This window comes from Bacillus sp. AG4(2022) (assembly GCF_031844465.1).
GTDB classification, from domain to species: Bacteria; Bacillota; Bacilli; order Bacillales; family Cytobacillaceae; genus Bacillus_AB; species Bacillus_AB infantis.
The window spans coordinates 504,605-594,275 of sequence record NZ_JAUZVH010000002.1 but is presented as its reverse complement, the minus strand read 5'-3'; the positions used below and the strand labels follow the sequence as shown (position 1 = coordinate 594,275).

98 protein-coding genes, 1 pseudogene and 2 riboswitches (1 of these 101 only partly in view) are annotated in these 89,671 nt (G+C 45.0%); of the genes and pseudogenes, 26 read left to right on the top strand and 73 right to left on the bottom strand.

Annotation, left to right across the window (positions count from 1 at the left end; all coding sequences use genetic code 11):
• Positions 1-301: 301 nt before the first annotated feature.
• The 4 genes from Q9R36_RS08935 to Q9R36_RS08920 form a co-directional block, all read right to left on the bottom strand.
• Positions 302-958, bottom strand: a complete 657-nt coding sequence (locus Q9R36_RS08935) for a GDSL-type esterase/lipase family protein (RefSeq protein ID WP_009795539.1) — start codon at positions 956-958, stop codon at positions 302-304.
• Positions 959-1,034: 76 nt separating this feature from the next.
• Positions 1,035-2,189, bottom strand: coding sequence for a two-component system sensor histidine kinase NtrB (locus Q9R36_RS08930; protein WP_009795538.1), 1,155 nt, complete (start codon positions 2,187-2,189; stop codon positions 1,035-1,037).
• 64 nt (positions 2,190-2,253) lie between these two features.
• Positions 2,254-2,967: a hypothetical protein gene (locus tag Q9R36_RS08925; protein ID WP_129611934.1), complete on the bottom strand. Its 714-nt coding sequence runs from the start codon at positions 2,965-2,967 to the stop codon at positions 2,254-2,256.
• 314 nt (positions 2,968-3,281) lie between these two features.
• Positions 3,282-3,491 (bottom strand): cold-shock protein, encoded by a 210-nt coding sequence (locus Q9R36_RS08920; protein WP_009795535.1) that lies wholly within the window; start codon positions 3,489-3,491, stop codon positions 3,282-3,284.
• 317 nt (positions 3,492-3,808) lie between these two features.
• On the opposite strand from Q9R36_RS08920, the gene Q9R36_RS08915 reads away from it, so the two are divergent.
• Positions 3,809-4,090 carry a DUF6509 family protein gene (locus tag Q9R36_RS08915; protein WP_009795534.1) on the top strand — a complete coding sequence of 94 codons (282 nt, stop codon included), beginning with the start codon at positions 3,809-3,811 and terminating at the stop codon, positions 4,088-4,090.
• Positions 4,091-4,146: 56 nt separating this feature from the next.
• Here Q9R36_RS08915 and Q9R36_RS08910 read toward each other — a convergent pair whose 3' ends face one another.
• On the bottom strand, positions 4,147-4,554 hold the full coding sequence (locus Q9R36_RS08910; RefSeq protein WP_009795533.1) for a hypothetical protein: 408 nt from the start codon (positions 4,552-4,554) through the stop codon (positions 4,147-4,149).
• 165 nt (positions 4,555-4,719) lie between these two features.
• Between Q9R36_RS08910 and Q9R36_RS08905 the strand changes: the two genes are divergently transcribed.
• The gene (locus Q9R36_RS08905) at positions 4,720-5,544 is read left to right on the top strand and encodes a GNAT family N-acetyltransferase (protein ID WP_009795532.1); all 825 of its coding nucleotides are present in this window, start codon (positions 4,720-4,722) and stop codon (positions 5,542-5,544) included.
• Between the two features lie 31 nt (positions 5,545-5,575).
• Here the strand turns inward: Q9R36_RS08905 and Q9R36_RS08900 are convergent, their stop codons facing one another.
• The 8 genes from Q9R36_RS08900 to ku form a co-directional block, all read right to left on the bottom strand.
• Positions 5,576-6,073 (bottom strand): metallophosphoesterase family protein, encoded by a 498-nt coding sequence (locus Q9R36_RS08900; protein WP_009795531.1) that lies wholly within the window; start codon positions 6,071-6,073, stop codon positions 5,576-5,578.
• A gap of 68 nt (positions 6,074-6,141) precedes the next feature.
• Complete coding sequence (locus Q9R36_RS08895) at positions 6,142-6,342, bottom strand: cold-shock protein (RefSeq protein ID WP_009795530.1); 201 nt, start codon at positions 6,340-6,342, stop codon at positions 6,142-6,144.
• Positions 6,343-6,496: 154 nt separating this feature from the next.
• On the bottom strand, positions 6,497-7,954 hold the full coding sequence (gene cshA, locus Q9R36_RS08890) for a degradosome RNA helicase CshA (protein ID WP_101549729.1): 1,458 nt from the start codon (positions 7,952-7,954) through the stop codon (positions 6,497-6,499).
• Positions 7,955-8,292: 338 nt separating this feature from the next.
• Positions 8,293-8,493: a cold-shock protein gene (locus Q9R36_RS08885; protein ID WP_009795528.1), complete on the bottom strand. Its 201-nt coding sequence runs from the start codon at positions 8,491-8,493 to the stop codon at positions 8,293-8,295.
• Positions 8,494-8,693: 200 nt separating this feature from the next.
• Complete coding sequence (locus Q9R36_RS08880; protein WP_094769962.1) at positions 8,694-9,545, bottom strand: bifunctional 5,10-methylenetetrahydrofolate dehydrogenase/5,10-methenyltetrahydrofolate cyclohydrolase; 852 nt, start codon at positions 9,543-9,545, stop codon at positions 8,694-8,696.
• 59 nt (positions 9,546-9,604) lie between these two features.
• Positions 9,605-9,688, bottom strand: a riboswitch (ZMP/ZTP riboswitch).
• 657 nt (positions 9,689-10,345) lie between these two features.
• A complete protein-coding gene (locus Q9R36_RS08875) occupies positions 10,346-11,293 on the bottom strand; it encodes a nucleoside hydrolase (protein WP_224951987.1) in 948 nt (315 codons plus the stop codon).
• Between the two features lie 168 nt (positions 11,294-11,461).
• Complete coding sequence (locus Q9R36_RS08870; protein ID WP_311224936.1) at positions 11,462-12,115, bottom strand: phosphatase PAP2 family protein; 654 nt, start codon at positions 12,113-12,115, stop codon at positions 11,462-11,464.
• 113 nt (positions 12,116-12,228) lie between these two features.
• Positions 12,229-13,074: a non-homologous end joining protein Ku gene (gene ku, locus Q9R36_RS08865; protein ID WP_094769957.1), complete on the bottom strand. Its 846-nt coding sequence runs from the start codon at positions 13,072-13,074 to the stop codon at positions 12,229-12,231.
• A gap of 169 nt (positions 13,075-13,243) precedes the next feature.
• Between ku and Q9R36_RS08860 the strand changes: the two genes are divergently transcribed.
• Positions 13,244-15,082, top strand: a complete 1,839-nt coding sequence (locus Q9R36_RS08860) for a DNA ligase D (RefSeq protein WP_009795521.1) — start codon at positions 13,244-13,246, stop codon at positions 15,080-15,082.
• A 60-nt stretch (positions 15,083-15,142) separates the two neighbouring features.
• Here Q9R36_RS08860 and dapF read toward each other — a convergent pair whose 3' ends face one another.
• Entirely contained in the window at positions 15,143-16,126 is a 984-nt protein-coding gene (dapF, locus tag Q9R36_RS08855; RefSeq protein ID WP_009795520.1) for a diaminopimelate epimerase, read from the bottom strand.
• A 158-nt stretch (positions 16,127-16,284) separates the two neighbouring features.
• Here dapF and Q9R36_RS08850 point away from each other — a divergent pair, with 158 nt between their 5' ends.
• Entirely contained in the window at positions 16,285-16,554 is a 270-nt protein-coding gene (locus Q9R36_RS08850; RefSeq protein ID WP_009795519.1) for an RNA-binding protein, read from the top strand.
• 43 nt (positions 16,555-16,597) lie between these two features.
• On the opposite strand, the gene Q9R36_RS08845 is transcribed toward Q9R36_RS08850, so the two are convergent.
• From Q9R36_RS08845 to ribD, 6 genes are all read right to left on the bottom strand, one after another.
• On the bottom strand, positions 16,598-17,842 hold the full coding sequence (locus tag Q9R36_RS08845; RefSeq protein WP_009795518.1) for an EAL and HDOD domain-containing protein: 1,245 nt from the start codon (positions 17,840-17,842) through the stop codon (positions 16,598-16,600).
• 510 nt (positions 17,843-18,352) lie between these two features.
• Complete coding sequence (locus tag Q9R36_RS08840; RefSeq protein ID WP_094767240.1) at positions 18,353-19,648, bottom strand: NCS2 family permease; 1,296 nt, start codon at positions 19,646-19,648, stop codon at positions 18,353-18,355.
• Between the two features lie 114 nt (positions 19,649-19,762).
• Positions 19,763-20,233, bottom strand: a complete 471-nt coding sequence (gene ribH, locus Q9R36_RS08835) for a 6,7-dimethyl-8-ribityllumazine synthase (RefSeq protein ID WP_022544069.1) — start codon at positions 20,231-20,233, stop codon at positions 19,763-19,765.
• Between the two features lie 14 nt (positions 20,234-20,247).
• The gene (locus tag Q9R36_RS08830) at positions 20,248-21,441 is read right to left on the bottom strand and encodes a bifunctional 3,4-dihydroxy-2-butanone-4-phosphate synthase/GTP cyclohydrolase II (protein ID WP_009795515.1); all 1,194 of its coding nucleotides are present in this window, start codon (positions 21,439-21,441) and stop codon (positions 20,248-20,250) included.
• Between the two features lie 97 nt (positions 21,442-21,538).
• Positions 21,539-22,189 carry a riboflavin synthase gene (ribE, locus tag Q9R36_RS08825; RefSeq protein WP_009795514.1) on the bottom strand — a complete coding sequence of 217 codons (651 nt, stop codon included), beginning with the start codon at positions 22,187-22,189 and terminating at the stop codon, positions 21,539-21,541.
• Positions 22,170-23,285 (bottom strand): bifunctional diaminohydroxyphosphoribosylaminopyrimidine deaminase/5-amino-6-(5-phosphoribosylamino)uracil reductase RibD, encoded by a 1,116-nt coding sequence (ribD, locus tag Q9R36_RS08820; RefSeq protein ID WP_311224935.1) that lies wholly within the window; start codon positions 23,283-23,285, stop codon positions 22,170-22,172. Before ribD ends, ribE begins: the two co-directional genes overlap by 20 nt.
• 139 nt (positions 23,286-23,424) lie before the next feature.
• A riboswitch (FMN riboswitch) is annotated at positions 23,425-23,571 on the bottom strand.
• A gap of 164 nt (positions 23,572-23,735) precedes the next feature.
• Here ribD and Q9R36_RS08815 point away from each other — a divergent pair.
• Positions 23,736-24,572: an EcsC family protein gene (locus tag Q9R36_RS08815; RefSeq protein ID WP_009795512.1), complete on the top strand. Its 837-nt coding sequence runs from the start codon at positions 23,736-23,738 to the stop codon at positions 24,570-24,572.
• Positions 24,573-24,575: 3 nt separating this feature from the next.
• Here the strand turns inward: Q9R36_RS08815 and Q9R36_RS08810 are convergent, their stop codons facing one another.
• From Q9R36_RS08810 to Q9R36_RS08790, 5 genes are all read right to left on the bottom strand, one after another.
• The gene (locus Q9R36_RS08810; protein WP_009795511.1) at positions 24,576-25,151 is read right to left on the bottom strand and encodes a TlpA disulfide reductase family protein; all 576 of its coding nucleotides are present in this window, start codon (positions 25,149-25,151) and stop codon (positions 24,576-24,578) included.
• A 174-nt stretch (positions 25,152-25,325) separates the two neighbouring features.
• Positions 25,326-25,652: a four-helix bundle copper-binding protein gene (locus Q9R36_RS08805; RefSeq protein WP_009795510.1), complete on the bottom strand. Its 327-nt coding sequence runs from the start codon at positions 25,650-25,652 to the stop codon at positions 25,326-25,328.
• Positions 25,653-25,739: 87 nt separating this feature from the next.
• Complete coding sequence (locus tag Q9R36_RS08800; protein ID WP_311224934.1) at positions 25,740-26,516, bottom strand: hypothetical protein; 777 nt, start codon at positions 26,514-26,516, stop codon at positions 25,740-25,742.
• Between the two features lie 673 nt (positions 26,517-27,189).
• The gene (locus Q9R36_RS08795) at positions 27,190-28,041 is read right to left on the bottom strand and encodes a patatin-like phospholipase family protein (RefSeq protein ID WP_009795507.1); all 852 of its coding nucleotides are present in this window, start codon (positions 28,039-28,041) and stop codon (positions 27,190-27,192) included.
• A gap of 149 nt (positions 28,042-28,190) precedes the next feature.
• The gene (locus Q9R36_RS08790) at positions 28,191-28,490 is read right to left on the bottom strand and encodes a DUF4870 domain-containing protein (RefSeq protein WP_050767316.1); all 300 of its coding nucleotides are present in this window, start codon (positions 28,488-28,490) and stop codon (positions 28,191-28,193) included.
• 262 nt (positions 28,491-28,752) lie between these two features.
• Here Q9R36_RS08790 and Q9R36_RS08785 point away from each other — a divergent pair, with 262 nt between their 5' ends.
• The 4 genes from Q9R36_RS08785 (at position 28,753) to Q9R36_RS08770 (ending at position 32,173) form a co-directional block, all read left to right on the top strand.
• Positions 28,753-29,535 (top strand): undecaprenyl-diphosphate phosphatase, encoded by a 783-nt coding sequence (locus Q9R36_RS08785; protein WP_094767238.1) that lies wholly within the window; start codon positions 28,753-28,755, stop codon positions 29,533-29,535.
• A 15-nt stretch (positions 29,536-29,550) separates the two neighbouring features.
• Positions 29,551-30,138 carry an undecaprenyl phosphate transporter UptA gene (gene uptA / locus Q9R36_RS08780; protein ID WP_101549732.1) on the top strand — a complete coding sequence of 196 codons (588 nt, stop codon included), beginning with the start codon at positions 29,551-29,553 and terminating at the stop codon, positions 30,136-30,138.
• 23 nt (positions 30,139-30,161) lie between these two features.
• On the top strand, positions 30,162-31,283 hold the full coding sequence (locus tag Q9R36_RS08775; protein ID WP_101549734.1) for an amidohydrolase: 1,122 nt from the start codon (positions 30,162-30,164) through the stop codon (positions 31,281-31,283).
• 326 nt (positions 31,284-31,609) lie between these two features.
• On the top strand, positions 31,610-32,173 hold the full coding sequence (locus Q9R36_RS08770; protein WP_148949186.1) for a GNAT family N-acetyltransferase: 564 nt from the start codon (positions 31,610-31,612) through the stop codon (positions 32,171-32,173).
• Between the two features lie 70 nt (positions 32,174-32,243).
• On the opposite strand, the gene Q9R36_RS08765 is transcribed toward Q9R36_RS08770, so the two are convergent.
• Both Q9R36_RS08765 and Q9R36_RS08760 read right to left on the bottom strand, forming a co-directional pair.
• Positions 32,244-33,032, bottom strand: a complete 789-nt coding sequence (locus Q9R36_RS08765; RefSeq protein ID WP_311224933.1) for a hypothetical protein — start codon at positions 33,030-33,032, stop codon at positions 32,244-32,246.
• Positions 33,033-33,179: 147 nt separating this feature from the next.
• Positions 33,180-33,335: a YflJ family protein gene (locus tag Q9R36_RS08760; RefSeq protein ID WP_022544074.1), complete on the bottom strand. Its 156-nt coding sequence runs from the start codon at positions 33,333-33,335 to the stop codon at positions 33,180-33,182.
• A 921-nt stretch (positions 33,336-34,256) separates the two neighbouring features.
• Here Q9R36_RS08760 and Q9R36_RS08755 point away from each other — a divergent pair.
• Positions 34,257-35,366: a mechanosensitive ion channel family protein gene (locus Q9R36_RS08755; protein WP_129611940.1), complete on the top strand. Its 1,110-nt coding sequence runs from the start codon at positions 34,257-34,259 to the stop codon at positions 35,364-35,366.
• Positions 35,367-35,488: 122 nt separating this feature from the next.
• Here Q9R36_RS08755 and Q9R36_RS08750 read toward each other — a convergent pair whose 3' ends face one another.
• Both Q9R36_RS08750 and Q9R36_RS08745 read right to left on the bottom strand, forming a co-directional pair.
• Positions 35,489-36,982: an HD-GYP domain-containing protein gene (locus Q9R36_RS08750; RefSeq protein ID WP_094767232.1), complete on the bottom strand. Its 1,494-nt coding sequence runs from the start codon at positions 36,980-36,982 to the stop codon at positions 35,489-35,491.
• Between the two features lie 167 nt (positions 36,983-37,149).
• Positions 37,150-37,929, bottom strand: coding sequence for an SDR family oxidoreductase (locus Q9R36_RS08745; protein WP_094767263.1), 780 nt, complete (start codon positions 37,927-37,929; stop codon positions 37,150-37,152).
• A 227-nt stretch (positions 37,930-38,156) separates the two neighbouring features.
• Between Q9R36_RS08745 and Q9R36_RS08740 the strand changes: the two genes are divergently transcribed.
• On the top strand, positions 38,157-38,645 hold the full coding sequence (locus tag Q9R36_RS08740) for an Hsp20/alpha crystallin family protein (RefSeq protein ID WP_311224932.1): 489 nt from the start codon (positions 38,157-38,159) through the stop codon (positions 38,643-38,645).
• A 50-nt stretch (positions 38,646-38,695) separates the two neighbouring features.
• A complete protein-coding gene (locus tag Q9R36_RS08735) occupies positions 38,696-39,163 on the top strand; it encodes an Hsp20/alpha crystallin family protein (RefSeq protein WP_311224931.1) in 468 nt (155 codons plus the stop codon).
• A gap of 13 nt (positions 39,164-39,176) precedes the next feature.
• Here the strand turns inward: Q9R36_RS08735 and Q9R36_RS08730 are convergent, their stop codons facing one another.
• The 6 genes from Q9R36_RS08730 to Q9R36_RS08705 all read right to left on the bottom strand — a co-directional run bounded on the left by Q9R36_RS08730 (position 39,177) and on the right by Q9R36_RS08705 (position 44,503).
• Positions 39,177-39,674, bottom strand: coding sequence for a GNAT family N-acetyltransferase (locus tag Q9R36_RS08730; RefSeq protein ID WP_009795492.1), 498 nt, complete (start codon positions 39,672-39,674; stop codon positions 39,177-39,179).
• Between the two features lie 208 nt (positions 39,675-39,882).
• Positions 39,883-40,656, bottom strand: a complete 774-nt coding sequence (locus Q9R36_RS08725) for a CAP domain-containing protein (RefSeq protein WP_311224930.1) — start codon at positions 40,654-40,656, stop codon at positions 39,883-39,885.
• Between the two features lie 403 nt (positions 40,657-41,059).
• A complete protein-coding gene (locus Q9R36_RS08720; protein ID WP_311224929.1) occupies positions 41,060-42,451 on the bottom strand; it encodes a sensor histidine kinase in 1,392 nt (463 codons plus the stop codon).
• Entirely contained in the window at positions 42,448-43,131 is a 684-nt protein-coding gene (locus Q9R36_RS08715; protein WP_311224928.1) for a response regulator transcription factor, read from the bottom strand. The genes Q9R36_RS08720 and Q9R36_RS08715 overlap by 4 nt, the downstream gene beginning before the upstream one ends.
• Positions 43,124-44,110, bottom strand: a complete 987-nt coding sequence (locus tag Q9R36_RS08710) for a YncE family protein (RefSeq protein ID WP_311224927.1) — start codon at positions 44,108-44,110, stop codon at positions 43,124-43,126. The genes Q9R36_RS08715 and Q9R36_RS08710 overlap by 8 nt, the downstream gene beginning before the upstream one ends.
• A 123-nt stretch (positions 44,111-44,233) precedes the next feature.
• On the bottom strand, positions 44,234-44,503 hold the full coding sequence (locus Q9R36_RS08705; protein ID WP_311224926.1) for a hypothetical protein: 270 nt from the start codon (positions 44,501-44,503) through the stop codon (positions 44,234-44,236).
• A gap of 131 nt (positions 44,504-44,634) precedes the next feature.
• Between Q9R36_RS08705 and Q9R36_RS08700 the strand changes: the two genes are divergently transcribed.
• The gene (locus tag Q9R36_RS08700; RefSeq protein ID WP_022544079.1) at positions 44,635-44,877 is read left to right on the top strand and encodes a hypothetical protein; all 243 of its coding nucleotides are present in this window, start codon (positions 44,635-44,637) and stop codon (positions 44,875-44,877) included.
• Between the two features lie 59 nt (positions 44,878-44,936).
• Here the strand turns inward: Q9R36_RS08700 and Q9R36_RS08695 are convergent, their stop codons facing one another.
• The 8 genes from Q9R36_RS08695 to deoD form a co-directional block, all read right to left on the bottom strand.
• Complete coding sequence (locus tag Q9R36_RS08695; protein WP_180827364.1) at positions 44,937-45,770, bottom strand: hypothetical protein; 834 nt, start codon at positions 45,768-45,770, stop codon at positions 44,937-44,939.
• Between the two features lie 152 nt (positions 45,771-45,922).
• A complete protein-coding gene (locus Q9R36_RS08690; protein ID WP_094767227.1) occupies positions 45,923-46,324 on the bottom strand; it encodes a MarR family winged helix-turn-helix transcriptional regulator in 402 nt (133 codons plus the stop codon).
• A gap of 56 nt (positions 46,325-46,380) precedes the next feature.
• Positions 46,381-47,292 (bottom strand): CobW family GTP-binding protein, encoded by a 912-nt coding sequence (locus Q9R36_RS08685; protein WP_311224925.1) that lies wholly within the window; start codon positions 47,290-47,292, stop codon positions 46,381-46,383.
• A gap of 159 nt (positions 47,293-47,451) precedes the next feature.
• Positions 47,452-48,354 carry an LCP family protein gene (locus Q9R36_RS08680; RefSeq protein ID WP_094767226.1) on the bottom strand — a complete coding sequence of 301 codons (903 nt, stop codon included), beginning with the start codon at positions 48,352-48,354 and terminating at the stop codon, positions 47,452-47,454.
• A gap of 149 nt (positions 48,355-48,503) precedes the next feature.
• Positions 48,504-49,907 carry a lmo1851 family serine protease gene (locus Q9R36_RS08675; RefSeq protein WP_198018101.1) on the bottom strand — a complete coding sequence of 468 codons (1,404 nt, stop codon included), beginning with the start codon at positions 49,905-49,907 and terminating at the stop codon, positions 48,504-48,506.
• A 248-nt stretch (positions 49,908-50,155) separates the two neighbouring features.
• Positions 50,156-50,362: a heavy-metal-associated domain-containing protein gene (locus Q9R36_RS08670; protein WP_022544082.1), complete on the bottom strand. Its 207-nt coding sequence runs from the start codon at positions 50,360-50,362 to the stop codon at positions 50,156-50,158.
• Between the two features lie 76 nt (positions 50,363-50,438).
• A complete protein-coding gene (locus Q9R36_RS08665; RefSeq protein ID WP_022544083.1) occupies positions 50,439-51,293 on the bottom strand; it encodes a M15 family metallopeptidase in 855 nt (284 codons plus the stop codon).
• 146 nt (positions 51,294-51,439) lie between these two features.
• Entirely contained in the window at positions 51,440-52,141 is a 702-nt protein-coding gene (gene deoD / locus Q9R36_RS08660; protein WP_009795475.1) for a purine-nucleoside phosphorylase, read from the bottom strand.
• A 158-nt stretch (positions 52,142-52,299) separates the two neighbouring features.
• Here deoD and Q9R36_RS08655 point away from each other — a divergent pair, with 158 nt between their 5' ends.
• Together Q9R36_RS08655 and Q9R36_RS08650 are read left to right on the top strand one after the other, a co-directional pair.
• Positions 52,300-52,428, top strand: a complete 129-nt coding sequence (locus Q9R36_RS08655; RefSeq protein ID WP_009795474.1) for a hypothetical protein — start codon at positions 52,300-52,302, stop codon at positions 52,426-52,428.
• Between the two features lie 31 nt (positions 52,429-52,459).
• Positions 52,460-52,585, top strand: coding sequence for a hypothetical protein (locus tag Q9R36_RS08650; protein WP_009795473.1), 126 nt, complete (start codon positions 52,460-52,462; stop codon positions 52,583-52,585).
• Between the two features lie 46 nt (positions 52,586-52,631).
• Here the strand turns inward: Q9R36_RS08650 and Q9R36_RS08645 are convergent, their stop codons facing one another.
• A complete protein-coding gene (locus tag Q9R36_RS08645) occupies positions 52,632-52,946 on the bottom strand; it encodes a YodL domain-containing protein (RefSeq protein ID WP_009795472.1) in 315 nt (104 codons plus the stop codon).
• 218 nt (positions 52,947-53,164) lie between these two features.
• Between Q9R36_RS08645 and Q9R36_RS08640 the strand changes: the two genes are divergently transcribed.
• On the top strand, positions 53,165-54,163 hold the full coding sequence (locus Q9R36_RS08640) for a glycerophosphodiester phosphodiesterase (protein WP_224952005.1): 999 nt from the start codon (positions 53,165-53,167) through the stop codon (positions 54,161-54,163).
• Between the two features lie 428 nt (positions 54,164-54,591).
• Here the strand turns inward: Q9R36_RS08640 and Q9R36_RS08635 are convergent, their stop codons facing one another.
• Positions 54,592-55,362 carry a sporulation protein gene (locus tag Q9R36_RS08635; RefSeq protein ID WP_224952006.1) on the bottom strand — a complete coding sequence of 257 codons (771 nt, stop codon included), beginning with the start codon at positions 55,360-55,362 and terminating at the stop codon, positions 54,592-54,594.
• Between the two features lie 154 nt (positions 55,363-55,516).
• On the opposite strand from Q9R36_RS08635, the gene Q9R36_RS08630 reads away from it, so the two are divergent.
• Entirely contained in the window at positions 55,517-56,650 is a 1,134-nt protein-coding gene (locus tag Q9R36_RS08630; RefSeq protein ID WP_311224924.1) for a DUF2515 domain-containing protein, read from the top strand.
• Positions 56,651-56,726: 76 nt separating this feature from the next.
• Here the strand turns inward: Q9R36_RS08630 and Q9R36_RS08625 are convergent, their stop codons facing one another.
• Entirely contained in the window at positions 56,727-56,897 is a 171-nt protein-coding gene (locus Q9R36_RS08625; RefSeq protein WP_009795467.1) for a YozD family protein, read from the bottom strand.
• Positions 56,898-57,041: 144 nt separating this feature from the next.
• Between Q9R36_RS08625 and Q9R36_RS08620 the strand changes: the two genes are divergently transcribed.
• Positions 57,042-57,206, top strand: coding sequence for a hypothetical protein (locus Q9R36_RS08620; RefSeq protein ID WP_022544085.1), 165 nt, complete (start codon positions 57,042-57,044; stop codon positions 57,204-57,206).
• Between the two features lie 2 nt (positions 57,207-57,208).
• On the opposite strand, the gene Q9R36_RS08615 is transcribed toward Q9R36_RS08620, so the two are convergent.
• The 4 genes from Q9R36_RS08615 to Q9R36_RS08600 all read right to left on the bottom strand — a co-directional run bounded on the left by Q9R36_RS08615 (position 57,209) and on the right by Q9R36_RS08600 (position 60,978).
• Positions 57,209-57,904: a hypothetical protein gene (locus tag Q9R36_RS08615; protein WP_022544086.1), complete on the bottom strand. Its 696-nt coding sequence runs from the start codon at positions 57,902-57,904 to the stop codon at positions 57,209-57,211.
• A 152-nt stretch (positions 57,905-58,056) separates the two neighbouring features.
• On the bottom strand, positions 58,057-58,284 hold the full coding sequence (locus Q9R36_RS08610; RefSeq protein ID WP_022544087.1) for a YozE family protein: 228 nt from the start codon (positions 58,282-58,284) through the stop codon (positions 58,057-58,059).
• A gap of 180 nt (positions 58,285-58,464) precedes the next feature.
• A complete protein-coding gene (locus Q9R36_RS08605) occupies positions 58,465-58,656 on the bottom strand; it encodes a hypothetical protein (RefSeq protein WP_311224923.1) in 192 nt (63 codons plus the stop codon).
• A 93-nt stretch (positions 58,657-58,749) separates the two neighbouring features.
• Positions 58,750-60,978 carry an RNA degradosome polyphosphate kinase gene (locus Q9R36_RS08600; RefSeq protein WP_311224922.1) on the bottom strand — a complete coding sequence of 743 codons (2,229 nt, stop codon included), beginning with the start codon at positions 60,976-60,978 and terminating at the stop codon, positions 58,750-58,752.
• A gap of 284 nt (positions 60,979-61,262) precedes the next feature.
• Between Q9R36_RS08600 and Q9R36_RS08595 the strand changes: the two genes are divergently transcribed.
• Positions 61,263-62,168, top strand: a complete 906-nt coding sequence (locus Q9R36_RS08595) for a Ppx/GppA phosphatase family protein (protein ID WP_022544088.1) — start codon at positions 61,263-61,265, stop codon at positions 62,166-62,168.
• A gap of 107 nt (positions 62,169-62,275) precedes the next feature.
• Here the strand turns inward: Q9R36_RS08595 and Q9R36_RS08590 are convergent, their stop codons facing one another.
• The 9 genes from Q9R36_RS08590 to Q9R36_RS08550 form a co-directional block, all read right to left on the bottom strand.
• A complete protein-coding gene (locus Q9R36_RS08590; RefSeq protein WP_009795460.1) occupies positions 62,276-62,551 on the bottom strand; it encodes a YokU family protein in 276 nt (91 codons plus the stop codon).
• Positions 62,548-63,963, bottom strand: coding sequence for a lysine 2,3-aminomutase (gene kamA, locus Q9R36_RS08585; RefSeq protein ID WP_022544089.1), 1,416 nt, complete (start codon positions 63,961-63,963; stop codon positions 62,548-62,550). The genes Q9R36_RS08590 and kamA overlap by 4 nt, the downstream gene beginning before the upstream one ends.
• Before the next feature lie 128 nt (positions 63,964-64,091).
• Entirely contained in the window at positions 64,092-65,474 is a 1,383-nt protein-coding gene (locus Q9R36_RS08580; RefSeq protein WP_009795458.1) for a sigma-54 interaction domain-containing protein, read from the bottom strand.
• 52 nt (positions 65,475-65,526) lie between these two features.
• Positions 65,527-66,393 carry a putative beta-lysine N-acetyltransferase gene (gene ablB, locus Q9R36_RS08575; protein WP_094767220.1) on the bottom strand — a complete coding sequence of 289 codons (867 nt, stop codon included), beginning with the start codon at positions 66,391-66,393 and terminating at the stop codon, positions 65,527-65,529.
• Positions 66,394-66,467: 74 nt separating this feature from the next.
• On the bottom strand, positions 66,468-67,889 hold the full coding sequence (locus tag Q9R36_RS08570; RefSeq protein ID WP_311224921.1) for an aldehyde dehydrogenase family protein: 1,422 nt from the start codon (positions 67,887-67,889) through the stop codon (positions 66,468-66,470).
• A gap of 86 nt (positions 67,890-67,975) precedes the next feature.
• The gene (locus tag Q9R36_RS08565; protein ID WP_311224920.1) at positions 67,976-69,235 is read right to left on the bottom strand and encodes a peptidase; all 1,260 of its coding nucleotides are present in this window, start codon (positions 69,233-69,235) and stop codon (positions 67,976-67,978) included.
• Positions 69,236-69,256: 21 nt separating this feature from the next.
• Positions 69,257-69,919 carry a 3-oxoacid CoA-transferase subunit B gene (locus Q9R36_RS08560; RefSeq protein ID WP_009795454.1) on the bottom strand — a complete coding sequence of 221 codons (663 nt, stop codon included), beginning with the start codon at positions 69,917-69,919 and terminating at the stop codon, positions 69,257-69,259.
• Positions 69,904-70,596: a CoA transferase subunit A gene (locus Q9R36_RS08555; protein WP_094767218.1), complete on the bottom strand. Its 693-nt coding sequence runs from the start codon at positions 70,594-70,596 to the stop codon at positions 69,904-69,906. The genes Q9R36_RS08560 and Q9R36_RS08555 overlap by 16 nt, the downstream gene beginning before the upstream one ends.
• Positions 70,593-71,972, bottom strand: coding sequence for an aspartate aminotransferase family protein (locus Q9R36_RS08550; RefSeq protein WP_094767217.1), 1,380 nt, complete (start codon positions 71,970-71,972; stop codon positions 70,593-70,595). Before Q9R36_RS08550 ends, Q9R36_RS08555 begins: the two co-directional genes overlap by 4 nt.
• Before the next feature lie 162 nt (positions 71,973-72,134).
• Between Q9R36_RS08550 and Q9R36_RS08545 the strand changes: the two genes are divergently transcribed.
• The 4 genes and pseudogenes from Q9R36_RS08545 to Q9R36_RS26125 all read left to right on the top strand — a co-directional run bounded on the left by Q9R36_RS08545 (position 72,135) and on the right by Q9R36_RS26125 (position 74,794).
• Positions 72,135-72,398, top strand: coding sequence for a YuzF family protein (locus tag Q9R36_RS08545; protein WP_396137107.1), 264 nt, complete (start codon positions 72,135-72,137; stop codon positions 72,396-72,398).
• Between the two features lie 138 nt (positions 72,399-72,536).
• Positions 72,537-72,929, top strand: coding sequence for a hypothetical protein (locus tag Q9R36_RS08540; protein WP_022544091.1), 393 nt, complete (start codon positions 72,537-72,539; stop codon positions 72,927-72,929).
• 146 nt (positions 72,930-73,075) lie between these two features.
• A pseudogene (locus tag Q9R36_RS26130) lies at positions 73,076-73,819 on the top strand (CHASE3 domain-containing protein); the annotation flags it as partial.
• Positions 73,820-73,843: 24 nt separating this feature from the next.
• Entirely contained in the window at positions 73,844-74,794 is a 951-nt protein-coding gene (locus Q9R36_RS26125; protein ID WP_396137110.1) for a methyl-accepting chemotaxis protein, read from the top strand.
• Between the two features lie 45 nt (positions 74,795-74,839).
• Here Q9R36_RS26125 and Q9R36_RS08530 read toward each other — a convergent pair whose 3' ends face one another.
• Positions 74,840-75,010 carry a YjcZ family sporulation protein gene (locus Q9R36_RS08530; protein WP_009795448.1) on the bottom strand — a complete coding sequence of 57 codons (171 nt, stop codon included), beginning with the start codon at positions 75,008-75,010 and terminating at the stop codon, positions 74,840-74,842.
• A 459-nt stretch (positions 75,011-75,469) separates the two neighbouring features.
• Between Q9R36_RS08530 and Q9R36_RS08525 the strand changes: the two genes are divergently transcribed.
• The gene (locus tag Q9R36_RS08525) at positions 75,470-76,561 is read left to right on the top strand and encodes an SGNH/GDSL hydrolase family protein (protein WP_224952013.1); all 1,092 of its coding nucleotides are present in this window, start codon (positions 75,470-75,472) and stop codon (positions 76,559-76,561) included.
• Positions 76,562-76,627: 66 nt separating this feature from the next.
• A complete protein-coding gene (locus Q9R36_RS08520) occupies positions 76,628-77,218 on the top strand; it encodes a DUF502 domain-containing protein (protein WP_311224918.1) in 591 nt (196 codons plus the stop codon).
• Positions 77,219-77,250: 32 nt separating this feature from the next.
• On the opposite strand, the gene Q9R36_RS08515 is transcribed toward Q9R36_RS08520, so the two are convergent.
• The 4 genes from Q9R36_RS08515 to rsgA all read right to left on the bottom strand — a co-directional run bounded on the left by Q9R36_RS08515 (position 77,251) and on the right by rsgA (position 80,070).
• On the bottom strand, positions 77,251-77,745 hold the full coding sequence (locus Q9R36_RS08515) for a PTS sugar transporter subunit IIA (RefSeq protein ID WP_148949173.1): 495 nt from the start codon (positions 77,743-77,745) through the stop codon (positions 77,251-77,253).
• A 14-nt stretch (positions 77,746-77,759) separates the two neighbouring features.
• Positions 77,760-78,203, bottom strand: coding sequence for a peptide-methionine (R)-S-oxide reductase MsrB (gene msrB / locus Q9R36_RS08510; RefSeq protein WP_009795663.1), 444 nt, complete (start codon positions 78,201-78,203; stop codon positions 77,760-77,762).
• Positions 78,200-78,739 (bottom strand): peptide-methionine (S)-S-oxide reductase MsrA, encoded by a 540-nt coding sequence (msrA, locus tag Q9R36_RS08505; protein ID WP_101549770.1) that lies wholly within the window; start codon positions 78,737-78,739, stop codon positions 78,200-78,202. The genes msrB and msrA overlap by 4 nt, the downstream gene beginning before the upstream one ends.
• A gap of 251 nt (positions 78,740-78,990) precedes the next feature.
• The gene (gene rsgA / locus Q9R36_RS08500; RefSeq protein WP_101549772.1) at positions 78,991-80,070 is read right to left on the bottom strand and encodes a ribosome small subunit-dependent GTPase A; all 1,080 of its coding nucleotides are present in this window, start codon (positions 80,068-80,070) and stop codon (positions 78,991-78,993) included.
• Positions 80,071-80,390: 320 nt separating this feature from the next.
• Here rsgA and Q9R36_RS08495 point away from each other — a divergent pair, with 320 nt between their 5' ends.
• Positions 80,391-81,155, top strand: a complete 765-nt coding sequence (locus Q9R36_RS08495; RefSeq protein WP_009795660.1) for a DUF4397 domain-containing protein — start codon at positions 80,391-80,393, stop codon at positions 81,153-81,155.
• Between the two features lie 122 nt (positions 81,156-81,277).
• Here Q9R36_RS08495 and Q9R36_RS08490 read toward each other — a convergent pair whose 3' ends face one another.
• The 9 genes from Q9R36_RS08490 to Q9R36_RS08450 form a co-directional block, all read right to left on the bottom strand.
• Positions 81,278-81,862: a YpmS family protein gene (locus tag Q9R36_RS08490; RefSeq protein WP_022544094.1), complete on the bottom strand. Its 585-nt coding sequence runs from the start codon at positions 81,860-81,862 to the stop codon at positions 81,278-81,280.
• Position 81,863: 1 nt separating this feature from the next.
• Complete coding sequence (locus Q9R36_RS08485) at positions 81,864-82,697, bottom strand: SGNH/GDSL hydrolase family protein (RefSeq protein WP_009795657.1); 834 nt, start codon at positions 82,695-82,697, stop codon at positions 81,864-81,866.
• A gap of 117 nt (positions 82,698-82,814) precedes the next feature.
• Positions 82,815-83,399 carry an SCO family protein gene (locus Q9R36_RS08480; protein WP_094767213.1) on the bottom strand — a complete coding sequence of 195 codons (585 nt, stop codon included), beginning with the start codon at positions 83,397-83,399 and terminating at the stop codon, positions 82,815-82,817.
• A gap of 106 nt (positions 83,400-83,505) precedes the next feature.
• Positions 83,506-84,654 (bottom strand): Ger(x)C family spore germination protein, encoded by a 1,149-nt coding sequence (locus tag Q9R36_RS08475; RefSeq protein ID WP_094767212.1) that lies wholly within the window; start codon positions 84,652-84,654, stop codon positions 83,506-83,508.
• Positions 84,638-85,768, bottom strand: a complete 1,131-nt coding sequence (locus Q9R36_RS08470; protein WP_311224917.1) for a GerAB/ArcD/ProY family transporter — start codon at positions 85,766-85,768, stop codon at positions 84,638-84,640. The genes Q9R36_RS08475 and Q9R36_RS08470 overlap by 17 nt, the downstream gene beginning before the upstream one ends.
• A 12-nt stretch (positions 85,769-85,780) precedes the next feature.
• Entirely contained in the window at positions 85,781-87,304 is a 1,524-nt protein-coding gene (locus Q9R36_RS08465) for a spore germination protein (RefSeq protein WP_009795652.1), read from the bottom strand.
• A gap of 156 nt (positions 87,305-87,460) precedes the next feature.
• A complete protein-coding gene (locus Q9R36_RS08460) occupies positions 87,461-88,447 on the bottom strand; it encodes a nucleoside hydrolase (protein WP_009795651.1) in 987 nt (328 codons plus the stop codon).
• 129 nt (positions 88,448-88,576) lie between these two features.
• Positions 88,577-89,419, bottom strand: a complete 843-nt coding sequence (locus Q9R36_RS08455; protein ID WP_022544096.1) for a DegV family protein — start codon at positions 89,417-89,419, stop codon at positions 88,577-88,579.
• Between the two features lie 150 nt (positions 89,420-89,569).
• Positions 89,570-89,671: the 3' end of a YpmP family protein gene (locus tag Q9R36_RS08450; RefSeq protein WP_022544097.1), read on the bottom strand. 150 nt of this gene lie beyond the right edge of the window; the window shows 102 of its 252 coding nt (coding positions 151-252); the start codon falls outside the window, past its right edge — the gene reads right to left on this strand; the stop codon is at positions 89,570-89,572.

The window sequence follows — 89,671 nt, the reverse complement described above, 5'->3', positions numbered from 1 at the left end:
ATTAAGATTAACGTTGACGTTTTTGTTCGTTCAGTTTTCAAAGAACAATCTTTCAATAGCGCTCTTTTAGAGCAACTATATCATAATACCACCCAATCAATCTCTTGTCAACATAATTTCGTAGAAACGATTTATGATGAATTCATAGATTAATAAGCAGAAATTATGCCAGCAGTTAATGTCGATTGCTGTTCATTTATAATAACAGCACTTGAGAAGATGGTCAACAGGAAACCAGGTGGGAATTATTGGTTTTGCCAAAACAAGACAGGTGCCCTCTCTTGCTTGAGACGGTACCTGTCTATTGGCAGATCAGCAGTCCATATCCGGTATTTTTTATTTTTTCAGCGATGCGATTATAGCCGCTGTCATTGGGATGCACTCTGTCCATCGCCACTAGATCATTCTCATTCCCTTTAAATGCCTGATATATATTTACCGTTCGAAAGTGATGGCGGTCGCACAGCTGCTGCATCTGCTTATTGAACTTTCTGATCCATCGGTCCGCTGTTTCTTCTTTGGGAACGGGACTGTAAAGGTTTAGAAGATAAACCATATAAGGCCCGGCAGAGTCTGATTTTATTTCAGTAATATGATCAACGATGCCGCTTAGCTTTTCTGCAGATATATTCAGGCGCGAAGAAATATCCTTTTCATTTTTCGTCAGCTGATATGACCTTAAGCCCTGAATAAGATCGTTGCCTCCTGCTGTGATCGTAATAAGTTCTGATTCAGCTAAAGCACTGGATACTAAAGGAGACCTGACAGCTTCCAGGATTTCACCCGAAAGCGCTCCGGGCCTGGCAAAAATTTTGTGGACGACTCTGCGGCCAAGGGATTCCTCGGCGAGTCTTGCAAATCGCGGCACAAACCCAGGAGAAAAGAACGAAGCACCCACACCGGCAGTAATCGAATCGCCAACTGCTGTATAGTTCAGCGGACTTTTTTTGACATCCAATCTAATCCCCCTCGTGATTACGAATTTAATTATTCATATTCATTCAGGGGCATTTCTGTTGATTGTACGATAAAAATTATTCACAGCAAAAGCGGTCTTCGGCAGGAATGTCAATGATAAACTGTGTTCCCTGCCCATCACTCTTTACATTCATCATGCCGCCGTGATTCTCAATAACCTTTTTGGAAACTGAGAGCCCAAGCCCTGTTCCTTCATCCTTCGTAGTAAAGAATGGGTCAAAGATATGGGGCAGAATAGAAGAAGGAATTCCTCTTCCATTATCCCGGAATTCAATTCTGAGAAAGGAGTCAACTCTTTTGGCAGCAATGATTATTTTAAGCGGTTCGCTTCCTTTAGCCTGGAACGCATTTCTGAAAAGGTTAATGAACACCTGCAGCAATTCGTCACGATCACCTCTAAAGAACGTATTATCTGCAATTTCTGTAAGTTGATATTCAATTTCGGCATTATACAGCAGCGCTTCACTATTTAGGAATTTTCCGGTATAGCCCAGGATAAACTCCTTTGCATTCAGCAGTTCGCTGGTCGTTTCCCCCGGTTTAGCAATCCGGAGAAAATCTGTGATGATTTTATTGGCCCTGTCAATTTCCGGGATCAGCAAGGAAGAAAAAAGCTCAGACACCTCTTGATCCGTTTTGCTTTGAAGAAGCTGGAGGTAGCCCCTTACCGTGGTAAGCGGGTTTCTGATTTCATGGGCTATGCCTGCTGCAATCCTCCCGGCCAGAGCCTGCTTTTCTGCTTCCTTTACTCCATTGAGGAACTGAAAAGCTCCCAAAACCCTTTTCACGTTTCCGTTTTCGTCTAGTATGATCCTTGTGTTATTGATTCCGTAATTTTTGTCAAGCACTTCCCTATTAACGATCGGCTTCTTCGTCCTGAGGGATTCTAGCAGATTAATCTGGTCATCAGGTATCCTCAGCAGCTCCCTGATATGGCGGCCCACTATGACCCTTCTGTCAGCATGAAGGTCCCTTGCAGCCTGGAGATTGCACAAAGTTATAAGTCCATTCCCATCTATAAAAACAATATGATGAGGAACCAGATCAAGTATAGGATTCAGGAAGCTCTCCAGTTGTTCAAAAGATACGCCATCATCCCCTTTATCCAAGCCGGGCCAGTAAGCCTGATTTTCTTCTGCCCTGTTTTTCAGCTGCAATATTTCTTTCCTTAATTCAGCATTTTCCTGTTTAAGCCGTTGAACTTCATCCATTAAAACTTACTCCTTAAAGAGTGCATTATTTCTTTTATTATAATGCAATTCGCCTGAAAGGACATTATACAGATTCACCTTTAATATCAGGAAAGAAATATACGGCCAGCTTGCCGATCAGAAAGCAGAATAATGTAATAAGCGCAGCTGAATATACTGAACTCCACAAATGGGAAATAGTCAGAACACCCGCCTGGATTAAAAGTTTTTCAAAAAGCCAGGCTCCCGCAAATAATCCTGCAAATACCGTCTTCCTGAATTCATAGATGACTATGACAGCTAAAATCAGGCTGTATATCAGCCAAATAAGCGTGCTGAAAGCCAGCTGATCACGGTCATGCGACTCAAAAAAACCGGCGTTGTAGGTATGAATCCGAAAGAAGATCACCGTATAAAAAACAGCTGCCTGAATGATTGTGGTAATTGCCATATATATCGTCACAAACCTTACAAAAGGCGAAGGTTTCCTTAATGAATCCCTCCATATGTCTGTAACAAACATAGCAGCAAAAAGTATTGCGCTCGTGTACCACGACCTCCACCAATGCTGTTCATATACGCCCTCTTTCAAGAAAAAGCTCTCTACCAAAAAAATACCCGCTATCACTGCAAGCCTCCACAGATAGCCGATCCGGTAAATGGAGACCGCTGTAAGTACTGCGGGAATGAAAAGTGCCTGTGAAATGCTTGCCCCAAATACCTCATCAAACCATTTTTCTTCAAATACAGTCGGTCTGTATGTGTATGCTTTTCCCAGAATAAATACTATGTATTCCAATATAAAAGACAACCCCATTACAAAGAAATAGAGCGGCAATGATACCCTGATTTCTTTCCTGAAGGAAATAATTATCAATATGATGCTGAAAAATACTAATGCTATAAAAAGGTGCATGCCGTTCACAGTTTCTTCACTTCCATCATAACTAAAGGTTTTTCCTTTAGTATGCCCGCAGCCTCCTGTTTCATTCTCCCGCTTTCAAGTACAGACAAATGAAACATAACTGCTCACAAAAAACGCCAATATCAACTTTTTACACTTACAAAGCCAAAAACATAAAAAAAACCAAATGGCGACGCCATTTGGTTTCCTTATTTTGAGTAGATGCTATTATTAACAACAACTTGAAGCAGCTTAGTCGATTCCTTCATCTCACTGTTGCAAAGCGGGCAAGCCGGCTGATCACTGCTTTTAAAATTATCACGCAGCCATCCATTACAGCTGTCAGAAATACATTCCCAGACTTTCACTTCTTCCGTTTTTACTTCTTCGGTATTTTTTCTCCCGAATCCCATTGCCATAAAAGGCACCTCCTCAAAGAGCCGAAGCCCCCGAAAAATAAAAATCCACCCGTTATAAAATAAATGGACTGGATCCTTTATAACAAGTGAATCTGAAATTAGATGTTATTCCCTTAAATAAATACTTTATAAGTATACAGCATTTCCCTGTTTTTGTCAATGTATCAAATCAAAGTTTGTCAGCATAAATCTGTACCCCTTGAAGGATGGAATTCCTGGATTTGAAGAAGGATAAGAACAAAAGATTACGCATGCTTTCATAAAAGTGTATAATACGAGTGTCGATAAACTGAAACTATCCAGAGAGGATGATATAGATGGAAATTACAGGTCATTTGATTGAAGAAATCATTGATCCTACAGGGATACTGGAAGGACAGAGGTATGAGTTCCTGTTAGACATAGAAGTTCCGGAGGATGACGAACTTTACTCCGAGGATGGGCTGAGTCTGCGTGTACTTTTTTACAAAGATGAGAAAGGCTCAAAGATCCTCAATTATCACTTCTTTTTTTCAGACGAAAAGGCTCTCGATTTTGCACTGGATGAAGAAGAGGAAAAAATGGTGGAAAGCTACTGCCGGATGAATCTTCCTGCATAACAGCTGTCCTGGCAGGAATCATTAAAGAAAAAAAGAGCAGCGCGCTGCTCTTTTTTCTATTCCTCGATTTTTTGGCCTTCTTCAATGATATGATACATAAGATGTGCAAGATGATGGATAGGCCCGTACACTTCCTCTTCGTCTTCCCCTTCTTCCCCTGCTTCTTCACTGAATTCAAGATCGTTCAACTGAAGTGCGGCGAATTGGTAGAAATCCTTCAATTCAAATGAATAACAGGCACTTGGCTCTTCATTCTCTTCTTCATAATGCAGAACTAAATACGACTCGGTCCCATCATTGCTGATGGCATCAAAGTAAATAAAGAAGCCGACGTTAGTATCAAGCTCAAAAAGATGCCTGGTCCCGCCTTCAGTGGCAATATTGAAATCCTCTTCATTGAGCTTACTAACCTTCATTGCTTCTACTTGATCTTCTTTGTGAAATTCTACTGTAAAACTTTTCACTATCCAACACCTCCTGAATCATTACTCTACTTATAATAACCATTCCAGCTTAACTACACAATTAAATGCCGCTTATTGCATAATTCTGATGGTTTGCAATTTTGTATTCCCCTTCTCCATTCATCAAGCTAATATAGATATATACGAGATTGGGGAGGAACAGCGATGCTTACAGTAAGACAGCTGAAAGAAATCAAGGAGCTTCAGGATATTTGTGAAAATCATGAAGATTTCAGGTTAAAACTGAATTGGGATATGCTGAAATCCAGAAATAATGAAACAAAAACAGACTTCTTCACTTATCAGGACGGAAGATTAACTGGATTTTTGGCTTTGTATCCTTTTGGAGCTAAAGTGGAGGTATGCGGGATGGTTCATCCTGAGTATAGGAAGAAGGGACTCTTTACAGCCCTCTTAAAACAGGCTGAAAAACAATTGGCAAGCGCTTCGGAAGTCCTTTTAAATGCGCCAGCTGAATCCTATGCTGCCAAACAGCTTTTCCAATCGCTTCCTTGCAGATACTCTTTCACTGAGCACCAGATGAAGTACTTTCATTCAGATACTCTTTCTGAAAAAGAAGGGGTAGAAATAAGATCAGCCTCTGCCGGAGATGCCGGTCTTTGCATCCAGCTGGATATTGTTTGTTTCAGCCTTTCCGAAGAAGATGCCACTCTGTTTTACGGGCAAACGGCAGCCGAACAGGCACAGACTTTATTCATAATTGAATACAGGGGAGTCCCCGCGGGCAAGGTGAGGATACAGACAGACGGCAATGAGAGCTGGATTTATGGATTTGCCATCCTTCCTGAGTTTCAGAGGCGGGGGATTGGAAGAAGTGTTCTAAGCAGGATCATCAGGCAGGAAAGGAATCGAGGGAGGGATATTTTCCTGGAAGTGGCTGCAGAAAACAATAATGCCCTAAATCTTTATACGTCTTGCGGATTCGTCCCGCTTGAATCCCAGGATTATTATCAGCTGAAACTCAATTAGCAGGACGCACAGATGCGCCTGCTTTTCCCTCTTAAGATTCTTTATCAAAATAAACAATCTCTGCTGAGAGCTCTTCTTCCACCCTTATTACCGCAAAAGAAAAACGCGGCTGCCTCCTTTTATCAACAGGGGAACCCGGGTTTATAATGAGCGTCCCGTTTTCCTTTTTCAGGACGGGTATATGGGAATGGCCGTAGATCAGACAGTCCACCTTGTCGTCTGCAAAAGAAGCCAGCGCCCTTTTTTCCGTTGTCTTCCCTTTTCCATGCCCGTGCACGATACCTAATTTAAACCCATTTAAATTCAGGATGAGCTTATCCTTCAGCATTTCCTTAAGCTCGCCGCTATCCGTATTGCCAAATACCCCTTCGAGCCTCCCAAAGGATGAGAGTTCTTTATAAACAGACAAGTCCTGCCAGTCACCGGCATGAACGATGATATCAGAAATTTCCAGATATTCAACGAGAAGCTCGGGCAGATTCCTTCCTTTTTTTGGCATATGGGTATCTGAAATGGCAGTAATAAGCAAACCTCATTCCTCCTTTATAAAGCAAAGAAGAGCCCCGCTAGGAGACTCTTCATCATATGAAGTGAATATTATAGTTTCGTCACATTAACAGCCTGCGGTCCACGCTGGCCTTCTTCAATGTCAAATTCAACTTCTTGACCTTCATCAAGGCTTTTGAAGCCTTCAGACTGAATTGCAGAGAAATGGACGAATACGTCTTCTCCACCTTCAACTTCGATGAATCCGAAACCTTTTTCTGCATTGAACCATTTTACTTTACCTGTAGCCATTTACATTTCCTCCTAAATTTCAACAAAATCTTTGGGGCGATGCCCCGCTGTATTAATATGGGTAAGTTTTACAGATTTTATAATCATTTTTTTAAATTTTTTCAGGAAAGATATTCATCCTCTTATAAAACCCATAAACTTCCTTAATTATTTATTACCCCTTTGAATTAGGAGTAAAACCTGATTTTCCGCTTCTGCCTCTTCTGCGGTCTCGTCCGCCTCCACCGCTCCTGCTTCTGTCGGTGCGGCGGCTTCTGTCGCGGTCAAACTTCGGCTTCGGCTTTCTTGAGCGGATCGGCTCCACAGCAGTAAGCTTAACAGGTGTTATATCCGGCTCTTTTGTCAGCAGCTTGAGTGCAGCAGCAAGCAGGGTGACTGAATCTGTTTCCTCAAGAAGGTTTTCTGCCGATCTTTTATATTCGTTGAATTCTTCGTTTTCGATGACCTTCATCATTTTATTGATGGTTGCCTGCTGGCTGCCTGCGATAACATCCCTGAAGGTAGGAATCGGCATCTTCGCCATTTTTGTTTTTGTTACCCGCTCAATGAGCTTTAGATGATCGATTTCACGAGGGGAAACAAATGTTACAGCAAGCCCCTTTTTCCCGGCGCGGCCAGTCCGCCCGATGCGGTGTACATAGCTTTCAGGATCCTGCGGGATATCAAAGTTGTAAACATGGGAAACTCCGCTGATATCAAGTCCCCTTGCAGCTACATCTGTCGCTACCATAATATCGATTGTCTGTTCTTTAAAGCGGCGGATAACCTGATCACGCTTATTCTGCGGAACATCGCCATGGATGCCTTCAGCAGAATAGCCGCGTTTAATAAGCCCTTCCACCACTTCGTCCACACGCTTTTTGGTGCGGCCGAACACGATAGCAAGTTCCGGGGACTGGATGTCGAGCAGGCTGCAGAGCACATCAAACTTCTGCTTTTCATGCACTTCCATATAATGCTGTTCAATATTTTTCACAGTAAGTTCTTTAGCTTTAATCTGAACCATTTCCGGCTCTGTCATGAATCTCTCAGCCAAAGATTGAATGCGCCTTGGCATTGTTGCTGAAAACAGCAGGGTCTGGCGCTGTTCAGGAACTTCGCTGAGGATGCGCTCAATATCTTCGATAAAGCCCATATTCAGCATTTCATCAGCTTCGTCAAGCACGGCCAATTTAATCTTATTCAGGCGGATTGTCTTTCTTTCGATATGATCAATCAGCCTTCCCGGAGTAGCTGCAATGATATGCGGTCCACGATCCTTCTTCAAGGCGCGGATCTGTCTGGAAATGTCCTGTCCACCGTAGATCGGCAGAGTCCTGACGCCTTTCACCTGTCCAATCCGGTTCAGTTCTTCAGCCACCTGCACGGCAAGCTCGCGGGTGGGCGCCAGCACAAGGCCTTGAATCCCTTCATTTATGTCTATCTTTTCAAGAAGCGGAATGCCAAAAGCTGTGGTTTTCCCTGTCCCGGTCTGCGCCTGGCCAATCATATCCTTTCCGCTCAGTCCGATCGGGATCGCCTGCGCCTGGATAGGGGTCGGCTCTTCAAAGCCCATATTGGAAACTGCTTTTTCAAGCTCTTTGCTTAAATTAAAATCCGAAAAAGTTGTCAAAGTTTAAATCCTCCTTAATTTCTAACCAATTGTTTCTTATCAAAATGTATATAGGGTACAGCAGGTATATTTCTAGGCTAACCACTTTCTATCTCTTTTTTACATTTCCGATTCAAATAAGTTTAAACCCCGCCCAAGTGATTATATTTACAGCACAATCAAAGTCCGCCTCACGGGCGGTTCTCTAGGGGAATGGTGGAAGGATACGAAATGGAGTAAATGAAGGAAAGAAAAGCGTTATTCAGGAGCCTGCTTCTTCTTTTCATAAGTTGCCGTCCGATTCAATACACAAAAAGGCGATGCATGCTTTGCCATGCATCACCTCATCATTCATGCTATTAGCCTTTAACTACGTTAGAAGCTTGTGGTCCACGGTTGCCTTCAACGATTTCAAAAGTTACTGCTTCGCCTTCTTCTAAAGACTTGAAGCCTTCAGATTGGATAGCTGAAAAGTGAACGAAAACGTCCTGGCCTTCAGATGTTTCGATAAATCCAAAGCCTTTTTCTGCATTAAACCATTTTACTTTACCTGTGTTCATGTATAAAAACCTCCAAAAAGTGTTTCACTATAAGTTTGCGGTATAATATAAAAACAAAAAAACCGCAGCCTGCACGTGTTGAAGAAGATAAAATCGACTACAACCTGCGCAGCTACGACTACTTATCCAAATATAAAACGAATCTTAAAGTGTTAAGTTAATATTACTTCATTAAAAAGAACAAGTCAACCTTTTCTTCTTCAGGCGTTATTCCCAAGCGTCTTTTCTGCTGCTTCAACCGTATGCTTCAGCAGCATTGAAATCGTGACCGGGCCTACTCCCCCTGGTACAGGTGTTATGGCTGATGCCTTTTCGAGGCAGTTGTCATATTCTGCATCTCCGACATTCCCCTTATTATACCCTGCATCCAGAATAACAGCCCCAGGCTTGATCCATTCTCCTTTTATAAATTCCGGCTTTCCGACTGCTGCAATGACCAGGTCAGCCTGGCCTACATACCGGGAGAGATTTTCGGTATAGGAATGGCATGTTGTTACTGTCGCATTCCTGTTTAAAAGCAAAGCGGAAACAGGTTTTCCGAGTATCGGACTTCTCCCTACCACTACAGCATGCTTTCCTTCTACAGGAAGATGATAATAATCGATGATTGCCATAATTGCAGCAGGAGTGCATGATGGATATGTACCAAATCCCAGGGCAGTCTGCCCGTAGCCGTGGCTTGTCACGCCGTCAACATCCTTATCTATGCTGATGGTTTCAAATGCCTTCCGCTCATCTATATGTCCTGGAACAGGATGCTGAAGCAGGATGCCATGAACTTCTTTATTTTCGTTCAGTTCCTCAATCGTTTTTACCAGTTCTTCTGTTGTGGTTTCTTTCGGCATATGAATTCGTTCAGACCGGATGCCAAGCCGGGCACAGGCATTTCCTTTCATTCGGACATAGGTCTCGGAAGATGGGTCATCTCCGACCAGGATGGTGGCAAGGCAGGGAGTGATCCCTTTTTGCGTAAGGTTTTCCACCCTTGGCATCAGTCCTTCTTTAATATCAGCTGCCACCCGCTTACCATCAAGAATCAATTTTTCATTCATAGCAAACAACCTCCAGGTATAAGATTCAGGCCGCTTTACCAAAAAGGTTAAAGCAGACTGCTGGCTGCCCAGACGACCGGCTATATATGCACGCAGCTCCACTGTGGTTTCTTCCACTATCGTCGTCAGTCACTGCGCCTTTATAAATGTTATTCCTAGTCAATCATATCACAAAACACAGATGTTATGAATAGATTCATATGCAAATGTTCGTATTTATAGTAATATAGGCAGTATGAATATAGAATATACTGTTAGGCACAGAATTGAAAAAGGACAGCATGCAAGCAAGCTGTCCTTTTTGTCATATTTGAGGCTATATATAAAGTATATTAAATTTAATTTCAACCTAAAACAATGAAAGCCCTGCCTCTCTTCCATCCTTGCGGCTCCGAGACCGCGCCAGCGGGAATCAGGTAAACAATCGGGATAAGATAGCAGCTCTTTAAGATTCAGTCATTTAAAGACCGCATTATTGAATTGAAGCAATCCATGCGAAGAAATGTTTCGGGTTTATAGAAGATGTGCATTAAGAAGAAATCATACCATTCAGGGGGCATTCTGCTGTACAGCAGCCGCACCTGATCATCAAGCTGTCCACAAATTAATTCTTAAAGGTATAAACCTATTGTTGCTTAGCAGTAAAAATCTAAAGAGCATGATCTGCAAAATGGCGTTCCGCTCCATTCTGCCCGCAGATATCCTCAAATACGTGCTTTACTAGTATATCATAAAAGTAAAAGCTGTCAACTAATTGGAAATCAGCAGCCGAATTCCTCTCCGTCACCTGACTGGTCATGTTAAACGGCTGTGAAGTTCAACATAAACGTTTCAAGAAGCTTAGCTGTATCAATCTCCATTGCAATATAGTCCAAAGTATCCTCAGGCTGATCCTCAGGCTTAGGCCTGAAATCGGCATTCGTTTTACCTTGCGCTCCGCCAAACTGCTCAACCCTGACTCTCCGTTTAATGAATTTCGCTAAGTCCGGATTTGTCAGTATAATCAGCGGGACAGCATCATGAATGGGTGCGCCTCCTATGCCGGGCACGTTTTCTTTATAAGCCTGAAAATAGTACTCAAAGGCCGGCTTTATAAGATCTTTATAAGCCGACTCAGTATTGGCGGAAATGTAATCAATCATTTCAGGCGTTACAACAGCTTTGTTGGTGACATTGAGCGGAAAAAGGTAAACATTCCTCCCTTTTTCAAGAACGATGTCAGCAGCAAGGGGGTCAGAATAAAAATTAGCCTCCGCTTCAGCTGACACATTGCCGGGAACCAGAAAAGCACCGCCCATCATATAGATTGCATTAACATCTTTATAGGCATCCTCTCCATAAATAATAAGCGGGAGAGCTAAGTCTGTCTGCCTGCCTAAACCGACAAGGACAATATCATTTTTGTACTGATCTATAATGTCAATGATCTTATTAATATCATAAACCTTCAGCCCGGTAAAATCTTCAGGAGGCTGAATGGGTCCGAGTCCCTCTTCTCCATGTATCTCCGGATAAAATGTGGCAGGCTTGCCTGAGAGAGGCCCAGAAACACCGGCAATGATCGGAATATCCTCACGGCCGCCCAGTTTAAGGAGATAGGCTGTATTTCTGAGGGATTCTTCCTTGGTGATATTTCCATACCCGCTTACTACCCCGACTATATTCAATTCCGGATTTTGAACAGCGTACATCAAAGCAAGTGAGTCATCGATTCCAGAATCTACAAACAGAAGTATATTGATCATCATGATTCCCTCCCTTTCCCTATTGCTCATACTTTATGCAGGGAAAACTCTCTTTAAACATCATGAAGTTGAAGGCAAGCAAAAAAGCCCATATAAAAGCTTTATTGCTCTTTTTATTGGCCCCCATTCCATTGTCCCAAACCGCATTTACATTATTGCAGCAGAACCTTTTTACAGATTCCTCCGATATTCGTACAACCTGAAAATAATGATACAGGCTGCCAGCCAGGCTCCGCCGGCCAGGAAGCCGCCTATTACATCACTAGGATAATGCACCCCAAGATAAATTCTGCTTAAGCCGATCAATAGGATTATCATGACATTTGCGAGGACAGCCAAGACCTTTAAGCTCATTTTAAAAAACAAATGGACCAGTATATAGGCGGAAGCACCGTAAAATATAAAAGAACCCATGGAATGGCCGCTCGGGAAGCTGAATCCTGATTCAGTCAGAAGCGGGAGAATATCAGGGCGTTCTCTTTTAAAAATCCACTTAAGAAGCCAATTGAACAGCGCACCGCCGCCTGAACCTGCCAGCAGAAATACACCTAATGCCCGCTTTTTATAAATCATGAGAATAACTCCGCCTGCTACGGCCAGAAATACAAGCCACTTAACAGAGCCCAGGAATGTAACCGAAAACATCAATGCAGTCAGCTGGTCATTGATAAAAGATTGTACAAAATTAATGATTGTATGATCAAAAGCCTCCAGTTCGTTTTCTTTCAGCTCATCTGCGATTTCGGCAAAAAGAAATGTAAAAACCCCAAGAAGAGCTGCAGCAGAAAGAATATACAAAAGTTTGATTCCTGTCAGTTTTTTCATATATGACTTCCTTCTCTTGTTTTTGTCCAATACCTTCTATATTGCCTATTCAGACAGCTTGTGAACATAAATCCAGCAAATCAATAAGAAAAACCGCACGGAGGCGGTTTTTCTTATGCTTCTTTCTTTTCCTTCGGCCGTGCAGCAGCCCTTTTCTTGCGCGCGGCCGGCTTTTTTGGCTTTTCGGGCTTCGTATTGTCGATTGAAGCCTGCAATGCGGCCATCAGATCTGTTACATTTGATTTTGTTTCTTTTTCTGCAGGAGTGACAACTTCTTTGCCTGTCCGCTTTGCTTCGATCAGATCCAGAAGGGCAGACCTGTATTCATCTGTATACTTATCAGGCTCAAATGCCGTTGTCAGCTGGTCGATGAGCATGATGGCAGTTTCCAGTTCTTTATTTGTCACTTTATCCTCAGAAGGAACATTCGGGACATCGCCGGCTTTCCTCACTTCATCTGGAAAGTGTATCGTTTCCATAATCAGAGTATTTTCAAATACCCTGACAACGGCCAGCTGCTCTTTTGACCGGATGATGATTTTGGCGAGCCCAACTTTTTCCGAATCTTCCAGTGCTTTTCTTAAGAGTGAATAAGCCTTTCCTCCCCCATCCCCTGGAGACATATAATAGCTGCGGTCATAATAGATGGGATCGATTTCAGCCATTTTAACAAAATCGATGATTTCAACTGCTTTATCTTCGTTAGCCTGCTTCAATTTCTTTAAATCCTCGTCTTCTAGTACAACAAATTTTCCCTTTGTATATTCATAAGCCTTCACAATATCTTCTGGCTTGACTTCTGTTTCACAGACCGGGCAGATTTTTTCATATTTAATTGGAGAATGACACTCCTTGTGTAGAGTCCTCAGCTTAATGTCCTTGTCCTCAATTGCTGCATGAAGCTTAATCGGTATATTTACAAGCCCGAAGCTGATGCTGCCTTTCCAGATTGTATGCATCCTGATTCTCCATTCTATAGTCTTTACCTTTAATGTGCGATGATTCATCCTGTGAAATGCAAGATAACTTCTGCCATTGGAGTAGGATTCCCCCCAGAATGGAATAATGGAGGATGAGCCGTTTAAATGGCCGTGAATTTCGAATCCTGCCGAGGAAAGGAGTGTCACAATGAAACCGATGCTTCCGAGCCTTACCTTTGATGCGCCGGATGCCAAAGGATGGTTTTATGAAGTAAAATACGATGGATTCCGGGCCATCCTTGAGTGGAATGAAAAGGGGCTTTCTCTGACAAGCAGAAATGGCAAACCGCTGCTTGAACTTTTTCCCGAAATCAGATCGTTCCTTGAAGATAACCTTCAGCTGTTTCATCCTTTCCTGCCTCTTCAATTGGATGGAGAGCTTGTTTATTTAGAAAATAAACATAAAGCCCATTTTGGTTCTATCCAAGTAAGGGGGAGAATGCGTTCAGAAATGAGGATTCTGGAAAAAGCCAGGCAATCCCCATGCCGCTTATTGATTTTTGATGCATTAAAGCTTAAAGGGAAGAGCTTATCAGCACTGGGCTACAGGGAGAGAAAGGCAGCATTGGAGAATTTCTTCACTTCAGCAAAGCTCCCGCTTGAACCTGACGAAAAAAGCACAAAGCTTCTCCAAATGATACCTGGAAATGATGATTTCAAAAATCTGTGGGAACAAGTAATCCTTCATGATGGCGAAGGAATTGTGGCGAAACAGGAGAAAAGCAAATGGGAGGAAGGCAAACGCTCAACTCTGTGGCAAAAGTATAAAAACTGGAAATATGTTTCGTGTTTTATCACAGCCTATGAAAAATCCAATGGTTATTTCTATGCAGGCGTGTATGATGGCGGAAGGATCCACCCGATCGGCCAATTTATATTCGGGCTAAAGCCTGATGAAAAAAAGGCCCTTATGGACACAATCAAAAACAACAAAAGGGAAGAAGATGACAGATTTGTTTATGTAAATCCAGGCATTTGTACAGAACTAAAGTACCTGGAGATATATGACGGACAGATGCGCGAGCCCCATTTCCACCAATTCCGCTTTGACCTGAAGCCTGAACAGTGCACCTACAGCCAGTTTGCCGAACAGCAGAAGAATCTGCCTGATGATGTAGACATCACACATCCTGACAAGCCCATCTGGGAAACACCCGCCCTTAAGAAGATAGACTTCATCCATTATCTGCGGGAAATTTCCCCATATATGCTTCCATTTTTAAAAGATCGACTTCTTACCGTCATCAGGTATCCGCACGGTATTTTCGGGGAACCATTTTACCAAAAAAACGCACCGGACTATACACCTGAGTTTGTTGAAACAAAAATGTCAGATGGAATTAATTATATTGTCTGCAATAACCTTAAGACATTTCTCTGGCTCGGCAATCAGCTTGCCTTTGAATTTCATATACCATTTCAGACCATCAAAAGCAAAGGACCGTCCGAAATCGTCTTCGATCTGGATCCGCCGTCCCGGGACGCGTTCACCCTTGCGATTAAGGCCGCCATTATGATAAAAGAAGTGCTCGATCATCTTAACCTCACATCATTTGTAAAAACATCCGGGAATAAAGGGATTCAGGTTTATATCCCGCTTCCTGACAATGCCTACACATATGATGATACACGCCTGTTCACTTCTTTCATTGCTGACTATCTGATATCCAAAGAACCGGACCTTTTCACAACTGAAAGAATGAAGAAAAACCGGGGCGGCAGACTTTATGTTGATTATATTCAGCATGCAGAGGGAAAGACGATCGTGGCACCATATTCAGCCAGAGGCAACCAGTATGCCGGTATCGCGGCACCGCTGTTTTGGGAAGAAGTCAATGACCGGCTCAGGATGGAAGAGTTCCGGGTAGATAATGTGGTAAAACGGGTCAACAAACTGGGAGACCCGCTGCAAGGCTATTTTGCCGCAAAAGATCTGCAGGCTTTTTCACCGGTGCTTGAATTTTTGAATGCAGAAAAAAAGACCTGAAGGCCTGCAGTATATTTCTTCAAAAAAAGAATGCTGCGGCCGCAGCATTCTTTTCTCTTATCATAGATATTCTTTTATTATTTCACTGGCATGTTCCTGCAGCTTCCTATACTGTTCTTCTTCTGACTCAAAATATTCCTTTTCACCCAATGTAAAAGCCTTAGGCTGAGCAGAATCCATATAGGCATTTACACGGTACATATACGTGGCGTTCCCGATCAGGTCGATTGTATAACCGCCATTTGATTCATGTGCGATACACTGGACCTTCCCGCCATTATTATACACATCCACCGGCCTTTCAAGCTTATTCATCCCTTGAAGGCAGGATACCAGGGTCGAAGCTGACATTGCAGTTCCGCAGGCATTCGTGAAGCCCACTCCGCGCTCAAAAGTCCTCACGTAAATGCTTTCCTCTTTAAGAGGCTTGATGAAGCTTACATTTACTCCATCAGGGAACAGCTCATTCGGGCCATTGACATGTTCACTGATATTTTTCTGAAGATCTGATTGGATATCATCTTTACTGCAAACCGCAATCAGATGCGGATTAGGCACAGCCAAAGCTGTGAAATGAAGTGAATCTGACAGCGAGTTTATTTTTTCATTCTTCAATGTCTCCTGATTCAGGATTAGCGGCAAATCACGAATCTGGAAGGAGACTGGTGATATTTCAACAAGATAGGTTGGAATCTCCGGGAAGATATCCGGCCGTTTTTCCACCTTCAAATCCGCTTTCATTGTTTCAATGATGGCTTCCTTTAAACCAAATAATTCACATACATAGCGGGCGACACAGCGCAGACCATTGCCGCACATTGAAGCTTCTGAGCCGTCGGCATTGAAAACCCTCATCCGGGCATCGGCTTTATCACTCTTCATTGTAAAAAGAATCCCGTCTGCCCCCAGTTCAGAATCCCGTCGGCAAAGAGCAATGGCAAGCTCCCGCCGCTGCTCTTCCGTAAACCCATAATCCTTAGATATTTCATCTATCAGCAAAAAGTCGTTGCCCGACCCATGGCATTTTAGAATTTCTATTTCCATTTCAAAACCCCCGCTTTCCCTTTAACCTGCTAAATCATCATAATAATAGATTGCCATAAATTCCTCTGAAGTTCAATAATCCTCTTATGGACATTATGAGTTAGAATACAATATGGCGGGTATTAACCCTATGTGAAGGCCGGAGGTGAGTCAAAGCGATGCAGGATTATAAGTTCAAATTTTTCATCAGCAGGGTTGAAGAGCTCGAATCAGCAAATGGGATAACAGAAAAAACAGCTTTTGTTGATACGAGGATCCTTTACGGTGAACAGGAAATATACAAAGGCTCTATCCGGGTACGCTTCAATGATCATGGTACATTTCCCAACCCTGCGGACATCATGGCTGCTGTATCCCAGAAATCTTTAAGGCAGCTTTTGGCCGCAGAAGCAAAGAGATATGTTAAACCGCAAAGACGGTGGCTCTAACGAAGAAAGCGCCGCAAACCGGCGCTTTTGAAGTATGCTGCAATTATATGTAAAGAGATTCCTCTGAAAGCAGACTATTGGTCCATGCTATAGAATCGGCATATATCCGAAAAAGAGCATTCTCTTCTATATCAAGGCACCTGCTTTTTTCACTGATCAGCTCCCAGTCAGCCTTCTCAACAGCAACCGCAAGATCCAGCACATCTTTCAGAGGGTTTTCGATGCCCCTCAGCGCATCCCCTATTTCATCCTGCAGCGGCAGATCAGTCAATATATCCTCCATTGATGCCCCCAAGATGCTGTCCATCATTGAAAACATTCCTGTCAAAAAATACTGCGCATTCAAAGCCCCCTTTTTCCTTAGAACGGCAACAGATTCAGCCATCTTCGCCCTTATTAGGCAAATCCTGATTGTTTCCTTCTGGACTGCCTTCTTTTCCAAGGTAGACTCCCTGACAGCAAGCACATATATCCACTTTTGGATTTCATTCAGCCCCAGCAGAACCGTTGCCTGCCTGATACTGTTTATCTTGTGCTTTGGCCTGAAAGCCGGTGAGTTGATCAGCCTAAGCAGCTTATAAGAAAGCGATAAATCTCTTTCAATCAGATTTGATATCAAATCTATGCTTGGATCAGCAGTTGAGAGATTATGAATCATTTCATAATAAGAATGAAAATAGGTCGGAACATCATAAGTTGATACAATTTCAGGCTTTTCAAAGAAGTAGCCTTGAAAATAATCATAGCCCCTTCTTCTCGCATCCTCAAACTCAGCTCTTGTTTCGACTTTTTCCGCAACCATTTTAAGCTTGAGCTTTTTGGCTTCCCGCTCAATCCTCTCCCTCATGCCGGCTGAAGAAGCGAGAAAATCCACTTTAATAATATCTGCATACTCTAGCAGCTGCTTTGAAAAAGGATTGTTTTCCTTGAAGGCGTAATCATCAAGCGCAATCTGATACCCCAGGCTTTTCAGTTCCCGGCAGATATCAATCAGATGGCTGCTGGGCTCTACCGTTTCCAGTATTTCCACAACAATTTCCCTTGGCCTGAAATAGGTCGGGAGCCGGAGTTTGAGCAGATTTTCTGTAAAATTAATAAAACAGGGTTTGCCTTCGGACAGCCTGTCGATTCCTATATTCAAGAAACTATTTATAATGACGTCGGCGGTCGCCTGGTCGCCGTTAATAAGGGGGAATTCGTTCACCTGGCTGCTTCTGTACAGCAATTCATAAGCGAATACTTCTTCCTTAGTGTTAAAAATCGGCTGCCTCGCAACAAAGACTTCCATTCTATAACCTCCGCTGTTATTCCAAATGTTAGGTTGTCTTTATTTTAAAACAATTTTTGCCAGTATGTCTGTCGAAGTTTGTAGAATGGTATATTTATTCGTTAAAAAAGACACCCTATTAGATGCCAAATATTAAAACTAGAAAATGTTTTACCTTTTAATCGGGCTGTTGTTTTCCGTTCCAGGCACTTCGCTTTCCGCGGGGCGGCGCTGAGCCTCCTCACGCTTCGCGCAGCGGGGTCTCAGCTCTGCCGCTAAAATCCCGCAGGAGTCTACGTGCCTTCCACTGCAAACAACAGGGTTTTCAAAGTTTTATTTATACCTGTAACAAGATGGCAGGCAAAACAAAAATCTTTAAGCAGTGAGATTATGATCTTCTTTTAAATTGCCAGATTGTCATTCTTACTCTAAATATCTCAATATAGGCAAAAAAAGGGTACGGAATGTGTTAATTCCGTACCCTTTTTTTTACATAGTGAACGCCAATGATAATGGCGCTTTTTTTAGAAATCAGCTGATGACATGAAAAACGAAGTTTGCCAGGAATAGTCCTGCGATTACATACAGTGCGACGGAGACTTCCTTCGCCCTTCCGATCGCGATCTTGAGGATCGGATACAGGATGAACCCGACGGCTATTCCGTCTGCGATGCTGTAGGTAAAAGGAATCATCGCTATGATGAAGAACGCAGGAAAGCTTTCACTCATATCCTTCATATCAAGATTGCGGATATTTTGGAGCATCAATCCGCCGATGATGATGAGGATAGGGGCAATCGCACTGTTAGGAATCAGCTTGATTACCGGAATGAAGAAAGCTGAAAGCATGAACAGAAGCCCTGTAGCCACTGTCGTAAGCCCAGTCCTGCCTCCTGCAGCCATGCTGGCTGCACTTTCGACGGTCGAAACCGTCGGACTTGTTCCGAAAAGGCCGGAAAGCAGTGCAGATACGGAATTTGCCTGAAAAGCCCGCTTGAAACGTTCCGGCTTGCCGATGAACGAAACATGGCCGTGAACCAGGCCGATATTTTCAAACACCAGGACCATGGTCAGCGAGAATACTGCCACCCAGAACGTTATGGAAAAGAAGCTTTCAAAGGACATTGCCCCGAAAACATCCAGATAATCGCCAAAAGAAAAAGAAGATTCTTTTGCCTGCGATACATCAATATTTCCGAACAGCAAGGCAATGAGCGTCCCCGCAGCAACAGTGATCAGAAAATTTCCCGGGACATTCCGCATAAACAGAACTATTGCCAGCAGGAATGTAATGATCGTCGCCAGCACCTGCGGATCTCCCAGATTGCCTAAAGCAATGAGCGAGTTGGTGCCTTTTTCCACAATGCCGCCCTTTTCAAGCCCAATCAGCATCAGGAATAATCCAAGGCCTACAGTGATAGCTTCCTTAAGCGACTGCGGAATGGCTGCACTCAGGCTTCCTGCAAAACGCGAAAAAGCAACGAATGCAAATACCAGTCCGGAAACAAATACAACCGCCAGCGCTTCCTGCCATGAAAGCCCCATAGACTGCACGAGTGTGTAAGAAAACAGGGCATTGATTCCCATTCCAGGCACAAGAAGGATCGGTACATTCGCCCAGAATCCCATCAGGAAGCAGCCGACAACTGACGTGATGATGGTTGCCATGATGGCAGCTTCCAAAGGTATTCCGGCTTCCGAAAGGATGAGCGAATTGACGGCTATGATATACACAATGGTAAAAAAGCCGATAGCACCCGCCATCACTTCCTTCTTGAAGCTTGTTTCATTGGCATCAAGCTGGAATAATTGATTTAGCATTTTCATTAGTATTACCTATTCTGTTGTATAGCCCTCTCCCTACCCGCTCTCCCTGATAAACAGGTGAGCCACAAGGATATATTTTAGCAGACATTGAGTTCTCTGCCAATAGGAGACTCCTTAATTGGCCATTTCCCTGTAGAGATTCCCCATTTCTATCGCTCCTGCGGCAGCCTCCCAGCCTTTGTTTCCAGCTTTCGTTCCGGCACGTTCAATCGCCTGTTCAATCGTATCGACAGTCAGGACACCGAAGATGACAGGGATTCCGCTTGACATGCTGATTGAAGCCACTCCTTTTGATACTTCGCTGCTTACATAGTCGAAATGCGGTGTAGCTCCCCTGATGACAGTCCCTAGCGTTATGACGCTGTCATACTTTCCGGAATCGGCCATTTTCTTAGCCGCAAGAGGGATTTCAAAGGCTCCCGGCACCCACACGACCGTTACATCTTCCTCTGCAACACCGTGCCTTTTCAAGCTATCCTCTGCTCCAGACAGAAGCTTCCCGGTTATAAATTCATTGAACCTTGAAACAACAATAGCTATTTTAAGCCCAGTACCTACCAGATTTCCTTCAATCACTTTTTTCATCGTATTTTCCTCCATTAAAAAGTCAGCATATGACCTAATTTTGTTTTTTTGGTTTTCATATAGTTTTCATTATCTTTTTTAGACGGAAGCTGAAGCTGTACCCTTTCTGATACTTCCAGCCCATACCCTTCAAGGCCGGCGATTTTTCTGGGGTTATTCGTCAGGAGGCGCATCTTCCTTACGCCCAGGTCCCGGAGTATCTGTGCACCTATCCCGTAATCACGGAGATCATCCTTGAATCCGAGCATGTGGTTGGCCTCCACTGTGTCATAGCCTTCCTCCTGCAGCTTGTAAGCCTTCATTTTATTGATAAGGCCAATGCCCCTTCCCTCCTGGCGCATATACAGGAGAATACCTGACCCGGCTTCTTCTATTTGCTTGAGGGCTGCTTCAAGCTGAGGGCCGCAGTCACAGCGGTTCGAACCAAACACATCTCCGGTCAGGCATTCTGAATGCACCCTCAGAAGCACAGGCTCCTCTTCTGAAATTTCTCCCTTTACAAGGGCAATATGCTCTTTGCCATCCAGTTTATTTGTATAGCCAACCGCTTTGAATTGTCCATACTCAGTAGGAAGCGATATCTCCGCCTCTCTTTTAACGAGAGAATCATGTTCAAGACGGTACTCTATCAGGTCTTTGATAGTAATCATCTTTAGATTGAATTTCTCGGCCATTTCTTTCAGGTCATCCACTAATGCCATGGAGCCATCGTCCTTCATGATTTCACAGATGACTCCTGCTGGCTTTGCCCCGGCCAGACGAGCCAGGTCAACTGCCGCCTCTGTATGGCCTGCCCTCCTTAGGACACCGCCTTCTTTGGAAATCAAAGGAAATACATGTCCAGGACGGGCAAAATCTTCAGGAACCGAGCTTTCATCGAGAAGTTTTTCGATGGTCTGTGCCCTTTCAAATGCGCTGATGCCTGTCTTCGTCTCCTTATAATCAACACTGACTGTGAAAGCTGTACCATGGCTGTCTGTATTAACATCAACCATGGGATGGAGGCCGAGCCTGACTGCAAGCTCCTCTGTTACTGGCATGCAAATCAGACCCCTCCCCTCCTTTGCCATGAAGTTAATGGTTTCCGGCCCGGCAAACTCAGCAAGAGCAACCAGATCGCCTTCGTTTTCCCGGTCTTCATCATCACTTACAATCACAGGCCGGCCTTTCTTTAGTTCTGCAATAGCGTCTTCGATTGTATTGAACATGGTTACAGCTCTCCTTTGGTTAAGGTCAGATTTTTCCCCATTCATTCCTGGGTGAAAGACATGCCTTCTTTTATTGCTTAAGCTAGTTATCACGCTGTCACAAAAAGCCGTTTTCCCTCAGAAGCGCCTCTGAAACAGTTTTCTTTTCCGGCTTGGCGGCAGCCTTATTCATAAAGCTGTAAATATATTTCCCAAGCATATCAAACTCAAGATTCACAGTTTCCCCTGCTTCCTTCCCTCCCAGGATCGTATGACCTGCGGTATGGGGAATAAGCGAGACTGTCAGGGAAGAAGCTCCCGCTTCAAAAATGGTCAGCGAAACACCATCTACAGCTATGGAACCTTTGTCCACTGGCAAATGGGACCATTCCTCCGGCACTTCGATTTCATAATAGATGGCATTTTCTTCATGCCTTTTTCTAATGATCCTGCCTCTGGCATCTATATGCCCTGATACCAAATGCCCCCCAAATCGGCCGCCAGCTTTCATGGCTCTTTCAAGATTTACAGGGCTATTGCGCTTCAATTCGGCAAGGCTGGTAGAATGGTATGTTTCAGGCATAACATCAGCGCTGAATTTTCTCTCGGTAAAATCAGTGATTGTCAGGCAAACGCCATTTACGGCAATGCTGTCGCCAATCCCCGCATCTTCAAGTATCCTGCCGGCGGATATGCTGAGCTTTAAAGTTTTCCCCTGGTGGACAATCTGTTCAACCCTGCCGACTTCCTCAATTAATCCTGTGAACATGATGGCCCTCCTCCGGCTGCGGCACCGCAATAATTTTCAGGTCCGGACCGATGCGTTCGGCCGATTTAAATGCCAAAGGAGTGGATTGATCCATTGAAGAGATCCCTTCTCCCCCGATGAATGGGACAGCTTTTCTTCCCCCTATGATTTTGGGGGCTGCATACAGAATGATCTGCTGAAATAGCCCTTCCTTAATGAAAGAAGCATGGATTTCAGAACCGCCTTCAACAAAGACAGAAAGAATCTGCCTTTTTCCTAATTCCTCAAGCACCTTGCCTGCTGGCACCTCTTCCTCAGGAAAATGTACAAGCTCCGTGCCCAGAGCTTTGATTTGCTCCGCCTTGCTGTTGTCATAATTGCTGCCGGTAAAAATGATGACCGGCGCTTTTTGATCATGCAGGATAGCTGCATCACCGGGGATCCTTAATGTGGAATCCAGTATTACTCTAATAGGGTTTTTTCCGCCTCGGGGCAGTCTGGCGGTAAGCTGGGGGTTGTCATGGATGACTGTGTTTACGCCCGTCAATATTGCGTCATGTTCATGTCTTAACCGGTGTACATCTTCCCTGGATTCTGGAGAGGTAATCCATTGGCTGTCACCAGTGTTCGCTGCTGTTTTGCCGTCGAATGATGCGGCGGCCTTTATCGTTACATATGGCCTGCTGGTCCTCATGAAATGAAAGAATGCGCTATTTATTTCTTCCGCTTCTTCCCGCCTGATTCCAACTTCCACTTCTATCCCTGCTGCTTCAAGCTTGGCAATCCCGCGGCCGGCGACAATCGGGTTGGGATCTATTGAGGCAATGACCACCCTCTTGATCCCCGATTCGATGATCAGGTCTGCACAGGGAGGAGTCTTTCCATGATGGCTGCATGGTTCGAGTGTTACGTAGATCTCTGCTCCACTGGCAAGTCCATCCGCCATCCGGATGGCATGGACTTCAGCATGCTGGGTGCCAGCCTTTAAATGAGCCCCCATCCCTGCAATCTGCCCATCTTTTACCACAACGGCGCCGACACATGGATTGGGACTGGTCTGCCCGATTGTTTTCCTGGCCAGGGACAGGGCCAGATCCATATAATCTTCATCTGTCATATGTACACCCTCTTTTCCTATCGTTCAATTTTTTCTCTCCAGAAAAAACAGCAGGCCCCGTACAGAATTAGTACGGGGCCAAATTAGACATGACGAAATAAGCGTTCAAAACACAATGTTAAAAACGCGGTTCATACATCCATTCCTTCTCCCATCCAGACTATAACTGTCGGCTTTGGAATTTCACCAAATCCACCGTCTTCACTAAGCGTAAAGCCGGGTCACGGACTAAGAGGCATGCCTCATCACCGCCGGTTGGGACTTTCACCCGACCCCGAAGGAATATTATATTTATAATATTAAAGGCATCTTATCATGAATTATCTCTTACGACAATTCAGAGAACTTATGAGCCGCTAAAATTAATTAAAATAGTGCTTTTGCACCTGAAACCTTTGGATGGGGACAAACGTATTATGACTATTACAATCAGAAAGGAATATTACAACAATGCAGGAGACCAAACAAGAGCTGCAGTCTGAGCTGCAGAAATGCCAGGAATGGGAAGCTGATCAAAGCGGCCTATGGTTTTGGGAAAAAATCGGCAGGCTCCCATTTAAGGTGCTGGACAAGCTGACCCCGGCCATCATTCAAAAAAAGATGGGTGTTATGCTTGATGAGCTCGGCAGCTATATACAGACGGGCGGCAGCTATTTAAGCACCTCTAATTCCATTAAATCTTATTATCCGGGGCGGAATGTAAATACTCTTGAAGATACTGCTGTACTTTCAATCAAGGAGATGGACGGAGCAGCAGAAAAGCTGACAGGCTCCAGGAAGAAGCTTGCAGCCATTCAGGGGGCAGGGACAGGGTTTGGAGGATTGTTTACTTTAAGCCTTGATATTCCAGTTCTTCTCGGGATGCAGCTGAAGACCCTTCAGGATATTGCCATCTGCTATGGCTATGATCCGAAAAGCAAGAAAGAACGACTGTTCATCGTCAAGGCGCTGCAATTTGTATCTGCTGACATCGTTGGCAAGCAGGCTATTCTCAGGCAGCTTTCCGACATCGATTCGCCGGAAGAGGATGTACAGCGGGAAATCGCATCTGAGATCCAGGGATGGCGTGAAGTTGTCTTTGCTTATCGTGATCAGTTTGGCTGGAAGAAGCTTTTTCAGATGGTGCCGATTGCAGGGCTTGTCTTCGGTGCATTCATCAACCGCTCAGCAGTCGGGGATATCGGGGAAGCGGGCATGATGCTTTACAGAAAGAGGAAGATCAAGGAACGCCTGCAGGCAGCATCATCTGATATTTTGCCGACAGATACAGAAGAAAGGCTTCCATGAACATCATGGAAGCCTTTTGCTTTCTTTCTCTATAAAATCCTTATCCACAGCGCCCATAACCCTGCTTCTGATAATTCCGTCAGAATCTATAAAAAAGCTGGTCGGATAAGCCATAATCTCATACTCCCCCATGACCTGTCCCTTCACATCAAGCGGAATGGGAAAGGTAAGACCGTGGTCCTTTACAAAGTCCATTTCATCGCCTTTGTTCTTTTCAATAAATGTCATGTTGACAGCCAAGATTTCAAAATCCCCGATTGCTTTTTCTTCGTAAAGCTCCTGCATATCAGGCATTTCGGCCTTACAGGGCGGGCACCAGCTTGCCCAAAAATTAAGAAAAACCCTCTTGCCTTTATAATCACTGAGGCTCACTGTTTTTCCCTCTAAATCAGTCAGAGTAAAGTCCGGTGCTTTATTGCCCGGTTCAATCCCCACCGCTATTTCCTCCGGATTCTCCAGCCTTTCATATTTTTCAGCCGGCAGCACCTTGTTTACGACCCCTTTATCCTTTAAGAACGTCTTATCAATAACGAATAAAGCCAGCAAAATGATCCCTGCAACAAGAAGAAACTTTTTCATTCTACACCTCGGGCTATTATTAGCATTCTTATATGTCCTTAGCAGGCCTAAGCTGCATAGGCTTGAATATTCGTGCTAGAACACCATTTTAATATGCTATGTGATCTAAGTAAACAGGCGGCAATAAAAAAACCGGCACGCCGGCCGGATTGTGTTTGTCTATTTCGTGTCCCTTCAAGCAGCAAGCTTTCTGCATTCTTCTGCACAAATATAGCATTTTTCTGCAGAGTTCATGCAATGAGCTTGTTCAAACTGCTTGCATTGTTCTGCACATTGATCAACTATCCTTGAACAGAGCAGAGTATATTTTTTTATAAAATCGCTATCTGACTCAAGCGCCTTGATTGTCAGCGCGCAAATATCGGCACTGTCTCTGTACAGCCTGATTGCCTCAGACTTTTTCCCGGCATCTGCTTCTTCCAGGGTTTTCTTAAAGGAAACCTCGCATGCTTCCAGGCAATCCAGACACGCTTTGATGCAATTTTCATAGCTGTTATCCATCACTTTATCCTCCGCTCTTTTGCAGTATACGATCTTAGTGATAGATTCCCATATATAAGCACTTCAAAACCTGACTGCTTGCGATCATCATCCGTCAGCAAACAGCTTAGCGATTGCTGCCAATGCCAAAATCCTCTCTTTCGGTCCGGCATTGTCATTAAATGCCATAACCTCCATATTAGGATTTTGAAATTTCTCAGCCCAGCTTACAGGCATCAGACCCTTTTTGTAGCTCATCAATTCTTTCCCGCCATCCCATCCAATCCTGCAATCCAGGAAAAACTTTTCCCTTCGAACGGAAAGCGTCTTCTGGCGGAATCGTATGACAGCCGATCCTCCTGGTTTATGAATAAATTGCATCGTCCCAATATAGCGGCGGTCAGCCCTGAAAATATCCACTTTATTCTTCCTCGACAGAAAAAGGATCATCAGGTTGCCTGATCGATTGTATAATCCGTATTCCCGCTGAAATGACCTGGAAAGAAAAGAGGGGCAAAGTTTCCCTAGTAAGGTCACGTTCGAATCTCTCAGTTCTCCAGCGAGCTGGCCGTCAGGGGTAAATAAGACCATTCTTAAAGAAGCAGAAGGAAGATGGGAAACCAGCAGATGATTTTCTTCCAATAGCTTCCCGTGATATTGGCAGCTGTCCAGCCTGTCCACCGCTCTTGACCTTGCCTGATGGAGCACACTCATCTGATAGCAGCCAAAGCTGTACAAAAGAAAAGGCACAGCTGCCAGCACCAGCTCCCTGCCCGGCAGCATAACCAGGCAGGCCGGAAGGATGAAAAATAGAGGCACTAGTGCTGCCAGGCTGCTGTTAAGAGATAGATCTGCTAATCGGCTGTAATGCTTTTGGATATTCATCAGCAAGTCTCCCGTGAAGAATTTGGTTGCGGTTCTGCTTCAAATTACTACTGCTCTTTAATTCTATTAAACTCTGCGGGAAATCATGCTAGGGAATGAGCGGGGATATCTACAAGTTTTTTTATGTTGGAGCAGCCATATTTTCAATGAGGAAAAGCCTTTGAGGCCAAGTTTGTGAGTCTGAGGAAATAGATGACGTCGTTGCAGACCTCTTTTGGTTTTAGATGGTTTAGAAGGTCTCAGTTGGCAGCACTAGCATTCTTTGTTTTGGTTTTAACGATTTAGAGGGCCTTAGCCGGCGGCACTAACACCCTCTGGGTTGGTTTTAACGGATTTAGAGGGCCTTAGTCGGCGGCACTAACACCCTCTGGGTTGGTTTATACAGATTTAGAGGGTCTTAGTCGGCGGCACTAACACCCTCTGGGTTGGTTTTAACAGACTTAGAAGGTCTTAGTCAACGGCACTAATACCCTCTGGGTTGGTTAAACGAGTTCAGAGGGTCTTAGCCGGCGGCACTGGCTCCCTCTATTTCACTCATGCTATTCAATGCCACATTGTTCTCAGAGCGGGCATCCTTCTAATCTAAAAATCTCTGTACTCTTGTCGAAGGTAAAACCCCAGCCAACATTTGGCTGGGGTTAATAAACTGGTCTACAACTGGTATAGGTGCCTGTCACCCAATAAAAGACTGAATCCGCCCAAATTGCTTCTTGGCATCGCTGTAGCCCTGGTTGTAGAGGTGTTCGAGCTTGGCTGGGTTTCTTTCCATCCTTCCCACTTCGAGCGGCTCTGATGGCTGGATGACAAGGGTGGTGCCCTTCTGTTCTTCCTCTGCCAGGTAGCCGAGTGTCTGGTTGTACTGCCGGTAGCGGTTTTCCATGGCCTTTTGGAGGCCTGTATAGGCTGGATATTTTCTTCTGACAAGGAAATGGAACTTTGAAGGTTTTTTCTGATAGCCTTTATTTCTTGTGAGTATGACTATATTTTTTTGGAATCCGTCCTGCTGGGCTTTTTTCAGCGGAATCGGGTCGCTGATTCCCCCATCCAGCAGCTTTCTGCTGTTGTAGTCTATCTCCGGAGCAATGAAAGGCAGTGAACTCGAAGCTTTCAGCACCTGCAGCACATCCTGCCCGTAGCCTTCCCTGTTAAAATAAACAGGTTCTCCTGTATGGCAGTCGGTTGTGCCAATGACGAACTCCGACTGGCTGTTATGGAACTTATCATAATCATAGGGGACAAGCTTGTTCGGGACCTCATCAAAAATGAAATCCATTCCAAAGAATTGCCGGTTCCTGAAATAATTGCGCCATGATATATAGCGGGGATCACTGACAAGATCCACATTGACGGTTTTATTCCGTCCTTTCTGCCCTGAGATATAGGAAGCAGCATTGCAGGCTCCCGCTGAAACTCCTATTATGTAGGGAAAATACAGATCCTGCTCCATAAAGTATTCCAGCACGCCTGCCGTATAGACGCCCCTCATCCCGCCGCCTTCGAGCACCAGGCCGGTTTCATTGAGCATGACAAAGACTCCTCTCTTTTTTTTGCCTATTATTGCTTGATAATGGATATATTCTAACAAAAAAAATCCGCATTTGTCACAGGCTCCGCCTGACTGCGGCACAAAAAAAGCTGCTGATCCCATTAAAAGGAATCAGCAGCTATGCTGTCTTATTTTATCAGACGAAAAACCAGCGGTATTCTGTATTCATTGCCTTCATAGGCTTTTACTGCCGCCACAATGGTAAAGACCAGGGCCAGAGCGCCGACGATCCAGATGGTGATGAAGCCGATAAGGACAATCATCAGGACGGTACTGATGATGCTGTACACACCATAAGAAATAAGAAAGTTAAAATACTCTTTTCCATGATAATTCACAAGCTCCGAGTCATCCTTCTTCAAAAGCCAGATGATCAGCGGCCCGAGAAAGGTCGTAAACAGGCTGGATATATAAATCAGGGATGCCATCAGCCTTTCATCACTGCTGGAGTTTTTTTGGTATTCCACTCATAATTCCTCCAATATTAAAAATGATTTCTTATAACTATTACTACGCCCCACATCTAAAAAGGTTTCATTCTTCCGCTTAAATTATTCTTTAACCGCATCTTTTTCTTTCCCTGTTCTTGTTTGGGACAACTTGAATACTAATTAGTGAGGGCATATATCGGCAAATACAACAATAAAGGAGCCTTCCTCAATACTCCAAAAAGATGTAAAGGGTGATCAGATGCTTTCTAAGATAGAAGCGCTAATTCTCGGCATGATCCAGGGCCTGACTGAATTTCTCCCGATTTCGAGTACCGGGCATTTATATCTCGGAAGGCACCTGTTCGGGCTTGATGAGGCTGGCCTGTTCCTTGATACCATGCTGCATGTCGGAACCTTGCTGGCAGTCCTTGTCGTTTACAAAGATGAGCTCCTCCAAATCGCCAGGAAACCTTTCGGGCGGCTTTCCCTGCTCCTTGCAGCCGGAACAGTTCCTGCCGTGATTGCAGGTCTCCTTCTCGGGGATCTTCTCGATTCATTGTCAAAGTCCGGCGTAACCATCGGGTGGGAATTTTTGCTTACCGGCTTTATCCTCTGGACTGCCGATGGAATAAAAAAAGGCAGGAAAAAGATGGACGATATCAGTATGGGGGATGCCATTTTCATTGGCACCTTCCAGGCAGCAGCCATCTTCCCCGCCCTCTCCCGCTCCGGATTGACGATTGCCGCAGGCCTCATCAGGAAACTGGATAGAGAAACGGCTGCCTATTTTTCTTTTCTTCTTTCCATTCCAGCGATAGCCGGGGGGATTGTGATGCAGGCAGGAGAAATGTATGCCGGCCATACCGAGGCCATCCCTTTTGGGAGCCTATTGATCGCCACACTCTCATCAGCGCTGTTCGGCTATGCGGCTGTAGTCTGGATGATTTCATTTTTAAAAAGAAAATCCCTGAAGATTTTTGCTGTTTATGTATGGATTTTGGGCTTTGCTGTCCTCGCCCTTCAAATGACAGGTTTTTTTTAAGGGAGTGATGTATCAGTGAAGGAAGTGATCATTCAGTTATTTGAGTTCCTTTCAAGCCTCGGTTATCTGGGCATAGCCCTTGGATTGATGGCAGAAGTGATCCCCAGTGAAATTGTCCTGAGCTATGGAGGATACCTGGTTGCAAGCGGAGAGATCCATTTTGCAGGAGCTTTGCTCGCCGGGGTTGCCGGCGGCACCGCTGCCCAGCTTTTTCTTTATTGGCTCGGTTATTTTGGGGGCAGGCCCGTCCTTGAGAGATACGGCAAATTTCTGCTGATTAAAGGCAGTCATCTGGATGCTGCCGAGGACTGGTTTAACCGCTATGGAACCGGCGTCATCTTCACTGCCAGGTTCATACCTGTCGTACGGCATGCCATTTCCATACCGGCAGGAATAGCAAAGATGCCTCTCAGAACCTTTTTTCTGTACACTGTGGCGGCCATTATCCCCTGGACAGTGCTTTTTCTCCTGCTGGGAATGGAGCTTGGCGACCATTGGAATGAAGTAAAGGATTATGCAAAACCATATCTGGCACCGATCATCGTCACCGCTGCTGTCCTTCTTGCCGGATATATTGCTGTCAAGCAACGCAAAAAAGATTGATGCGTAAAAAAGGAGGCGTGATCATGCCAAGGATGCTGTTGAAAAATGCGCTTGTCTACCCGATTGTTTCAGCACCCTTCAGGGGTGACGTCCTTGTTTCAGATGGCAAGATAGAGAGGGCAAGCCCTTCAATTAAGGTGGATTCCGCCGTCAGGATCATTGACTGCGGCGGAAGGCATCTGCTCCCAGGCTTTATCGATGTGCATACACATATGGGACTTTATGATGAAGGGACCGGATGGGCTGGTAATGATGCCAATGAAACCATAGAGCCGCTCAGCCCGCATATCAGGGCCATGGATGGCGTATACCCGCTCGACCCTGCATTTTCTGATGCTGTGCGGCATGGTATCACGGCGGTCCATATCATGCCTGGCAGCGCCAATATCATCGGCGGAACCACTTCTGTCATCAAAACCGCCGGCAAAAATATTGAAAAGATGACGATCCAGAAAACGGCAGGCCTCAAAATCGCATTCGGGGAAAACCCCAAGCGGATTCACAGCCACGGCAATAAAGAGTCGATTACCAGGATGGGCATCATGGGAATGCTCCGGGAGGCTTTTTATGCCGCAAAAAACTCGGCATCACCGGAAGATCTCCGCACCGCACCGCTGCTGCTCGCCCTTAATCGTTCCATTCCTGTACGGATCCACGCACACAGGGCGGATGATATCATTTCTGCGGTAAGATTGGCAGATGAATTCAATCTGGATTTGAGGATTGAGCATTGCACAGAGGGTCACCTGGTAGCCGACGAGCTGTCTGGAAGGAGTTTAAAGGTGTCTGTGGGCCCGACATTGACCCGAAGATCGAAGGTAGAATTGAAAAATAAAACATGGAGGACATACAGCGAACTGACGAAAATGGGAATTGAAGTCTCGATAACGACAGACCATCCTTATACACCGATACAATATTTGAATGTCTGTGCTGCCATAGCCATGAGGGAAGGTCTTGCTGAACAGAAAGCACTCGAGGGAATCACGCTCATTCCGGCCAGGAACTTGAGAGCAGAAGACAGGCTCGGCTCAATTGAGCCTGGCAAGGATGCAGATTTGGCCCTTTGGAGCCTCCACCCTTTCCATTTTTTGTCCAAGCCGTCCTGGACGATGATTGACGGGGAATTCGTCTATTCTGAGTGATGGAATTTGTCAAAATCCGCTGCCGAATTTTGCTGTAAATTTTTCAAGAAATATTAACAATTTACCTATTTCTTTTTTTATTTTTTTTTAGTATGATACCTTAAGTGGCAAAGATTCTGCTGAATTTCTGCCTTTGAATAAACACATAATGGAATGCAATAGATATAGGGAAGGCAAATGGTGCGCCACCATCCAATCCAAGGATGGTTCTAGTGGGTTCGATTCCCACCCCGAAATTTTTTAGCAACATTACAAAAAATTTCGAGGGTGGGACCAGAGCTCTATTTGGCATGGAGCAGGACTACCTCGGGCTGGAGGGAACATACATGCTCAAGAAACGCGATCTTCATGATTGCCATGCTTTGTACGAATTGATGACGCACCCGGAAGTCTTCCCTTTTGTGCGCCAAAAAGCCTATTCCTATGATGAATTTTTATTTATGACCAAGCAGACGATTGAAGCAGAGGAACGCGGTGAGCTTATTTCCCGCACTATCCTCGATGAATGGGGTGCTCCGATCGGGACCATCAATCTGTTCGATATTCAGGATCAGGCCGGTTTCCTCGGCACCTGGCTCGGCAAGCCCTATCATGGGAAAGGCTATAATAAGACAGCCAAGGATGCTTTTTTTGATGAGCTTTTTTATGAAGCCGGAATTGAAACGATCTTTATGAGGATCAGAAATGTCAATATCCGTTCCCAAAAAGCTGCCGAGAAGCTTCCCTATATTATCCAGGCCAATGAAACAAGGCAACATATATTTGAACAGCTGAACAAGCAGGAGCTTATCTACAATCTTTATGAAATTCCAAAGGACTTATATACACTTCATGTAATGCGGAGCGGAGTCCAGCCGGTTCAGGATGTCACCCAGCTAATGGAGGCTTAAGGGTGCACATACACGAGATTTAACCAAAAGCCAGTCATTCCCGACTGGCTTTTTTTTCATATATAAAAACTCACCTTGCCTCCAGAAAAACTGCCCTCATAAATGCCTGTTCCAGCCTCTCCACAGGACAAAGTGAGGATAAGCCCTCCCTATCCCTCATCTTCATCAGAATTTTTGGAGGATATTCGAAACGGTCATCAGCATATCGGAAGGCTGTTTCGGCTTTAATATGAATCGTTTGCTCTTGGCAGATTCTGTACTTCTGCCATCTCACAGCCTGTTCAAGGAGTGAATGAAACCGGTTCAGCTCATAATCAGGTTTTTCAGGGTCGGATGCCGAGAAAGCCATGCAGATTCTTTTCCTTTTCATAACAGCCCTTTGCAGCTGCTGGCTTATAGCTTCAAAATCCCTGCCGGTAAAGCTCTTTAATGATTTAGGGAACATTATTAAGCTGATCTCATCCAATTCCCCTACCTGCAAGCCTGATGGAGGTGATCGAATCAGCTTAAGTTTATTGGGGGGGACTTCACTCCGGCCACTCCAGACTTCTTCGTCAATGCCGGTGTATGTAAAGCTGCCGATTTCCTTCTCGCATGCGGCGGCATAGAAGGCATCATATTCAATTGCACTTCCGCACTTAAAAGAGAACAGTTTCCATGGAGGCAAAATCCATTTGCTATCGAGAATCAGTCTGGACATCAAATAATATTCATGGAGCAGGACAGGATAGTGCCCGAGCAGATATATCTGCTGCCAGACTGTGTTCCCCCCGCTTACGGATTTCAGCGGGCAGTCAAAGCTGCTTTCCCCGATTTCCATCCAAATGGTGGCCAGCTTGTTTGCAATAAGAGATCTCACTATCCTCTGCCCCCTTTCTCCCTCATCATATGCTTCGCCGCTTTCCAACATGCCATTATGAAAAGCGCATGCTCAGGTGCCGGGCATAGACTGCCGCACCGTTTGGCAAAACAAAGAGACTGCTTTCTATGCAGCCTCCCCATATGTTTATTTTCCCGGATTTTTCTTTAATTCTTCGATGTATAGCTTTCTGACAATATAGGTTTTGTATAATTCTATTTTCCTGCGGTCTATCGGATGTTTATTGATCCCCATTTCCTTCAGCTTCTGAATATACCAGCCTTTCGACCCCTGATATGCCACCCTTCATTCTCCTCTCCAAATCGCTTGTCCGTATACTATATGCTGAAAGAAGCAGCTGAAGACCTTCACGGCAAAAATTCAGCGGCTCAGCCAGCATCCTTATTCTTTAGAGCTTAAATCTGCGGGTTGAACACACTGATTGCATTTGCAAACCGAAAGCCAGGAACAGCCATGCTATATTCCAGACTCTGAAAAAAACGGTCTGTCCATTCCTGTACTTTCGCCTTTGATCTCCGCATAGGTATATATGGCAGACAGGCTTTTTCAAAATTGAGTGAAGAGACCCTCTTTTTTCCCCTTTTCAGGAGAGGTTTATTCAGCTAACAGGGCAGGAAAGGATAAAAAAACCAGGAAGTCTTATCCTCATTTGAGGGACCAGCAAGCCTTAAAATAAGCGGAGAATTTCCGTTTTAACTGCTGAATCTGGCATGAGGGCATTAAATAAGCGGAAAATTTCCGGTTAAGTGCAGCAAGGTTGCCCATTTTTCTGTTTTTTGAATCGATCGCCGGAATTTCTCCGTCTATTGCAGCTGTTTTTAGAGTTTCTTTGAAATCAGGGGGAATTTCTCCGCTTATTTTTCAGCCTGTCCCCGATTCCCTCATTCAGGTCCTGTAAGGTCCGCTCTTTATGGCTGGTCGCGATTGTTCCTAAATAGATTTTCTTGAATGATCCAGAAATAGCGGTTTTTATACCTCACGTATAAAATTGACGTTAAATGACTTTAAATTCTGGCAAGCACCAGCAGCATTTGCTTCCTGTAAAAGTAATTTTTCACCTCTTATAAGAATGGCAATAAAGCAACAATCAATGCGTAAAGAGCCTTATTAAAAGTTACGTCTTTCAACCTATTAAATTTTTCCGCAGTTAGTGGTAAAGTGTTCTAATGTTTATCACTGCTTAGTTTTACATCAAGGAGGAAAATGATGACTTACCTGTTAACCGATGATTTTTGGGCAAAGTTTGCCCTTTCTGCCGGAATCCTGATTTTATTTTTGCTGCTCCGAAAAGTGTTTACAAGATATATCTTCAAGCTGATTATTGATTATACTGATAAAAAAGGCATCACCACAGCCTCTTCCATCCTAAATTCGTTCCAAAAGCCTGTCAGATGGCTGTTTGTCGTTATCGGGCTTCAGCTGGCTTTGCAGTTTTTCCCATATGACCTGATCAGCGATACAGCAGAAAAAAAGCTGTTCCGGTCAGTTTTCGTTGTGCTTGCGGCCTGGGGCCTTTTCAATTTAAGCAGCATGACTACGGTGCTCTTCCCTAAACTGATGAGCAAACTCGACATTAATGTCGATAAGCTGGTCGTCCCTTTTGTTTCTAAGATGGCTAAGACTCTTGTCATTGTTCTTGGCGGAAGTATGATTGCTGAAGAATGGGGTTTCAATATCAACGGCTTCATTGCCGGGTTGGGTCTTGGAGGCCTGGCTTTTGCCCTGGCTGCGAAAGAAACTGTTTCCAACCTTTTTGGAGGGATAGTAATCGTAACCGAGAAGCCATTCACAATAGGCGATTGGATTAAGACTCCCAGCGTCGAGGGAACAGTAGAGGACATTACCTTTAGAAGCACGAAGATACGTACTTTTGCCCAGGCTCTTGTGACGGTTCCCAATTCGACCCTTGCCAACGAGCCGATCATTAACTGGTCTAAAATGGGAAAAAGGCAGATTGCCTTTCATCTGGGAGTTACGTATTCCACTTCAAGAGAAAAGCTCCAGGCAATCGCAAGGCGGATTGAGCTGATGCTCATTGAGCATGAGGAAATCCATAACGATACAATCATAGTTCGCTTTGACCGCTTCAATGATTCCAGCCTTGATCTTTACCTGTACTTTTTCACGAATGTGACGTCTTTTGCAGATTATCTTTCCATCAAAGAAGACATTAATTTCAGGATCTTGCTAATCCTGGAAGAGGAAGGAGTCAGCATGGCTTTCCCTACACGGACTCTGGTGGTCCAATCAGAGGGGGTACAGTCCGGAAGCGGAATTATTCAGGAAGAGAAGGCATTGCTCCGTTCATCATAAATTCTTTCATTATGCGGGAAGAATATGCGTGCATCAATAAAGCCGCACCAATCTGGTGCGGCCTTTGTCATGTATGAAGGACCTTAAGGGTTATTTATATAGCCCATAGAGAACCTGAAAGATCAGGATGCCTCAGTCTGCACCATCTTTCTGGCCAGCTCAATAAAAGCGTCTGCCACCTGTGGATCCCACTGTGTGCCTTTTCCACTTTCAAGTATATGCAATGCTTTTTCCGGCGGCATCCCTTTGCGGTAAGGTCTGTCAGAAGTCATGGCATCATAAGAATCTGCTACGGCGATGATCCGGCCAAAATAAGGTATCTCTTCCCCCTGAAGTCCATCAGGATAGCCTTTTCCATCGATTCTTTCATGATGGGAACGGATCCCGGGGAGCAATGAAGCCACCTCGCCTGCCGGCTGTACCTGCTTTAAAATCGTTTCACCTATAACCGGATGGGCCTTTATGTACTCGAATTCTTCGTCAGTCAGCTTGCCTTCTTTTTGCAGAACACCATCCGGGACACCGATTTTTCCAATATCATGGAGAAGAGCAGTCTGATAAAGCTGCTTCAGTTCTTCATCATGAAGACCAAGTCTCTTCCCTATGTCGCGGGAGAATGATGCCACCCTCATTGAGTGGCCGGAAGTATATGGATCCCTCGCATCAAGTGCTGCAGACAGGACAGTCATGAAGCTTTCAAGCAGCTGCCGGTTCGTCTCTTCCCTTTGCTTCAGGGCCGCTATCATAATATTGAAACCTGTGAATACCTCAGAGAATTCGTCTGTATACACATTATCCTTCAAGTAGGCAAAGTTCTGATTTTCCGCCTCGGACATCAGCGTTTGAAGGCGTGAAATCGGCTCTTCAATATCCTCCGCCATATACTTCGCGGTCAGCATGGCATAGCAAACTGTAATGAAGATCACAACAGCCGCCCACTGCCAAAAAACGGCCGTTTCCATCCCCATTCCTTCCAGCTTGATTTGGGCAGCTACCATGAAAATCAGGACAGGAAGGACACCGATCACAAGGACTGTTAAACGGAATTTCTTTTTGATAGGAATGGTGGACGGAGTTTCTTGAACAAGCCACCCGCTTTTATTGGCCGCCTTGAAATGGGCCAGCACCGGCTTGATCGCCCGAAGCGTCAAGTAGAATTCTACTAGGGCGTGCATGCTGGCAACAAGAAAAGCGGCAATGGCGGCATAAAGCACCATATAATAGGAGAGCTTGAGCTCTCCGGCTGAGATCAGATAAAGTGAAGCAGATGCTGCCGGTATCGTCAGTCCAAGCAGATGCGGCAGCATAATCCGCTTGACCGTTAGGACTGGAAACTGCTTCAGCCTCAGGATAGCTTTTCTGACAGACTCCGCATCCATTCCATCTGAAAGAAACACAGCTCGAATGGGCCTGATATGCTGCCTGAAGAAAAAGCCCTCCGTAAAAAACATGATGACCATTGACCCTGCCAGAATCAGCCATATTAGGGCTTTGTCATATCCCCTGGCATCAATGGTTGTAAAGATAAAGGTTGCACCGATTGCCAGCACTGCAATCAAAGAGCCGAATATGTAATTGATTAGAAGTTTTTTAAGAAACCTGTTATATATGTCCATATTCCACAGCACCTGCATCAAATTTATAGTTATTTCCTACTATTTTATCATCCTTCCACCTTCAAAACTATATGTACTCGTTTCTGCAGCAGGTTTTCTCAAACTTTCTCTTTTATTGGCACAAATATTGCAGCAAAAAGCACATTGCCTTCAGCAATGTGCCCTTCTTAGCCATCAAGCCTGTATGCTTTTCCCAGTATATCCTTTCCGCCTGTGACGGGAATAATGCTCCCATTTATAAAGGCGGAATTATCATCACTTAAAAACGAAATGACCCGTGCAATATCCTCTCCGGTTGCATCTCTTTCATTTTCGGGCAAATCTCCGATCAATTCTCTTGCCTGAATGATTTCCTTCTCTTTCCATTCACCTACGATATCACCTGGGCAGACCATATTGGCTGTAATCCCGTTCTCAGACTCTTCCAGGGCAAGAGTCCTTGTAAGGGATGCCGCCGCTGTTTTTGCTGCAGCAAAAGCTGATCTGTAAATCCACCCTGGCGCCGTTTCGACTCTATCAAATCCAATGGTAATGACTCTTCCCCAGCCTTTTTCTCTCATCGCCGGCAGAAGGAGCTTTGTCAGCCAAAAGACTGCGTTTACATTTCCATTCATCAGATAGCTCCAATCTTCAAGGGAATAATCAGCCATTCTTTTTCGTTCATGTATGTATGGCCCGGCATTATGGACAAGGATATCGATTGAGCCGAAATAATCCAGTGCCTTCTCAGCAATGCGCAGGCAGTCTTCTGCAGAAGCGATATCACCCTGGACAACAATATTTTGCGTCCCATATTTTTCAGTCAATTCTTCTGCGAGCAGCTCAGCTTTTTCCCGGCTGCTGCGGTAATTGATTGCAAGCGAAACCCCATTAGCTGCCAGTTCAATGGCTGTCCTTTTTCCGATGCCGGCCGCTCCGCCGGTTATTAAAGCCGTCTTTACATTCACCAAGATACATACCCCGCAATATTTTTTTCTGCTCTCTTAATCACTATACTATGAAGAACCCTTGAGATATGCAAATAAAAAGAGGCTGGCAGAAAATATATGCAATTGGACTGGCAGCTGGTTTGCTGTATGCGTGAAAATTAACGATTAGGCTGCTGCCTGCATATAATACATCAGCATATACCGAACATGGGGCATATACGCCTCACTAGGAAAGGATGTATCATATGTTTCCCTGGAACCTTTTCCCGTTTAACAAAGACATGAAAAAAACGATGCAGCAGCTCAAGCCTGACGAGATTGACAAATATGTTCAGAATATGATGGGCCAGCTTTTTCCCCAATCGACGCAGGGAATGGGAGGGCCACAGAATATGATGCAGGGATTCAGCCCATTTCAGCAGGGGAACCCTGATCCCTCTCCTCCCGGCTCTTCCAAACTCGATACCTCTGTCTACGAAACACATGATTATGTTTTTGTCAGGATCGGAATAAAAGATGAATCCTGGCTCAAACAGCTGAAGCTTTATCATACTTCAAACCAGATCATCCTGGAGCATATTCCTGAGTTTGAAAATAAGCATACGATTACCCTTCCTGCCATTGTAAAAAGGAAAGGCTCTTCTGCGAGCTTCAAAGACAACATGCTGGAAGTCAGGATACCCAAGAATATTGATATGCAGTTTTCTGAGATTGAAGTAACTGAAATCCTTTAACCTTTTCCTTTTAGCTCTGAGCTCCCATTCATTAAAGGAGGTTACAATCTATGTCTTTGGAACAATTCAGGCATCTTCTGGAATGGAGCACCCAGGTCCAGAATGATCCGCTGTTGGGCAGTCTGAGCAAAAAGAATCCGGAGGGGCAGATTGTGCCATCCAATCCCGGCTCTTTATTTTTCGGCCAGCAGGGATCCGTTCCCCGATGTGATGTCTACAAATCCGGAAACACCATCATTGTTGAAGCAGAACTTCCAGGCATTGAAAGGGAGAATTTCAAGGTTCAACTGGCTAAGGGGGAAATCATGATTCAAGGTAAATATATGACTCTTCTCCCCAACCGGGAATATTTGATAAAAGAGCGCCCCAGCCTGAAGTTTGAGAAGAAATTATCCATTCCATATCAGGTCATACGGCAAGAGATCAAAACCTCTTTTGAAGAAGGTCTTCTTGTCATTATCATACCCATACATGAAGATGAGGAAGCTGTAGATATTCCTTTCCAGATGGATACTTGAACTTCCGGCATGCTTAAAGAAGTTTGTCGTAGCAAAAGAACGGATGCTCCCTGTCCATATAGATTTCACCGGCTTTTTTGTATCCGTTTTTCTCAAACAGTCTTTGGGCCTTCTTGTTAAGTGAATATGTATCAGTTCTCATATATGGCACATTCTGCTGAACAGCATGCTGTTCAGCAAATGAAATGAGACGGCTGGCAATCCCGGCTCCCCTGATTTCAGGATCTACAACGAGGCGGTGGAACACATAGCATTCACCATCGGCCTTTTGCCAGGAAACCTGGCGGTATTGCTCTGCCTGGACCTGATCGCATGTTATAGCACCGGCGGGTTCTCCATCCATCACTGCTGTAAACATTGTTCCGTTCTTGATATCATTAAGGAAATCAGTTTCTGCAGGATATTCATCTGTCCATTGATCATTATTTTCCTGCCTCATAATTTCTACTGTTTTCTTTACGATTCCCATTATTTTGCTTATATCTTTTGGTTCTGCTTTTCTGATATCCATAGAAATCCCCTATCTATATTAACTCTAGGTTGTATTGTATCCTTTTTCGGAAAAATCATGAAGGAAAAGCACCCGCATTTACTGTTAAACCTTTCGGGCCGCAGCCTGAATGAGATTAAGACGTATAAGACAGTCATTCCCTAGGAAAGTCTAAAACTGTTCAAAAAAAAGAGACAGCAGGTGCTGTCTCCTTTTTTTGAATGCTATATTATTTTCCAATGAACATTTGAGTCCAATAGTTGCCTTCTGCCACATGGCCTACACCGATGTGTGTGAAGTTGGCGTTCATGATGTTCTTGCGGTGGCCTTCACTGTTCATCCATGCTTTTACTACTTCTTCAGGTGAACGCTGGCCCATTGCAATGTTCTCACCGGCTGTTCTGTAAGAGATGCCGAATTTCTTCATCATATCAAACGGAGAACCGTAAGTTGGGCTGTTATGGTCAAAGTAGCCTTTTGTTTTCATGTCATTAGACTTTTCGCGTGCAACCTTGCTGAGCTCTGTATCAAGCTTAAGGGCAGGCACACCATTTTTTGCGCGTTCCTGGTTAGTCAGTTCGACTACCTTTTGCTCAAACGCACTTACTTGTGATGCTGATGGTGCAGCTTTAGGCTGTTCTGCTTGTGCAGGCTGTTTAGCTGGTGCAGGTGCAGGTGCTTCCTGCTTAGGCTGTTCTGCTTTTGCCGGTGCAGGAGTTTCCTGTTTTGGCTGTTCTGTTTTGGCTGGTGCAGGTGCTTCCTGTTTCGGCTGTTCTGCTTTGGCCGGCTGCTTGTTTACCTGTACGCTTTCCCAGTTAATATTGTATTGTTTCATATATTTTTGAAGCAGGCTGTTAATCTGCTCGTTATTCAGGTTTCCAGAGTAATTTACTTTCACTTGCTGTGGAGTCGGGCAATTAGATGCTGCATCTGCTTTATTCAATCCTGGTGATACAAGCAATGCTGCTGCCGCTGCTACTGAAAAGATCACTTTTTTATTCATGTATGAAATCCTCCCTGATAATCGTAGTTTGTTTTTTGTTGCTCTCTTGCTTGCAGTAATATCATAGCATACGATTTTTGTAATATTAGAGGGAGGATTTTACATATTAGCAGTTTGTAAGTGCATCCATAGGCTGCACATACTGACTTTGGGACTAATTAAGCAGGAAAAGCCTGTTATATCAAGATATCTTAGGTTTAATGGCTGGAATATTATTGTATGGATAATAATTGGTAAAGTGGAAGTGAACATGTCTTTTTTCCAAACATATGATAAAGAAGTCTTATTGACACATTTTCAGGGGTCATCCTTTGTTTACTTTTATTACACGGGAATGACAAATGTGAAAAGAAATTCGTATGATTTAAATTGAAAAAACCCGGAAATATCCCGGGTTTCCAATTTAATCCTTTAGCATTGGCAATTTTATGGTTACCGTTGTCCCTTCTCCTGGACTGCTCGCTATTGATATGGATCCATGATGCAGCTGGATGAGCTTTTCTGCAATGGCAAGGCCGAGTCCAGTGCCGCCATCATCCCGGGTTCGGGCTTTATTGACCCGGTAGAACCTCTGCTTGATACTTTCAAGATCTTCCGGCGGGATTCCGCTTCCTGTATCAATTATTGTAAGAATGCAGTCCCTATTGGAAGCTTTCAGGGTAATTTCAATGTAGCCTTTACCTGTATATCGGATGCTATTGTCCATGATATTCTGCACGATCTGCCCGATTCTTCCTTCATCACCCATTATAATGATGTCCGGATCAAGCATTGTCCGCAGCTCTACTCTCTTTTCCCTCAAAGCTGGGGTATACCGCACCAGGCTATCTTCAATGACCTGAGCAAGGGGAAGAGGCATTCTGACCAGCTGGTACTCATCGGTGTCCAGCCTCGATAAATCAAGCAGGTCTCCGACAAGCCTTTCCATCCTGACCGATTCTCTATTGATAAGATGAAGATACTTATCATCTTTATCCGCAATCCCTTTTAATATTGCATCACTATAGCCCTTAATATAGCTGATAGGTGTCCTGAGCTCATGAGAAATATCAGCCAGAAACTCCTTCTTTCTTTCATCTTCCTTCTGGATGGAGGATGACATCTGATTGAATGCCCTGGCAAGGCGCCCTATTTCGTCTTCGGATTGAATCTGGACCCTGCTTGAATAATCTCCTGAAGACACTCTTTCCGCTGCCTTTTTTATATCTGCAAGCGGGTGTGTCAGCTTACTGATTATTTTTGTCCCGAAGATGAAGGCAGCTCCAAGAAACAGCAAAGCAGCCGCTACCCACCAGTAGGCAAAATCCTTTGTGACTTCTGAGATATTTTCCACCGGGATATATAAGTATAAAATACCTTCAAGTCTGTTTTCGTCAAGCAAGGGAATAATAACTCCCATGATTCTTCGGCCGAACCGCTCCTCATACCCGGTTTTAAGGATATGGTCTCCTTTAAGAAGCCGTTCTCTTTCTTCAGGGCCGATCAGCGTGTCATAATCAATATCAAATGGGAGGCAGGCGCTCAGCTCCCTCGGATTGCTGACAGCAAAGACTTCCGCATCAGATACCTGGTTATACCATTCCACTTTTTCTTTATATTGTTCGGTAATCGGGCCTGAACTGTACTGCGAGGCCAGGCGCCCGCCCTCTTGCAGCAGCTCTTCCTCAATATGTGAGACATAAAGGTTTTCATAAAACAAATAGGACAGAAAATATGAGTAAACGATGGTGATGACAATGGCGGCCATGATCGCCAGCCAGATTTTCCTTGCCAGGCTGCCTGAGAAGTATTTCATTCGAGGGGCACCTCAAACTTATAGCCGATTCCCCAGACCGTCTTTATATAATCTCCTGCACCAAGCTTCATTCTTAGTGTTTTAATGTGGGTATCCACCGTCCTTAAGCTCCCCAGATAATCCATTCCCCATATCTGCTCTAAAAGCTGTTCCCTGCTCAGCGCATGGGACTGGTGGCCGATAAAGAACATCAGCAGTTCATATTCTTTGAGTGTGAGCATGATATAGCTGCCTTCCACCTTCACGCTCCGCGCCTTTTTGTCTATCGTTATTTTTCCGGCGGAGGTTATATTTGAATCTGCGCTGCTGATGCTGCCGCTCCTCCTCAGGACTGCATGTATGCGGGCAGTCAGTTCCCCAGGGCTGAAAGGCTTGACGATATAATCATCTCCCCCGATCTGCAGTCCTTTGACCTTATCCCACTCTTCCCCTTTTGCAGATAAAAAAATGACAGGTACTTCATATTGGGCACGCACCCTCTCACACACTGAGAATCCATCTTCACCTGGCATCATGATATCCAAAAGAATGAGGTCAGGAAGATTTTTTTGTATTTCTTCCAGCGTTTCTTTTCCTCCTGCAGCATAACGGCAGCTGAAGCCGGCATTTTCCAAATACATCCCGATCAGGTGACGCATATCTTCTTCATCATCCACAATTAATATTTCTAAATCATTCATTTCCAACATCCCCCCGGAGTATGATCTGGAATGGCCCTTCTCCTGTTTTGATCGTCTTTATGACCTGAAGCGGTCCCGGATCAATCAGATGGACATCATTGCTGTCATAGCCCGCAATAATCAGATACTCTCCGAAAGGAAGCATTACAAAAGGATTGGCTCCGACCTGGATGCTGCCTGCCTCTTTACCGCCGCCGTCCACCTTATAAAGTGTACTGGAGCCGTGGCTGAGAGCAAAAATAGATCCTTTCAGCTCTGCAAAGCCTACCGGCATCGTTGGGGCAGGAATCGTTTTTGCCAGCCTGCCTGTTTCCAGACTGTAAACATGGATGTCTTTCTCAGCTTCTGCCCCTTCTCCATGGCCGCCTATCCAAAGTTCTCCCTCTTCTTCCCTGATTAGGGCTCCTGCTGCAGAAGGATGGATTTTGAAAGATGATATCTTTCTGCCTTGATTTATATCTATGACAGTCATGATTTCCTGCTTGAAGCTTGAGACAAATAGCCTCCCTTTTTCCTTTTCTTCGAGGATGGTCAAGGGATCGGCTTCTGTCTTAACAGCTCCTGTTTCCTTGCCATTCAAATCATAGAACCTGACTTGATCTTTTTCCTGGTCTGCAAAAGCAATTTCCTGCCTGCCTGCAAGGAGCCTGCCATTGACTATCCCGGTACCTGCCGGCCATTCACCGATCTTTTCCCCTTTTTCTAATGAATATAAATCAACGGTGTCCAGCTGTTTGCCGTACAATAACAAGGAATCTCCATCAGGGAGGATTAAGCCGCCCGTATAAGGCTTCTGTAAATCCCATGTCGCCGCTTCATCCAATATATCCAAATCAATGAAGGTCAAAGACATATCTTTGATGTTGACGGTTGCCGCCACCATTTTGTCCTTTGCAATTGGCGGATATTGTTCAGAGCTGCAGGCTGCCAGCATCAGCAGCATGCACGCATATCCCAGCGTAAGTGCAATTGCCCTCATGATTGTTCCCCTTTTCTGCTATGTATAAGAAGATTATATCCTTGTACTGTGAAATATTTGTGAAAAGTTATTGATCATATTTTTAGATCATTCTCGACAGCAAGGCATATGCCGCTAAAAATCTTAAGATCTGATCTGTTCATACACCTGACAATGCATGTCTATCAGAAAAAGTTTATCTTCATTCGGCATATCAGAGTCTGTTAGCCTCTTAACTGCCAGGTAGAACTTTTCCGCCACCCGCTTTCTGGCACGCGGATGGGCATTTTCATCTTTCAGCTCTCTCCGGATTGCTTCCTTTAAAATATCCTCCGCTGAGCCGGTACCTTCAAGCCTGCGGTTGTTCCAAAGCTGCCTGTACTGGCTAAGCAAATAAGCATAATCATTATTCATCTTCTATCTCTCCTTGCCTGTGTCTTACCATCGTTTCTAGTATACCCCTACTATATATGCATAAAGAAGACTGCAATGGCAAAAAATACGTTCACCGGCAAATCTGCAGGAAGAATGAAAGGAGGATGTTCATGGGGACACCTTACCGCTGCCCTAACTGCAAAACCAATAGAAGCAGATTCAATATCATCAGGCAGGTAGCACAGCCAGTAAAGCTTGATCCCGGCTCGGGCATTGTCTTGGAAGAATACGCTGAAGAACAGCTGAGCCCTTTCCATATGGCTTATAAAGGGCCTGAAGTCAGGGTGCAGTGCGCAGCCTGCGGGCTGGTAGAGGATGAGAAGACATTTGCGAAGTTTGGAGAGATGAAATAAGAATGGGGGATGCCATAGCATCCCTTTTTGCTTTTATTGCTGCGGAAAGAGAAAACCGCTTATCTTTCGAATAGGCGGTTTTCTTCCAGGAATTTTTGCGCGTTTACTTTCCAGCCGTCGAAAGCTGACATTTTTATCATTTCGATTTTTCCTTTGTAATGCCTTTTTCCTTCATTTTTTATATACCAGACAACTTCAACGGAAACATCCACAAGCTGGTTCTGCTTTTCTTCCATGCTGAAGCCGCCGGAAGCACTTTCCAGCTGAACATTTTCAATAGCCGGGAGGATTTTTTTCCATGGCAGCTTTTGCAGAGAAAGCATGCCCGCAATATCTTCGTCCTGCTGCTTCAGACCTGCAATGAATGCTGAAGCTGCTTCTTCCGGTCCTGCATTTCCGGTGTATGCCTCCAGTTCGCCTGCAGACTTCAAAATCATCAATTTATGAGATAAGTCCATCTCATCTCTTCGATGAGTTGTGCTTCCGTTAAAATGAATGCAGAAGTGGCCGGGAAAATTATTGGCAAGTGCCCCGGCTCCATGGGGCATCCCATGCATTGAAGCCGCTATTCTCAATTTTCCGGATTTTACAATGATGGCTCTCCGCCTCCAGCTCCACTTTCCATCATAAATTTCCTTCATCACGGCTGTATCCTTCGCCGTCAAGGGCTGGACATCTGCGTGGCGGCTTCCTGCCCTTCGCTGCACTTTAAAATTCTTTCCCGTTTCAACATCCTCAACAGTAAATGTGCTGAATCTTGGAAGCAGCTCATTGACTTCTGACCAATCCAGTGGAGCTGGCCTGCCGGATGCATCAGCATAAAAAATGGATCCCTGAAGAAGAAAACTGGCGAGAATAAGGACTGCCGGCTGTTTTAAGAACTTCATCATCATCACTCGATTTCTCTCTTTGTAGGATGGGTCATGCGGCCCTCAATGAAAAGTGTCCCACACAAGCCTTCTTTTATGCGCGGCGCCGCATCCTGACAGTTTAAAATGAAACAAAAAAAGAGCCTGGCGGGCGCGCGCAGGGCTCATATAAATCATTACATAAGTTTTTGAAACAGCTTTACCAGCTGATCCAGCTCTTCTTCAGTAAAAGAGCGGAACTTTGCCTGCAAATAGGCAGATTTTTTTTCCTCCAGTTTTTCAACAAGTTCCTTGCCGGTTCCTGTAAGCACCAATTCCACCACTCTCCGGTCGTTTTCGGAACGGCTTCTGGTCATATAGCCTTTCCTGACAAGAGAATCAGTTACGCTCGTAATGTGGCTTGCCGATACATTCAGCTCTTTAGAAATGGCAGAAGCCATCTTAGGTCCGTCTGCTATTAGTTTCAGCACAGTGAATTCATTGCTGGTGACTTCATCGCCCATCAGCTTATTCACTTCCTGCCTTAAAGTCCGAAAAACAGTCCGGAATGCTCTTTCCAGTTCTGCTGCTTGTTTCAAAGAAAATCGTCCTTTCCCTATATGGGCTAAATGATCTTTCAGTGATATTATATCATTTACTCCATATCCTTTAATTTCCGGCTGATCTGCTCCCAGTCTATATTTTCGCCGATAAATACCATGTTTAGGGGCATATTCATATATTCCTTCATATATAAAGGCATTCCATAAGAAAATTGGAACAGGAAAGGATAGCCCTCAACCGAAAACTTAATATATCCCTTTATTCTAAAGACCGAATCAGGCAGCTCTCTCAAAAAAGAATCGAATGCTTCCTGGCTGACCGGGCCCTTGAAGGTGTGAACATAGGATCCAAGGTTCAGATCCTTGAGGGAGGCTTTTTCAGCCCCGGTCTTCCGATTCGTCTTAAGCCCCCGTACCGCTTCGGCGGAGACCTTGGAATAGGTGGTGAGAATAGGCACCGCATGCTGGTTGAAAGACTGGATATCCATGACTGCAGAGGCTTGTTCTGAACTGCTCATTTCATCTGATTTATTCACCAGGATCAGGTCGGCATGCCGCACCTGCTCTATGAGCAGCTGCTGAACTTGCGGGCTCAGCGACTTCCGGGCAAGCCATCTCATCCCGTCAATCGCAGTCATGATGCCTTTAACCTGCAGTTTATCTGCGAACAGCGGCGACAGCACAGCATCAAGCACTTCCACAGGATGGGCAGCGCCGGTCGTTTCAATATAAATCACTTCAGGTTTCTCATCCAAAAGCAGCGACTGCAGCTGGGATTCCAGTTTATCCTGGATGCTGCAGCAGATGCATCCGCCAAGCAGTTCTTTCAACGGGACCTCCCCGTCAACAGCTTCCGAATCAATGGATACCTTTCCAAGCTCATTCATCATAACAGCTGTCTTCCGGCCATCCTTTTTTTCCTGCAGCAGCAGCCTCTTCAATAAAGTGGTCTTTCCGCTGCCAAGGAATCCCGATAATATATATACTTCTGTTTTATTTACCATTTCAGCATGTTCACTTCCTGACAAAATTGGTTAACGCTCCAATCATATGTTACCTAAACTTTGCCCTGTTTGAAAGCAAAAAAGCTGTTAAGGCTTATTTTAGCTTGCAGATTACCCAGGATATGTATAAAGGGCATGGCTCGTCTATTATCTTGCCCTTTATTGTTTTTCTCCAATAAACTGCTGGATTGCCTGTTTATTTTCTTCAAAATCCATTTCAAGCACTGCTCCTGCTTCATCGACAAGTTTATTTTCAAAGCTGTCACTGACTGGAATCCTCAATGTCTGAACATTCTCAGCGGAATTGAGCAGATAGGATACGGCCAAGGGGACTGCCTCATCGGCATCCATATCCGTTTCTATATACTGGGCTGCCTCAAGAACGACCGCCGGGAAATCAAGGACTCCCTCTATACTGCTGAATCTTTCAGTTAGCTTATTTTTAAGGGCAGCTAAGACCTCCTGCTGCCGCTCAACCCGGCCGAAATCACTTTCTCCGTCATGTCTGAAGCGGACATATGACAAAATTTCTTCTCCATGAAGGGTTTGCTTCCCCGGCTGCATATCCAGCTTCATATCCTCTGCCATTTCCTTTGAAACCTCAAGCTCCAGCCCTTCAGGAGCAATCAGATCTGCTGCAGCAATGAAGCCCTTGAAATCTATGATGGCAGTATAGTCGATTTCCAGCCCGAAATTCGCCTCAACTGTCTCTTTAAGCAATTCTTTCCCGCCTTCATAATAGGCATGATTAAGTTTGGTGCGCCTTCCGGTGCCCGGTATTTCCACATAGCTGTCCCTCATTAAAGAAATCAGCTTGATCTCCTTCTCTTTAGGCATATATCTTGCCGCTATGATTGCATCAGACCTTGAGTGTGCTTCTCCCCTGCTGTCTATTCCTATCAGGAGGAATGTAGTGTCTGTTGCACCTTGTCCGTATACTGTATCTTCTTTTCCGCTTGTCCCCGGTATGCCGGGGGCTGCCTTGTCGGCTCCATTGTCAAAGGGCAAGGAGCATGCAGTCAATTGGATGGTGACGCATATGATAAGCAATAGTTTTTTCATCACTGGCCTGCCTCCATTATTCGTTTACTTTCATTCTCGGGCATCGGAGGGCAGCCCTATACCTCCTGGTTAATATTTGTAAAATTCCGGCTCGTCTAAGGCAGCATGAAAAGGACCGGCCAGCAGGCCGGTCCTTTCCATTTAATATTTTACTGCAGTTCTTTCTTAAGCACTTCTACTGCTTTTTGAATCTGCGTATCGTTTTTAAGAAGCTTTTCTCTTAAGAGATCCATCATCTTTACGGTGGTATCTCCTGTAATGACACCCGTCTGCTCAAGTTTATGGGCTTTTTGGAGCTGGATGACTGCCTGCTTTGTTTTTTCATCAAAGAATCCGTCTGTCCTGCCCGGTTCAAAGCCAAGTGCCTTGAGCATTTCCTGTGCAGCCTTCACTTCAGCGGAAGAAGAAGACACCTTCAGTTCGCTTTCAGGATTGATAAACGGAAGCGATGCATAAGAAGGAAGCTCTGCTTTATAATCAGGCTCGATTCCTTTTTCGTGGATCCAGTTCGCTTCCGGCGTCAGCCATTTCTCCGTTGTGAATTTCATATTGGATCCATCCGTGAAATCTTCTGCACGCTGTACTGTGCCTTTTCCGAATGACTTCTCACCAACAAGAGGGACACCTGCAGACTCGTGCACAGCCGCTGCCAGTATTTCCGAAGCACTCGCACTGCCTTTGTCGATTACCACCACAAGCGGGATGTCAGGGCTGCCTTCAGAATTGGATTTTACCACTTCCCGATTGCCTTCCCTGTCTTCGATCTGGAATAATATTTCTCCTTCCGGCACAAACAGGCTGGAAATACTGATCGCCTGGTTCAGCAATCCGCCCGGATTCTGCCTTAAATCAAGGACAAGGCCTTTCATTCCCTGCTTCTGAAGATCGTTCAATACATCTATGAGTTCTTTCGATGTGTTATCAGAGAAAGTGGTGATCTGGACTTTTGCAATTCCATCCTCCATCATTTCCCCATAAACGGTCTCAAGCGGGATAGTATCCCTGGTGATGCTTATTTTCGTAGCTTCATCAGCACCTGCGCGCTGGATTTCAAGCTCCACTTTGGTACCTTTCTTGCCGCGTATCAGTGTTACTGCTTCTGTTGAGCTCTTGCCCTGGAGGCTTTTCCCATCTACAGAAAGGACTTTGTCATTGGGCTTCAAGCCAGCCTTTTCTGCCGGGGAGCCTTTGAGCGGGGAAACAATGATGATCTGCCCGTTTTGCTCCTGAATCTCTGCACCTATGCCTTCAAATGAAGAAGAGATGCTCTGATGGAAGCTTGCTGCTTCTTCTTCATTCATATAGTCTGAATAGGGATCTTCCAGGGACTCAACCATCCCGTTGATAGCCCCGTTTATGAGCGTATTCTGCTCCACATCTTTGTAGTAGCTGCCTTTCAATGTATCATAAGCAGAATACAGCTTATCAAATTCGTTTCGTTCATTGCCGATGCTGACAGCTTTTTCATCTCCGAATGCCAGCGCGAAGGTTGTAATCCCCGCTGCCAGGAACACTATGAAAAACAGCAGCATGACAAAGTGAAACTTCTTCATCCGGATGTATCCGGAATCAGGCTGCTTGTCTGAATTTTCCTGGTCTAAATGATTATTATCCAAGCTGTTCACCACTTTCGTCTCCATAAGGAAGTCCTTAGACCCTTAAAAATTAGAATAACATTTTATAAAGTAAATTAACAAAGAAATATGTACAAAAACGGAAAAATTTATGAATAAAAGAAGGCTTTTTTGAACAGGCCAATTAAAAGGGGATGGCCTGCTTCCATGCCATCCCCAAAAACCAATCAGGCAATTCCATACCCTTCATTTTCAATTGCTTCCTTGATTAAAGATTCCGATGTCTGCTCAGGATTATAGTCGACCTCTACTGTTTTTCCCTGAAGTGCTATTGACACCCCGGCAACTCCGTCAAGTGAAAGGAGGGCGTTCTTTATGGATTCTTCACAATGATCGCATGTCATTTCAGGTACAGTCATCGTTGTTCTATTCATTATTTTCTTCCTCCCTCTGTCAGTACTGCAGTCATTCTATTCCCCAATCAGGGCAAGTAAAAACAGGGAGTGATGATCATATTTTCTTTACAATGCTGAAATACTCTTCGAGAGTGAGGTTTTTCTCATAAATCTCCTCCGCTGCCGGACCGACATAGCGGAAATGCCAAGGCTCGTACTGATAGCCTGTTATACTTTCCTTTCCTTTCGGATAACGCAGGATAAATCCGAATTTATGGGCGTTTTCAGCAAGCCACTTTCCTTCTGCAGTGTTGCCGAACGCTTCAGAGAGCTCCAATTTTGCGCTTCTGCTGGATATATCCATCGCCAGGCCGGATTGGTGTTCGCTGCTGCCGGGCATGGCTACAGCCTGGACAGCCTTTTCTTCCCCGGCCCGCTGGATTTCAGCATCCAATATCACTGCCTGCCTTTCATATGAACGGTAGCCGGAAACGGCAAACAATTCAATCCCGGATTGCTTTGCTGCAGCAAACATCTTTTCCATATGAGCTGCAGCATCCTTGCGGATATAGCTCTTTTCAATATCCTGTTCCCCGAAAGAAAATGGAACTTTTGGACGGACAAGATCTTCCGGAATATAGCTGCCGGGCAGCATAAACTCTTTATTTACAAGCGCCATGATATTGGCAGGATTTTGAATCACTTTTTTGCCTTCTGTTTCGGTTATCTGATTGAAAAAGGCTGCTTCCAGAACAGGGCCGTCCGGGACAGACTTTTCTTCCTCCTCAGCTGCAGCCTGTCCATCATCCGTTGACGGTGCTGCCTCACTGGTCTCTTTGTTTTTATCAGAAGGGCTGTCCGCAGCCTGCCCGCCTTCAGGCCAAAAGGGAATCTTGCTGACAAAAGGCTCCATTCTGCTGCATCCCCCGAGGATAAAAACAGCTGCTGCGATGATCACTATTTTCTTCATTTCTTTCACCTGTCCTATTGTTGTACCAATGTTAGTATTTCACAATATGTTTATCTTAACACTTTTTGCACTGCATCCGAAAGCATAGATAGTATTGATATCAGCAAAAAAAGAAGATGCCCGGCATGGGGCATCGTATTTAACCATTATTTAATCGCAGCTTCCAGTGCAACCTCGATCATTTCGTTGAAAGTTGTCTGTCTTTCCTGTGAAGTAGTTTCTTCACCAGTAAGGATATGATCACTGACTGTAAGGACTGACAATGCCTTTCTGTCAAATTTTGCTGCAAGGGTATAGAGGGCAGCTGTCTCCATCTCTATTGCAAGAATTTGGTATTTTGCCCATTTTTCCAGCTCAGAATTGTCGTTATAGAACATATCTGCTGTGAAAACATTGCCAACCTTAAGGTTCAGGCCTTTTTTCTCACCTGCATCATAGGCTCTTTTTAAAAGGTCAAAATCAGCGGTTGGAGCATAATCCACGCCTCCAAAGGTAAGGCGGTTCATCTGTGAATCAGTTGAAGCGCTCATAGCCAGGATAACATCCCTTACTTTTACATCCTTCTGGATGGCGCCGCATGTACCTACCCTGATCAGGTTTTGGACATTATAGCTGTTCATCAGTTCATTAATATAAATGGATATGGAAGGAACCCCCATTCCGGTCCCCTGGACAGAAATCCTTTTTCCTTTATAAGTTCCGGTATATCCAAACATGTTCCGGACTTCATTGTAGCATTCAGCATCTTCAAGGAATGTTTCCGCTATATATTTTGCACGCAAAGGGTCTCCTGGCAGCAGAACCGTCTCTGCAATCTGATTTTCTTCTGCACCGATATGTACACTCATGTTTTTGTACCTCCAATGTTTTTCTGAAGCATGGTTTGCAACTGCTTTCACATCACACTATACCATATTTCCGCTGATGCTGGAAAACCAAGTGATGCCAGCATGTTTTTTTCTGCCCCGGGCAACCTAATATTAGTCTTTCCTAAGGAGGGATAAACATGCCGCAAGAACCGATGAGCAAAAAGCTGAGACAGGCTGTCCAGCACGCGAATGAAACCAATCCATCTTCACGTTCGAATACTGAACCGCATACCTCCAAAACAGTCCGGAGGAAGCATAAACAATAGTTCATGTGATATCAGAGGAGGAGAAGCGCCAGTGGGAAAAAAACACCGCAGCCGCATCAATTCACCAAAGAAAAACAATCATATCCCGCCTGAAGCTATCGTGGCTGAACATGAGGCCCATGGCAAAGAGAATTCTGCCGAAAGACGAAAAAAATAAAAAGCAAAAGCAGCAGGGGACTTTCTCCTGCTGCTCATCCTTTTTTCTATCTGATATGCACCCGGTTCACCTGCGCCCAGCCGCCGGGTTTGAGCTGGTAGTAGAACTGACCCCTTCTGCCCTCATCAATAAAGACAATATCCCCTGTTGACAGAAATCGTCCGCTGAAGTCAGCCGGCATGCGATCGGGAACATTGAAACTCCTGAAAGCGTGATCAAGACACTCCTCATGTGACGCACCCTTTATAGGCAGCCTGTACACCTGCTTATACCCTTTCTTTTGCCGGAACTCCGGTGTCTGGAAAATCGTCACATCATAATCCTTCTGCTTTAACATCGGCAACGTTAATTCCTTCAGCATGAAGCAAGCCTCCTTTATTTATTCCCTATGCCAGACCCATCCTTTTCGTCAGCAGCTCTATATTTTCTACTTCTGTTATTACATTTTCGTCCTGTCGATTCCTTCAAAGAACATTTTCTTTTTTTATCATTTTTCAGAAAATTCTGTCGTATACCATTTCCGTACAAGCTTGCTTCTGCATATTATATATAAACCAGCCTGCCGAAGGGGGAAATGATATGAGGGGCCATATTGCAATGAAAACTGCCCTTCCAGGAAGAATCTGCTTCTGCTTCTCCCGATTCTGGAACTTTTTATTCATTATTTTCTTTCATCTGCCGGCATCAAGTGCCTTTGAACGGCTTTACCGCAAAGAGTTATGCTTCTATCCTTTTCGTAAAAAAAACACACTTGCAGGATCCCTGCTTCTCGGCATCCTTGTATCCTTCCTGAGCTTTGCATTCCAGCCGCTTGCCCCTTTTCAGTCCATTGCCCACCGGGGCGCTGTCCAAATTGCTCCTGAAAATACGATGGCAGCCTTTGAAAAAGCCTATGAACTAGGTTTTGATTTTATTGAGTTGGATGTATGGCTTAGCAGCGACCATCAGCCAGTGGTCATCCATGATGGAGATGTCGGCAGGACAACAGGAGGAGAAGGACTCGTAACACAGCTGTCTGCCAGCCAGCTGAAGGAGCTTGACGCTGGTTCCTGGTTCAGCGATCAGTATAAGGGTGAAAAAATCCCTCTGCTGAAAGAAGTGGTAAAGCGTTTCGGAGGGAAGATCGGTCTTCTTATCGAAATGAAGGGGGCAGGAAGTGAAGCAAACCTGGCAAAAGAGGTTGCTGTCTTGCTGAACCAAACACTTGAGGAAGGCGTCGATCCTGATCTCTTAATGGTGCAGTCTTTCAATATTGCTGATATCCGGACATTCAGCACCCTTTCCCCGAAAGTTAAGGCAGGAATACTGGTCAGCAAGCCGCTCGATATGTTCCAGCTTGCTTCATACAGAAGTTTCGCCGATTTCTTGTCTGTCCATCATGCATTCTTATCTAAATCCTTTGTCACACAGGCAAAATCATTTGGGTACAAAGTCAATTCGTGGACGGTCACTCAGGAGCAGCAATTTGCAGCCATGCAGCGCCTGAAGGTCAACGGCATCATTTCTGACCTTTATCCAGACACTTCCTTACAATACGCCAGCACTTTTGATCGGCTCTTTTCTTTTGTAGACCCATGAGCAGAATTGAAGGTTTTCCTGCATAAAAAAGACGATGGTTTTCCATCGTCAAATACTGCAGGAATATTGTTTAAGTTGCCATCGTTTTTTGATGTTAATGGGGCTGTTGATTTCCGTTCCAGGCACTTCGCTTTCCGCGGGGCGGCGCTGAGCCTCTCTTCGCTTCGCTCATGCGGGTTCTCAGCCCTGCCGCTGCTTCCCGCGGGAAGTTGAATCCTCTTCTCCGAATTGAACATCGAACGAAGAAATTGCACATGCATTTTATGAAGAGTCTGCGTGCCGTGCACTCCAATCAACTGGTTTTTAAACTTTGGGTGTACAAAGGGGCTATTTTCGTTTCTAATACCTTTTCAATCTTTTTTTAACGGTACGACGTCAAAAATTCTGGTGACTCATTGTTTCCTTCAATACGGGATATCAGCTCTTCTTCAGCAATACCGTACAATGGTACTTTCCAATTGCTGTCTGATGCCAGCGAGATCATAATCTGAAACTCTCAGCCTCACATTGGTTTCATCCATTTCCAGTGCTTCTGAAAGGAAACCTCCGAGCCCCCTTGCTTTCCTGTCAACCTGCAGCATCAGCTCCATCTGGCCGCCGCCGGCAGGACGGAATACCAGTTCAAGCTCATCAAGCTTGCCCCTGAAGGGCCCTGAAACCGGAACGAACTCAAATTCCTGTATGAATGGAAGCCTGCCGCGCAGCCTGCGTGGCGCTTCTTCACATTCTGCTTCCCGGAGCCTGAAGCCAAGATCGGAAACTGCCTGGAACACACCGTCCATGAGCCTGTTCGGCTTAATGGATATATAATCTTTGTCGCCGGGATCTACCGCATTTTTAATGTCCAGGCCAGTTGAAATCCATACCTTCGTTCTTCCCAATGTCAGGGGTGAATCCTCAGGGATTTGAATAGAGAAAGGAATTTCCCGCGTTTCATTCGGCTGGATCACCAGTGTCTCAGCAATCCTGTATTTATCGATCACACCTGCAGCTGTATATTTCTTATCATCTGACTCTCTAATATAAGTTGTATTCAGAGCCAGGTAAATCTGGTCGATTTTCTGCTCTGTCTTCCCTCCCCTGATTTCAATGACACCCTTGGCCATTTCACCCGGATAAAAGGAGTCCCGCTCCAATTTTGTATCAACAGAAGCAGAACCTACACCTACACTTGCCAGCACTTTGTTAAAGAATGACATCTTATTTCCCCCTATTTCAATTAGACTGCTGAAGCAGCATACATGAAGCCGAAAGTACTTTAATACATTTAATATAACGATATGCGTTCATTTCAGCCTGATGATTTTTTAATACGTATGGCTGATGATAAAGTTTCATATCCGGGGAGGCAAAATGAAAATATTTGCTGAATTTTATCCTGCATGGCTGAGAAATATGTTGAATCGCCGCAGCGGGCCTGCCATTCCTGAGAAAACTTTGCTTAGCGGACGGGAGATGGCCAGCATTGAACAGGCACTAATCCGCCAGGCCAAAACAGATACGCCGATTTATATTTTGACAGAAAAAGAAAAGAAGGTTGCAGCGGCTATTTCTAGAGAAACGGAAAAATATAACCGCAATAATATTACGAGAACACAAGCCTATCTTTTGTTTTACAGACGAAACCCCGATCTCCACTGGGCATTCCTTGCCCATATGGTATCAAGGAACGGCGGCTTTTATATGACAGACATAAAGAGCTCTTATCTGGACAGTTTTCTCACGGAAGAAGACCGGGAGCGTTACTTTCTTTTTCTTGAGCGCTGCAATGCTTATATTTTCCAGGATGCGTACCCGCAGCTGCTGCTTTTAGAATACAGCAGGAGAATGGGAATCCCTCTGTTTCACCTGCTCCCCAAATTTCATGTATCAGGCTGGATGAAGCCTTTTTGGGATCATTTTTATGAGCATGGCTCTTCTGCTGTGATTACAGCAGCCATGATCGTGAACGAACAAAAAATGCTGGAAGACAGGGTCATCAGGACTACAGGTTCCAGCATACTGGATGATCTGCCTTTCCTTCTTCAGGAAAAACTCGGTTTCACAACAGTTGTATTCCCGCTGAAGAAGGCAAATACCTCTGCATTGCTCGGGGTCTCTGTAGTGGATTTCAGATCTGCTGATGCCCGCATAACCACAGGCAAATCTCTATACCAGATCCTTTTCCATAAAAAACACCACAGAAAGATAAAAGAATTCGCCCTGGGAACTCCCCATACTGCTTCACGGTCCGACTATTGGCGCAGCAGATATTCTGCCAGTAAAGAATCCGGAATGCTATACAGTCCTTCCCTGGATCAGGCATGGAAGGACAAGAAGCATTATTTCACCAGGAAAACAGACTGGTTTATAAAAGAGCAGGAAAGCTGCCTCTATCATTTGGATGCCTTGCCGGAAACCAAGGACTATGATTTAACGCGGAAGCTTCTAAAGCAGCATGCCTTACTTTCAGCTGCAGACTCGATTGCCCATCAAGTAATCCCTTAACACCCCTGGATAACGCTGCATAATAAAGAAAACTGGCGCTCTTTCCGGCGCCAGCTTCCACTCTTATCGTCATCTATTATTCTTCAATTTCCTCATCAATGATGCACTTATCCAGCAAATACTCGAAGGTTATATCCGCCAGATCCTCAAGCTCCATCTCCTCAGGAACGTATCCCCTTTTAACAAGCTCATGAAAGAAAAACTCTGCTATTTCCTCCGTATCTATAAAAACTTCGATTTCTCTCACAGCAACGCCCCCTTTTTCAGAATGTATGATGCTTTTCCTACTTTCATGCACAATATGAGAAAAACTTTTATTCTATCACCTGTGAGCATATCTCCCAGGGACAAGCCATACAATGTTATATCAGAAAGTCGGGAGGCGGATGGCATGAATAGGCTCAGAACGTTTGTGGATGATGTAAAAGAAGATGTTAACCAGGAAAACAGCATGATTGTAAATCTCTTTGAAAAAATACTCTCATCTATGTTCCTGATCCTTCTGGCAGGAGGGCTTCCCTATCTTGCCTATTTATACCTCGCTTCCGGCTTGTAGTGCTAGGCATGCTTTTTTCCGTCAGCCCCGGTCAGATGCTTAAGCTTCCGCAAGATCACCTGCATGATATGCCTGTATTCATCGTCGCCGAACAGCTGGAAGAGGATCCGGTAATCATTGTATATATCAAGCAGGCCATCAATCATTTGCTTTTTCTCTTTGCGGCTTTCCAGGAACTCTTTTTCCATCTGTTTCACAGAACCCTGCTGCTTCTTCAGATTAACAGGCTTCTGCTGCTTGTTGATTAGATAAAGGAGCCCAAGCTTCTGGATGAAAGTGTCGGCGCTTTCTGCATCCGCAAGCAGGGTCAGCTCTTCTTCCCCGGCCTCGAGCCATTCGCCGTCATTGATCCTGGAAAGCTCATAAATGACATCCTCCCAGGCATCCTCCTTATAGCGCCAGATTTCAGTCCGGAACCCCACCACCTTAAACAGGTCTGAACCATAGCCTTTCACCTGCACCAGATCGCCGAACAAAAATTTATATTCAATATCTATATGCTCTTTCTCCATTATATTTCCTTCATACTCAGAAAGCATCTGAAGGCTGGATTCCATAAACAGGCCCTCGCTTTTATTCACTTCATATACATGCATTCCGTCCAGCCATTTAACATCTGTTATTTTGCCGACTGTTCCATACATCGTGATCACGACTGTATCACCGATATTAAATCTTGGCTTTTTCTTCTTTTCCATATCCTCCATCCTCTCAATGATCGTCGTGAGTATTAATTACGATATCATATGCAGGAAGAAGATATTCGGTCCCAAAATTGCCCATATGCCGGCAAGTTCAAAAATAAGAAAAGGAGCCGCTTATCAAGCAGCCCCTTGCAGTAAGAATAAACTTATCTCTTTGTTTCGGACACCAGATAAAGCTCCCAGGCTTCATCAAAGATGGCCATGCTGTCCAGATAGTGGCCATTCATTTCCAGATAGCTGCTGAGTTCATCATAATCAAATGATGTCTTTGGGAAGCTATGGTCTTCAAACGCGGAATTGGCAAAAGAGCTGATGCTGTCCTTTGGCTCAGGATGACGGTATTTCATCAGGAAATGATAAAAGGATTTCGACATGGTACTCCCTTTCTTCTCTGGTATAATAAGCGCCGGCTGAACAGCCGCACGCAATTTCAACATTTATACCGTCTACTATAAAGGATGCCTGCCGGTTCGTCCACAAAGACAGACTTGCTTACAGGATAGATGTTGCCCAAGTGCCAAAAAGGCCGGGCCCCCGTAAGACAATCTCGCTATTCACTCCCATCTGCCCGCCTTTGCCATTTCAACCAGTGCAAAAATGATATTGAACATCAGGACAGACACTGCTGCAGGTACGGCATGAAGCCAGCTTTTCCCGTACTTCACTTTTATGACTGCTGTGAAATAACCGCAAATGAAAAGGACAGACATGGAAGACACAAGCATAATCAGCAAAGCATAACGCATAAAAATCCCCCCGCTGAAAGTTTTTTCCATCTTTATTATAGGACCCTGAGGGGGAAACGACTGCCTTATTCATGTATGAATGGTGAATCTTTTCTATCTGTTAAGCAATGGAATAAACTCCTTCAGCTTCAGTAAGTAAGATTCTGCAAGTGAAGCCGGTCGTGGACGATGTGCAGGAGGATAGCTGTCTGCAGTCTTCGACGAAAGCTTAAACTGGACAGCTTCTTCACATAACAGCTGCTGGCTGTTTATACGGTTTTCGCCGCTTTTCCGGTCCACATAGCGATAACGGCCATCATGGTCCTGTTCCCTTGCTTTGCAATTATCTTTCAGCATAACCTTAAGTACACTATAAATCCTTGCTTTAAGCCGCTCCTCCAGAATGGGAAAAAGAATCTCAACACGGTTTTCCATATTACGGGTCATCCAGTCTGCCGAAGAAAGGTAAACCCTTTTAGCTTGCTGATGATTGAAATAAAAGATTCTGGTATGTTCAAGGAATGTACCCACAATGCTAAGGACCTTGATGTTTTCACTGACACCCGCAATGCCGGGCCTTAAGCAGCAGACCCCCCTGATGATAAGATCTATCTTAACCCCTGCTATCGAGGCTTCATACAATTTTTTAATGATTTTCTTGTCAGTCAGAGAATTCATTTTTGCTATGATTCTTCCATTCTGATAGTTCCTGTGAAATTCTATCTCCTGATCGATGAGCCTGATGAAAGTATCTCTGATGCCGAAAGGTGAAACAGATAACTGTTGATAGGATGGCCTCTCCATATAGCCGCTCAGATAATTGAAAAAGTTAATAGCATCTTCTCCAAGCTGATGATTGCAAGTAAGCAGCCCCATGTCTGTATAAATCCTTGCGGTCGCATCATTATAGTTTCCTGTCCCCAAATGGACATATCTCTGGATATTTCCTTTTTCCCTTCGGATTACCAATGTAATTTTGCTGTGCGTTTTCAGAAGTGTCATGCCATAAATGACATGACAGCCTGCCTGCTCCAGCTCCTTTGCCCACTGGACATTATTTTCTTCGTCAAAGCGGGCCTTCAGCTCCACAAGCACTGTCACCTGCTTCCCATTTTCGGCCGCACGCTTCAGGCTTTCAATGATCGGTGAATCTCCGCTGACACGATAAAGAGTCTGCTTAATTGCCAGTACATCTTTATCATCTGCGGCTTCCCTCATGAAATCTACCACAGGTTCAAAAGATTCATAAGGATGATGCAGCAGAGCATCCCTTTTCCGGATTTTCTCAAATATTCCACCCTCACCCTCTAAATCCTGCGGAGGCTGGGGAATAAAGGACTGCGCCGCCAAATGCTCATGGCTTGCCTGGATTTTTTTACAAAATGAAAAAAGAAAAGTCAGATCCAGGGGGGCTTCGACAGGATAGATATCCTTCCCGTGTATTTCCAGCTCTTTCCTTAGGAATTCAATGACCTGACTGCTGTTTTCAGCCTGCTGATATTCCAGCCGGACCGCTGCACCTCTTTTCCGTTTCTTAAGCTCTTCTTCAATTTCCTGCAGCAGGTCTTCCGCTTCGTCTTCATGAATGGCGAGATCGGCATTGCGGGTAATTCTGAATGGAGTGGCAGAGCGCACTTTATATCCCGTAAACAGTTTGTGGATGCAATAAATAATAACCTCTTCCAAGAGCACAAACTTCCTGGCCTGCCCTTTCTGAGGCAGCTCCACCAGGCGGTCGATTACAGACGGTACCTGTACGATGACCAGATTTCCATCCAGGCTCAGATGCTTCTTTTTATCCGGCGATTTTTCTTCAATGATCACAGCTAAATTCAATGATTTGTTTAACAGCATCGGGAAAGGGCGGTAAGCATCTATCGCCATGGGAGTCAGAACAGGATAAACATATGCCTCAAAGAAGTTTTCAAGAAAAGCCAAGTCCTTTGATGGGACATCTTTAATTCTGGATATTTCTATCTGTTCTTTTGTTAAAAGGGGAGTAAGCTCATTGCAATATATTTCATCTTGCTTTTTAACAAGGGTATGTGTTTTTTCAGAAATGGCGCTCAGCTGTTCTTTTGGGGTCAGCCCAGCTTTGTTTTCGGGTTTATTGAAACCGGCTTTTACCTGATCCAGCAGACCAGCAACCCTGACCATGAAAAACTCATCCAGATTTGAGCTGAATATAGAAAGGAATTTATATCGTTCCAATAACGCATTTTGATTATCTTCTGCTTCTTCCAGCACTCTATTATTAAAATCCAGCCAGCTCAGCTCGCGATTATTGTAATAGGAAGGATTATCCAGATTAGAAATATCAGGTTTCTCATGGTTTATGTACATGGTTCTACATCCCCTTCTGCAATCTTCGACAAGGATAAAATTAGCAAATAAGGATGTAAATAACTAGAGTGATAGTGTTAAGTTTTGTAAATTATACATTCATGCTTTCACATTTAATGTCTCAAGATAGGCTGCGTCTTAAATATCCTGGTTTTAAAGACTACACTCTGCCTTTTGCTGTTTAAGCTACTGCAGTACTGTATATTTACAATAGCTTTACATTCGACTTAAGTGTTTTCATATAAAATTGAATGTATAAAAGTCATCAAAGGAGTGTCCTTTTTTTGAACAACCAGACAATAGCCCTGATCGATTTAGGGTCCAATTCCATTCAAATGGCCATTTACAATGTCAATGAGGATCTTCGGATATTTCATGAAGTAGAGCGGGTCAAGGTCGCAGCAAGGCTTATCAATCATTTAAATGAGCAGGGCTTTTTGACAGAGGAAGGCATCCAGCTTATCATCACCATCTTTAAGGAATTCCAGAAGAGAGCTGAAAAATACGGGACAGGCCGCATCACCGGCTATGCTACTGCTGTTATCCGCAATTCACTTAATCAAGAAGAGATTCTGGCTGAAATCGCTGCCCGGACGGACATTGCCATTTCTGTGATAAGCGGATATGAAGAAGCCCGCTACGGCTATCTAGGTGTGGTTAATTCAATGAATGCGGTTGAGGGGATCACTCTTGATATCGGCGGCGGAAGCACGGAAATTACCCTTTTCAGAAACAGGGAAATGGTTCATTATCACAGTTTTCAGTTTGGTGCTGTCAATCTTCATGAAGCCTATACTAAGGGAAAAAGAGTGACTGAGAATCAATTAACTCAATTGCGCCGCTATATTTTGGACAGCATCCAGACCCTTCCCTGGCTGAAAAACGCCGGCCTCCCCATTATCGGAATCGGCGGAAGCGCAAAAAACCTGTCCAGAATACATAACGCGAAATTTGGAGGTGCTGAATTGAAGCTCCATGAAATCAGCAGCATCTTCTCTGAGCTTTCCTCCTTGAATGTAGATGAGCGTTCAAAAGTAAAGGGGTTGTCCAAAAAAAGAAGAGATATCATTCTCCCAGCCATTGGGATTGTAAGCCAGATGATGGAAACTGTCCGGTCTCCCCATTTCGTTTATTGCGATAAAACGGTCAGGGACGGGATCATGTACAAAATGCTTGAAGAAAAGCAATAAACAGCTGCAGGCATTTCAATAACAGCAAAGGCCACCGTTTCGCTGCTTTAACAAAAGCAATTCTAAAGTCCAAAAGGCCCGGTCATCCCGGGCCTTTTCCTCTCTTCTTAATCAAATTTGAAATAATTTCTTTTAAGAAACCTCGGTTTAGCCATCAATTCTTCAAAAGTAAGCGATTTTTCAAGCTTTTTAGTATCTATTAAAAAGAGCTGGTCCTCGATCTCCTCTATGATCTTTTCTTCGTGATATACCATTCCGCACCCACTGCAGACAATGCAGGGTGTTTCTCTTATCTCAATCCCTTTTGTTCCATCAGGCAGTTCCCAAAAGACCGAAGCTGTCTGCCTTGCCGTTTCATCAGATGAGCACCAATCACAATTCATGATGGTTCCTCTCCCTTCTCCTGCTGTCCCCACTTCTTCATCTGCGCTTCAAATTTCTTATCTTTTAATTCATCGCGCTTTTCCCGTTTATCCTTGAGGGAATGGTGCCCCGGATCCTGCTGGTACTCTTCCCTGCGGTCCAGCCTCCTCAGGCCTTCAGGAACAAGATTGAACTGTGAATCATTCATGAGTGCCGATATTCCTGTATGGCTATTCTTCTGATCCATATCAGGATAAATTCTTTTAAAATAGTCCTCTGCTCTGCCCGGGACATAATTTTCGGGCTCAGGATAAGTGGTTATGACTCCCTCAAAATTGCGGAGCACTGTCTTTTCGGCGCTTTGGGATATCAAATAATTCGGCTGCAGTGCAATCTTCCCGCCGCCCCCAGGTGCATCGACCACAAAAGTAGGTACAGCATAGCCAGATGTATGCCCCCTCAGTCCTTCTATAATCTCCAGTCCTTTTGAAACAGGCGCCCTGAAATGGCCGATGCCTTCTGATAAATCGCACTGATAGATATAGTAAGGACGCACCCTGATCTTAACAAGGTCATGCATCAGTTTTTTCATGATCGGGACACTGTCATTGATGCCCGCCAGAATGACTGCCTGGTTGCCGACAGGCACTCCCGCATCGGCGAGCATTTCGCAGGCCTTTTTAGCTTCTTCGGTAATTTCAATGCTCGTATTGAAGTGAGTGTTCAGCCAGATCGGATGATATTTCTTTAAGATATTGCACAGATTCTCTGTTATTCTTTGGGGAAAAACGACCGGAGCCCTGGTACCGATCCTGATGATTTCCACATGATCGATTTCCCTCAGGTTTTTCAATATATATTCCAGGATTTTATCATTGATTAACAGTCCATCTCCTCCTGAGATGAGCACATCTCGGACTTCAGGTGTGTTCCTGATATAAGCTATCGCATCGTCCAGCTGCTTTTTAGGAACACCCATGCCGATCTGGCCGGAAAACCTTCGCCTTGTACAATAGCGGCAGTACATGGAGCATTGATTGGTGACAAGGAACAGCACCCGGTCAGGATAGCGGTGCGTCAATCCGGGCACAGGTGAATCTTCGTCTTCATGGAGGGGGTCTTCCAGGTCATATTTTGTTTTATGGATTTCCTGAGAAATCGGGACAGACTGCATCCTGACAGGACAGCGGGGATCATCCGGATTCATCAGGGATGCATAATATGGTGTAATATTCAATGGGATTGTTTTAGTGGAAATCTTTACGCCCTCTTCTTCCTCGGGCGTCAGATTGATGACTTTTTTCAAATCCTCCAGGTTTCTTATCGTGTTGGTGAGCTGCCAAAGCCAGTCATTCCATTGCTCTTCTGTTACATCCTTCCAAAGCTCTATATCCTTCCAATGGCGTTCTGCTTTATATAAGTCCAGCTTCATTTTCAATTCCTCCCAGCTAATGGTAAAGTTTGCAGCTTCCTTATACTGTATTACATGCAATTTCCATGCCAATTGTTAATCCTTATGCACAGCAGCACGAGCGGGAGAACAATAAAAAGAAATGCCGGTTATTCGGCATTTCCCAGTTGATGCTTATGAAGCTTATATTGAAGCGTCTGCCTCGGGATATTCAGGAGCCTGGCAGCCTGCAGGATATTCCCTCCTGTCCCGGCTATTGCAGCCTCAATGATCTCTTTTTCTGCTGCCTGCACACGCTCTTTTAAGGATAACGCCACTGTCCTGCTTCCGCTTTTGCTCCTCATCTGTTTCAGCATGGCCGGCAGATCCTCTTCAGTAAGCTCGCTTCCCTCAGAAACATTGACCATATACTCAATCGTATGCTTTAATTCTCTTACATTTCCCGGCCAGTGGTAGCTGCTGAAGAACTTTGCTGCTGTACTGCCGATCACTTTTACATTTTTCCCGAGCTTACGGTTAAAGGAATCAAGGAAATGGGACGCCAAAAGCCCGATATCTTCAGGCCTCTTTCGCAGAGGGATCAGTTCGAATGTAAACACATTGAGCCTGTAGTAAAGGTCATGCCGGAGGATCCCCTGCTCCATAGCCTCATGCGGGTGTATATTCATGGCCGCGATGATCCGGACATCAGTGGCTATGTTTCTGGATCCGCCGACACGCCGGACAGCACCGTCCTCAAGCACCCTCAAAAGCTTTGCCTGCAGCAGCGCCGGCATTGTATGGAGTTCATCGAGGAACAGCGTCCCCCCATCTGCCAGTTCAAACAGCCCGGGTCTTTCTACGGCTCCCGTATAACTCCCTTTCGCTGTACCGAAAAGGATTCCTTCAAGGAGCGTCTCAGGGATAGCAGCACAATTCTGTGCTATGAATGGTTTCTCCCTTCTGGCTGATGCATGGTGGATTCCCTGGACAAACAGCTCCTTGCCGCATCCGCTTTCCCCAAATACGAGGATGGGAGAAGAAGAGGCAGCAAGCTTTAAGGCTTCCATTTTCAGCTCTTTGAAGAGCCCATTTCCAGTCAGCAGATCATCCAGGGTATATACTGTGCTTCCTGCCGGCCGCAGGTTTTTTTCACTTGGCACGCTTGCTTTCTGAAGATCCAGGAGCCTTTCGGACAATATCTTCAGCCGGGAATAATCTTTAGCAATTTCTACAGCCCCTACTAGCTCTCCTTCCACAAAAATGGGAAGCGTGGTGTTCAGTGTTTCAATCCTCTTGCCATGGAGGTTGATATAGCTTTGGGACTGATCGTATATCGGCTGTTTTGTTTTCATTACCTGGAGCAGGGTGCTTGACTTCAAGCTCAGAGATGGAAAGCTTTCAAGCAGCGGCTTTCCAAGCACCTCATCCATACCCATGCCATCATGCAAAGCAGCAACTTCATTATAAAAAATAGTAATCCCGTTTATATCCACAGCATGAATGCCTTCGTCAATCCCCTTCAAAATCGCTGTAAGCACTTGTTCTTTCATACGTCCAACCCCCTTATTCATCTATATGAAAAGGTGCCGGAAAATTGTCAGTCTAGTGCCGGATTTTTGGCATCATGGCAAGATTTTTCACCCAGATATTCATATCCTCAAGCTTATCAAAGATAAAGCAATTATTGGCCAGCCTGCCCCTGTAGCTGTACCCAAGCTGATGAAGAGCTGCATTCATTCCATATGAAAGGCTTCTGGCGATGGAATAAGCGCAAAAGATGCCCTGGCAGGCCAGCTCTTCCTCAAGTTTGCCAATCAGTATTTTCATCAATCCATGCTTTCGGAAGTCAGGCAATGTGGCACAGTCTGTCAATTCTGCATTTCGGTAGAAAGAATTGATTTCTGCTGAGGCAGCGCTCACGATTTTCCCCTCGTGTTTCACTCCCATGAACATTGTGCCGTTTTCCATCGACTTTTCGATATACCGGGGGTCATCCATGGGAACGGGGTAAATTTGAAATACCGCCTTATACAGCTCAGCCAGTTCACGGGCATCTGCCGGCTTGAAGCGTACAAGCCGGCATGGAGGCTGAAGACTGGAATCATTCCCGGTTCTTTCGAGGCTGCGCACTTTCTCTGCGACCTCATCCTCATCAGCCCAGTGCGGATTGTTTCTCCTGCTGCTCTTATAATACTTGGACATGAAAAAAGCGTCAGAGCCTAAAAAATAGCCGTCGATCTTGCCTTCGGCCTGGAAGCCGTTCTCCAGATAAAAATCTGTCTCCTCTGCCCTGGCTTTAATTATCATTTTTTCTGCCTGGATCTCCTCTCTTAAACCGTATGCGAACGAAAGCGCACTTTTACGGTTTCCAAGGCAGTCATCCACTCTGATTCTCTTATTATACGGGTCAATGAAAACCTCGAGAGAAAAGTTGTCCTGCCTGATAATTCTTACTGATGACTGCTCCATAATCCTCCTCCTTTACAGAAAGGGGACCCTCTGACCGAGCGCCCCTTTTCTTAACAGCCGTACATGTTTGACGGTTATTCATATTTAATGCTGACAAGCTTAAGCTCTGTCATTTCTTCGACTGCATATTTAATTCCTTCCCGGCCGGTCCCGCTCAGTTTGACGCCGCCGTATGGCATATGATCCACACGGAAGGTTGGAAAATCATTGATCATCACGCCGCCGACTTCAAGCTCGCGTGCGGCCTTCAGCGCTGCATTGATATCCTTTGTGAAAATGCCTGCCTGGAGCCCATACTGGGAATCATTCACATAACCGATCGCTTCATCTATACCTGAGAAGCGGTTAATATGGACAACAGGGGCAAATGCCTCTTCACAGGAGATTTTCTGTTCTTTATCAACGTCCAGCAGAACTGTCGGCTGGAAAACAGAACCTTCCCCGCTTCCGCCGAGAGCTAGCTTTGCTCCCCCGTCCACAGCGGTTTTCACCCACGATTCTGCCCGTTCTGCATCATCGAGGGAGATCATGGCAGATACATCGGTCGTCTCATCAAGCGGGTCCCCTGCCTGGAGTCTGCCTGCTTCATGGACAAACCTTTCAGTAAATTCTTCAAAAATGGCCTCATGGACATAGATCCGCTGCACAGAAATGCAGACCTGGCCCTGAAAGGCATACGCTCCTGATACAATTCGCGGGACTGCCTTATCAAGGTCGGTATCTTTATCCACAATGACGGCTGAATTTGAACCCAGCTCGAGGGTCACCTTTTTCAGCCCGGCGTTTTCCCTGATATAAGTGCCTACTTCAGGGCTTCCCGTAAAAGTGATCATCTTGATCCTCTTGTCTGAGAGGAAGCTGTCGCCGATCGTTTTTCCGCTGCCGGAAATTACATTCAGTCCACCTGCAGGCAGCCCTGCACGATGGAAAATATCAGCAATCTTATAGGCGCTTAAAGGCGTCTGGCTCGCCGGCTTCAGGACAACTGTGTTGCCAGCCGCAATCGCCGGTCCGACTTTATGGGCAACGAGATTCATCGGGAAATTGAAGGGTGTAATCGCACCAATGACCCCCAGCGGCTCTTTTACCGTGTAGGCGAGCCTCCCCTCACCTCCAGGCGCCGCATCCATCGGGATGGTTTCACCGTACAGCCTTCTGGTTTCCTGTGCTGCAAATGCATATGTTGTGATAGTCCTTTCCACCTCTGTCCGTGCTGCTTTTATCGGCTTCGCGGCTTCACGCGAAATAATCCTTGCACACTCTTCTTTTTCATCCTTGAGTATTTGGACTGCATTCTCAAGAATTTCAGCCCTTTTATGCGCAGGCATTGCAGCCATCAATTTTGATGCTTTCTCTGCAGAAGCAATGGCTGCCTCTATTTCTTCGCTTCCAGCCGCCGCCACATCTGCCAGCTTCTCCTGATTATAAGGGCTTCTAAGCTCCCTGTATTCATTTCCGGGTTCAAAACTGCCATTGATCCATAAATCCTGCTTCATATCATTACCTCCTAAAGACAATGTAGCTTAAGTATAAATTCTTGAGCTGAAAAATCCCATCAATCGGCTTCCTCCGTAGACAAATGTCAGCTGCACCACTCCAAGATGCACTCGGCAATGATCTCCGCAGCATTGAACATATCATCCAGGGAGATGGATTCATCCGCATCATGGGCTGCCTCTGTAGTTCCCGGACCGAATACGATAACAGGCGTCCCGCCGGCCCCGGAAAGGATCCCGCCGTCTGTACCCCATGGAGATGCTTCTATTTTGGGCTTCTCCCCTGCCACTTTTTCAAAACTGGCTGACAGCACGCTCATCAGGGGATGGCCAATGTCCAGATTCCCAGGCTGCCATCTTCCTCCAAACCACTCGACCTTGCAGGGATTTTCAATGAACCAGCCATCTTTTTCAGATAAGGAGTTTAATACCGTTTCCAGCTCTTTTTCTGCCATCTTCATATCTTCTTCAGGAGCAACCCCTATCCTTCCCTCAATGACGGTGGTATCCGGTACAGAGGATGGCCACTCCCCGCTCGTGATTTTTCCGATATTGATCGGAATCGGGATAGGTATTCCCTTGTATAAAGGATCTGCAACCCGCTCATTTCTCGTTTTCTCGAGTTCCTGGAGAGAAGCTATCACTGCAATGGCCTTTTCAATCGCACTGATACCCTCATAGCGGGTGCCGCCATGTGCAGCACGGCCCTTGACTGTAATCCTGAACCACATAGAGCCCTGCTGCTTTGGAAAAAGCTTCATATTTGTCGGTTCAGGGATGATCGCTCCATCTGCTTTATAACCCCTGATCACAGCGGCAAGCGTCCCGGCCCCTCCGCTTTCTTCTTCTATAACACTCTGAAAAATGACATCTCCCTTCAATTCCTTCCCCGCCGCTATCAAGTACTCAAGCGCCAGCAGCAGGGATACTGTTCCGCCCTTCATGTCGGTCGCCCCCCTGCCATAAAGCCTCCCATCCTTTATTTGTCCGCTGTAGGGGTCATATTTCCAATCATCCCTGCTGCCCTCAGGAACCACATCGATATGGCCATTCAAAATGATGCTCCTGCCTCCACCGGTCCCCTTCCAGACTCCCACTACATTCGGGTTGCCGCTGAAGTCCTTTCTGTCAGAACAGAATAGGGGATGTGCGGGCAGCTCATCTTTGCCGATTTCCCATATATCCAGCTCGAGCCCCATTTCCCGGCACTTCTCAATGATCACAGCCTGGGCACCGGCCTCATTTCCCCTAGTACTTGGTTCCTGGACAAGCCTTTGGAGAAGCCTGATTCCTTTGGACCTGTTTTTGCTCAGCCACTCTTTTACGCTTCCATCACTCTCACTCAATAAAACCGCCTCCCCCGCCTGCTAAACTATTATTCTCAAATCCTCTGCCACCTGCAGCCTGCAGCCTGTCTTGCTCTTCACTTCCTCTATTGAATAGGGAGCAAACAGCTCCTTCAGGACCATTCCTGTTCCCTTAATTTCAAACACGGCCATTTCAGTTATGACGAGCGATGCACAGGAAGGCGATGTCAGCGGGAGTGTACAATGCTCAAGAATTTTCGGCATGCCATTTTTATCCGTCTGATTCATGACAACAATGACTCTCTTCGCTTTCTGTGCAAGCTCCATCGCCCCACCCATCCCAGGTACTTTCCTGCCGGGAACGATCCAGTTGGCCAGATCTCCCTTCCCGCTGACCTGCAGTGAGCCGAGAATAGTCAAATCAACCCTCCCGCGCCTGATCATCCCAAAAGCTATGGTACTGTCGCAATATGAAGCCCCCTTAACGCTGGTCACCGGAAAGCCGCCCGCATTGCAGAGATGGGGATCTTCCTGACCCTTAACAGGGCTTGGGCCCATCCCTGTTATGCCGTTTTCTGCATGAAACATAACACTTATGGATTCCGGCAGAAAATCAGGCACAAGGGAAGGAATGCCGATTCCTAAATTGACAATCATTCCGTCTCTGATTTCTTCCGCTGCCCTCCTGGCCATTTTTTTGCGTTTATCTATTCCCATGCCCATTTCCAGTTCACTCCCTTTGAAGGAACAATATAATCCACAAATACTCCTGGCGTCATGACCTCATCCGGATCAATAGCGCCTAAAGGGACGATTTCCTCCACCTCGGCAATCGTCTTATTCCCTGCCATGGCTGCCAGGGGGTTTGTATTCCGTGCACTTTTGTCATATATAAGATTGCCGAACGGATCCGCCTTTTTTGCATACACAATTGAGACGTCAGCTGTGATTGCCGTTTCAATTAGATATTCTGTCCCGCTGATAGTATGAGTTGCCTTCCCTGCTGAAACCATCTCATTTGATATGCCGATATCTGTCAATATTCCGGCAATGCCGGCACCTCCAGCCCTGATCCTTTCAGCAAGCGTTCCCTGGGGTGAGAACTCCACTTCGAGCTTGCCTTCATTCATCAGGCGGCCAGCCTCCGGGTTGGAGCCTATATGCGAGGCAATCAATTTTTTGACCCTCCCCAATGTAACAAGCCTTCCTGCGCCTATGTGGGGAAATCCGGCATCATTGCAGATAAGGGTGATATTTTTTGTCCCTTTTTCTATCAATTCCTCTATAAGGGTCGGCGGCGTGCCAATTCCTCCGAATCCTCCTGCGATTATGGACAGGCCATCATGAAAATCATTCATTGCCTTTGCTGCAGTCACAATTTTATTAAAGGAGCTGTTCATGAGCCTCCTCCCTTCAGGCTTTCCTGTTCAATGATTCTGTGGAATTCAGACAAAGCCCTGTCTAGGAGTGCTGCCAATTCGTCCAGCTCCTCCATGGTGATGTTCAAAGGAGGTGCAATGATGACCGCATCCCCATGTATGCCATCTATCCCTGAACCGGCGGGGTACAGCAGGATGCCCTGCTCCTGGGCAGCACTGACCAGCTTTTGTCCTGCCATCAGGGACCGGCTGAATGGATCCTTTGACACTTTGTCCTTAACCAGTTCTACACCAAGAAGCAGTCCCTTCCCCCTGATGTCGCCAATGAAGCTGTACTTCTTCTCCAGTCTTCGGAGATGGTCACTCAGGTACTTACCCTTCCTGACCACCTCTGGGATGATTTGCTCTTTTTCCAGATATTCAAGCACTGCCAGAGAAACAGCGCAAGATTGCGGATTGGCGCTCAATGTATGTCCGCTCATGATTGACTTTGTTCCTGCCATAATAGGCTCCATTATTTTGTCGGAGACTACAGCAGCTGCTATCGGTGCATAGCCTGCTCCCATGCCTTTGCCAAAAGCCGCTATATCAGGCTGGATCCCCCAGCTCTCACAGGCGAGCATCGTACCGGTCCGTCCAAATCCTGTCATCACTTCATCGGCTATGAATAATACATCATGTTTCTCGCAGATTTCTTTTATGACTTTATAGTAGCCGTCTGGAGGGGAAATTGCTCCTCCCGCTGCCCCGATGACCGGCTCTGCAATGAAAGCTGCAATCTGATCGGCTCCAATGCGTTTAATCGCCGTTTCGAGTTCTGCTGCGCACAGATGTCCGCATTGAGGCGCCTCCAGTCCATATGGACAGCGGTAGCAGTATGGCGGATGAACGGAAGGAAAATCCTCCAGGAGAGGGACAAATCTTGCCCTCCTCCCCGGATGGCCTGACATGGAAAGCGCTCCTAATGTGATGCCGTGATAGCTGACCCATCGGGATAAAATTTTTGTCTTTGTTCTTATCCCTTTTTCCTGCCAGTATTGGATGGCTATTTTCATCGCAGTTTCTGTGGCTTCTGAGCCGCTGTTCACAAAAAATGACCAATTCAGATCACCCGGCAAAGTTTCTGCTATTTTCCCGGCAAGGTTCTCAGCTGCTTCGCTGGTGAATTGGGATCTGTATACAAATGAAACCTTTTTAGCCTGTTCCATCATTGCCTGGATCACTTCTTCGTTTCCGTGACCGATGTTCGCTGTCACGGCTCCTGAACAGGCATCCAGATATTTCTTGCCTTCATTGTCATATAAGTAGATGCCTCTGCCCCGTTCAATCGTTGGATAATCGGCATCCAGCATAGGTTTTATCAAAAACGACGGCTGATTCAATGTCGCTTCCCCCATTCACTCACTGGTCTCGCGTGTGCTGCCCCGCTCGCTTCATTATATGAATGTCCACCGGGAATCTTTCTGAATAAATTCCCCGATCACCACTCTCATGCATCATTCCGGGCACCGGATGCCTGGCCAGTGCATATTGTTAACTGAACAGGAGGAGATGTAAAAATGCAGTATCATAGAAACATTCCTGCAGTTGTAAATATGATGGGCACTCAGCAAATGCAGTCGCCCGCCCCCGTTTTTCATTTTGACCCTTATGTTTATCAGACGCTTCAAAGTGTATTGGGCAGGAATCTCGTTGTCGAAACGGTGAAAGATACATTGCGGGGAAGACTGATGGATGTAAAGCCGGATCATATAGCTGTTAAGTCTGGAGATGAAATCTTCTTTATCAGAATTGCACAGATTGTGACAATCATGCCCGATTGAGATGTAAACAGGAAGCCATGTTAAGTGCATGGCTTCTTTATTTATTTTTAATTTCAGGATGGACATGTCATTTAAATTCTCCATCGGGGGTAAGAATAGAAAAAGATTACAGTGTTCAGATACAAAGGAGGAATTGAAATGGGCCTGGAAAAAGTCATGATTGCAGCCAGTTTATTTCTATTCTTGATTGCGGGATGCGGAACACCTTCCTATTACACATATGAGGGGAAAAGCAAGAACTGGGACGGCGAGATGGAAATAAAGGCAGATGAAACAATCAGCGAGGCCACAATCACTCTTAAACTGATGTATGACGGTAAAGAAATCCAGGAAGAAAAAGAGCTTGTCTTTTGGGTTTCACTTCCCGGCCATTCTAAAGCAGCCTATCAAACCGATTTTTCAAGCAAAGAAGAATCATCTGTAGAACATGTTTTTGAACACGTCAAATTCCCTGCTGACATTGAAGAGAATTTTACCGTTCTGATCAATCTGGATGGCAAACAAGAAAGACTTCAGCTCACTATGAAATAAGAGAAAAAAACCTGCTGCAGATTTTTTTCTGAATTTCGCTAATTTTTGCAGAGTCCCCCTCTAAAACCTGCTATAATTTTCTATATTGGCAGTCTTTTGATCTATGAGCCTGAAAAGGTCTTTTTACCTAGAGGGGAGCGTTCATCATGAAAAAAGTGATTTCATATTTTAAAACGATCAGAGGGAAGATCAATCTATCCTTTGGAATATTGCTGGTCGTCATTGCTGCGCTATCTGCAGGGTCTATTTTGAGCATTCACAATCTGAAAAAAGAAACGAATTATATCATCGGGCATGATATGGAATTCCACAAACAGCTCCAGCAAATGTCCAAAGCCTACTCAGATATTGAAACAGGGGAACGCGGTTTTGTTATCACAGGCTCGGAGTCGTTTCTTGCTTCATATGGAAATGGCAAAAATATGGTTGATAACAATCTGAAGACGCTCAAGGAATTGAGTGCCGGCAGCAAAGCAAGAATGAAAAAGATCACTGAAATTGAAAATACATACAAAGAATGGCTCGTCTGGATTGATACTGTGATTGAAACACGCAGGGATTTTTCAAAAGAAGAGGCTTCCCAGCTTGTTGAATCAGCAAAGGGCAAAGAAACAATGGATAAGCTGAAGAGCCAGATTCAGTCTTTTGAGGAAGATGAGCTGAAGGCTTCTGAAGAAAGGATTGCTCATCTGAACAGCCAGGTGTCAGCTGCACAGACTGGCACCATGGTACTTGCCGTTGCGGCACTTCTGCTTTCGGCACTGTTTGGATTTACTTTATCCAGAAATATTAAACGGAGCTCAAGTGCAATCAGCTTATCCATGATTGAGATCGCCCAGGCTGGCGGAGATCTGACGAAAAGGATCGAGGTAAAGTCCAAAGATGAGCTGGCAAAGCTGGCTTCTGATGCCAATATGCTGATAGAAGGAATTGCGGGGCTGGTAAGGGAAGTATCCTCCCTGGCCGACAATGTTTCATCCAGCAGCCAGGAGCTGTATGCTTCCAGCGAGGAAACATCCAAAACAATTTCACAGATCGCTGCCAGTGCAGGCCAGATAGCCAGCGGTTCAGAAGAAACCAATAGTAAAATGTCTGCTTCCCTTATCGCAATGGAAAAGCTCAATCAGGCATCAGCATCCCTCCAGGAGAGTGCGGATTCGGTCAGCTCAGCTTCTCAATCCATGCAGATGGCTGCAGACGAGGGGCAGCAGAATGTCCAGCTCGCTTCTGACAAAATCAGATTGATTGAAAAGAGGATGCAGCAGAATACAGTGCTGATCGAAGCACTTGGAAGAAAATCGGCTGATATCAATTCCATTATCAGCACAATTTCAGATATCGCCGATCAGACAGGCCTCCTTTCACTTAATGCAGCCATTGAAGCTGCCCGGGCCGGAGAATCAGGCAAAGGATTTGCTGTGGTAGCCGATGAAGTCAGGAAGCTGGCCGAGCAGTCCCAGCAGGCGGGCAAGCAAGTGACGCTTATCGTCGGCTCCATCCAGGAGGAAATCGCAAAGATCATTGCCGGAAATCAGCAAGGTGCAGAGGAAGTAAAACAGGGCGTCATCATTTCCGAGTCAACGAATACTTCGCTTAAGAAAATCAGGGTCAAGGCTGAGGAAACAGCCGGACATATTGAAAAGATGGCTTCTGAGATAACTGCTTCCCGAAGCCTGGCAGAAGAAGTCACAGCCGCATTTGATTCAGTTTCAGCGATTGCCAGGGAAACAGCAGCCAGCACTGACTCTTCCGCTGCTGCAGCTGAGGAAGGTTCTGCTGCAATGTCCCAGATAGCCGGCTCCTCGGAACAGCTGTCAAGGCAGGCAGAGCAGCTGAGGGCTTTGGTCTCAAAATTCAAAATCTGAATATGCGAAAAGAAAAGGATTGCCGCAGAGGCAATCCTTTCCTTTTTACCATTTACCGTAGCAGCTTGCGCCGATGATAATCAACAGAATGAACAGAACAACTATTAACGCAAACCCTGCATAGCCGCCTTGCGCGCCTGCAACCGGATATGCCGGATATCCATATCCTCCGCTATAGCATGGATCGCACCCGTAGCCTGAGTACCCATAATTCATTTCGAATCACTCCTCGTTTTCTCTGTTTCTCTTTCCATACACCATATGTATTAGGTACTTGACCCGTATGTGCATTCGCCCATATTATTCATAAAACTAACTCTCCATGCCCAAACCTGATTAAAAACTCTTTTAAGATAACATTCATTGAGTTATTATAAAAAGAAAAGTGGAGGCGACTGTTCCAAAAGGAACGCAGGGCTAAGAACGCCACGTCCTGTGGCAACGCCTGCATGACCCACATCCTGTGGGCCTCAAGCATAAGACGCAAAAGAATAAAAGGCGTTCTTTGCCTTTAATTCTTTTGTGGCTTATGACTCGAGCACCTAGGAGCCGGAACTGGACAAAAAGAAAAGTGGAGGGCGCTTGCTCACGTATAAGCATAGGACACACGGGGCCAGCCGGAGCAGGATAGTATGAAAAAGTAAAATCGACCATCAGGGGGAACTTGAGACACCGATGAAGAAGAAAAGAAGATTAATGGCTGTTATCTCACTGATTTTGGCGGCAGTCTCTCTTTGGAGTCTGCAGATTTTCTCAAGGGCGGACGAAGCAGAGGCGACAGTCTATGAAAAATTGGCACAAAATGAAGATATCCGTTATATGATCATCGGAGACAGCATCGGCAGGGGCTCAGGAGCCGAAAAGAAGGAGCTTACCTGGTTTGCCCAGCTTGAGGAGCTGCTAAAGGCAAAGTTCCACAATGATTATAAAAGAGTTTCAGTCGTCCAAAGCGGTGCAACTGCTTTTGAAGGTATATACAAGCTGCAGCATACAGAACATCAGGGAAGCATCGACCTGATTTTTCTTGTATTCGGGGAAAATGACCGCAAGTATATGACAGAACAGGATTTTTCCTATTTTTATGAAATGCTTCTCAGAAAAGCGAAAACGAAATATCCCGCAAGCGAAATAATTACCATTACGGAAAGTCCGCTGGACAACGAACTTTTTACGAATGAAATCAAGAGAATATCGGACCATTATCACGCAAAAAATGTGAATATGAGAGATGTATTTAAAAAGTCAGGTCTCGCAGATGAACAATTGACCAAAGATCTGATCCATCCAAATGGAATAGGCTATAAATTTTATGCTGAAGAGCTTTTTACTGTCATCAGCTCACTTACAGAAGCCAACCCTGCTATTGCTTCACTGGTATCACCCATCCACGATGCTGCCGATTTTTCCATGGACAGAAAAAGCTATGCCCGAAAGATGGAAGGGGATTTCCGGTATCAAAACGGATTTCTGAAAAGCTCAGCGAAGGGCAGTTTCCTGGAATATGAATTTAAAGGCACCTTTGTGGGTGTAAATGTATTGAGGAGTAACGAAGGCGGCATGCTGGATGTCTTTATAGACGGCCAGTATTATACCACCCTTTCCACCTGGTGGCCATTTGAGAGAAAAAGGGCGCTATATGCAGCAAGCGGGCTGCCTGACGGACCGCATACCATTAGATTTGTCGTGAAGGGCGAACAGAGCCTCCAGAGTCTATTGACCTACTCGTCTGTCAGCATATCCTCGATAATCGTGCCGGAAAAACAATAAAGAGCACTGGGCTGCCATGCGGCAGTTTTTTTTTGCGGAGGAAACAATTGTAAAGGAGAAAATAAAATGAAAAGCCTTCTGAAAAATTTTATTAATGGTATTCTGACAATTGTACCAATCATTCTGGTGATATTCGTCATATACAAAATATTCATGTTCCTGGATAATCTTCTGGGCAGCACCCTGAAGCCCTATTTGAAGGAAGATTATATTCCCGGTGTGGGACTGCTGGCTACAGCTGCAGCCATTACGATATTGGGCTGGCTGTCAACCAAATTCATTACCGGCAGCGTGATCAGGTTCATTGACAGGATACTGGATCGGATTCCGCTGGTTAAGACCATCTACTCTGTCATTAAAGATACAATCAATTCTTTTCTAGGTGAAAAGCGTGCCTTTTCCAAAGTGGCTATTGTCACCATACCAGGCACCGGCATGAAAAGCATCGGTTTCATAACAGCAGAAAATCTGGAACATTTCTATGAGCCTTTGAAAAATGATATTGCTGTCTATATCCCGCAGACATTTCAGGTGGCAGGCTTCACATTCCTGATTCCAAAGGACAAGGTAGAGATCATTGATGTAAAGCCGGAGGATGCGATGAAATTCATCTTATCCGGAGGCATGGCCACCCATAAGGGAAATGCTTCTGAATAGAAAAAAGCCGTCTTCCAACGGCTTCTTTTTCATTATTTAATAACAGTGATAACAGGAGTCTCCCCGCGATTTACGGCTCCTAAAGGTTTCTTTTCAATGGAAGAAAGAGCATCTCCATTGGTAATGATTATAGGAGTGACCGTGCTTTTAGCCTTTTCTTTAACCAGATCAATATCAAAGCTTACTAGCTTGTCCCCGGTTTTCACTTTTGAGCCTTCGGAAATGTGGGTTTCAAAGCCTTCCCCTTTCATTGATACCGTTTCAAGACCGATATGGATCAGAATTTCCGCTCCATTTTCAGCTCTTAAACCGATCGCATGCTTTGTCGGGAACACTTGTACAACCTCCCCATCCACAGGTGAAACGACAGTGCCTTCAGAAGGTTCAATTGCCAGTCCGTCTCCCATCATTTTTTCTGAGAATACAGGATCCGGCACTTCGGCCAAATCAACCGCCTTCCCTGTCAATGGCGCCTTCAGCACTACCTCGGTAATTTCTTCTTTTTTGCCAAATAATTTCTTGAACATTCAAACACCGCCAATTATTTTTTCTCGTCCTCGCCAAAAAGCTTTTCATACTCTTTATATCCTTCTTCTGCGAGCTTTTCCTTCGGGATGAACCGCATCGCAGCAGAATTGATGCAATAGCGGAGCCCATTTGGCCCGGGGCCGTCATCAAACACATGGCCAAGATGGGAATCAGCTTCCTTGCTCCGCACTTCCGTCCGGACCATGAAATGGCTCATATCCGCTTTTTCAATGATTTCTTCATCCTGAATCGGTTTGGTGAAGCTCGGCCAGCCGCACCCTGCATCATATTTATCTCTTGAGCTGAACAGCGGCTTGCCGGAAACGATGTCCACATAGATACCGTCATTAAATTCGTTCCAGTATTCATTCCGGAACGGCGGTTCTGTGCCATTGTTCTGCGTCACTTCATACTGCATCGGAGTCAGATTCTTTTCAAGGTTTTCTTTATTCTTCATTTTATGTCCCTCCAGTTGTTGCGGATGAACGCATCTCGTCCCGAGCCGACGCGATATGATTCGTATCTGTCCGGGTTCTTCTTATAATAGTCCTGATGATAGTCCTCAGCAGGGTAGAATTCCTTGCCGGGCAGTATCTTTGTCGCAATCGGCTTATTGAACCGGCCGCTCTCCTGAAGCTGCTTCTTTGATTCCTCTGCAAGCTCCTTCTGTTCATCATTATAATAGAAGATGGCAGTCTGGTAGGACTGGCCTCTGTCAAAGAACTGGCCGCCAGGGTCGGTTGGATCAATCTGCTGCCAGTAGACATCAAGCAGTCTGCTGTAAGAGTAGACCTCAGGATCGTAAGTGATTTCAACAGCTTCATAGTGCCCTGTCGTTTCGGAGCAAACTTCCCTGTAGGTTGGGTTTTCCACCGTACCTCCTGTATATCCGGAAACTACTTTTTCAATTCCGGGCTCCTGGTCAAATGGTTTGACCATGCACCAGAAACAGCCTCCGGCAAAAACAGCCTTTTCGAATTTCTTCTCATTCACTTGAAGACACCTCTTTCCAGCGTTACATTCACCTTACTCTTATTCCCTTTAAAACAGGGTTTTAAAGCTATCCTCCCTAGATTATCCGATTATGCCGGGTGAGTGCAAGCGCTTTGCACTGATCTGGCGACAGGCAGCTGTTTTGCTCTAATTTAAACATTAAGCCGCAATTGGAAAAAGCCACCTGAACTCAGGAGGCTTTCAATATCGGGTATATGCAGCTGACCGGAATAGCATCGGCCATTCTAAAGTTAATGCCTGGTTCTATGCTTTACTTGCTTATGGATGCTCTTCCATTTTTTCTTTTCATCCGACTGGGCTTTTTTATCCATCCTTCTGTCGAGGTATGCCAGCTCACGCTGAAGCTTTTTATAGCTGGCAAGCCTGCTTTCTTCCAATGCTCCATCCTGTATGCTGCCCAGGACAGCGCAGCCTGGCTCATCCTCATGTGAACAGTCCCTGAACCGGCAGGAATCCGCGAGTGCTTCAATATCAGTAAAACTTTCGGACAGCCCATTTTCACTATTCCAGAGCTGAAGCTCCCTCATGCCCGGTGTATCGATAAGTACACCTCCGTCAGGAAGAAGGAACAGCTCCCTATGTGTTGTCGTATGTTTTCCTTTATCATCATCCATGCGTATCTCCTGCACCTTTTGCACTTCTTTTCCCATGAGATAGTTGGTAAGTGTTGATTTGCCTACACCAGAAGAGCCAAGCAGGGCAACTGTTGATCCATGGCCGATATAGGGACGGAGCTCTGCAATCCCCGATTCAGACATAACACTGACCGGAATCACAGGCACTCCCATGCTGACTGATTCAACGAGCGACTTTTTCTCATCCGCATCTTGACATAGATCTGCTTTGGTTAGGATGATGACGGGATTTGCACCTGACTCCCATGCCAGAAGCAAATAACGTTCGATCCTCCGGAGGTTCAGGTCGTCATTCAGCGAATTGACAAGAAAGATGGTTGAAACATTGGCTGCCACAATTTGCTCTTCAGTTGTATTTCCAGCCATTTTACGGGAAAACTTGCCTATCCGCGGCAATAGGGCCTGTATGGTCCCTTTTTGCTCTCCTATTCTTGGCTTCACAGCCACCCAATCACCGACTGCGGGGTAATCTTCCCTGCTGCCTGCAGCAAAGGCATATTTGCCTGAAACCTCGCAAAGCAGCTCTCCTTCTTCAGTCCATACACGATACATCCTTTTATGCTCAAGAGCCACCCTGCCGGGAATAAGCCCTTCCGTTGCGAGATTATGAAACTCTGTTTCAAAATGTGCATCAAAGCCGATTTGTTTTAAGTTTGTATTCATTATTTCCTCCATGCTGACCGTTTTATTTGTTTTTTGACATAATAAAAAACCATTGGCACACAGCCCATGGTTTTAGTCAGCATAAAAAAAGAATAGAACTATTCTCAGGTTTATACAGCTACTCTCCGGGCCGTGCTCATTGAAAATACAATCTCATTTCTTGCAAATAATAATTTTCCCATAGCACTTCACCCGCTTTCGCTTGTATTTGTTACCATTATATTCTTTTTATCATCGGCTGTAAACACCTTTCTGAAAATTCCGCTAGGCACACACCTATCCTTGGAGGCATATCATACTCTGAGAATATTTGAGGATAGGAGCGGAAAGGTATGTCTTTTAACAGAGATCATCATGATGATTTTGCCAAGGCAAGTAAATACGATCTTCTTGCCAAGTATTATAAGTACAGTGATCCTGCTTTGCATGTTGCCTATTATTATCAGCATCTGAAATATATTAGAAGGGCCGTACAAAGCATGCGAATGGAAGCCTCCCAGTCTTATGGAAGCATGCGGCAGCCAGCTATGGTCCGGGTTGTGCATGCTTCCCCTGATGCACCCAACGTCGATATTTATGTAAATGGCAACAGGATATTGAAGGATTTCCCTTACAAAGATGTCAGCGGCTATTTATCCCTTCCGGCCGGAAAATACCAGATAGATATCTATCCTGCCGGTGATATGGTTTCAACCGTTCTCAGTAAAAAAGTCACTGTGGAAGGCGGAAAATCCTACACGCTGGCAGCAGCAGGACCGGCTGCCAAATTGAAGCTGCTGGCATTCGAAGATCAGCCTTCTGTACCGGCCGGCGAAACAAAAGCCAGATTCATTCACCTTTCACCGGACGCACCGGCTGTCGATATTGCCGTCAAAAAAGGAGATGTCATTTTCCCGAACATCTCTTTCAGGCAGGCGACTCAATATTTAGGGCTGACTCCGATGACAGTCGATCTCGAAGTCAGGGTTGCAGGTTCCAGCAATACAGTCCTTTCCCTTCCCGGTGTCAAGCTGCAGCCGAATAAAGTGTACACCATCCTTGCAGTGGGTACAGCAGCCGGGGAACCGCCGCTTGAAGCCCTTATTATTGAGGGATGACCAAAACCCATGTCCTGCCATTATTGAAACCCTGCCGGCCATTGCCAGCACGGTTATATTGCCTTGCAGCTATCAATCTCTTATTGGAACGAAAAAACTGGCTGAAAAATCAGCCAGTTTTTTTATTTAGTAGGAACATATAAGGTAACGCGGATATCATCCTTTTTTAAGTCAAACTCATCCACCTTAACTTTCAGATCACTCTTCAGTTTCATATCCTGAAGGGAGACATATATCTGCTCTTTATCTGGCTGGATGACAACTCCTTCTGGCAGCTGATATCTGTCGCGGACAAATTTCAGCACATAAGATACCGGAAGGTTCAGCTGGCCGACAGCAATGGATTTCTGGCTAAGGACAACATCGCCGTTGTCCAGTGCTTCAGGCTCGAAAGTCAGTTTCATTTCCAGGTTTTGACTGAAAACCGGGAGATTCCCATAAAGCTCAACCTCATCATCAAGAATCACTTCATAGTCAATGGGGCCGTCCAGCCCCTCCTTGGCAATATAGTGGGCAATGATTCTGTTGAGGTCTCTTTTATTAGTCTGAAGGTGAAATGGAACATACCCGTCTTCATCCACCTCTGTGGTATTAATCGCTTCATCTTTTGCCGGTAGATTAATCATAACGAAAAACAGGGCTATGAAGGCAATCACAATCCCCAATAAGAGGAAAAACAGGACCTTCCATTTGTTTTTTTTGTTCAAGTCAATTCTCCTCATTCCTAACTGTATATTTCTGCTGCTCAGCAATCACCTCGAGCGCCTCCCGGCCAATCTGCCTGTAGACTCTGTCAGCAATAAGCTCATACCCTTTGTCGTTCGGATGGAAATAATCTGTGTACAGCAAATCCTCTGCCTTATTTTCAAATATATCCTTTATATCAACAAAATAAGTATAATCATAGCGGGAAAGAATCTCCCTGCTGGCTTCATTCCAGTTGTCCATAATATCAGATATTTCCGTTATATCCGAAAACCATTTATAAAATGGATTGTATAGTCCAATCAGTGCAATCTGGGTTTCGGAATTCTCACTCCGTACTGTATCGATGATTTCCTTAAGATTTTTTTCATACTGGGCTTTCTGGCCCGTAAAATCGCTGACATTCAAATTGGAGAAATTCTGCCTTACAACTTTCATGACATCATTTCCGCCGATCGTGATAATGACCAGGTCTGCTTCCGAAATGGCAGATCGGACTTCCGATGATTTGAGCTTTTTCAGCAATTGGTCTGTCCGGTTTCCTTTAACTCCAAAATTAAGGAATTCAGTCTGCGAGACTCCTTTTTCCTGTTCCAGCTGTTCTTCGAGGTAAGGCAGATAGCCTCCCCTTCCAGTGCTGTCGCCAACACCCTCTGTCAGCGAATCCCCAACTGAAACCACATGAATATCACGGGGAATAAAGTCATTGGGCACCATTTCCTTTTCAACAATGCTGATATCCTTCATTCCCAGATTTTTAGGGGATGAGTTTCCTGCCCCGCTGCAGGAGGAAAGAAGGAGAGCGGCCAAAACAAGTAAGGTGAATGTCTTTTTCATCTAATCACCTGCCTTTTCTAGTATAATTATTATAACACGTTTGCTTTCAATCGAAACCAATCAGGGCTGGAAGCTTCACCGGGACAGAAAAAGAGGCAGCAGGGGCCGCCTCTTCGCTTATTGAATCGATTTAATATCCTTAATGATTTCCTCATAAGGTATATCCTTCAGCCCTGTATAAGATTTAAGGACTTTGCCTTCCTGGTTTATCAGATAAAATTCGGTCCCATGGATCACCTGGTCATCCGATTCCGGTTTCACGACAAGCGTCTTAAAGCTTTCCTTCGCAAAATCCTCGATTTCCTGCTGTCCATAGCCCGTCAGAAAGCTCCAATTGTCATAGTCTGCTTCAAAATTGTCCCCATATGCCTTCAAGGTTTCCGGCGTATCAACGGCAGGATCGACACTGAAGGAAACAAACTGAAGATTTTCAATGCCCTCTTCCTTTGCCTTATCCTGAAGCTTCGACATATTGAAGGTCATTGGAAGGCAGACATCCTCACAGCTTGTAAAAATAAAATCTGCAATCCATACCTTTCCCTTCAAGTCAGCAAGTCCTGTCTGTTCCCCAGCCTGGTTGGTGTATGTAAAGTCTTGAACCGTCCAATTATAAGGATTTTCGATACCCTTCTGGCCACAGGCTGAAAGAATGATCAGCAGCATCAGACCGAGGGTGAATATCGACACCCGCTTTTTTTTCATATATGATCACCTGCTCTTCATCAGATAGCCATAATTCTAGCAGACGAATTAGAAAGAAGAAAGAAAAAGATTTGACAAATCAGTGAACTCATTTTGCAGCTCCTGCTCAATCGATAACGCCGGTCCTGATGATTGTGTTCTCCACATTGACTTCAAATTCTGCCTTTTTGTATAGGTTCCGCCATTCACCTTTTGTCATACGCTTTTCACGTTGAAGATGGGCACTGTAAATATTTCCGAAGCCGATGGGATCGGACTCCATGTTTTGGAGCCTTTTCAGCATCGATTCCATCTCCTGCTTGATTTTAACTGCTGTTTCCTTTTCCAGCGCCTTGATTACCTGGGGATTGCCCAGATCCATATCGCTTGACACCTCAAGTATCCGGGAATCCAGCTTTACATCAATGGCAAATGTAACATCTTCCATGTCCTTCAGACGTATTTTCTTTGACGATCTGATATCATCGATCGTAATGAACAGCGGGTCGTCTTTTTGTTCTTCCGTTTCGCTGCTTAAAGGAATAATATACTCCTTTAGTTTCTCCTTCGGAATCTCAAGCTCAAGATTCCCTGACTCATAGTTGTCTTCTAATGTCTTCAGGTAGAATAACTTTTCAATATCAATCTCTCCTGCCATCCGATCATCTTTAAAGGCAGCCATCCCTGAAATGATCACTTTATCTTCCTCCAGCTTCAAGATAGGGAGGACAGGGTCCTTTCCCGGGTCAAAAAAGCTGTGATTAAATTCATGGAGCGTTGGCGAGATGATTAACTCGTCTTTTATGTTCTGTTTGATTAAATTATACAGATAGGTGCCAAGATTGGTCTTCTCTTTTTCCCCTGCCTTTTTCAGCAGGTTTTTTGCTGTCCCTTTGCTGACCGTCAAGTAAACCAGGTTTCCGATTGTGGCATCGCGATTCAATGTGTCCACGAGCTGGATGAGCCCTTTTCCCGCTGTTTCCTCACTGTACACCGCAACCCTCAGCTGTCCTGATACAAGATTGTGTGAGGTTTTAATATTTTGCTTCTGCCGAATGCCCTTGCTTGTGTTGCCGGAAGCTGAAATGATCTGCGTGACATTTTCCTCCTTGGACTCAAAGGTATGCAGCACCACGGTCCCTTCAATAATATCCCCCTTATCGTCATAGCCAACTGCTGTGATGAGCCCAAGTCTTTCAAGCTGCTTTGTCTTCACGCACCCGGCAATTGGCAGGAGGAGGGCAGCTGCTATCAGGAGACTACGCACCATTTTCATTTTGCTTCCTCCTCCCTGTCAGTTTCTTTTTGAGCAGAACAAGCATCGAGAGCAATGCGGGATAGCAGATCCCTATATAAAATCCAGCCATGCCTATATAATCGGATACAATATTCATCTGGTATCTCGCCTTAACAAGGAAACTGCAGCTCCACACCAGGATTGCGATCAGGACAATAAAGGTTTTTTGTTTCATACCGGGAAATACCCTTTTCATCCCTCTTGAAGCTGCCCAGAGATATAAACAGATATTGGGAAGTATGATCAGCATCCAAAAGGAAACAGCGATGAATTCAAAACGTTCAAGATTGGGGAGACGGACGATTTTGAACATGGAGAGCACCGGCCAAATTGTCTTTTCAAGCCCTTTTTCCCCAAAGAAGCCAATGGAAATGACTGTAACAAGGACAAATAGCAGTGTTGTATACAAGCCGCCAAGCTGTGTATATAAATGGGCCCTTTTTTTATTTTTGATAAAAGGGTACAGGAAAAGGAGCATCTCAAATCCAATTATGGAAAGAGATGTTTTGTAGACCCCTTTTAAAATCTCTGCATAGCCCTTATTCAGGATGGGCAATAAGTGGGTATAATCGAAATCTCTCGCTGGTATGATGATAATCAGTACAATCCAGAACGTGAGCAGGAATGACATGAAGGAAAAGCCGACAGCAATGCGGACCCCGCCCATCACTGCATACATGGACAAAAGCAAAAGAATCATCGCCAGGAACCAGGTGGACAGATCAGGAAAAACCCATGCCTGGACTATTTCAACATAATTCATGACGATAACATAGATGCCCGAAATAAGATAAAAGGTATAGAGGATATTAACAAGCCTTCCTAAAAAGATGCCAAATACATCGTAATGTATCCCGAACAGATCTGCGCTTTCATACTGCTTCAGCATCATGGCAGAAAGAAAGATGACCGCTGAGACAAGCAGGCCGGCTATTATGATGGATATCCAGCCATCATGACCGGCAGCAAGATAGACAATCCTCGGAAGCCCTGCAATCCCTACCCCTGTTTGGATGGTATGGATAAGGAAAAACATAAAAAAAGCGTCAAATAGGAGATTTTCTTTTGGGTTTATATTGACCTCGGGCTTCACCTTCACACCTCCCTACTCATCCACATCTTTTGTTTTCGATGCTTTGCGCGACGGATATCTTGATTGATCTTCAGTCATATTCATTTCTGGCCTTTTTGACAAATACTGAAGCGGGAAGCGAACCATGCTGTAGCGGACATCTTTCCATCTCAGCGGGTAAATGGGCGCCAGATACGGCCTGCCGATAGCCGATAATTTCAAGAGATGAATCAGCAGGAAGCAGAAAGAAATCATAATCCCGATTCCGCCCCATAAGCCGGCCATGATGATAATGGGGAAGCGGATGATCCTGATGGCTGTTCCCATTGAATAACTTGGGACTGTAAAGGATCCAAGGGCACTTAGTGCAATGATGATAATCAATATATTGCTTGTAAAACCCGCTTCAACCGCAGCCTGCCCGATGACAATACCGCCTACGATACCCATAGTCTGGCCGACCTTCGTCGGCAGCCTAGCACCGGCTTCCCTTAAGAGCTCAATGATAAACTCAAGAAGCAGGGCCTCAAATACAGGAGGAAATGGTACGTTTGACCTTGACTGTCCCAAAGAAACAAGCAATGGCGAAGGAATGACCTCATAATGGTAAGTCAATACAGCCACATAAGCCGGTGTCAAAAGGACTGAAAGAAAGATGGACAAAAAGCGCAGCAGGCGCAGGAACGTCCCCATATTCCAGCGCATATAAAGATCCTCGGTCGTTTCAAAAAAGCTGAAAAAAGTGGTCGGCCCATATAAGGCGCTCGGGCTCCGGTCAAGAAGGACTCCCACCTGTCCCTTGATGAGCGAAATGCAGAATCTGTCAGGCAGTTCCGTTGTCAGAATCTGGGGGAAGACCGACCAGCTGTTATCCTCAATATACTGGGCAAGAACAGTAGTATCCGGAACATAGTCGGACTCCAAGTCACTGATACGCTGCCGGAAGGTCCGTACATTGTCTTCGTCTGCTATATCCTTGATATAGAAGAGCTTTGCTTTGAGCTTGCTCCTCCCGCCCACATTTAAATCCTCAATGCATAGATTTGCACCATTCAGATTCCGCCTGATGATATTGACATTCGATTCAAGTGATTCCGTAAAAGAGATCTTCGGGCCATAGACAAGAGATTCTGTCTCGGCCTTCTCAATTGATCTTTCTGCCGTCTTGCCGGTGCCAGCAAGGCTTCCAAATGGCTGGCCTTCTATATAGATATAGGTATTGCCGTTCAATAAAGCCGCTGAGATTTCTTTCAGTAGGTTTGCGGAGCTCAGCTCCCCTATCGGGAGAAGGTTGGATATATCCTCAGGGTCTAAAGGACCTTTTGCTTTTTGAAGCGGCAAAAGGATCCTTTCATCTAAAATTAATGGATCTGTCAGCGATTTTATAAATATCACTGCTATTTTCTGCTCTTCCTTCCGCAGCATGCGGACATGCAAATCAGGGCTTTCATTCAGTTCCCGGCTGAGTTCATTTTGCAGCTCATCGATTGTCAATGAATGAGAGCGGATCTGTTTCTGATCTTTTATAATGTTTTTTCCTCGTCTGCTTCTGAACATAATGAACACCTTTTTTATTTTTTTATAGCATTTCCCAATAAAGGTAAAATATCAGCATGACATTGAAAGCTGTTCCAGCCAAACAGGAAAAGGGCCTGAAATAGAAAAAAAGCCGGCCCTATAGAATAGAGGCTGGCTTTGTAAACTGCTATATTTCTATGATTGCGGCTGATCGCTATAGTGATTTTTCATCGTCGTGTAGAAGCTGGTGATGAATCTTGCATAATCAAAGGAAATGGCAACTTTGTGCACAGGGTATTCTGCTTTTTCTATATATTTGCGGAAATCTCCAATGCTCTGCCCCTGGCCTTCCCCTTGATCAACCTGGATGATGACAGGCAAATCCTTATACTCTATCACAGCGCCGTCAGTCAGTGCCCAAAGCGTAAAAACATCATGAAGCGGGCTTCCGCTTAATTCAGGGTCTCTTTTTTTATAAAATTCATAATAATAGTCAACCATCGGCTTTACAAGCAATCCCGGCTTGCTGTTTATCTCCTGGTAGTATTCATCCAGCCGGTCTATAAGCATAGGAGTCACGATAGCTGACATGGTCACATCAAGCGGAAATATATGAATCTGCTTAGGGGCCTGCCTGATAACAATATTGGCTGCATAAGGATCACCGTAGAAATTGGCTTCTGCCACCGGGCTGACATTACCGGGAACATTAAAGGCCCCGCCCATAATATAGAAGTCCTTCACCCTGGACATGTAAGAGGGATATAAAATAAATGCGGTAGCAAGGGAAGAAAGCCTTCCCACATTCACTATGATAATGTCGTCCTCGTACTTGGCTATTATTTCTTTAATGCCATCAAAGTTCTCAAAAAATTCCCCTTTCACTTCATATTCAGGCAGCGTAATCGGGCCGAGGCCTTCCAGTCCATGGACATCAGGATAATAGACAGGGTTCTCTCCTGTCAGCGGCAGCTCTGCACCGCTGAACACAGGAATATCAGCAATGCCGGTGACCTCACGCAGATAAGCTGCATTTCTCAGCGCATCAAGTCTGGAGATATTGCCATAGTCTGCAACAATTCCAACGATATTGACTTCCTCAGAAAACAGTGCATAAATAGCTGCCACAAAATCATCTATTCCAAAGTCACTGAAAAACAGGACATTTTTATTTTTGGCCATTGCATCTCCCCCCTATCTAAGATATTGCAGCCACCTGTCTATAATGGCATTTTTTTGAAGGGTTTATTAAAAGAGTATGCTGAAGTGCTGTCCAAAATAGAAAAAAAGCTGGAGATATCCAGCTTTTCTTCAGTCATAATAATACATAAAGCCAATTGCACCCGGACCTGTATGCGTGCTGATAATTGGGGTCGTTTCCTCTATTTCGACATTTTCATAGCCTGTCAATTCAACGAGCCCCTCTTTGACCTTCATTGCAAGGTCAAGGCCTTCTGCATGGCAGATGCCTACCCCTTTTATTGTCCTGCCTTTAACATCTTCAGCAAATTGCTTTACAAGATATTTAGCTACCTGTGTATAGCTTCTTACCTTCGTTACAGGTGTATAAACTCCACCTTCCAGCGATGCGATCGGTTTGATATTCAGCAGGGAGCCAATGAGCGCTTTACCTTTGCCTATTCTCCCGCCCTTAACAAGATTTTCAAGAGTATCCACGACAACATATAAATGAGTTTTCTCTCTTATCTTTGCAATCTTGTCTATTATTTCTTCCAGACCAAGCCCTTCGCCGGCCATCTTTGCAGCCTCTGTTACCTGAAAAGAAAGTGCTTTTGAAATGAATCGGGAATCAATTACTGTTACCTTTGCGGAAGACATCTTTGCAGCACTTTCTGCTGATTGAACAGTGCCGCTCATCCCGCCTGTCATATGTATCGACAATACTTCATAGCCTTCTGCCCCAAAACGGTCATAAAGCTCAACGAACTTTCCCGGAGGCGGCTGCGAACTTTTTGGCAGTTCTGCAGAAGTTTTCATTTTTTTCATAAATTCAGAAGGGGTTATATCAATCCTGTCCAGATAGGTTTCGCCATCTATAGTAATCGACAGGGGCACCACTTCAATGCCAAGCTCGGCTGCAAGTGCTGCCGGCAGGTCTGCTGTTGAATCTGTCACTATCTTTACCTTTGCCAAAATATCACTTCCCAACAATGCACTTATGAATGTTATTATACATGGATTTGGACAGCAAATAAAATAGAAAGCGGTTAAAATGCCAGCTGAAGTTTCTTTGATGCAGTGATTCGGGCAAAATAAAAACGCCGGAAAAACCGGCGCAAGGAATTAAGCATTATTTTTTAATTCAACTACATTAAACAGGTGTTCATAATCCTTCCATTTCAGGACTCTTTTCAAATACTCCCTGAATGAGTACACACTTCTCCT

Excerpts from the sequence above, each read along its gene's own strand:
- Q9R36_RS08560 (WP_009795454.1), bottom strand. The coding sequence starts at position 69,919 with ATGGGCATGGGAATAGATAAACGCAAAAAAATGGCCAGGAGGGCAGCG.
- Q9R36_RS08520 (WP_311224918.1), top strand. The coding sequence starts at position 76,628 with ATGAAAAGCCTTCTGAAAAATTTTATTAATGGTATTCTGACAATTGTA.
- Q9R36_RS08840 (WP_094767240.1), bottom strand. The coding sequence starts at position 19,648 with ATGAAAATGCTAAATCAATTATTCCAGCTTGATGCCAATGAAACAAGC.
- Q9R36_RS08640 (WP_224952005.1), top strand. The coding sequence starts at position 53,165 with ATGAGGGGCCATATTGCAATGAAAACTGCCCTTCCAGGAAGAATCTGC.
- Q9R36_RS08495 (WP_009795660.1), top strand. The coding sequence starts at position 80,391 with ATGTCTTTTAACAGAGATCATCATGATGATTTTGCCAAGGCAAGTAAA.
- Q9R36_RS08465 (WP_009795652.1), bottom strand. The coding sequence starts at position 87,304 with ATGTTCAGAAGCAGACGAGGAAAAAACATTATAAAAGATCAGAAACAG.
- Q9R36_RS08645 (WP_009795472.1), bottom strand. The coding sequence starts at position 52,946 with ATGCTGAAGGAATTAACGTTGCCGATGTTAAAGCAGAAGGATTATGAT.
- Q9R36_RS08635 (WP_224952006.1), bottom strand. The coding sequence starts at position 55,362 with ATGTCATTCTTTAACAAAGTGCTGGCAAGTGTAGGTGTAGGTTCTGCT.
- Q9R36_RS08555 (WP_094767218.1), bottom strand. The coding sequence starts at position 70,596 with ATGAACAGCTCCTTTAATAAAATTGTGACTGCAGCAAAGGCAATGAAT.
- Q9R36_RS08540 (WP_022544091.1), top strand. The coding sequence starts at position 72,537 with ATGGGCCTGGAAAAAGTCATGATTGCAGCCAGTTTATTTCTATTCTTG.
- Q9R36_RS26125 (WP_396137110.1), top strand. The coding sequence starts at position 73,844 with ATGCTGATAGAAGGAATTGCGGGGCTGGTAAGGGAAGTATCCTCCCTG.
- Q9R36_RS08885 (WP_009795528.1), bottom strand. The coding sequence starts at position 8,493 with ATGAACACAGGTAAAGTAAAATGGTTTAATGCAGAAAAAGGCTTTGGA.
- Q9R36_RS08570 (WP_311224921.1), bottom strand. The coding sequence starts at position 67,889 with ATGAAGCAGGATTTATGGATCAATGGCAGTTTTGAACCCGGAAATGAA.
- Q9R36_RS08870 (WP_311224936.1), bottom strand. The coding sequence starts at position 12,115 with ATGAAAAAACTGACAGGAATCAAACTTTTGTATATTCTTTCTGCTGCA.
- Q9R36_RS08655 (WP_009795474.1), top strand. The coding sequence starts at position 52,300 with ATGCCGCAAGAACCGATGAGCAAAAAGCTGAGACAGGCTGTCCAGCAC.
- Q9R36_RS08795 (WP_009795507.1), bottom strand. The coding sequence starts at position 28,041 with ATGCTCAATGAAACCGGCCTGGTGCTCGAAGGCGGCGGGATGAGGGGC.
- kamA (WP_022544089.1), bottom strand. The coding sequence starts at position 63,963 with ATGAAGCTGGACTTATATAAAGCAGAACGCCATTGGAAGGATATAGAG.
- Q9R36_RS08710 (WP_311224927.1), bottom strand. The coding sequence starts at position 44,110 with ATGAGGGCAATTGCACTTACGCTGGGATATGCGTGCATGCTGCTGATG.
- Q9R36_RS08815 (WP_009795512.1), top strand. The coding sequence starts at position 23,736 with ATGCAGGAGACCAAACAAGAGCTGCAGTCTGAGCTGCAGAAATGCCAG.
- ribE (WP_009795514.1), bottom strand. The coding sequence starts at position 22,189 with ATGTTCACAGGATTAATTGAGGAAGTCGGCAGGGTTGAACAGATTGTC.
- ablB (WP_094767220.1), bottom strand. The coding sequence starts at position 66,393 with ATGGAGCAGTCATCAGTAAGAATTATCAGGCAGGACAACTTTTCTCTC.
- Q9R36_RS08610 (WP_022544087.1), bottom strand. The coding sequence starts at position 58,284 with ATGTCGAAATCCTTTTATCATTTCCTGATGAAATACCGTCATCCTGAG.
- Q9R36_RS08860 (WP_009795521.1), top strand. The coding sequence starts at position 13,244 with ATGAAACCGATGCTTCCGAGCCTTACCTTTGATGCGCCGGATGCCAAA.
- Q9R36_RS08670 (WP_022544082.1), bottom strand. The coding sequence starts at position 50,362 with ATGAATAGAACAACGATGACTGTACCTGAAATGACATGCGATCATTGT.
- Q9R36_RS08920 (WP_009795535.1), bottom strand. The coding sequence starts at position 3,491 with ATGGCAATGGGATTCGGGAGAAAAAATACCGAAGAAGTAAAAACGGAA.
- Q9R36_RS08915 (WP_009795534.1), top strand. The coding sequence starts at position 3,809 with ATGGAAATTACAGGTCATTTGATTGAAGAAATCATTGATCCTACAGGG.
- ku (WP_094769957.1), bottom strand. The coding sequence starts at position 13,074 with ATGCATACAATCTGGAAAGGCAGCATCAGCTTCGGGCTTGTAAATATA.
- Q9R36_RS08775 (WP_101549734.1), top strand. The coding sequence starts at position 30,162 with ATGCCAAGGATGCTGTTGAAAAATGCGCTTGTCTACCCGATTGTTTCA.
- Q9R36_RS08895 (WP_009795530.1), bottom strand. The coding sequence starts at position 6,342 with ATGGCTACAGGTAAAGTAAAATGGTTCAATGCAGAAAAAGGTTTCGGA.
- Q9R36_RS08785 (WP_094767238.1), top strand. The coding sequence starts at position 28,753 with ATGCTTTCTAAGATAGAAGCGCTAATTCTCGGCATGATCCAGGGCCTG.
- Q9R36_RS08930 (WP_009795538.1), bottom strand. The coding sequence starts at position 2,189 with ATGGATGAAGTTCAACGGCTTAAACAGGAAAATGCTGAATTAAGGAAA.
- Q9R36_RS08580 (WP_009795458.1), bottom strand. The coding sequence starts at position 65,474 with ATGAAAGAACAAGTGCTTACAGCGATTTTGAAGGGGATTGACGAAGGC.
- Q9R36_RS08475 (WP_094767212.1), bottom strand. The coding sequence starts at position 84,654 with ATGAAAATGGTGCGTAGTCTCCTGATAGCAGCTGCCCTCCTCCTGCCA.
- Q9R36_RS08515 (WP_148949173.1), bottom strand. The coding sequence starts at position 77,745 with ATGTTCAAGAAATTATTTGGCAAAAAAGAAGAAATTACCGAGGTAGTG.
- rsgA (WP_101549772.1), bottom strand. The coding sequence starts at position 80,070 with ATGGAGGAAATAATGAATACAAACTTAAAACAAATCGGCTTTGATGCA.
- Q9R36_RS08620 (WP_022544085.1), top strand. The coding sequence starts at position 57,042 with ATGAATAGGCTCAGAACGTTTGTGGATGATGTAAAAGAAGATGTTAAC.
- Q9R36_RS08720 (WP_311224929.1), bottom strand. The coding sequence starts at position 42,451 with ATGAAATACTTCTCAGGCAGCCTGGCAAGGAAAATCTGGCTGGCGATC.
- Q9R36_RS08605 (WP_311224923.1), bottom strand. The coding sequence starts at position 58,656 with ATGCGTTATGCTTTGCTGATTATGCTTGTGTCTTCCATGTCTGTCCTT.
- Q9R36_RS08740 (WP_311224932.1), top strand. The coding sequence starts at position 38,157 with ATGTTTCCCTGGAACCTTTTCCCGTTTAACAAAGACATGAAAAAAACG.
- Q9R36_RS08685 (WP_311224925.1), bottom strand. The coding sequence starts at position 47,292 with ATGGTAAATAAAACAGAAGTATATATATTATCGGGATTCCTTGGCAGC.
- Q9R36_RS08695 (WP_180827364.1), bottom strand. The coding sequence starts at position 45,770 with ATGATGATGAAGTTCTTAAAACAGCCGGCAGTCCTTATTCTCGCCAGT.
- Q9R36_RS08755 (WP_129611940.1), top strand. The coding sequence starts at position 34,257 with ATGATGACTTACCTGTTAACCGATGATTTTTGGGCAAAGTTTGCCCTT.
- Q9R36_RS08550 (WP_094767217.1), bottom strand. The coding sequence starts at position 71,972 with ATGGGGGAAGCGACATTGAATCAGCCGTCGTTTTTGATAAAACCTATG.
- ribD (WP_311224935.1), bottom strand. The coding sequence starts at position 23,285 with ATGACAGATGAAGATTATATGGATCTGGCCCTGTCCCTGGCCAGGAAA.
- Q9R36_RS08810 (WP_009795511.1), bottom strand. The coding sequence starts at position 25,151 with ATGAAAAAGTTTCTTCTTGTTGCAGGGATCATTTTGCTGGCTTTATTC.
- Q9R36_RS08665 (WP_022544083.1), bottom strand. The coding sequence starts at position 51,293 with ATGAAGAAAATAGTGATCATCGCAGCAGCTGTTTTTATCCTCGGGGGA.
- Q9R36_RS08830 (WP_009795515.1), bottom strand. The coding sequence starts at position 21,441 with ATGTTCAATACAATCGAAGACGCTATTGCAGAACTAAAGAAAGGCCGG.
- Q9R36_RS08545 (WP_396137107.1), top strand. The coding sequence starts at position 72,135 with ATGCAGTATCATAGAAACATTCCTGCAGTTGTAAATATGATGGGCACT.
- ribH (WP_022544069.1), bottom strand. The coding sequence starts at position 20,233 with ATGAAAAAAGTGATTGAAGGAAATCTGGTAGGTACTGGGCTTAAAATA.
- Q9R36_RS08705 (WP_311224926.1), bottom strand. The coding sequence starts at position 44,503 with ATGAATAATGATTATGCTTATTTGCTTAGCCAGTACAGGCAGCTTTGG.
- Q9R36_RS08735 (WP_311224931.1), top strand. The coding sequence starts at position 38,696 with ATGTCTTTGGAACAATTCAGGCATCTTCTGGAATGGAGCACCCAGGTC.
- Q9R36_RS08590 (WP_009795460.1), bottom strand. The coding sequence starts at position 62,551 with ATGAATTGTGATTGGTGCTCATCTGATGAAACGGCAAGGCAGACAGCT.
- dapF (WP_009795520.1), bottom strand. The coding sequence starts at position 16,126 with ATGGAAATAGAAATTCTAAAATGCCATGGGTCGGGCAACGACTTTTTG.
- Q9R36_RS08770 (WP_148949186.1), top strand. The coding sequence starts at position 31,610 with ATGCTCAAGAAACGCGATCTTCATGATTGCCATGCTTTGTACGAATTG.
- Q9R36_RS08790 (WP_050767316.1), bottom strand. The coding sequence starts at position 28,490 with ATGGCATCCCTGATTTATATATCCAGCCTGTTTACGACCTTTCTCGGG.
- deoD (WP_009795475.1), bottom strand. The coding sequence starts at position 52,141 with ATGAGTGTACATATCGGTGCAGAAGAAAATCAGATTGCAGAGACGGTT.
- Q9R36_RS08875 (WP_224951987.1), bottom strand. The coding sequence starts at position 11,293 with ATGATGATCAATATACTTCTGTTTGTAGATTCTGGAATCGATGACTCA.
- Q9R36_RS08880 (WP_094769962.1), bottom strand. The coding sequence starts at position 9,545 with ATGAATGAAAAATTGATTCTTGATGGTAAGCGGGTGGCAGCTGATATT.
- Q9R36_RS08675 (WP_198018101.1), bottom strand. The coding sequence starts at position 49,907 with ATGAAGAAGTTTCACTTTGTCATGCTGCTGTTTTTCATAGTGTTCCTG.
- Q9R36_RS08485 (WP_009795657.1), bottom strand. The coding sequence starts at position 82,697 with ATGAAAAAGACATTCACCTTACTTGTTTTGGCCGCTCTCCTTCTTTCC.
- Q9R36_RS08725 (WP_311224930.1), bottom strand. The coding sequence starts at position 40,656 with ATGAATAAAAAAGTGATCTTTTCAGTAGCAGCGGCAGCAGCATTGCTT.
- Q9R36_RS08615 (WP_022544086.1), bottom strand. The coding sequence starts at position 57,904 with ATGGAAAAGAAGAAAAAGCCAAGATTTAATATCGGTGATACAGTCGTG.
- Q9R36_RS08600 (WP_311224922.1), bottom strand. The coding sequence starts at position 60,978 with ATGTACATAAACCATGAGAAACCTGATATTTCTAATCTGGATAATCCT.
- Q9R36_RS08730 (WP_009795492.1), bottom strand. The coding sequence starts at position 39,674 with ATGGATATCAGAAAAGCAGAACCAAAAGATATAAGCAAAATAATGGGA.
- Q9R36_RS08700 (WP_022544079.1), top strand. The coding sequence starts at position 44,635 with ATGGGGACACCTTACCGCTGCCCTAACTGCAAAACCAATAGAAGCAGA.
- Q9R36_RS08850 (WP_009795519.1), top strand. The coding sequence starts at position 16,285 with ATGCAGGATTATAAGTTCAAATTTTTCATCAGCAGGGTTGAAGAGCTC.
- Q9R36_RS08480 (WP_094767213.1), bottom strand. The coding sequence starts at position 83,399 with ATGAAAAAAAAGCGGGTGTCGATATTCACCCTCGGTCTGATGCTGCTG.
- Q9R36_RS08715 (WP_311224928.1), bottom strand. The coding sequence starts at position 43,131 with ATGAATGATTTAGAAATATTAATTGTGGATGATGAAGAAGATATGCGT.
- Q9R36_RS08845 (WP_009795518.1), bottom strand. The coding sequence starts at position 17,842 with ATGGAAGTCTTTGTTGCGAGGCAGCCGATTTTTAACACTAAGGAAGAA.
- Q9R36_RS08805 (WP_009795510.1), bottom strand. The coding sequence starts at position 25,652 with ATGGATAACAGCTATGAAAATTGCATCAAAGCGTGTCTGGATTGCCTG.
- Q9R36_RS08905 (WP_009795532.1), top strand. The coding sequence starts at position 4,720 with ATGCTTACAGTAAGACAGCTGAAAGAAATCAAGGAGCTTCAGGATATT.
- Q9R36_RS08630 (WP_311224924.1), top strand. The coding sequence starts at position 55,517 with ATGAAAATATTTGCTGAATTTTATCCTGCATGGCTGAGAAATATGTTG.
- msrB (WP_009795663.1), bottom strand. The coding sequence starts at position 78,203 with ATGAAGAATAAAGAAAACCTTGAAAAGAATCTGACTCCGATGCAGTAT.
- Q9R36_RS08800 (WP_311224934.1), bottom strand. The coding sequence starts at position 26,516 with ATGAATATCCAAAAGCATTACAGCCGATTAGCAGATCTATCTCTTAAC.
- Q9R36_RS08750 (WP_094767232.1), bottom strand. The coding sequence starts at position 36,982 with ATGGACATATATAACAGGTTTCTTAAAAAACTTCTAATCAATTACATA.
- Q9R36_RS08525 (WP_224952013.1), top strand. The coding sequence starts at position 75,470 with ATGAAGAAGAAAAGAAGATTAATGGCTGTTATCTCACTGATTTTGGCG.
- Q9R36_RS08460 (WP_009795651.1), bottom strand. The coding sequence starts at position 88,447 with ATGGCCAAAAATAAAAATGTCCTGTTTTTCAGTGACTTTGGAATAGAT.
- Q9R36_RS08530 (WP_009795448.1), bottom strand. The coding sequence starts at position 75,010 with ATGAATTATGGGTACTCAGGCTACGGGTGCGATCCATGCTATAGCGGA.
- Q9R36_RS08680 (WP_094767226.1), bottom strand. The coding sequence starts at position 48,354 with ATGAAAAAACTATTGCTTATCATATGCGTCACCATCCAATTGACTGCA.